This is a genomic window from bacterium, from assembly GCA_016708315.1.
Taxonomy (GTDB): domain Bacteria; phylum Zixibacteria; class MSB-5A5; order CAIYYT01; family CAIYYT01; genus JADJGC01.
Genome location: JADJGC010000003.1, coordinates 1 through 115,343, shown reverse-complemented (window position 1 = coordinate 115,343; position 115,343 = coordinate 1). Strand labels below are relative to the sequence as shown.

Below are 115,343 nucleotides of genomic sequence, written 5' to 3'. Positions count from 1 at the left end.
CTCCAGCGTTCTCTGATACTTCTCGTCTATCAGCGACTCTTCGACCGGCGGATCGGTCGACCGCGAGCGCTTGGCTCGTGGAAGCAAGAGGTCAATGATGCGTTCTTCGGCCAGTGTCTCCGCTTTGGCTTGAACCTTTTCGGCTTTTTCTTTTCTGACCATTTGAACAGAAAGTTCAACGAGATCGCGAATCATCGATTCGACATCACGGCCAACATAGCCGACTTCAGTGAATTTGGAAGCTTCCACTTTGACAAAGGGCGCTCCGGCCAGATTCGCCAGTCGGCGGGCGATTTCGGTCTTGCCGACCCCTGTTGGGCCGATCAAGATGATGTTATTGGGCATGATCTCACTGCGCAAGTCGTCCGGCACCGACTGACGCCGCCAACGATTGCGTAAAGCTATGGCTACCATCTTCTTGGCCTGATCTTGACCAATGATGTATTTATCTAATTCTGCAACTATCTGTCTGGGGGTCAGATGCTTATCCACGTATCCTCCACAAGCACAGGCACTTCCTGAAGCTGGTTAGTATAACGCTCCCAAGGTTCGAAATCAAACCTATTTTAGCGTCTCAGTAGTGATGTTCTTATTGGAGAAAATGCAGATATCTCCCGAAATCTCGAGTGCCCGACGCACAATCTGCTCAGCGGACATTTTCGTTTCCGCAACCAATGCTCGGCACGCCGCCAGCGCGAAGGGTCCGCCTGAACCGATGGCGATAATACCGTCATCCGGCTCAACAACGTCGCCGGCGCCGGAAATGACAAAAGCGTGGTCCTGGTCCAGCACTGCTAACAGAGCTTCAAGCTGGCGCAGATACTTATCACGGCGCCAATCTTTGGCCAGTTCCACCGCGGCTCGCGGAAGATTCTCGCCATGCTCTTCGAGTTTGGCTTCGAAGCGCTCGAACAACGTGAATGCATCGGCTGATGATCCGGCGAATCCGGCCAGAATGCGTCCGTTGTTCAACGTCCGTATCTTGCGCGCCGTCGCTTTCATGATCGTATCCTCGAAGGTCACCTGCCCGTCGCCGCCGATAGCGACCTTCCCCTTGTGCCTAAGCCCCAGTATTGTCGTAGCTTTAAACATGAATCTCTCCTGTTATCAATTGATACGGCGCTCGCCGCTATTTCAGCTTGGTCGCCTTGCGCTGAGCGCGCGGATGCGCCTGAAGGTATTCTTTCTTCATTGTCGCCGTCGAAACATGAGTGTAAATCTGTGTGCTCTTTATCGAAGCGTGTCCCAACAGCTCAGAGATCGCAAGCAAGTCCGCTCCGTTGTCGAGCAGATGAGTAGCGAACGAGTGGCGCAGCTTATGCGGTGATAGGCGATTACCTTCCCGAAGTTGCTTCGTGTATTTTTCGACGATTCGGGCTATTGAACGCTCGGATATTGGCTCGCCGCTCTTGTTTACGAACAGTCGTTCCATGCCCAATCCAAATTTTGCCGTCCGCGCTACAATGTATTCCTCTAGGCGTGTCGCTGCAATTTCACCAAAGGGCACGAGCCGCATCTTTTTGCGCTTGCCGATCACGCGAATCAACCGTGCATTGTCGTCAATTGACGCATCCGTTAACGATGTCAGTTCCGCGAGTCGCAAACCGCACTGGTAAAACAATTCCAAAATCGCCCGGTCGCGCACTTCCTGAAACTCGTTGCCCTGCGGCAGGTCCATTAGCTCCTTGGCTTCACCTTGAGTTAGATACTGCGGCAATGTGCGGTCAAGTTTGAATCCCAGCAGATCCAAATCAATTTCTTGCGTGATCAATCCTTCGCGCAGTAGATACGCCAGGTACTTTCTGATCGCCGAAAGCTTGCGCACGATTGTGCGGTTCTTCTTTTCCTGAGCTTTGAGTTGATAGAGATAGGTTCTTACTACCGGATAGAACGAAACCGAAAGCGAATCGACACCGGTCGCATTCTTCTTCAAGAATTCACTGAAGTGCACCAGATCGCTGTGATAGGCGCGCATGGTATGGGTCGAGTATTGACGCACATTGCGCAAATACTCAAGATACCGGTCGATATTGCCGGTCAAAGCATTGGACATGCTGAAATTGTAGGGGGATTTTAACTAATCGGCAAGCTAAACTGGAGCGGTCTCCGGCTCTTCCTGCTTGATCGATTTGTGGTGACACTCCGGACAATACAGGTGCTGACCGTCCTTTTTGGTGTCCTTCTCGACCATATATGCTGATCCGCATTGCGGGCATTTCTTGGCAACCGGCTTATACCACGAGGCGAAATCGCATTTCGGGTATTTGCCGCAGCCCCAGAACGATTTGCCGCGTCTGGTGCGTCGTTCGACTACATCGCCATCGCAGCCTTCCTTCGGGCACTTCATTCCCACTGAAAGCGGCTTGGTGTTCTTGCATTCCGGATAGGCAGAACAGGCAGTGAACTTGCCGAAACGACCCTGCTTGATCACCATCGGTGAGCCGCATAGCTCGCATTTCTCATCAGTCGTCAGATCTTCCTTGCCTTCAAGTGGCTGGGTGCTCTTGCACTCAGGATAACCGGTGCATGCAAGGAATCGGCCATTGCGACCCCACTTCTCGATCATCGGTAATCCGCACTTGCTGCAGACAACATCTGAAGCCTTCTGTGTGGAAGCTTTGATCTCTTGCTGGTTGCCTTCAACCTCGACCAATCGCTTGGAAAACGGCTCGTAGAATTCTTCGAGCACACCCTTCCACGTCATTTCGCCATCCTCGACACGGTCGAGTTCGGTTTCCATCAACGCGGTAAACTGCACTGAGAAAATCTCGGGGAATTCATTGACCAATATTCCGTTTACCGTCTTGCCCAAGTCTGTCGGGAAGAGACGGCGCTGATTGATTTCAACGTAAGTTCTGTTCTTCAAAGTCGATATGATCTGCGCATAAGTCGATGGACGCCCGATACCGTTCGCTTCGAGTTCCTTCACCAGTGATGCTTCGCTAAATCGCGGCGGCGCCTTGGTGAAATGCTGTGTCGGAAGTACCTCTTCGAGCGTGACCTTATCGTCTTTTTCAAGCTTCGGCAATTTCTTGACATCACCGTTTCCGTTGGCAGCCGGGTCCTCTTCGGCAGTCATCGAATAGACCTTGAGGAATCCTTCGAACGTCACTTTGGTACTGGTCACACGGAATTGATACTTGCCGCCAGTGATATCCACGGTCAACTGATCGAACTGCGCCGGCGACATTTGCGACGCCAGAAAGCGGTTCCAGATCAATTCATAGAGCCGATATTGGTCGCGAGTCAGATTCTTCTTCAACGATTCCGGTGAGTGCTCAAGATAAGTCGGGCGAATTGCCTCGTGCGCATCCTGGGCATTCTTCTTGGTCTTATAAGTATTTGGCGTTTCCGGATAGAAGTCCGGCCCAAAGCTGTCAACGATATACGCCTTTGCTGCGGCCACAGCTTCGTCAGCGATTCGCACCGAGTCGGTTCTCATGTAAGTTATGAGACCAACCTGACCCTCGGATCCTATCTCGACGCCTTCATATAATGACTGCGCAATTGCCATCGTCTTGGACGAAGCATAACCCAGACGAATCGAGGCATCCTGTTGCAAAGTTGACGTTATATAAGGAGGCAACGCTTTGCGGCTCTTCTTGTCAACCTCGACACTCGATACTTTGTATGACTGCTTAACAATGTCGTTCTTCAGCGCTTCGGCTTCTTCGCCGGTAGATACTTTGAAATCCTGACCATCGACTTTGAACAGCCGTGCTGTGAAGCGCGCTTTCTTGGCGGTTTCAAACTCGCCGTTGAACTTCCAATACTCTTCCGGTTTGAAGGCATCGATTTCAGCCTCGCGCTCGCAAATGATGCGCAACGCAACTGATTGCACACGTCCGGCGGACAGACCGCGATAGACTGTGCGCCAAAGTATCGGGCTGATTTTGTAACCCACGAGACGATCAAGAATGCGTCGCGCCTGTTGGGCATCGACGAGATTCTGATTGATCTGAGTCGCGTTTTCGATTCCAGCCAAAACCGCTTTCTTCGTGATTTCGTTGAATGTCACGCGGTAGATCGGGATGTCGAGCTTGTCAAGTTTGGAAGCGATGTGAAATGCAATCGCTTCGCCTTCGCGGTCAGGGTCCGGTGCCAAATAGATGGCTTTCGATTTCTTGGCGGCGTCTTTAAGCTCCTTAATGATCGGAGCCTTGCCCTTAATGACAGTATATTCTGGTTGGAAGCCGTTCTCCAGATCAATACCCAATTTCGACTTGGGCAGATCAATGACATGACCCACCGAAGCCTTAATCGTAAAATTCTTGCCCAGAAATTTGGCAAGAGTTTTCGATTTGGTTGGAGACTCGACTATGACCAGATTTTTTGCCATTTAACTATGCTTCCTCGGTTTTGTAAGCAAACTTGATTTTGTTCGTCAACAGGTCTTCCAGAGCCACTGTGGTGACTTTACGGTAGTCGATATTGTATTCGCTATCTTCGTTCATCATTTCCAACTGCTGCAGACGCTTGACATTGACCAGACGTGCACGACGAGAGGCAATCAGCACCGCTTCGTAATGATTCAGTGTGATGTCGTCGAGATTGCTCATCAGCAGGGTTTGATCTTTCATTCTGTTCATCGTTTACTCCGTAAAGTTGATTGTACCGCTTCGACTAACTCGCTGTGACTCGGCCGTGATGATGTTCTCAATCAGAGCCGTTGCCCTCTCAAGGTCATCGTTACAGACAACGTAGTCATATTTCGTCCAAACTTTCATTTCCTTTAGCGCTCTTCCAAGCCTGACTTTGACCTGCGACTCGGATTCGGTCTTTCTTCCGACGAGTCTTTTGCGCAAGACGTTCAAACTCGGCGGCATGATGAATATCAAAACCGCGTCGCGACACCATTTCTTAATGGCCTGACCGCCGGCGATATCGATATCAAAGAGCACTGTGCGCTTGCGTTCCAGAGCATCCAGCACGGGTTTCTTCGGCGTTCCGTAGAATTCGCCGAATATCTCCGCTGTCTCTATGAACTCGCGGTTCTTCTTTTTGTTCCGAAACTCCGCATGGGAGAGGAAGAAGTAATCGCGGCCGCTGCGCTCGCCTGTGCGTCTTTTACGCGTAGTTGCTGAAACCGACTCAACAAAATCTCGGTGCGAAGTCAATAATCCTTCAACTATCGAGGACTTTCCTACACCGGACGGTCCCGACATAACCACGATCAAAGGCTTGCGGGAGTTGAGCTTGTCCAACTGATTTACGCCGATTTGCGTCATTCGATATTCTGAACCTGCTCACGCATTTTTTCTATTTCTTCGCGAATTTTGATAACTTCCGCAGATATCTCGTATAATGAAGCCTTAGCGCCAATGGTATTGGCCTCGCGGTTCATTTCCTGCAAGATGAAATTTAACCTTTTGCCGGTGTCGCCTTCGGCCTTGATCGCCGCATTGTAGGCATCGCAATGACTGCGGAGGCGAACGCATTCTTCGGTGATGTCAGCCTTATCTACCAGAATCGCCAATTCCATGTCCAATCGGAGACGCATCTCGTCGCTGCCGTGAAGGTTAATGCCTTCGCCTTCGATCTTCTTGACGGTTTCGTGCAGGCGCTGTTTGTAGCGATCAATGCTCTTGGGATGCAATTTCTCGACATTTTCCAGAGCCTTGGCAATCAATTTGACGCGGCTCATCATGTCATCGCCAAGAACCTTGCCTTCGCGCTGACGCATTTTATTCAATGAGTCCGCAGCCTTTCGGACGGCCTCAAGCAGTTTCTCGATTTCGCCTTTCGGCAATGGCGCCGCTGTGACGACGCTGAACAACTCCGGCAATCCGGTGAAGTCGGCTAAGCTTATCTCACCGGCCAGCTTGAACTTCTTCTTGAGATCGCAGAACATCTTGTAATAGAGTTCCGCTGTTTCTTCGTTGAGCACTAAAGTCTGCGGCGTTGCGCCGTTGTCTTCGATGTTCATTGTCAAGGTAAGCTTGCCGCGCGATACCAAGGAAGCTACGGCTTCGCGAATTTCGCTCTCGTATTCGCCGAAAACTTTCGGCAAACGCACCGACAATTCGAGGAAACGGTTGTTCACCGAACTGATTTCGATGGCTACTTTCTTGCGATTGATGGTGGCCGTGGCTTTGCCATAGCCTGTCATACTGCGGATCATACGCCCTCGTGGTTTAACAAACTTGCCATAAAACAGGTCGCGGCGGCTTTTGTCAACCTAAAAGTGACATGGTTGACTTTGTGCTTGTGATACAATAGCTTCCACCCTGATGATACCAAAGACCGCAATAGCGACATTCTTCATGGCGCGCGAACTCGATGAGCTTCTGCGCGAAGCAACACTTGTCAAGGTCGAGTACGACAAACTGTCGAAGACGTTTCGATTTCTATTCGCCGGCGACTCGAAGATGCACATCGTCTTCTCGTTTTCGCCGGTGACATTCCTGTGTTTGTCCGGCTGGCCCGGGCAAGGCGACTCATTCGCAATCTGGCAGGAATTGACTCCGGCAACGATTATCAACTGCGAAGGACGCCGCGACAATCGCATCGTCGTATTCGAATGCGAGCAACCGCGCGAAGGATTCGACGCGCTCAAATTCACGATCGTGTTCGAGTTGTTCGGCGCTCAAAGCAACGCGTATCTGCTTGATGCAGACGGCGCCATTGTGCAGGCTGCCCGTGTCGTGAACGATCCGCGCGAATTGCGCCCGCGAGCGCAGTATGCCGCCCCGGCGGGGTTGGCGGATGTTCCCAAATCTGGGACTGGACTCGTAGCGGAATTCGGTGATCGACGTTTTGAAATCGAATACGACGGTGATCGCTATTCGCTTAAGGGTGACTCCTCCTCAAAGTCAACTTCGACTCCGATTGTGTCGTTGCTCCAGAATATTCAGAGTCAATTCCATGAACGGATGCGATTCGAAGCCGCGCTCAAGGATCACCGCGGGCGGCTGAAACGACTGATCGGCAAGCAACGCCAGTTGATAGTGCAATTGCAGAAACAACTCGACGAGTGCAATCAAGCGGAACAATTCGCCAAGTACGGCGACTTGTTGATGGCACATCCGCACACCAAACCAGTGAATGACACACTAACCGTGAATGACTTCTACACAAATCAGGAAGTGATTATTCCGCTCGAACCGGGCAAAAGCGTAATTGAAACGGCGGGCATTTACTACAAGCGTTCTAAGAAATTACAGCGCTCGATTCAGCCATTGAAAGACCGCATCAGCCAATCCGAGGTGCAGATTTCGCAGTTCGATGAGATTCTCACAAAGCTGGAAAATGTCGAAAATGAGTTAGCGCTTGAGGAGATACTCTCGCGCTACAAGATGAAGGCGCTTACCGTTGCGCTCGCGAAAGCCGAACAGTCGACTTCGCGCTACTATCGCATTTTCGAATCTTCCGCTGGCGAGACGATTCTTGTAGGGAAATCTTCCGAGGGCAATGACGTGCTCACGTTCAAGACCGCGCGCTCGTGGGATCTGTGGTTTCACGTCGGACAGAACATTCCCGGCTCGCATGTCATCCTCGTCTTGCCCGACAAGAATCGCGCTCCGTCGAAGGCTTCGATTGAAGAAGCCGCCCGCATTGCCGCATATTATTCCGACATGCGCCGCGTGACCAATGTGCCGATCATCTACACCGAGCGGCGCTATGTGCGCAAGATGAAGAAGGGCGGACCGGGACAAGTGATCTACCAAAATGTCAAATCGCTGTTTGTCGATCCAGCGCTTCCGGCAACTGCGACAGAGCAGGATTGACTTAGGCAAAACAAATGAGCATCTTGCACTAATGCGCCCTATCGTTACCATCACACTGATTGTCGCTATCAGCGCGACTGTCGCCTATTTCGTACTGCAGGAGCCGGAGCGGAATCCGCGCGAGGACATTTTTGTGAACTCTTATGTCGAGCTGATGCTGCTGTGGTCACAGAGCGACACGGTGAGCGCGTCGTACCTCGTGAAGCGCGATTCGATTCTTGCCGGTTTCGGGCTGACCGATTCTTCGCTGATGGCGCTCAAGCGCGAACTAAATCAAGATCCGGAGAGATTGATTGAAATTTGGGACCGTGTGGAACTGCAGCTCAATGCGCGGCGTGAATCACTGGGACTTCCCACCGGAGCGGATTCGACTAAAGAGTAAACGCGCCTTCGACGTGTTCTATCAGTAACTCCCCCTGCTTATCCGAAACTACGATTACATCGAATCGATACGAATCATACTCGACATTGGCATTTTGAATATATCCCTGCGCGGCGGCGATGATCGATTGCTGTTTGGTAAGGTTGACCTTGTGGGCGGCGTCACCGAAGACTTCCGAGGCCGAGCCTTTGACTTCGACGAAGATGAGTTGATTGTCTTTGCGGCAGATGATATCGATTTCGTGGCGACCGGAGCGGTAGTTTTGTGCGATGATTTCGTAGCCGTATGTGATCAGGAAATCTTTCGCGGCGTTTTCATAGCGCGCACCGGCTTGGCGATTATTGCGCATAAGTTAGAATCTAATTGTCGCTTGAACCGGTGAATCGCAATTCGTACTGCCCTGCCAGAAGCGTGAAGCTGCGGCGGTGAATTTCGATGGCGCCGTGCTGTTGAATCATGGCACGATGCTCCGGCGTGGGATAGCCCTTGTGGCGGTCGAAACCGTATTGCGGATACTGACGATGGTATTCGCACATGATGCGATCGCGGGTGACTTTGGCAAGGATCGAAGCGCAGGCAATGGCGAGCACGGTCTGGTCGCCTTTGACGATGGCGCGCTGGGAGATTTCCAGTCGCGGGACGCGCATGTTACCATCGACCAAAACATAGTCAGGTTGCTGTCGCAGTTGCCTGACCGCATTGCGCATGGCGCTGAAAGTTGCCTGCAGAATGTTGATGCGGTCGATCATCGCGGGTGATGAGGATGCAATCGCATAGTCGCGCGCATTCTCGGTGATGTAGTCGTACATCTCCTCACGCTGTCGGGCGGTGAGACGTTTGGAGTCGTCGATGTCGCGCGATGCAAATCCGGGCGGAAGCACCACTGCCGCGGCAATCACAGGTCCGGCAAGCGGACCGCGACCGGCTTCATCGACGCCGCAAATCAGAGTACACCCGCTTCGGCGCAGATTCGATTCGGTATCTCCCCATCGTTTCATGTCTTGATTCTCGCGACTTTCAACGGATGCGGCAAGCGGTTTTTGTTATCTCATCTTGTCTGGTCTTCGCTCTCTATTGGTCCTCTATAAAAATTATGGGCATAACCCGGGTTAATCGGGACATCGTAATATCACCGAACCCGATGTTCCCTTCAGAGTCCATTTACATCTGCAATCGGGGCTACCTATTGCAGACTTGCCCCGGCAAGGGCTGGCAGCGAGATCGAGATTGTTTAACCGCAACGGCCGTTGCGAACTCGCGGCTCACACTTGTTGGGCCGGCAAAACTGGCTCACTGACGAAACATCAGTGCCTCTACCCTTACCGACAAAGAGAAATCTCGACATAGTAGCTACAGATTTTTTGGGGGTAGGAGTCAATTTCGCACGTTTGATGGAGGACAAGGATGATGGTTCATGTCGGGTTCGGCGCTTCCCGCTAAAGCGCGGGACAGGTCGCTGCGAACCCGACCTACGGACTCAAAGTCGTGATTTGCCGCGTGGAGAACTGATCCCACCGGTTCGGTGGGGTACAAAATCAGAAATTCTGACCGCACTTGTGGCACTTTGGCGGGCACAAGGTCCACCAGTCTAGTTCTACCAAACCGATTTTCTTGCGGGTCCAGAGTTCTATCTTGGAACTACAATTCGGACACCGTAGCCTGTCGAATCGAACAGAAACAACAACGAACCATACGAATCCGAGAAACAAAAATCCCGGGTGAACAACGAAAGACAAGATCACTGCAACTGCAAAACCTGCCGGAGCTATTACAAGCGCAGTAATGTATCTCGTCGTTGCAATCTTACCCATAGCCACATCCTTCGATTCTCAGTCGCTACAATGTATGTCGACACCACTTATTGCAGCAAGCAGAATCACGAAGTGAAGAATCTGTTAGTCTTTGTTACACAGGCAGATCCTTCGCCCGCCGGATGACAGATTGGGGCCTTTTCAAGACCCGTTTGTACAACTTCCCCAGGGGGGGCCCTGACCTACTTGACTGACCACAATATGTAGTGGTCAAGTTGCTGCTATCCCACCGCAAGCGGTGGGGCACCTGCGAAAGGGAGAGCAACTTGTGCCAATGATCCTCCTCTTCAATAATCGAGTTCATCGGTACATCTTATGGATTAGCTCCATTTTCAATCCTCTGAACTACGGACCTTTGGGGCAACCACAGCGTACAATGAATAGGAGCAGAGAAGAGGAATCGATTGTCGAGTCGAAACATTTCGCAGAGCAGGATCGGTCCGAATCGCACCAAAGACTGGCTGAGGTCACTCGACCGGTCAAGGATTGTAGCAGCCTTCAAGAGTCTGTTTGGTCAAAGCAAAGACCTACATTCTGCCCGCGCTGAAGCTGTCAGACAGACTGCGGTTGCGCTAAATCACGAAATCAACAATCCGCTTACGGTTGTGCTGGGAAACGCAGAACTCCTGCTGATGAAGGAACATCAGCTTCCGGAGGAAGTGAAGGCCCGCCTCAAGACGATCGTAACAGCCGGATTGAGGATCAGGGACGCAGTCTCCAGATTGAGTACTGTAACGGAAGCTCAAAGCACTACCTACGACAACAAAATTCAGATGATTGATAGTCGGGACACGTCAGTCTCCGACATGTAATCCGCGTCTCCGCACGCACTTTTAATTGACCTGGACAATTTCAAACTTTCGCCCCGAAGGATTGCGTATGCCCGAACTGTTAGAACAGATTGTTTCCATTGACCCGAGCGGATTGCTTGGGAATGGACTGCAGTATGTGCGATCGCATTTCGGCACCCCGGGAGTGATTGCGGCTGCGGTTCTAAGCTTAAGTATTCTTGGACTTGTCGCCGCGAAGATTCTCAAGATTGTCTTCGACATTTTGAGATATGTTGTACTGCCATCGGTGGTGGTAACTTTCATCGCTACCTTCTTCCTCCCCTATTCATTCGTCAATATCCTGCCGGCTGCAGTGGCAGTCTTCTCAGTGGTACTGATAGTGAGGGGATAAACGACAGCGTAAGAATTCAGAGAATTTTCTAATACACTCAAAAACAATGGAGAACTCAGTCATGAGCCCGATTGATGACAAACAGAAAAACACGGAGGATACGACTATGTCACAACAAGACGGAAAGCGCTTCAATGCGCAGGATTCAAGATCGAGTCATTTCGATGACAAGAGAATTGATCAGGCGCTGGAGTTACTGGAAGAAGCCGCGCGCGACAGGAAGCATGACCTTCAGTCCGCGATAGAAAACAAGTACTCCAATCTCACTTCGATGCTCGGATCGATCAGCGGGCAGATCAAACATCGCGTTTCGGAAAGGTACGAGGCGGGCAAACAGAAGGCTGTCGACGTTGCGGTCGGTGTCGACAAGAGCGTGCACAACCGTCCGTGGGCGTACATCGGCGGCGCTGCTGCCGGTGCTATGCTGGTTGGATTTCTTCTGGGCAGATCACGTAGAAAAAGTCAGTGAACTAACCAAGAGTCTTGCATTGGATCGCGCATGCGCGCAGTTTACTTCACGAGCTTGAGGATAAGTCCCTTTTCAGATCCACGGAAAAACCGGCCGCAAGGCCGGTTTTGTTTTGCTGGTCACCCGAGGCAGTCAGGAGCACGGGGCTCCTGACCTACTTAGCGGTCAAGCCCCAAGAGGGCTTGACCAACGGACCTGAGAGAAGGGTCGGGCGCACACGGCGTCAGATTTGCCATAGACGAAATAAGACGTTGGCTGAGGCATACATGATATGCTACCTTGATTGGCAGAGAAGAACACAGTTATCAACCCGGCAGTTTTTCCGAACGCCACAAAGTGATTATTCGGAGTAAACGAAAGCCAACAAACATGAGGTACACACGATGATCCCGGAAAAGCTGCTTGAAATAATGAAAACAGATGGGGTGGTTGCGATTGCGACACTGGGACAGGATGGCCCGCATATGGTCAACACCTGGAATAGCTACTTGAGAATCTCGCCAGACGGACGACTGTTCATCCCGGCGGGATATATGCAAAAGACTGAAGCTAATATTGCCCACAACCCTTCGGTGCTGATTACATTGGGAAGCAGCAAGGTTAAAGGATTGCATGGTGCGGGTGCAGGTTTCTTGATAAAAGGAAAGGCGAGTTTCGTGACGGAGGGTCCCGACTTTACCTTCATGAAAGAGAAGTTCGATTGGCTGCGTGCCACTTTAGCGGTTACAATCGAATCGGCTACTCAGACTTGGTAGGGTTAAGTAGACGGATGACCGTCGATTTCTGTCAGACGTTTCGGCGTCGGGACAAGAGCTGACGCAAACTACGTAAGCAGGCAGACGACGGTCTCTGCCGCGCACAACTCGAGGAGTTGCGAGGCGGATTGTCAGGAGCACTGGGTTCCTGACCTACTAAGCTATTCCCAAGAACCGGGATCCTTCGCTCTTGCCAGACTATCGCGTGTTCTGTACTCCCTCTCAATTGATGATTCCGGCATTAACTTCCAGTTTCCCCGCGATCTCACTTTGTCACTGCGATACCACGCCTTATTGATCAAGACGGTTACATTAACAGAATCAACATCAAATGTCTTCGAAAACCAGCGAAATCCGAAGGCCGGAGCATACCTCGCGGCTTCAGTTTCAAATTGGTCTGGTGTATTAAGTCCGTCGACGTCAAGGAAACCTTCGAATTTGAACCGCGCGCTTGCCTCCGCTTCGTCAAACGTCTCGGGAGCACACCCGCATACAATAATTATGAGACTGAACGCAACAGCGAAAATCGAACACCACTCGAAATATCTTGTCTTGCGCATCATAATTCACTCCGGTATCGCGGCTGAGTTATGTAGGTCAGGAGCCCTGTGCTCCTGACATCTCACTGAAAGCGAAATCCCTTGTTGTGAAACGTCTGCTATACCATATTTTATCATGTCCATTTTACGACGATATCACACTTGCGGAAACATCTATTTTATCGCGAACGTAACGTTCGACCGCTTTCCCATTCTCGTCCAGAGTGCCGAACTACTTATCGAGTCGATCGAAGCAGTTCGTGCAAAGCAACCCTTCGAACTTCACGCATGGGTAATCATGCCCGATCATTTCCACTTTGTCGTTGATCCAACAGGGTGGGACATTTCAACACTTATGCATTCGATCAAAATGTCATTTGGTGCGCGATATCGAAAACTACTTGGACAGAAGTCCGGTCGCGTTTGGCAGAACCGGTTCTGGGATCATATTATTCGCAATCAGGAAGACTACAATCGGCATGTCGATTATGTGCACTACAATCCGGTTAAGCAAGGTCTTGTCAAGTCACCGTTTGATTGGCAGTGGACGTCGTTTCACGATTACGTTCGAGAGGGTTTGTATCGACGTGATTGGGGGAGTAAGGAAATCGATTGGGGTAAGGAGGATTTCGGGGAGTAATCGTAGGCGGGAATGTCAGGGCACCGGCCTGACCTACTCGGTTGTTTGGCGGGAATGTCAGGAGCACATGGGAATGTTAGGAGCACGGGGCCCTGACCTACAAAGTAAAAAACAAGAAGGCCGTGGGTGGGCACGGCCTTTCAATTTGGAGATGACACTTTCGAAAAGTGTAATCAATATAATCGCGGGAATTATTCGCCGGTGAGGTCTTGCTTTCTTTCGTCGATACGAGCAGCCTTACCGGAGCGATTGCGCAAGTAATTCAACTTGGCGCGACGAACGCGGCCGGTACGAATTCTTTCGATCTTGGCGATATTCGGCGAATGCAAGGGGTAGACTTTTTCTACAGCGATGCCCTGCGTGACTTTGCGGACGGTGAATGATGCGCCGGTGGCGGTGCCGCCGCCGCGACGACCCATGACCACACCCTGGAAGATCTGGATGCGTTCTTTGTCGCCTTCCATGATTTTCTGATGGACAGCGATGGTGTCACCGGGAGCGAAATCGACTTTCTGCTCGCGGAGGTATTTCGCCTCGATTTTTTGCACGATGTTCATATTTATCCTCCAATCAAATTAATTATCAAATTCATTTCCGGCGGCGATCCGCTCGATCATGGCGCGGTCGTCATCGGACAGGTCCGCGCGACGCAGCAGATCGGGACGATTGTCCATGGTGCGCTTGAGCGCGGCCCAACGACGAAACTCGTCCATACGTGCATGGTCCCCGCCCAGAAGAGTCGCGGGCGCTTTTTCGCCCAGGAACTCGGCGGGACGAGTCCATACCGGAGCACCGAGAATATCATCACTGAACGAATCTGTCAAGGCCGAATCTATGTCGTGCATACTTCCCGGCAATAAACGGAAGACAGATTCCAGGATGACGAGGGCGGCTGTCTCGCCGCCATTGATTATATAATCACCAATCGACACTTCATCAAGGTCGAAAAACTTCAAAATTCGCTCGTCGACGCCCTTGTAACGACCGCAGATAATAATCAAATGGTCGAGCAGGGAGTACTTTACAGCTGCCGGCTGGTCGTATTTGCGCCCTGCGGCAGAGGTTAGGACGATACGGCGGTTCTTGCTTTCGTCATTATATAGCACCGAAGAGAGCGCGTCATAGAGCGGCTCAATTTTCATCACCATTCCGCCACCGCCGCCAAAAGGTGCGTCATCGACGGTGTTGTGCTTGTTTCCTGAGAACTTGCGGATGTCAACAATCTCAACCTCAAGCGTCTTGTTTTCGACTGCTTTTTGCAGAAGCGACTGTTCGAGCGGACTTGCGAAGAACTCCGGGAAGATGGTAAGAATTGTGACTTTCATGTTCTACAGATCAAGCAGGCCTTCGATGATGCGGACGGTAACCTTGCGTTCTTCCTTGTCGACGTTCAAAATGACATTCTCTGATGCCGGGAGCAGAATCGAGCGTTCGCCCTCGACGCGCCAGAGATCGTTTGCCGGCATTTCGATGATTTCGGCGATTTCGCCGAGGTACTCGCCGGATTCTGTATATACCTTCATGCCGATAACGTCGAAGAGGAAAAAGGTCTGATCCGGAAGATCGACCATTTCGTCTTTGGTGATGCTGACAAACTCGCCGATATGGTCCTCGGCGAGATTGCGCGTGTCAATGCCTTCGAATAAGATCAGCAGTTGTCGTTTGTGGTAGCGGACTTCGCGGATTGTATACCGCGCGGTCGCTCGTCCTTCGAGGAAAGCTGATTCGAGATCTTCAAACCGGTCGACAAAATCGGTAAGTGGATTAACCACTACTTCGCCCTTGATTCCATGGGCGCGAACTATTTTGCCAATCGCAATCAATTCATCCGTTATTCGAGAATCTCCAATACCGCGCGTTTACCTTGTTTGGCAGATACTGCCAGCATAATTGTGCGGATCGCTTTGGCGGTGTTCCCCGCCTTTCCGATCACTTTGCCCAGGTCACCCTGACCAACCCGAAGTTCGAAAACCGTGGTACGCTCACCTTCGATTTCCTTGAGCACTACGGCGTCGGGATTATCCACTAAGGCCTTAACAATGGTCTCAACGAACTCCTTCACATTCACTCTCCCTCAACTATAAGAAACAAACTTTTGCTTCCATGTAAACGCAAGCGTCGGCGGAGTGTCTCCGCGCGTCCTGCGACGGGGAGTGAAGCGAAGTTGCTCGCTTGAGAATAGCGTCTCGCTGTTAGGCGGACGCTTCCCCGGTCGGAGCCGCCGAAGCTGCTTTTGCTTTTCTGGTGCGTTTCTTGCGCTCGGTGATCGTCGTCTTGATCTCGATCCCGGAAGCGTCTTTACCGGCCTTCAGCAGTTCCCACTTCTCATTGATACCGATTTGGGAGAACAGCGTATGAACGGTGTCAGACGGCTCTGCTCCCTCACCCAACCACTTAAGCACCTTTTCTTCATTGATGGTAATCTTCGCCGGCTTTACCAGCGGGTTGTAGTTACCCATCATGTCGACAAAGCGACCCTGGCGCGCACGGCGCGAGTCGATAGCGACGATTCTGTAAATCGGGCGTTTCTTAGCGCCCATTCTTCTGAGTCTTAGTTTGACTGCCAAGTCAATCCTCCATATTTAAGATACGTATAAGTTAGTTCTAATCCTAATTGAAAAAGTTACCCGGAATCATCCTCTTTAATTTTCCACCGCGCATCTGCTTGATCATCTTCTGCATCTGCTGGAATTGTTTGATCAGGCGGTTGACCTCCTGAATCGACGTTCCGGAGCCGTCAGCGATTCTTGCCCGGCGCGAACCGTTGAGAACCTGCGGGCGGTTGCGCTCTTCAAGTGTCATCGAAAGGATGATCGCTTCGACGCGCTTCATCTGGGACTCGTCGATCTCGACATTGCGCAACTGGCTGGAAACACCGGGAATCATCTTCAAAATCGACTCCAACGAGCCCATTTTCTTGAGCTGTTGAAGCTGCTGGTAGAAGTCGTCGAACGTGAAAGCTTCCTTGCGGAGCTTCTTTTCGAGTTTGACAGCTTCCTTGACATCGATGGTTTCCTGCGCCTTCTCGACCAGCGAGACAATATCGCCCATACCGAGGATTCGCGACGCCATGCGTTCCGGATAGAATAGCTCCAGATCGCTTAATTTTTCGCCGACACTGACCAATTTGATCGGCTTGCCGGTGATATGGCGGATAGACAGTGCCGCACCGCCACGGAGTCGCCATCGAGCTTGGTCAATGCCACGCCGCTTAAGTCGAGTGTCTCATTGAATTGAGCGGCGACATTGACGGCATCCTGACCGGTCATCGAATCGGCAACCAGCAGGATTTCGTCGGGCGAAACCTTCTTCTTGATGTCGCTGAGTTCCTGCATCAACTCCTGGTCGATATGCAGTCGTCCGGCGGTGTCGAAGATGATCAGCGTCAGGTTATTGGCGCGAGCGTATTCAATTGCCTCCGCGCAAATTTGCGGCGGCTTTTTATCAACATGAAATACCGGCACATCGATCTGCTTGCCGAGTACCTGTAATTGCTTGACGGCAGCAGGACGATAGATGTCGGCGGCGACCATGAGCGGGCGCTGGCCCTTCTTCTGGTAGTGCAAAGCGAGTTTGCCGGCGAGAGTCGTCTTACCGGAGCCTTGCAGACCGCAGAGAAGGATCTTGCCAGGGGTACCGCGGAATTCGATGGGGGCATTCTGCCCGCCGAGAATTCCGACCAGTTCGTCGTAAATGATCTTGACGATTTGTTCGCCGGGCGCCACTGACCGGAGTGTTTCCTGGCCATAGGCTTTTTTCCTCGACGCCGGCAATGAACTGCTTGACGACCTTGAAGTTGACGTCTGCATCAAGCAATGCGCGCCGGACATCTTTCACCGACTCGCGGACGTTGTCTTCCGTCAGCTTCCCTTGACCCCTCAGGGTCTTAAATGCCTTCTCTAATTTCTCAGAAAGTGAATCGAACATATCTCACCGTTAAACAATACAGAACAGTGAGTATACTTTCCGGAGCGTGGAAATGCAAGGAGATATTCTCTGCGCTAATAGACTCTAAAACCGATAACTGCAGGTTTTCGGCTCGGCTCCAAAAGCGACAAACTGCCGTCTTCTTTCTCGACACCGAGGATCAGCACCTCGGATTGGAAGCCGGCGATGTTCTTGGGCGGAAAATTCACTACGGCAAGCACTTGCCTACCCAGAAGTTCCTCTTTGGTATAAGCAAGTTTGGCCTGGACGCTGGACCACTTTTCGCCGATTTCGGCGCCGAAGTTGACGCGGACTTTGTAAGAAGGATTCTTGGCACGTTCGAAGTCGAGGACTTCAAGGATTTCGCCGACGCGGATATCGACTTTGCGAAAGTCGTCGTAGGTGATCAGCGCTTCCATTCTATTTTCTCTTCATGCAGATGGGTCAAATAAAAAACCCGCCCGATGTCGCCATCAGGCAGGTCACCACTCTAATCTAATTTCAACAATCTTACCCCGCCAATTTGGCGGCGATGATTTCGCGTAGTCGATTGCCGTCGGCGCGACCTTTGACTTTGGGCATGACTTCTTTCATCACTTTGCCCAAATCGGCCGGCGCTTTTGCTCCGCTCGCTTCAATAGCAGCCACAACAAAGGCAGTCAATTCGTCATCGGAAAGCTGCTGGGGCAGATAATGGATGATTATCGCCAGCTCCGATTCTTCCTTGGTCGCCAGATCTTCTCTCCCACCGGCACGAAACTGCTCGATGGAATCGCGGCGCTTCTTAGCGGCAGAAGACAACACGGCAAGTACATCTTCCTCAGTCGGAGGATGCTTCAACTCAATCTCTTTATACTTGATGTCTGATTTCAATCCCCGGATGACTTCGAGCTTGCCTTTGTCGCCTGCTCGCATGGCATCCTTGAGGTCGTTGTTCAGGGTGTCTAACACCGACATCTTTAGTCTTCCCGATTGAACCGGCGCGTTTTGCGTTTGGCAGCGTTCATTTTACGCTTGCGTCTGTCAGACGGCTTCTCAAAATGCTGGTGCTTTTTGATATCCGACAGAATGCCCGAACGTTCGCACAGCTTGTTGAATCTTCTTAAAGCCTTTTCAAACGACTCGTCGTCGCGGACTTTTACTCCTGTCAAGCTTGGCTCAACCTCCTCTCAAAACGAAAAATTGTTGGCCCCCTCATTACTCCAGAACTGATGAATATATTGACGGTCATATAGAGAGTCAAGGACAATATAATGTTAGCGACGACTATGGATGGAGCCTTGTCAGCCATACAAGTAGTCGCCGGTCAATATTCCGAGCCATAAAACCACGATTGTTGTCGCCAATTGGCGCAAGCGCAGGTATCTTCCTCGTGTAATAAATACGAAAAATCAAGAGGAGGACTTAACAATTCTTAACCAAACTTTTAGGTAAGCGCTTACGTAAACCAGTTACATCAGGAAGGATTGTGCAATGACAGGGCACGGTAAAGACACAATCAAGGAATTGGGAGCGTTAGCTTTCGCCAGTCGCCTCAAGCGATTAAGCGACCGTCTGGCGCGAGATATTTCGCGAGTGTATGAAGAACATCAACTGCAATTTGAAGCCCGATGGTTTCCCGTGGCATACTTATTATCACAGAAATCGCCGTTGTCGGTGACGGAAATCGCCGATCGCCTTCAATTCACTCACCCGGCAGTCAACCAGATTGCGGGACAAATGGAACGAGGCGGGCTATTGGCTTCGACGCGCGATCGCAACGACGACCGCCGGCGGCTGTTGAGTTTGACCAAACAGGGAAAACAAATGGTCAAGCAGCTACAGCCGGTTTGGGACGTTATTCGCGGTTGCACGGCGGAACTTTTGAATTCGCTCGATGGCAATTTCCTCGGCGCGATTCAGCAGATCGAAGTCTCATTGAATGAAAAAGACATGTATGCACGCGTCACGGAACAGCTTTATCCGGAGAAACGGACCGCAGTCGAGATCGTCGACTTCAAACCTCGCTGGGCAGATAAGTTTCGCGAGTTGAATGAAGAATGGCTGAGCGAGTTTTTCAAGGTGGAGGCCGCAGACAAAGTCATGCTGGAGAATCCGGAAGCGGAGATTATCAAGCGCGGCGGCGCGGTGCTTTTCGCCAAGTCGGAAAGCAACATCGTCGGCACAGTGGCGTTGATTCGGCATTCGGAGACGATTTATGAACTCGCGAAGATGGCAGTCGCCAAGCCGTATCGCGGTCGTGGTGTTGGAGCGCGCCTGCTGGAAACAGCCATCCATCGCACCCGTCTTGCCGGAGCCAATCAACTGGTATTGGGAACCAGCACTCAGCTCAAGGCGGCTAATTTGCTCTATCGCAAGTACGGTTTCCGCAAATTGTCGGCAAAACCGAAATGGGCGACGGCCTATGCTCGCGAAACTGTTTACATGAAACTCAATATTTCACCATAAACGTATCGCTATCAAACAATCGGAGTTGTTGTCATGAAGAATCGTATTCGAGCAAACATGGGAATTGTGAACGGACTAATTTGTGCCACTGTCGTAATTGGCACGCTGTTTCTCGCGACAACACAACTTCGAGCCCAGATAATAGTCGGTGGTCCGCCAGTGGACAAGGAGCTTACAGCGAAGGCGCAAGCTGCGATCATTGACAGCGTCTCCACTGCCCTGCTCGACAACTACATCTTTCTCGACAAGGCACAGGAGATGGAGAAGCTGATGCGGAGCAATCTCAAGAAGGGAGCCTACACGGATATCAAGGCATACCCGGCGTTTTTGCAGAAACTAACGCAAGATCTCAGGTCAGTATCCCATGATTTGCATCTTGGAGTCTACTTCGTTCCGGACGACGTGATACGCGAACTGCACTCGAGAGACGACACGACGACCGCGAATCCATTCTTAGAAGAAATGAAGAACAGCAATATGGGATTTCTCAAGCTCGAAATCCTGCCGGGCAATATCGGCTACCTTGACCTGCGGGGCTTCACACCCGCGGAGGTCGGCGGTTCAACAGCGATTGCGGCAATGAATTTCCTGGGGAATTGCGATGCCTTGATTTTCGATTTGCGCAAGAACGGCGGCGGTGATCCGTCGATGATTCAGCTGATCTCGAGTTATTTGTTCGAAACACCAGTGCATTTGAACAGCTTTTATGTCCGGTCGCTCGACACAATGCAGCAGTTTTGGACGCAAGCTTACGTCCCGGGAAGGAAACTCGATAAGGCGGAGGTCTTCGTGCTGACAAGTCCGAACACGTTTTCGGGCGCCGAGGAGTTTTCCTACAATCTCAAGAATCTGAAGCGCGGCACGATAATCGGCAAGACGACCGGGGGCGGCGCGCATCCGACCGAGGGCCACTTGTTCGCGAGTCTCAATACCGAGGTCAGTGTTCCGTTCGGGCGCGCGATCAATCCGATTACGGGAACGAATTGGGAAGGCGTTGGAGTGACGCCGGATGTTGACGTAGACGTAGAGAAGGCGCTTGACGTCGCTCAGATGATGGCACTTCAAGCAATCGCTGAAAAGACGGATGATCTTCAGAAAAAGGAACGCCTGCAATGGGCGGCGGAAGCACTCGCGGCGAGAGTCAATCCTGTTGCATTGGACGAAAACTTGCTGCGCCAATATGAAGGGACTTACGGTCCGCGCAAAGTGTGGGTCGAGAACGGCGCGCTTTATTATCAACGCGGAGAGAACCCGAAAAACCAGCTCATCCCGCTCGGGAAAGACAAGTTTATGCTAAAGGGCGTTGAGTACTTCCGTGCGCAATTCCTCCGCGGCGAGGACGGCAACGTGACGACGTTTGTGGGGCTGTACGACAATGGGACGAGCGAGCAGCACGAGCGGAGTAATTAGAACGCGAGTCAGGCGGAGCAGTTGGTAGGGCAGGTCTCCTCGCCGAAATTCATCGACAAATTGTAGCACGCATTTGGAGACCTGCCAGTCAATCCTGTTCACAGGGTGAGTCATTGGCAGGTCTCCATCTAGATACCCCAAATTCCATAATGATTCCGGTAAGGAGACCTGCCCTACTCACCAAAAAATCAGATACGCTCACAGGGGGCCTAGGCTACTATCACGATTCTTCGCTCAATGAAAGTTTCTTAAGGGCGCCACGAGGGCTGGTCCCAGAAAGCGAGTGCGAATCCGAATGTGACGTTGCCGGTACTGGTTGCGGCTTTAATCATCTTAAGTTCCAGCCACAGTGAGCTTCCAAAATTCGCGGCAACGCCAAGGTGTCCGGTGAGAGCGCGATTGGAGTTGCGCCATTCGGGGAGATCGGAGAAGCCCATTCCCACACCACCGGAGATTGCCATTGGCAGAGTTCCGCCGGCAAGGAAGTAGCCTGACAAAGTGATGGGGGCATCAAGGAAGTATGAGGCATCATTTGGCGTGGAGCCTGTGAACATGGTGTAGTTGGCAGAGATGCCCAATGACAAATGACCGCCCACGCCGAAGCTGAGTCCACTGCCGCCATGTATTGCGGTACTGCGATTGGGACCGGCAGCACTTCCCCCGCCGAACATCAGATTCCAGGTGGCGACACCGGGATTGGAATTGTTGATATCATCTGCCCAAGATTGACCGACGAAGATCAACGATACAACTGCAAAAAGTAGAATTTTCCTCATAGTCCGATTCCCACCAATAATGACCTGGCGCGATTGTCCTCTCCCCTACAAGAATCGGAATCGGAAGGATTTTGCTTAGCCCCGACCGAGAAAATGATAATGCAGATGAAACACGATTTGGCCCGAACCGGGGCCGTTATTGATCTGGATGCGGAAGTCCTTTCCCCTATCGCCGAGCATCTCGCTAATGCGTTGCACGGTATCCGCAAGCTGGGAGCGAACTTCGGGGGGCGCACTCATGAAATCGGTGAAGTGCTGTTTGGGACAGATCAGCAAGTGAATTGGCGCTTTGGGAGTGATGTCGTGGAACACGATGACGTTGTCATCCTGGTAGAAGATTTTCGAGGGATGGTTCCTTCGATGATTTGGCAGAAGATGCAGTGCATGGGGAGAAGTAATGTCGCTTCGATGTGGAGTCAAGGGAATTGTGTTTGCCAAGATTGGTAGCGCGGATTAGAAGAACCCACCGGTTCGTAAGTGTTGAAGAAGCTCCTTCACTGTCATCCTGAGCCGCAACGCAGGCGAAGGACTTGCCTCTGCTGATGAACACCCATCGATTCTTCGCTGCGCTCAGAATGACAAAGTTCGAGCTTTTTCAACAGTCCAGTTCGGTGGGGTACAGGTTAACAAGTTGATGTCAAGCGAAGTCCACCATTGACTCTTGCGACTAACTCCGTACATTTGCTTGATCATTAAAAGGAGCGATTGATGTCCCTCCATTACATCCTTGATGGATACAACGTAATCAAGCGCACGGAATTCCTTGCCAAGATGAAACTTGAAGAGGCGCGCGGTGAACTCGTGCGGTTCGTTGTCAACAAACGACCACATGGCAGTCAGCGCAACAAAGTCACCGTGGTGTTTGACGGCAAGGCCGGGTATTACATGTCGGCGCCTGAGAATCGCGCCGTCGCGGTTATATTCGCGACCAAAACCAACGCCGATCAGGAGATCAAAACAATCGTCGGTCGCAGCCGCACACCTAGGCATATCATTGTCGTCACCGACGACCGCGAAGTTCAATCGTATGTAAAATCTTGCAGCGCCCAAGTCATGAGTTGCACCGAATTTATCAATCGGGGATCGGCGTCTCGTGGCGGCGACGATGGTGCCTCAAAGGGCGGTCTTACACAACAGCAGCAAATCGAGATCAACAAAGAATTGGAAATTCAATTCGGATAGCTGAGGATGATGAGGATTGACGTGAATTGGTCTTACTGAACCAAAGCGCCGATTCAGTACCCACTGCCCTGCTACCGCACCCTTCAAGTACAATTTTCCGAGCTTTCGACGTTCCAGCCTCGAATTTGACCCTCTCGAATTCTCAGGAATATCTACCTTTAATTAGATTCTTCTAAAGAAGATGGGGGCTTTTCCGACTTATTAGATAGAGGATAAAAATTACATTAAATCCGATGAAAGTTTGGGATAATTGCTTGATTTTTCTGCTATTTTTCTCTAAAATATAGTTGACAAGTCTGCAATTGAAAGGTATATACTGAGAACAGAATTGTGAATTTATTCACATTTGGCCCGGTGTGGGCGAAGCGTGATGATATGAAGTTCGTCCTCCGCTCAAGCCGGAATATGGAGGTTCGATAAAATGGCAACCATAGCAAAAGAAGTCAAGATGACAGCAATCAGAGACAAAATGGCCACTGAGCTCCCGAAATGGTCGAAGGAGATTCAGGACCTCGTAAAGCAGTACGGCGATGTAAAAATCTCCGATGTTTCGATCGCGCAAGCCTACGGTGGTATGCGTGGTGTCAAGGGTTTGGTTTGTGACACATCCGATGTTCCGCCAGATAAGGGATTAATCATCCGCGGACGTCCGGTCGCTGACCTTGTCAACAACACCCCGGAAGAAGTATTCTGGCTGCTGTTGACCGGCGAAATGCCGACCAAGGACGAAGTTGCCGACCTTAGCCGCGAACTCAAAGCCCGCGCCAAGGTGCCGGAATATGTATGGAAAGTACTCGAAGCTATGCCGAAGGATTCGCATCCGATGGCAATGTTCGATACCGCCATTTTAGTCATGGAAAGAGAATCAAAGTTCCGTGAGCATTATGATGCCGGCATGCCGAAGAGCGAATACTGGGTATGGACGCTCGAAGACGCGCTTGACATCGTCGCCAAGCTGCCCGAAATCGCGGCTGGTGTTTATCGGATGAAGTTCAACAAGGGACCGCGCATCGCTTACGATCCGTCGCTCGACTGGTCGCAGAACTATGTTAAGATGTTGGGTCTTCCGGATCCGACCGGCAAGTTCGCCGATTGCATGAGACTGTATCTTGTACTTCATTCCGACCACGAATCAGGAAACGTCAGCGCCCACACGACGTTCTGCGTCAACTCTGCGCTTTCCGATCTTTACTATGCCCTCTCTGCCGGACTCAATGGTCTTGCAGGACCGCTTCACGGCCTCGCCAATCAAGAGTGCCTGAACTGGGTGTTGATGGTAAAGGAAAAATTCGGCGGCGTTCCGACTGATCAGCAGTTGAAGGAATTCGCCTGGGAAACTCTCAATTCAGGTAAAGTGGTTCCGGGTTACGGTCATGCCGTTCTCCGCATCACTGACCCGCGCTTTGCGGCGTTCCTTGATTGGGGTAAGAAGAATATCGCTGACGACGAAGTATTCCAGCTTGTCGCGAAGGTATTCGATGTCGTACCGACAGTGCTTCAGCAAGTGCAGAAGATTAAGGATCCGTGGCCGAATGTGGACGCAGGATCAGGCGCGTTGCTCTATCACTATGGCATGACTGAATTTGCATATTATACTGTCTTGTTCTCCGTATCGCGCGCCCTCGGCGTGTGCGCACAAGCTGTTGTCGCACGCGGTCTTGGATGGCCGATCGAAAGACCAAAATCAGTTACTACCAAGTGGCTAAAGTCACAAATTAAGTAATTGAAGTTTGGAACTTTGAAATGATACAGGCGTTAGAACAAGTAGTGAAAATAGTTCAGACAGCATCGCCCGATGCTGATGACATTTGAGTAATCCTACCGGAAGGGCCTGGGGTTGATCGCTTCAGGTTGCTCCCTGGGGACCCTTCCTTATCCTACCCTGTACCCAACGGACTGGGAGGTTCGAAAGAATCGCCCAGTCTTCCTTTTTGGGGTAATTTTTCTGATTTTTGAAAATTGAGACGAAGAAAAAGCATGCGCTATTGAGCGCGCATGAGATCGCGGATTGGTGCGAAACTAATCAGCTTGATCCCCTGCTCTTTGATGAGCGACTGAAATTCGGGCGAGACAAGAATAGAGTAGTCCCATTCGCGGATTGACCAAATGTTGCGGTCTTCCCTGTTCGCCTGGTGCGTGCGGACTTCGTAACGCGGATCGGCAGGATGAAAATAGAGTTCTGTGACACCGAACGGCAGGTGCTGAAGCAAGCGACACATATAGTGGTGTTTTTCTGAGAGCGCGGCAAAACCGTCGATCGGCAGATAGACGAAGTTGTCGGTGAATTGGAGACACAGCCTGCGGGCGCGCTCAATCCAGCCATCACCAAGACCGATTTGCTCGAGCAAAGCCCGCGATCCCATACGCAAAGGGAGGCGAAACTTTGCCGCCAGACCCAGGTACAGATCCGCAAACTCCGGGCGAAGCTGCATTGTGCCCTCGTGGCTGTCGATGTGGGTAACGTCGATTCCGTCTGCCAATGCACGTTCAATCTGGGCGGTTGCTTCACGATGAGCTTCTTCGGGGTTGGCGCCAAGAAAGAACTGGTCGCGGTCGAGATGAAATTTTCCTGAGGCATCAACGAGACTGGCGACTTCAGCGATGGGGCTAACCGGCCCGACGAGAGCTTCTGGGAGAGATGAAGTCATCGTGATGTGCACGCCGCAGGCAATGGGTTGAGCCTTCATGCGAGTCAAAGCATCCTGATAATCACCGGCAGTGACCATTATTGTCGTTGAGCTAATCGTACCGGAGGAGCTGAGTTCGGCGATTGTGCGGTTGATTCCAGATGTCAAACCAAGATCGTCGGCATTGATAATCAACAGCTTGTCGTTTGCTGAATACCCAAGGTGTTCGGCAAGGGTTGCAACGCGGCCACGATATGCATAAGACTCGGGAGGCGAAAAAGGGTACATATCTTGATTATACAATGAGAACCATCGCGAGGCAAGCTGACTCGCCGGACAAGCGGCAAATTAAAGGGAGTGGTGGAGGGGGGATACCCGAAGTCACCTTCGAGCGGCTGGTTGGACCAGCGCACACCACTCCCAAATCTCGTGCGTGGTATGCCAAATGGGAACAACATGCAAAAATGATGCCGACAGCTGTCGGGTGTGACCGTGGATGGTCTCTGCTATCTTCTGCATTAGCTAATACGACACCAATACCCGAAAAACGCAGGGACAATTCCGGTTCAGATTGGGGGTTTTGAAGACGTTTCTGTACAGTTTATATGCAACAATTTGCCGAGTTGGAATGGGATATCCGATGCCCTGACTGTTGTTTACAGGACATCGGATACTTTGCGAAAATCTCTTAGTCGGCACAACCGCAGGAGCCGGGACCGCCGCCAAAGATGTGGGCGATTAGGGCGACAGAATCTGAGATCGTGACGTCGCCGGAGCAGTTCATGTCGCCGGTATAGTACACCGCGGGCTGTGGTCCGCCCCCGAAAATGAAAGCGATGATGTAAACGGCGTCGGAGATACTGATTCCCCCGGAACCGTTGGCGTCTCCTTTAATGGCGAAACAGGATGGGATTTTCGCAAGAGCCACCGGGCCGTCGCCGACGCTGAATCGGGCAAGAACCGCCCCGGCCGAATCGATCTCGGTAATCGTATCGTCGGCAAAATTCGTGGTGATGACAGTCGAGTCGGAAACAGTCAACATTGATGTCACGCCCCAATCAGCGTTGAGCGGATTGACGGGTCCGTGGAGCAACGCAAAGGCATCGAGGCTGACTGTGTAGACCAGTCCACCGGATTTGGCTCCTATAGGCACCGTATCGCGCCGATCAACGAACACCAGACCGGATGTTGTCATCTTAACTGGAGGCGGCCAACCACCGGCGGCGAGGAATGCGACGCCTTGAGCTGTGATGGCCAACCCGCCGGGATATCCACCGATAGCGAGACTATCCATGACAGAATTGTTGTTTGGGTCGAACTTGTAGAGCTTGCCTTCAATGTCGGCATAGTTCCCGGTGCAAAGAATGTAGAGATAACCGTCATGGCCGAATCGCGCAATCTGGGGGTTTACGCCTACGGTGACGCGTGCAATTAGAGTGTCATTGTTGCAGTCGCGGACTTCGAGTTTGCCGGCGTCGTACTCGAACAAGTCGTTGAAGCTGGCAAGGCAGATGTAAGCGCGCCGATCGCGGATGACAATGCCCTGCGGACTGTCGGCATCGATACCGTCGCCGACCGGGAATTCGGTGATGATACTGCGGTCGGAAGTTTTCACCTTGGTCACTGTTGATGCGACAAGATTTGTGACATAAAAGGTGTCTGCATTTAAGAATGCCCCAATGTAGGGATTGCGGCTATCGCCAACAAAGCAAGCGCCGGTGCGCTGCAGGGTGATGAGATCGTAGAAGAAGAGATCGTTGCTTCCGGAGTTGACAGCGATGCCGATGTTGCCACTGGTGGCAATGTCATTCGGGAAGAGGCCGAGTTCGTCAATAAAAGGCGAGACGGTACTGTCTTCGAGATTTACAGCGTCGAGTGTTTCGCCGAGCGAGTTCGCGACAATGAGTTCGCGCTGGACAGCGAAAGCATTTCCCGTGAGGAGAAGTGCGAGGACGAGTGTGATGTATATAGACTTCATGTTATCTCCGTATTGCTAAATCTGGATGTTAATTGTGAGCGAAGCACTGCGCGGCGGCATCGGCATACGTTCAAGCAATTCGTAGCGCACGTCAGTGATGTTGAACATCGCCAGCTGAAGCGTGTGCTTGCGCGACCAAAGTGAAATCGGAACTTCGATTTCAACATCGTGCAGGGCAAATCCGGGCAGGCTCTTGGTGTTGGCTTCGCGTATCTGTCGTTCGCCGGTGAAGCTGTAAGAGTAGCGCGTCGTGAATAACCCGGCATCAAACTGTAGGGAGAGCCGCTCGATTTGATCGGGCTTGAACGGTACGATCTGTCCATAGTAGCCGCTGGAGTGGGAGAGATTCGTGGCTTCGAGTGAAGTGTGGAAATACATCAACTCGAAACGACGATTTTTCGGCGCAAGTGTGATTGCCGTTTCGGCGCCGACGTGGCGCGACTGGTTGATGTTCACCGGCTTGTATCTGCCGTCGAACTGACGACGCCAGATGATTAAATCTTCCATATCGCTCTTGAACCAGGTGCGAATTAGCTCAAAAGTGAACGAACGCGCGTACTTCAGGCTGAGTCCGGCTTCCCGCGAGATCGCTTGTTCAGGACGTAGCTGCGGGTTGGCTTCGGTAAACACATCACCGCGCCAGAACAGGGCATCGATTGGCGGCAATCGAAACGACTCGGAATAAGAAGCCTGCGCTCCTACCGTGACCGGCAGGTGAAATTTGAAAGCTGCGCCTGCAAATGGTGAGCCGTGAGTCTTGTCGTCGATATGATCAAGGCGATAGCGCGACTCTGCAGACAACTCAAGTTTACCAATGTTGCGAGTAGCTGATAAGCCACCGAAAGCGGCAATGGTTTTGCGGCTGACGGCAGGAAGTGACCGCTGCGGGGCAATCTTGTCATCGTTGAAGAAACTCTCAGATGATAGTTCGGAGCCTGCCGATACTACAAAGTGCCGCAAGAATGCGCTCTCGAAATTGGCGTGCAGCATTCGTGCAGTCTGCAGGTACTCTTTGTCGTAGGCGATGAATCCACTGTGGTCGGCGAATTTCTGACGCAATTCCCGAAATGTCGCATCAAGTTGAAATCGCGAAATTTCATAACCCATCGAGTAGTAGCGATTCTCGCGTTTCGCCATCGCGCCGCCGCCGGTTTCCTGAAAAATTGCTCCGGGAAGTTCGTTGTGCGAATTGGAAATGCGTGCTTGCATTGAAAAGCCACTGATTGACTCGGGACGCAAAGACACGTAGCCGCTGTAAACACGCGACGAATTATTGATTCGCGTCTGCTCGCCATTGTATGGGTGTTCATAATCAAAGTCATTGCTCTGCTGTAGGTAGTCGTAACCGGCATTTGCGCCAACGCCAAGCATGTCCGCCATTGACAGATTCGCTGCGCCACGCTGGAGATCAAAACTTCCGTGGGCTGCGGCGAGATTGGCGAAACGCTCTTGGGAAGGAGCAGTCTTGCTGATTATGTTCACGGCTCCGCCAAGTGCATTGGCGCCGAATCGCGAAGATGCGCCGGTGGTGTAGACATCGACTCGTTCAACCGATTCGGTCGATATCGTGCTAAGGTCTGCCGGTGCGCCGTCGGGATTAATCGGAACGCCGTCGATTAGTACAAGTACACATTGCGGGCTGAACCCTCGCAGAGAGGCATACTTGGTCCGTCCGTCCGACTCGAGATGAAACCCGTTGCGATTGAGGAAGTCGCCGACATTAGTCGCGCCAGCTTTGCGACTTGATGTCAGCGGCAGTGATGTTACACCGATTCCACTTTCGCGGTCGGCCGTAACTTCGACAGGCTCTCCACTCACAGTCAGCGGATAAAGTTGGAGATTCACGTCGCGAAGGTCGCCCTCTCGAATGAGAAGCGGTCCGATTGTCTGAGAAGCGTGGAATGCAGACTCGATGTGTAGAGATACCGATCCCGGTGTCAGTCCGGTGAAATGAAACTGCCCGTTCGTCGATGTCTGGACAGATTTACCGTCGGGTAATACTGTGACGACAACACCGGCAATAGGTTCATTAAGCAAACTGTCGGTGACAATGCCCGTGAGAGAGGCGAAGTCCTGACAGATCGAACGCGATTGCAGAAGCGCTAGAAAGAATAGGACGAAAATGAATGAGATTTGAAGTTTGGCGGCGACAGAATGATTCCGCCGGTGGATACTTCGAGGAAGTGCGCAACCGGGAAGTCGCGCCAGCCATTTGGCCCAAATGAGTCGCATAAAGCAAGCTCCTTGGGCGGGTAACAAAAAACCGACTCATTGCTAAGTCGGAATCGGTCAGATCCATCAAACAGCGAAACTGCTCAATGGTACTTTTCCCGAACCCGCGCCGGAATAAGTGAATGTTCTGATCCTCGGCAGGTCTCCTGACTCGTCAGCTTCAAACCTACTCTCCCGCGCCTTCCCGGTTGCCCAGTGACGTAGTGGGGATTTCGTAGCTGCTTACAGTAGCGGGGCTGTGCGGGGTTTTAACCCGCTTCCCTATTAAGCAAATCGCGCCGAAAATCGGTGGAATATGTGATTGTCAGTTTATTCGGGATTGGCGATGGTGTCAAGATTTTAATTTTGGCGCCGAAACTTTAGAGACCAAATGTGGTGTACAGGCGGCCCCTTTTATTCTTGCCCAGTTTTCATGTTAGCAGTATTCTCTTGCTTGCCTCATGACGCGGCAATCTTAGTTGTGCACCATAGGTTCCGCGAATAGGCGCTTGAACCAAAACGTGAGGCAAATAGTGAAAGAACAACAGGTTGAAATAGATATGACTTCGATAGAGACAAAACAGACAGCTCGCGAACGGCGTTTCTCGGCCAAGCAGCTGGAGTATATCCAGGAGCTTTACGGCGAACTCAAGCTGGTTCTTGGCGATTCCGGCCTGGCGGTGGTGATTTACCATCGGATGCGCCTTGAAGTTGAGGTGCATTTGATGACGGGTGCTCAATCGAGCATGTTCACGATGCGCGACATTATTCCCGCTGAGTTTGAGGCAATGGCAACTGACCTGCCGGTGGCCGAAAATCCGATTCTCAGCTACCTCGGCGGAACACTGCAGAACATTCCGGAAAATCGGCGTGCATTCGTATTCGAAGCGACGCCGACCATACCGGCGATGCTGTTCGTGTTTGGCGGAAGTGATTTTGACGGCGTCGTTTCTTCGGTTACGAAGCGCATAGACGAATACACACTTAAGATCAAAAACGCGATTCTTATTGATGCGTTGCATCGAATCGAACTGGAGCTGCAATGCGATTGGAATCTACATCCTTCGCCAGAAAGGCGAACGAATCGATGAGCTGTTTTCGTCTGGCTATCAAAATGCTGCGTCACCGGAGCTGTTACGGCTCAAGGCCGGTAAGGGCTTGGTCGGATGGGTTGCCAAAACCGGCGAGCCGGTGATTGTGCCAAATGTTAAGCAAGACACGCGTTATGTCGCGGCGCGCGAAGAGACGATGTCGGAATTGGTGGTGCCGCTATTTTTTGGTACCGAAGTGATCGGCGCATTCAATTTGGAGTCAGATAAGCTTGATGCGTATTCCCCCTCCGATTTAGAAATGGTGACGGCGTTCGCGAATCAGGCTGCGTTGTCAATTACGCGTGCTCGGCTGATTCAGGAGACTTTCGAGAAGAATAAGATCAAGGAGCAGCTTCAGGTTGCAAGAGAGATTCAGAAGTCATTCCAGCCGAGCAAAGAGATGAAGTACCTGGGCTATGATTTTGACGCGGTGAATATCTCGTCGGAAGAAGTCGGCGGCGACTATTTCGATTTTATCCCGATTGTTGATAATCAATTGGGAGTGACAATCGCCGACGTATCCGGTAAGGGCTTGCCCGCGTCGCTGATTATGGCTTCATTTCGGGCGTCATTGATTGCCGAGATTCGCAATAATTATGCAATTCGAACGATTCTGCGTAAGGTCAATAACCTGATTTGCGAATCGGTTGAAAAAGGCAAATTTGTGACCGCGGTTTACGGTGTTTTGGACATGAAGAACCGCATATTCACCTTTGCCAATGCCGGTCACAATCCGCCGATTCTGTTGCGGGCGACTGGAGAGGTCGAATTCTTGTCGACGGGCGGCTGGACGTTGGGAATTATGCCGGAAAGAGAGTATGAAGAACGGCCGATACATATAAGGGATGGCGACATATTGGTTCTCTATACCGATGGCGTAACCGAAGCGGAGAGCCCCAGCGGTGAATTATTTGGAACTGAACGGTTAGTTGATATGGTAAAAACTAATAGACAACGGTCAGCCAAGGAAATGCGGGAAACGGTGGTGCAGGAGATCATCCGCTTCCGAGATCCGTCGTCACAACCCGATGATTTGACAATAGTTATCATTAAAGCTATTTAACGGCACAAAACGTTTCTCTGGGTGTTGAAATATCTTAGATTGTGCATAATCTCAATTTCTCAAATGGAGAAGGAATGAACCGGAAATCCTTAGTTTACCTATTCATGTCCTCGCTTCTGGCGGGACTTCTTATTGTAGGCTGCGGCAGCGAAGATGACGGTCCTGTCGGCGGCGTTGATACTGAAGTTGTTGTCGAAGCTGTTTCAACGGCTCCCAATTTGACAGATATTGTCAATGACCCCGTCTGGGATGATGTTGACGTTGCATCGATTCGCTTCGGTGCAGATTCAACGTACACAGATTATTTCGGAGTCGGAGTTGTTCGCATTCAGGCGATTCAAGACGGCGACAATGTTTACATGCGTTTCAACTGGTCGGATTCGAGCAAAACCGAAAAACCGGCGCGCTGGATCTTTGCCCGCCCGGGCGGATCAGATGCTTTCTCTCAAGTGATGGATACGGCCAAGAACAAGTTTGGCAACTTTGCTTACTCACCTGCTGAGCGCGAACAGCAGTTGTGGGAAAACGAAGATGTGCTATCGATATTCTTCGAGGCCGGAACCGGCGGCAGCGTCGGCGCCAACTGTGCATTGACTTGCCATTCGGACATTCCCAAGGAAGAACTCCCCACGCACTACACGCAGGGTAACGGCAATATCGATTGCTGGATATGGCGTGCCGGACGCACCGAGCCATTCGGTGTTGCGGAAGATTACTATTGGCGCGACAATGGCAAGGTCGACGGCGACTCGGCAGTGACGCTTTACCGACGCAATGCTCGTTCAGAGTCCGTCGTGACTGAACCGCGCGTGATGCATACCACGGGACGCAATTTCACCGGAGATATTCTAAACGCTGTCGACACCATGACATTCCAATTGGTGGACCAGGGTTGGGTAGCCGGCGACGGTATTCCCGGTTACGTGTATTATCCGGAGGCATTAACTACCAACAGCTCGCGCTATGACGTCAAGTCGATGGCGGAATACGATCCGCAACTTGGCCGCTGGAATCTGGTGTTGTGGCGGGCACTTGCTGCACCTAACGGCAGTGAAGACGTCACGTTCACGGCCGGCCAATCATACGAAGCAACACTGGCGATAATGCGAAACACACTTCAGCGCCATTCCGGTACACAGCCATTTACGATCAAGTTTTAGCCCTCAATTTTCTCTTGAAACTCTGACGGCGGATGTAACAGTCCGCCGTTTTCATTGCACTTCCCTATCGGAATAGTCGAAGCACTCGACCATTTATCGATACTTTCCTCGATTTTTTTGTTCGACATCTGCATCTCAATCGGTAGATTAGGCAGGATACTAACAAGGTCGAGCGTGCTGTAAACGCCGCTCGGGAGGGTCTCATATGTGTAATCTATCTGGTCGCCTGATTGTGCTTGCACTGACCTTGACGGTGATGTTTGCCACCGCGCAAGGCAGTTTGCCGCAATCGACATTTCAAGATCAATTCGACAACTTGAGCAGCTGGGTCGCTTTCGGGACACCTGTTCCGGAGATTGTACCAAGTCAGTTCAGCAGAACGGGAGTTTTGGATAACGCTGGGGACGGTACCGACAAGAGCGGCGCAATCTCGATTCAACGTTTCACCGGAAGCGGCGGATTTACTTTGACCGCCGATGTCTATCTCGATTTCAACGATACCGCTTTGTGCGCTGCCGAGGCGGCTATCGGGATCGCCAATCCAACGCTCCAAGCGTGGTCGGGATACGATGCCTACGTTTCGTTCTCAATTGCCGGCGTTGGCAGGTCATGTGCGATTCTGTCGGATTCGCTGAGAGCCCATGCCTACTTCTTCGGAAGTTTCGAAACGGCATCGGGAACGGAGAGTTTCTTCCCGACTGAGGCGAGTCCGTTGCCGTTTCGAGCAGATCAATATGCCGGCGGGTGGCATGCGCTCAAGATAATTGTCGATGGAACGGGTCGTCCCCGATTCTATATCGACAACACGCTGATCTACACCGGCGCCAATGCAGTTTCTGGAGCGGTGCTTAGTACGATGAACCCCCTGTGGGTCGGGTCGCAATCTTCAGGCAATGCCGGAAAGGCATATCACGACAATATCTCATACACGAATTCTTGCGTCTGGCCCGAGGTCGCGAGTTTGACAACACCGGCGGATTCGGCGACTGTATGTGCCACGCTTGTGACTTTGTCCTGGGCTGCTGACGGCGCAGCGACAGAGTATCAGATCCAGGTTGACAACAACTCAACTCTGCTTTCGCCGGAGTTTGACCTGCAAATTCCCACGCCGACAACGACAGTCGCGATAACAATTGCCGACGACTGCTTGCCGCGATACTGGCGAGTGCGAGCGATCAACAACTGCGCCACAGGTGCGTGGTGTACGCCACGCGTATTCACGGTCTGTACGACATTGACGCCGCCGACTTTGGCAGCTCCTGCTGATGGCGCCACGGGTCTTACTCAGCCGATTAGTATCGATTGGAACGCGGTGCTGGGCGCGACTTCCTATTCCCTGCAAGTTGACGATAGTTCAAGTTTCAACTCACCGGAGTTTGATCTCAATACGCCGGAGACCGTCTATTCGGTTTCGCAGTTGGTTGGCAGCACCACCTATTACTGGCGCGTTCGGGCAGACAATGCTTGCGACCACAGCACATGGACGGCTACACGCGATTTTGAAACTGCGCCTTGTCCGCTGGCGGATGTGGCTGTGCTTCAAACACCGGCTGACGGCGACAGTCTGTTGACCCAACCGGTAGTGCTTAACTGGGCGGATGCTGCGCTGGCAACAGCGTACCGAGTACAGCTTGACGACGACACAAGTTTCGCAACGCCGGTTTATAACGGCGAGAGTGCCGTATCGACAGCATCAATTTCCGGGCTTCCGGCGGGTGCGGTTCGGTACTGGCGAATCAAGTCATACAATCCGTGCGGCTGGAGTGATTGGAGCGTCAAGCGCCGGTTCTCTACGTGCGCTCCGATTGCAGCGCCGGGTTTGGTAGAGCCTCTCGAAGGAGCAGTGATTGAACAACGACCGGTGTTCTTTGACTGGGGAACCGTTGCTGATGCTGACAGCTACATGGTCGAGATCGACGTTGTGAACTCATTTGACGGCGCAGGCTTGGTGCGGCGCGTATTGGCAGGCAGTCTGTCGCAATTCGGCAGTTATGATGTCGTTGCCAACACCTGCTATTATTGGCGCGTGAGGGCATATAGCGACTGCGGATGGGGCACCTTCTCTGCCGCGCGTTCGTGCAGTACCGGGACGGCTTTGGCAGTCAGGGAAATCGAAGGTGAAGTCTTGCCAACAGAGTTCACTTTGATGCAGAACTATCCAAATCCGTTCAACGCAGAAACGGCTATTGAGTTCAATCTGCCACAAGCCTCGTGGGTGCGCCTGGTAGTTTTGAACATTCTTGGCCAAGAAATCGCTGTCCTGGTCGACGAGCCATTGACCGCCGGCAGGAAGATGACAACATGGAACGGGCTGGATTCCTCGGGAAAACCGGTCTCGTCAGGTGTGTACTTCTATCGAATCATCGCGGGAAGCCAGTTGATTTCCAAAAAGATGGTCCTGTTGAAGTAATCACGAATTCTGAAACGCAGACGCCGCTTGGGGAGAGCCCTCAAGCGGCGTTTTTTGTTCGTTTCGATAATCGCGACAATCATTTAGCACAAATAGAGACGGCAGGCCATTGGTGACCTGCCGTTTGTAATGATAATGCCGTTGACGGCACAATGGGCGCTGGGCGGATTATTCCTGCTGAAGGATGGGTATTGTCGACACCAAGATCAGTTTGGTATCGCCGGTGTTTTTAATTTGATGCTGTTGTTGGGAGGGTACGAAAAGAACGTCATCATTGGTAAGGCGGCATTCTTTCGTGCCGTCTGTGATGATGCCTGAGCCTTTGGTGACGAAAATGGCCTGCTCGTGTTCCTCGGTATGCAGTGAGGTGAATCCACCGATCTCGATTTCGATGACACGCATCGCCAATTGGGTGGCGCCGTCCTCCACTGAAATTGCCACGCGGACTCCTACGCCCGAGGACTTCTCACGAATGAAGGCATCTCGTTTTTCGACTTTGTGATAGTTGCGGATCTTCATCGCGACTCCTATTCCCTGCCGGGAAAGTTACGAGGTCGAAGTCCGAGAGTCAAATTATTCTTGACACTATCCGAAATGAAGGCATTTTCGAAGTGATGGACTTTGCAATACCAGTTAATATCGATGAGACAATCCCACTTTCTGAGCTTTTCGCCAAAATCGCAGAGAGCGGATTCGGCAAATTGGCGCTGACCGACAACCCGCAGCACTGCGACTATCAGCAACATACCGGACGCCTGCAGTTAATCGCCTATGCCAAGGAACGAAAGTTGTCGTTTGATACACTTCACGTTCCCGTTGGCCGCGATTTCGACATTACCAGCAAACACGCAGACACTCGCATGGGAGCGGTCTGCAATGTCGCCAATACGATGCATGCGGCGCGGGTTCTAGGTGTCAGAACCGTTGTGATTTCGGCGACGCATGCGCTTCCAAGTCCCCACGGCAGCGATGCACAGTCATTGGTACATGCTCTTGAGGGGTTGATTGAGACGGCGGAGATCATGGGGATTAATCTTGCCCTGCGAAACTTGATTGACCGCAGATCGCTGGACTCGCTTGCAATCGCGATGGAGGAGTATGATTCGCCGCGATTTGGATTCTGCTATGACACCGCTCTCGACCTGCTTGCCGATCACGAACCGTACGCGATATTGGAGGAGTATGGCGACCGACTCAAAGCTGTGCTGTTTGCGGATACCGATGGAAAAGTATCGCGCAACCTGGCGCCATTTACTGGTATTGTGGACTGGCATCGAGTGTGGGCGATGCTGTCGGTGGCAGGTTATCGTGATCCAATAACTCTGAATGTTGCCTTGCCGAACTCGATCACTGAGTCGTTGACTATTCTATCTGAAGTGAGAAATAAGTTAGATCAGAGTTCCCTGATTTGAGCGGCTTCAAAAAACCTGCGTCTGAATCGACCTCACGTATTTTGATGTTGCTAAACTCGACAGACACTACTATTTTTGAGAAACGCACAAATGATGGAGGTTGGGCTATGACTATTGCAAGGTTAATCGCTTTAGCGGCGCTTGTGAACTTCTGTTTCCCCTCGATGTCATTTTCCGCAGATGACATTGTAACCATACGAACAAACAACCATCAACTCGCGGTCTCCAGCTCTGGCAGAATCGGCGCTTACCAACCGGGAGCGCGGATGTCGTTCTTTTCAGACGGGGCAGATTACCTGCGCGATGGTTCTCTCATTTTAGGTACCTCGCGTGACAATCTCAGTTGGGCACTTTACGAGGACTCAAGCGCGACGCCGACCGGCACAAATCCCTATGGCACACTGCTTCCGCTTACGGATATCACTTACGATACGACCAGTTCTTCGGTCTATCGACACGCATTCGGACTCGGTACCAATCATGACTCATCGCTGGGATTCACGGTAGACTATTATGCTCCGAAGGCAAATGCGTCTTACTACATTGCTCGATTTGCGATCTATAAGGGTCTGAATGACCCAATGGGAACCGTGTCTAACCTGACGGTTGCATTTGCGGCGGATTGGGACATACCCTCGACAAATGCACCGGCTAACTACGGTAACTACAGTTCCTTGAGACAAGTCGTTTACACGCGTGGGGGACTTACTCTTCCCGAAATGAACAGAATTGGCGGCATAGCTGCCCTGCGGGATGACGATACCGAGATTGTGGGAGGCATGAATTTGCCAGCGGCCGTCTATGTTGATCCGTTAGGGACATATCAAGTCGACTCGCTCTGGAATCGCATGGATCTCGTAGACGGTTACGATACGACCGGTACGATTGAGGACCTTACAGATATCGTTGTCGCGGCACGCGACGTTGTGATTGACGGGAGCGCAAATGACACGTTCTTCGTCAGTTTCGTGATCGTCGGGTTGAGCAGCTCCCCTGAGGTTGTCGTTGAAGCAACGGTAGTTTCGGCGTTTTATTTCCTTTGCGATCACGTTGCCCCCAGCCTGTGAGGCGTGCGCCTGCAGAGGCTGCGGGGACTCAAACTCCAGTGGTAGTTTCTGATCAGTGATGCGGTGTTCATTGTTAATTATATATTTTTCGGCGGCAGTGCACCAGCTTTCTCGTGCTTGGGAGACTTCAACGGGGATGATACGGTCAACATTTCGGACGCTGTCCATATGATAGCCAACATATTTGGCGGCGGACCAGGTCCCGACTGCCATCCCTAACGGTTTGGTGATTCCGACTCGCTAAGTTGGAAAGACGGATGCCGCGTGGCCCCCACCCGGGCGGCCCCCAGCGCCACCGAAGTGGCACTCCCAGCCGAGGATCTCGCCGAAGAACAGCACCGACAAGACAGCTGCGATGATCAGTTGAAGATTCTTGTAGACGGTGAGTTTTGATTTTTTCACATGCTTGCCACAAAAAGGTTGCTAAAAAGGGTCCTCCTTGCGATATTTAAGGGTCACGAGAAATAAGCGCATAAATAGCGGTCCAAACGCTCATTTGCATTGCACCTGATTCTTCTCTAGTCTCCTCACAAGACTATCTATTGGGCGAGTCATCGCCGCAATGTTCTCCTTCCGTGTGATGCAAGTGTGATTCCAAAGTAATGAGAAATCAGTAAAGAGCCGCAGTTGAAAATGGCTGATGTGCCTCCCCGGGCCCCGCGCCCCCCCCCCCCCCCCCCCCCCCCCCGCCCCCCCCCGGGCCCGCCCCCCCCCCCCCCCCGCCCCCCCCCCCCCCGGCCCCCCCCCGCCCCCCCCCCCTTCTCCCGGGGCCCGCCCCCCCCTCTGGCCGGCCCCGCCGGCCGGCCGGGGGCCCGGGGCGGGCCCCCCGCCCTCCCCGGGCGGGGGCCCCCCCCCCCCCCCCCCCCCCCCCTCCCCCCCCCCCCCCCCCCCCCCCCCCCCCCCCCCCCCCCCCCCCCCGCCCCCCCCCCCCCCCCCCCTTTTCCCCCCCCCCCCCCCCCCCCCCCCCCCCACGTCGCCTTGCCGCCTGCCCCCCCCGCCCCCCCCCCCCCCCCCCCCCCCCCCCCCCCCCCCCCCCGGGGAGACCCCCCCCCCCCCCCCGGGCCCCCCCCCCCCCCCCCCCGCGCCCCGGCCGCGGGGGCCCCCCCCCCGCCCCCCCCCCCCCCCCCCGGGCGGCCCCCCCCCGGCGGCCCCCCGCCGCCCCCCCCCCCCCCGCGGGCCCGCCCCCGGGGGCCCCCCCCCCCCCCGGGCCCCGCCCCCCCCCCCCCCCCGCCCGCCCCCCCCCCCCCCCCCCCCGGCCCGGGCCCGGCCCCCCCCCGCGGCCCGCCCCCCGCCCCCGGGGCCCCGCCCGGCCCCGGCGGGGCCCCCGGCGCGCGCGGGCCGGGGCGGCCCCCCCCCCCCCCCCCCCCGCCCCCCCCCCTCGCCCCGGGCCCCCCCCCCCCCCCCCCCCCCTCCCCCCCCGCCCCCCCCCCCCCCCCCCCCCCGCCCCGCCCCCCCGCCCGGGGGGCCCGGGGCCCCGCCCCCCCCCCGGGGCCCCCCCCCCCCGCCCCCCCCCGGCCCCCCCGGGCCCCCCCCCCCCCCGCCCCTGGCCCCGCCCCCCCCGCCCCCCCCCCCCCCCCCGCGCCCCCCCCCCGGGCCCCCCCCCGGGGGGGGCCGGGGGCCCCCCGGGCCCCCGGCCCCCCCCGGCCCCCCGCCCCCCCCCCCCCCCCCCCCCCCCCCCCCCCGCCCCCCCGCCCCCCCCCCCCCCCCCCCCCCCGGCCCCCCCCCCCCCCCCCGCCCCGCCCGCCGCCGCCGCGGCCCCGGCCCCCGGCCCCGCCCCGGCCCCGCGGGGCCCGGCGGCCGGGGCCCGGGCCCCCCCCGCGGGCCCCCGTCCCGCCCCCCCGGCCCCCCCCCCCCCCCCCCCCCGCCGGGGGGGCCGGGGGGGGCGGCGGGGCGCGGCCGCCCGCGCCCCCCTTCCCCCCGGCCCCCCCCCGCGGGCCCGCGGCGGCCCCCCGGGCCGCCCCGCCCCCGGCGGCGCCGCCCCGCCCGCGCCGGCCCGGGGGCCCCCCGGCCCCCCCGGCCCGCCCCGGCCCCGCCCCCCCCCCCCCGCCCCCGCCCCCCCCGCCGCCCCCGCCCCCCCCGCCCCCCCCGCCCCCCCCCCCCCGGGCCGGCCCCGCCGGGCGGCCCCCCCCCCGCCCCCCTCCCCCCCCCCGCGCCCCCCGGGGCGGGCGGCCGGGCGGGCCCCGCGCCGGCCCCCGCGCGGGGGCCGCCCCGGGGGGGCCCCGGCCCCGCCCCCCGGGCGGCCCCCCCCCCGCGCCCGATCAATTGCTCTAATTCAATCACTGTGTCTGACGTGGTGCACTTGATCAACTTCATCTTTGCCGGAGGACCACCTCCCTGCGATGCAACGGGGGGATCGACAGTTACGTGTGGAAGCAACTAAAGGGTGGGTGATTCTTCGAAGCGAGGGACTCGTGCTTCGGCACGGGTCCTTCGTGCTGTGGTTGTGCGGCTATCCGCGCTGGGTGACAATAACTCCGGTGATGACCATGGCACCGCCGACGTAGAACTCCCAGCCGAGGATCTCGCCGAAGAACAACACTGACAAGATTGTTGCGATGATCGGCTGCAGATTCTGAAAGATGGAAAGCTTGGAGGCTTCCATGCGTCCGAGCGCCCAGAACCAGATAGAGTAAGCAATGACTGATGTGATGATGGCGATGTAGAGCAGTGACAGCCATCCGGCTGCGGGAACGGCGGCGTAGTCGAATTTTACGGCGTAGATCAATCCAAAGGGCAGGTACAGCGCCGTCCCGATAAGCAAGGCGTATGCGGTTGTGGTCATGGGGCCGTATTTTGCGATCAAGGGTTTGCCGAAGATAGTATAGCCCGCCCAGGCGATAACCGCCAGTATGACAAGAATGTCACCGAAGAGAATGTCGGCATCAAATCTGCCGGCGCGTAAGATGAGCGCTACACCCAGAAACGAAATGACGATGCCTGCGACTTTCGCGATGGTGACCCGCTCTTTGAGATACCAGATCGCCATCATGAAGACGAATGCCGGCGTCGCGCCGTAGTACAACGCTGAACGTCCCGGCGTAGTGAACTTGAGTCCATAGAGAAAGAGCAGTTGATTAAGCGGCACCGCGAGCAGTCCCAGCCAGACGAACTTGCCCCAGTCAACGCGTTCGATCTTGCGGAGTCGCCCGGAGAACTTGACGATGGCGAACATTGCAACCGAAGCGATCACGAAACGGGTCACGGCGAGAGTAAACGGTTCGAAGTATTGCAGAGCCAACTTCGCAATAGGAAACGTGCCGCCGGCGATGAGCTGGCCGAGGATGATCAGCGGGTAAATGAGTTTGGTGCGTTCGTTTGTCAAATGTGCTGGGACTAAATGGCCTTGATAAATCCGCCGTCGATGTTGATCGCGACGCCGTTGATATATGCCGCACGTTCTGATGCAAGAAATGCGGCGAGGTCGCCCAGTTCTTCGGGCTTGCCGAGACGTTTTGCAGGGACGACTTGTTCCCAGCCGGCGTAGATTTGCTTGATTGACTTGCCGGTGGCTTTGCGAGTGGCTTCGGCGAGTTCATCCAGACGCTCGGTGCGGGTATAGCCGGGGCAGATGACATTGGCAGTAATCCCAAACTCGGCAAGCTCATTGGAGAGTGCTTTGGTGAGACCGTGAACGCCGGGTCGCATCACGCTAGACATCATCAGTGTTTCAGAGGCCTGAAGCGACGAAATAGAAGTGATGCTGATGATGCGTCCCCATTTATTTTTCTTCATCGAGGGAACAACTGCGGCGGAAAGCAGGATCGCCGATTTCAAATTGAGTTTATAGGCATTATCCCAATCGCCGTCCTTGATATCAAGAAATCGCCGCATCGGCGGGCCACCGGCGTTGTTGACGAGAATATCGACGCGTTTGAATTTCTGCATCACTTTGGCAACAGTCGTTTTGATTGCCTTGGCATTCGTGACATCACAGACCATCGGATGAACCGCTTCGCCGGTCGTGCGCATAATCGAATTGGCGGCGGCGGCAAGATTCGCCTTGTTGCGGGATAATATGACGACTGTTGCGCCTTCGCGCGCCAGCGAGGTGGCAATCGCTTTGCCGATGCCTGCTGAGGCACCGGCTACTACTGCGATCTTGCCAACTAGTCCGAGATCCACTATTTCAGGCCCTCAAAGAGATGGGCTACCGTGATGATGCCTTTCTGGAAATCAGAGAGCGAAAATTTCTCATTCGGTGAGTGGGCGTTGTCATCGTGTTGACCGAAGCCAAGCAAGAGCGTCTCAAGACCCAACTCTTCCTTGAAGGTATTGACAATCGGAATTGAACCGCCTTCGCGTATAAAGACGGGTTTGCGCCCGAAGCCTTTGTCCAAAGCATCGACACACGCAGTGACCATGAAGTTGTCGCGCTGGACAATGGCCGGTTTGGCGCCGCCGAGTTTCTTGACTTCGACTTTGACGGTTGAGGGTGCGATTTTCTTTACGTACTTTTCGAACTTGTCGAGGATGTCGCTGGGCGTTTGATTTGGCACCAAGCGCATCGTGACTTTGCAGCCTGCCCACGACGGGACAATCGTTTTGGCGCCTTCGCCGGCATAGCCGCCGTAGATGCCGTTTATCTCGCAGGTGGGACGTGCCCAGACGCGTTCGAGCGTCGAGTAACCCTTCTCGCCAACGATGCTGGGAGAGCCGGTCTTGCGAAGGTGGTCGGTGTTGTCATAAGCGAGCGCCTCGTAGGCATCGTGCTCCCACTTCTCCAATTCGCGGACATCGTCATAGAAACCGTCGATGAGAATGTGCTTGTCGTCGTCGTGGAACTTGGCGATCAAGCGCGCCAACTCGACAACCGGGTTGGCAACTGATCCACCGAATGAGCCGGAGTGCAGGTCCTTATCGGGTCCGATCATTTTGATCTCGGCTGCGGCGATACCGCGCAAACCGTAGGTGATGGCGGGAATGCCGCGGCCATACATGGCGGTATCGGAAACGATGACGCCGTCGGCTTTGAGCAGTTCGTGATTTGCTTTGATGAATTCTTCGAGATTGGTGGAAGAGATTTCCTCTTCGCCTTCAATCAGGAACTTGATATTGACCGGAATGTCGAGCCCAGATTTCAGATACGACTCGGCGGCAAGAACATGAATAAGGAATTGCCCCTTGTCGTCGGTGGCACCACGAGCATAAATAGTGTCGCCCTGGATGTCCGGCTCGAATGGCGGTTTGTGCCAGAGTTCGAGCGGATCGACCGGCTGGACATCATAGTGGCCGTAGATCAACATCGTGCGCTTGTTCTTGGGATTGTTGTACTCGGCATAGACTATCGGATGACCCTTGGTCGGATAGATGCGCGAAGATAGACCGAGCGACTCAAACTTCGATTTGACGAATTCTGCGCACTTTTGCACGTCTCCCTTGAATTCTGAATCAGCTGAGATCGACTTGAATTTGAGCAGTGTAACGAGCGTATCGACGAAATTCTGACGATTTTTGTCTATATACTCAAGCGCCTGTTTCATAACGATTTCTCCTATTGGTGTGCCTAATATCAAAGCTCTAAGCTACCCATGGCGAATTGATTGTCAAGCGGATTAAACGCGCCCAAAGTCGTGATTTGAACCTTGACTCTCGACGCTGCGAGTGCTACGTTTCACACTCGAATTCCGGGGCGCAACATAGGAGAACGTGATGCAGATCGGCGAAAAGACTCCCTACTTCAAAGGCATGGCTGTCATGCCGGATAAAACATTCACGAAGGTTTCTCTCGATGATTATGCCGGCAAATGGCTGGTGTTGTTCTTCTACCCACTTGATTTCAGCTACGTCTGCCCTACTGAAGTGCGTGCATTTTCGTTGGCGCATGGCAAATTCAAGGAAGTCAAAGCTGAGCTTCTGGGATGCTCAGTCGATTCACACTTCGCACATCAGATTTGGATCGAGAAAGAACTCGGGCAGATCAAGTTTCCGCTTCTGTCGGACATCACAAAGAGCATATCGCGCAGTTATGGTGTGCTGGTGCACAATGCCTTTAGCCTGCGCGGGACATTTATTATCGACCCTGACGGAATTCTAAAATCGATTGTGATCAATGACTCTTCCATCGGACGCTCCATAGAAGAGACATTGCGCACTCTGAAGGCGATTCAAACCGGAGAATTGACCGGCGCCGGATGGCAACCGGGCGATGAAACGATGGGCGTCGGCGGCGAGAAGAAATACCCGACCGATATCGAACCGGAGCAATAGCCTACAGTTCGACGGTTAAACTCACACAATATCTACCGCGAAAGTCGACAAACGACTACAAGTTAATCTTGACCGCATAAATCTACTTACATATATTCTTCGTCAATGATTCTGAAACTCGGACCATTTAGGAGGATATATGCAAATTGGCAAACCGGCGCCGGACTTCAAGGGTACAGCAGTAATGCCGGACATGGAATTTGGCGAAATTCAACTTGCGGACTACAAAGGCAAGTGGGTGGTGTTGTTTTTCTACCCGCTCGATTTCACTTTTGTGTGTCCGACGGAAATTCGCGGATTTAACGAAGCATACGGCAAGTTCAAAGCGGCTGGCGCAGAAGTTATCGGCTGTTCGATTGACTCGCATTTTTCGCATCTGAGCTGGATTCAGCGCGATTTCAAGAAATTGGGATTTCCGCTGTTGTCTGATATAACCAAAGATATCTCGCGCGACTATCAAGTGCTGCTCGACGAAGGTTTCGCCTTGCGCGGGACGTTCATTATTGACCCGAAAGGCATTCTGAAGTCCGTCGTGATGAACGATAATGCGGTAGGACGCTCGATTGACGAGACCTTACGGACGCTACAGGCGCTGCAGACCGGCAAGTTGACCGGATGCGGCTGGCAGCCGGGTGATGAGCCGGTGAAGGTACCAGCGCTGACGTAATTGTAACCGGGTTTAGACCTGCTTGATATGGAGATTCTCATGAGTCTCCATATTTTTTTGCTTCGAAGTCAGAACTACGCAAAGACGACGCGATAGATGAACAGCCCGATCAATACCACAGAAGCGATAAGCTGAGAGATTGTCCCGAATAGAAATCCGATAAATGTGCCAAGACCCGCTTTGAGCGCCTGCGAAAATGTCTTACCGACGAGCAATTCAAAGGCTACGGCGCCGACAAGCGGACCAATGATAATCCCCACAACCGAGCCGAGAAACAACCCGACAACCATTCCGACAAATGCTCCGAAAGTTCCCCACCGTGATGCGCCGAGTCGCTTGGCGCCATAGACCGTGAAGACATACTGCAATATTGTAATGACCAGCACCAAAATCGCCGAGGAGAAGAGAAACTCGCGACTGATATCCTGAAAGTCGGTTAGCAAAGCATAGCACAACGTCGCAAACCATACCAGAGGCAATCCCGGAATGATCGGGACAATGACGCCAAGCAACCCGATTAGCATTATCAAGAGTGCTCCGATGAAGAGCATTATTTCGCCAAATGTCATCAGCTATTTCTCCTCATTAGATGAATGTACAAGGTGATTCAAGTGCAGTGGATACTTGAGATTGAAATATGCTGTTTGGAAGTATGAAAGCGCCCGGTCGCTCAACTCGGCCATCAGTCCCGGATTCTCCGAGACTCGATCAATCTTTGGAGCATCAATGTCATATAGCGAGTTCTTTTGGCCCGGGCGAAGAATCGCGAAGTGATTGTGCTGGACTATTCCGATCTGGTAGCCCTCGGAGAAGATTGCGTAGTCCTGTCCGCTTGGATCGGGAGTGAACAAATCGTGACCGAAGGTGTAGTTGTCATAGTCAAGCTTAAGTAACCCCATCACGGTAGCAACGATATCAACCTGCGAACCGATATGATGGATTCGCCGCGATTCCCCTGCCCTATTTTGCTTATCGAGAATCAGGAGCGGCACTTGAAAGAGACTCAAGTCGAGGTCATAAATCGGGTCGATCAGCAAGCCGTGATCGCCGGTGATGAGGACTATGGTGTTGCTCAACGATGGCTCGGACATGATTTGATTGACGAACTGCCCCAGCGCCCAGTCGGAGTACTTGAACGCATTGAGGCGTTTGGCATCAGGAATGGTATCAGAAACTGGCCCAAATGGCACGTCCGGCACGAACCACGGCCCGTGATTTGTTCCGCTTAACAACGCAGCGAAGAATGGGCGGCCGTTGCTTGACCGTATTCTCTCGAGGGCAGAATCGAACATGACGTGATCGGGAACACCGAGAGTCGACAGCTTCTGCGATTCATCGAAATCAAAAAGCGAGTAGATTTCTTGCATGCCGTTCGATTTGAGGAAACCGTGCATATTGTCAAAGTGGGGATCGTGCGTCGTGAAGAACATCGTGCGATAGCCGTAGCCGCCAAGTATCGAGGGCAACCCCGACATATTGTCCTGCGAGGTAACCTGCTTCATAGGCGACTTGCCGGGAACGCTTGGGTAACCATAGAGAGAGCCAAGAATTCCGGCATAGGTGTGCATCCCGGCTGAGTAGAAGTCGGTGAAGAGCACGCCGTGTTGCGACAGAGAGTCGAAGTACGGTGTCAATTTTTGCTCAACACGCGGCTGGAGGCAACTTACGCCCGCAGATGCAAAAGACTCCATCAGGATCAGAATCACATTCGGGCGCTCGGAAGATGCAGGCTCGAATCGAACCGGACGAACGATGCGCGACGAAAGCGTATCATCGGGTGCGGCAGGTAGTCCGAGCAAGGCGGCGGTCTTGGCGTAAACATCGGTGACCGGGAGTTCAGACATCAGACGGTCGACATCGTGCTTGCTGCCGGAGTCGTAGAGCAAGTCGCGACCGAAAGTGAAGACCGGATTCAGGGCAAGTAGATTCGCAAACGCATGGTCACTGAAATAGGCCTGCCCCCAGTTGAGCGGAGCCTTCTCTTCGATACGGCCGCGAATACCAAGCAGCAAGATTGCCGCAAGAATTGGCAGTGATATCAATGTCGCGAGAAAAGATGACGGCCGTGCATTCCGTAGGATACGCTTCTGCAAGAATCGGACGGCGAAGACAAATCCCACTGAAACCAGAGCAAAGAGCAACAAGTAACGTACGACGGGGAAACTCTCCCATATCATTGATTGAATGAATTCGCTTGAATCGCTCCACTCCAAAGCCATAGCGTTAAGCCGAGTATTGAAGAACTTGAAAAATTCGATATCGGCGAGGTGAATGAAAAACGCTGTCGCAGCCGCGAGATAGAGCAATGCCGTATTTACGACTCGCGAGAGTTTTGATCGAGTGACATCGACAAACGGCAAGAATCCCAATAGCATGAGCGGAAGTGTTATGTAGCACGCGATGGCGAAATCGAAGCGCAATCCGACGAGAAAACTCCCTGTAATTGTTGACGCCGGAATCGCCGAAGCACGATCGAAAAGTGCAAAGAGAGTTATCCCGCGCCAAACTTCGAAGAAGAGCGCCAAAAGGATGGCGACGGCAATGTAGTAGACGGCGATGGGACTTACTAATCTGTTCGTCGAACTCATTCTCAGTTTCCGCTTGAATGTGCTGCGATATCTACGGCAATTTTCTGCCTGAGTCAACCGCGATTTGCAGTCTCAGCAAGCGGACGTGATGTCGCAAGATATACGGCGATTGAGATGAAAAGCCCGGGGAAGATCGGTTCGAGGCCGAGCCAGTAGCCGCCATCGACTGTCAATTGCGAACTGGCAAGCCAGATTGCGGACGATGCTCCAGAAGCAATCATCGAGAACAACACCGCACGAGGCGGCATCAGGCGATTGCCGAGAAATGTGGAGACCAGCGGGACCAACATGATTGGGGTACCGATTGAGCCGAAACTATACCACACCGAAACCACCGACTCATAGAGAATCGCGGCGACGACAGTCAGGAGTGCCCCGCCGATCAATGCAATTTTGGTGTAGTAGTTTGCCAAACGTTCGGCTTTGCCAACCCAGCCAACCATCAAGTCTTTGCCAATTGTTGAGGCCGCGATGAATAGATAGGAATCGGCGGTTGAGATAACGACAGAAAGCATCGCGACGGCAAACAATCCCCACAAGCCCGACGGGAGTACCGCTTCGCCCAAGAGCGGAAACGAAGCGATCGGGTCAATGTTTGCTGGGAGAATGGCGCGGGCATAGAGGCCACAAGTCGTAGTCAGGAAATCGAAAAAGAACCAACAACAGATGGACACAATGATACCGCGACGGGCGGTTTTTTCATCACGAGCGGCGTAGCAATTCTGAAAGAACGACGGCTCGACCAATGTAGCGAGGGCGATGACATACCATACAGCTATGAACCAGAACGTGTTTCCGCCGGTGAGAGTGAAATGCGATTCCGGAACGTTGGCGCGCAGGAACTCAAAGCCGCCTTTGGTGACGAACAGTACCACGACCATGACGATGAAGCCAAGATACATAAAGATGAAATGCCACTTGTCGGCGCGAACGAGCGTCCGGAAGCCGCCGACAAAGGCATAGAATGTTACGAGTGCAGCCCCGAATACGACACCGATCCACTTCGGCCAACCGAAGAATGATTCGCCGAGAACACCGAGAATGAGAATGTATGCAGTCGGCAACGTCCATACAAAGATGATCAATGCGCCGAGACCGGCGACGTTGCGGCCATAGCATTGACGCAGTCTGTCTGGGATGGTAAGAAACTCAGTGCGGCGGGCTTTGCGGGCAAGCAGCAACGCGAACAGCAATGCGGCGACATAGTACGGAACGCCGAACACCATCCAGTTGGAAAGTCCGTATCGAAACGAGTACTCCCCTACTCCAAGAATACCGCCATACCAGTTGCACACGAGAGTCGCGACAAATGCGGGCATAGTGAGCTTGCGGCCATCGAGCATGTAGTCGACTGCTGAGTCGCCGGCAGGCTTGCGTTTCGCCATTGCGAATATCACAATGCCCACGAGATACGCGACGATTATCGCAAGATCGAGTAGTGCCACGAATTACTGCAGTTCCAGCTTGAGTGTCGTGAAAATTGATCTTCCCGCCGACGGGATGTACTCCGACCAGTATTGATCGGCGACATCAGCAAAGCGCGTGACACCTCCATATCCGGAGGATTCGTAACTCTTGTCGAAGATATTGTCGAGACGCGCTGACAATTCAAGTTGACCAAGACTCGAGATGCGACCAAGCTTCAATCCGGCAGAGACCGATGAGGTGAAGAATGGATCGATTGTCAAGTCCTCGATATTGTTGTTTTCTACATAGATGCGCCCGACGAAGCGCGCACGATAAACGAAGTTGAATCTTTCAGTGGTGTACTCGCCGATCAAGTTGCCGATGTAGTCGGGAAATCCGGCGATGGTTTTGTCATCGTAGTTGAATTGGCGGCTCTCGACGAAATTCCAGTCGCTGTCGTTGTCGTAGACAGTTTCGGTGATTTCAAATTTCTTGATGCGATTGTAGTTGTACGAGAAATTACCGGAGAGACGGAACTTGTCAGACAGCTTGTTCGCCGCGGCCAGTTCGATTCCGGCATGAACGGAGCGGTCGACATTTGTGGTGATGGGCAGACCCATTTCGTTGAGTCCGCCATAAGGGACGATCTCGTTTGAGAACTCCATCCAGAATAGATTCGCTGAATAGGTGCGCTGTTCGGTGCGATAGTTCATGCCGAGTTCGAAATTGTGCACACGCTCCGATTTAGCGGTCGGGTCGCCGAAGACGATGATCGAGTCGCCGGGTCCGTTGCGTTCAATCGATGTGATGCTCAAAGACGGAAACGAGTAGGGATCGCCGGCGTCGTAGATTTCCCAGTCGGCGGGAACACGAGACGACATTGAGTAGCTCGCCAAGAGGCTGACCTTGTCGTTGACGCTGTAGGTCACACCGGCGCGCGGCGAAAGGAATGTCCAATCGAGATCGTAGTCGTAGCCGGTGAACGCGCCCATGCGAGTCTGGTCAAGGCTGAAGCGTTGATGCCGCATCTGGAGACTGCCGGTCAAACTTACGCGGTCGGTAAGTTCGTAGCTTTGGTTGGCGTACAGTGAAGCGAAGTACTTCGTGCCGAAATACTCGTAGTAGCGATGGCGCGGATCAATTGAGTTAGTCACGCCCTCTGCCCAGACGACCTGTCCCCAATGTTCGGATTCGAAATAGTAGAACGAACCGCCAAGCGAAAGCGCGCCGCGATCCTGCGCTAATTCCAGTCGCGGATTCCAACCCCATTGATTTTTGGTGACGTGCTGTTGGCGCACCAAATCGCCGGAAGTGATCGTGCCGACCGAGTCGCCCTCGTCGTCGCGGACGATGGTTGTCGGAATGTCATAGTCGTAGAAGTCGCGGCCATCTTTGTACTGCTCATAGAATCCGCTGCCGTGAATATGGAAGAGCGTGTTCTGCAACGTCGCGCGATCATTGAGCTTGAGTGTGTTGTGAAATTCGTAGTGTGGCTGATTGAAATTGTCGGTCTCGTTGTCGTAGGTCAACGGATTGAAGCGGCGATCGGCGGCAAGTTGATCTTTGGAGATGCCGTAATACGCGAGGTGCATTTTCATTGGTCCGCCGTAGACGTTGACGGTGGTGGTCATGCGCGGATCAAGTCGCGAAAGTGACAAGTGATACGCCCAACCGTCGTACCAGGAATCCTTGCGGTAGCCATCGGAAATCTGACGCGAATAGCGACCGGAGAAATTCCAGCGCCCGTCGATCAATCCTGACTGGTACTCGAGCGACTGTTTCTGCATATCTCCGACCCATTTGCCGTTGTCCCAGAAGCCGCCGTAACCGGTAGTCAACGCCACATTGCGCGGCTGCTCGATGGCCGAGGAGGCGATATTCACCGACCCACCGAAAGCGGCATCGCCATAGAGTGAGCTGCCGATTCCGCGTTGGACCTGGATGTCTTTGACATTGGCGGCAAAGTCGGGGATGTCGACGAAGTAGGTCGATTGATCTTCGGGGTCGTTGAGTGGAATGCCATTGATGTAGATCGAAACGCGCTTGTCGTCGAATCCGCGACTCTTGAGATAACTGTAGCCGAGCCCGCCACCGGCATCGGAATAGGCGTAGACGTTGGGTGTAGTCTCTAATAGCAGCGGAAATTCGCCGATAGTATAGTCGCGCTCAATTTCGCGATTGGTGAAATCCGTGAATGCCACCGGCGACTTGCCGAGTTCGGCGCGGTCGGCGGTGATGGTGACGCCCTGCATCGGATAGACCGAAGGCGCCAACTCGATTCGCAGCGAAGTATCGGAGACGATGCTGATCATTTGCGGTTTGAAGCTGATATGCTTGAAGGTGAGCCGCCGCGGCTGGGACAAGTCGAGATCGAGTTCGAAAACACCGTCAGAAGCGGAAACGACACCGGCGGCGGAGGCATCGACGGTGATAGCGACATCGGGGACGGGGCGGCCCTTGTCATCGACAACGACGCCGGTAACGGTAACAGCAGACGCGCACAGCGGCGTGAGGGCCAATAGCGCGCAGAGCAAAACAGAAGCGACTTTCATGTTAAACGCCTTTCCTTGGTCTAAAAACAAAAATGCCGCCTGATCTCATTTGAGAATGGCAGCAACGGAAAGGGCGCCCAACGGGAGATGTCGCTGCCGTTTCCCTACGCCGGTATTGTCCGGATCAGGTTTTGGGGGTATAATCTCAGACTGTGCCGAAACATCGGCACGCCACTCCCAACGGCTATGTCTGGATATGATACGGATGGAATGGGAGGATGCAAGGGGATTTTTTGGCAATGCCTATCACCTCCAACTAGCCAGGACCGCCCCCCCCCCCCCCCTTCCCCCTCCCCCCCCCCCCCCCTCCCCCCCCCACCCCCCCCAACCCCCCCCCCCCCCAAACCCCCCCCCCCCCCCCCCCCCCCCCCCCCCGAGAAACCCCCCCCCCCCACCAAAACCCATTCCTCTCCCCCCCCAAAACCCACACCCCCCCCCCCCCCCCCCCCCCCAACCCCCCCCCCCCCCCCCCAACCCACCCCCACCACCCCCCCCCCCCCCCCCCCCCCCCCACCCCCCCCCCCACCCCCCCCCCCCCCCACGCCCCCCCCCCCCCAAAAACCCCCCCCCCAACCCCCCCCCACCCCCCCCCCCCCCCCCCCCCCCCCCCCCCCCCCCCCCCCCCCCCCCCCCCCCCCCCCCCCCCCCCCTCCCCCCCCCCCCCCCCCCCCCCCCCCCCCCCCCCCCCCCCCCCCCACACCCCCCCCCCCCCCCCCCCCCCCCCCCCCCCCCCCCGCCCCCAACACCCCAACCCCCTCCCCCCCCCCCCCAACCCCCTTTCGCCATCCCCGAGCCCCCCCGCCCCCCCGGAATTTTTCCGCACCCCCCCGGGCCCCCCCCGGAAAAGGTTTTTTGTTTAAGGATAATTTAGGGGCCCCCCCCCCCCCCCCCCTTCTCTTTTTCCCTTTTTTCCCCCCCCCCCCCCCCCGCAACCCCATCCCCAAAACCCCCCAACCCATTTCCCCCAAATGGGCGGGGTCCCGCCGACCCCCCCCCCCCCCCCCCCCCCCCCCCCCTCCTCCCCCCCCCCCTTGTCCCTTCCCCGGTGTCTGCCCCTGCCAACCCCCCTCAGGAAACGGGCCCGGATTCCCGGGGGGCCGCCTCCGCCGGCGCGCCAAAAAAAAATTTTTTGCTGTGTGGGGGAAACGCGGGGGGATTGCCGGAAAAACCTTGTCCCGCCCTCGTCTTTTTCCTTACGCTTTTTTTTTCCCCCCCCCCCTCCCCTTCCCCCCCCCACATCCCCCAAAACCCCCCAACCGGGCCCCGCGGGCCCCCCCCCCCACCCACCCCCCCCCCCCCCCCCAAAAACCCCGGGAACCGGGGACCCCCCCCCCCCACCCCCCCCCCCCCTTTTGGGGGCACCTCAATAAAAAAAAAATCCCCACTTTTTAAACAGCAAAAAATCTTCTTAACTAACCTCTTTCCAAAAAAATTTCCGGGGGTTTTTCCCCTCTGTATTCCAATTCTCTTTGTGAAAAGAATCACTTGCATTTTAAGGAGGATTTTACTACCTATTCAGTTAAGTTTTGGAGTGCTTTGGTTAGTTATTGACTATTCTATTCATATAGGTGATAAAAATGGTTAAGATTAAGGCATTTCAGGGTTTGAGACCGCAGGCAGAATTTGCCGAGAAATTGTCATCTCCCCCCTACGATGTATTGTCTTCCGATGAAGCCCGAATCATGGCTGACGGAAATGCAATCTCGTTTCTGCGCGTCACAAAGCCTGAGATTACCTACCCGACGGGATCAGAACCGGGCGGCAACGATCTTTACGAGCGTGCCCGCGTCAATCTCAAGGCGTTGATTGACAACGGGACAATGGCGTTCGACAAATCGCCCTGTATCTACATCTACCGCCTGACCTGGCGCGATGTCGATCAGACCGGATTCATGATCTTGTCGAGCGTGGACGACTATCTCTTGGGGCGCATCAAACGCCACGAGTTCACGCGGCCAGACAAGGAAGCCGACCGGACGAAACTCAATGATGTGACAAATGCCCAGACGGGTCCGGTGTTCTTGTTCTATGCCGACAGCAGTGATCTCGATACGATTCTGCAACAAGAGTGCGCGAAAGCACCGACGTACGATTTTGTCGCGGCGGAAGTCCGGAACAGATTCTGGGTCGTCAGCGAACCGCAACGTGTCTCGCAAATCGTGGCTGGATTTGCCGGTTTGGGTGCAACCTACATTGCCGATGGACATCATCGCTGTGCGGCTGCGGCAAATGTCTGCAAACAACGGCGCGCGCAGAATCCGCAGTATACCGGCGAGGAGCCGGAAGCGTACTTCCTGTCGGTTGTGTTCCCGGAAAATCAATTGAAGATACTTCCTACAACCGCGTCGTGACAGACCTGATGGGATTTGAGCCGAGAGATTTCATCACGAAGGCCAGGGAGCGATTCGCTGTTGAAGAACTTCCAGAAGGCAAAACGGTTGAACCGGAAGTTGATCGGGTAATCGGCATGTATCTTGAAAAGAAGTGGTATAAACTGACGCCGCTGCCGAACAGCTACAATCAATTCGATCCGATTGAGTCGCTCGATATCAGCATCCTGTCGCGGAATCTGCTTGAGCCGGTGCTGGGTATCACCAAACCGCGCACCGACAAGCGAATCGATTTCGTCGGTGGAATTCGCGGGACGAAAGAACTTGTGAAGCTGGTTGATTCCGGCAAGTTCAAAGTTGCATTCGCAGTGCCGCCGGTTTCGCTAAAAGCGTTGCGCTCGGTCGCCGATTCGGGTGGTGTGATGCCGCCGAAATCAACGTGGTTTGAACCGAAACTGCGCGACGGCATGGCGGTGTATGTTCTTAATTCGTAGTCACGGACCTAACTTCATAAAGGAACTGTTAAATGAAGATATTATTGTCGGACGCCTTTGACCCGTCGCTTCCCGATCTGTTGCGGAAGTATGGCGAGGTTACCTCGAACAAGGACGAGGCTCCGGAAGCTGATGTCATTCTCGTGCGTTCGAAAACAAAGTGCACGAAGGAGTACATCGACCTGGCGAAGAAAGTACGTTTGATCATCCGCGGCGGCGTCGGACTTGACAATATTGATGTCAAGTACGCCGAGGAAAAAGGAATCGAAGTACACAACACGGCGGACGCTTCGAGTATCGCGGTGGCAGAGCTGGCTTTCGCGATGATGATTGCAGTGCCGAACCGGCTGGTCGAGTCGGATATTTCGATGAAGGAAGGCAAGTGGCTGAAGAAGGAACTCAAGCGCACGGAGCTGTCGGGCAAGACGCTGGGAATTCTCGGCTGCGGCAAGATCGGCACCGAAGTTGCAAAACGGGCGCAGGCCTTCGGGATGAACGTCATCGGCTACGATCCGACTGTCGATGTACATGACATCATTACCATCAAGGTGACAATCGATGAAGTCTATCACGATGCCGACTACCTGACGATGCATACGCCATTGACGGAAAAGACACTGGGCATGATCAATAAGGAATCGATTGCCAAGATGAAGGACGGCGTGGTGATTATCAACACCGGTCGCGGCAAGTGCGTGATCGAGCAGGACGTAGTCGACGCGCTCAACACCGGCAAGATCGGTTTCTACTGCAACGACGTTTGGTACTCCGATCCGCCGGAAAACTCCCCGCTTTACAAGGCGAAGAACACTCTGTTGACGCCGCATATCGGCGCTTCGACAAATGAGAATTTGCTGCGCATCGGCAAAGCTGTCGACCGCATCATCGGCAAGTTTGTCGGCAACTATAATCAGCGTATTATCTGAAAAGGATAGATTATGAAACGCGTTTACAATTTCAATCCGGGACCGTCTGCTCTTCCTCTTGAAGTGCTGAAGACCGCACAGGAAGAGATGCTCGACTACAAGGGTGTCGGCATGTCGGTACTCGAAATGAGTCATCGCAGTAAGGACTTCGAGGCGATCCTCGCTGAAGCCAAGACACTGATCAAGAAGCATCTGCAACTGCCGGATGGATTTCATATCCTGTTTCTCGGCGGCGGAGCTTCGATGCAGTTTGCCATGCTGCCGATGAACTTCCTGTCGCAGGGACAGAGTGCAGATTACATCATTACTGGTTCGTGGGCGCAGAAGGCGGCATCAGAAGCCAAGCTGTTCGGCACAGTCAATACTGCTGCCAGTTCGAGCGAAGCGAATTTCAGCTACATCCCGACGCAGGACCAGATCAAACTGGATCCGAGTGCGCAATACGTGCACGTCACAACCAACAACACGATTTTCGGCTCTGAGTGGAGCTATCTGCCCGAAACCGGCAATGTACCGCTGATATTGGATATGTCTTCGGATATTCTGTCGCGGCGCGTTGATGTTTCCAAGACATCGTTTATCTATGCCGGTGCACAGAAGAATCTTGGACCGGCAGGTGTCACGCTGGTGATTGTCAAAGAGGACTTTGCGGCTAAACAGAAGCAAGGTCTGCCGAAGATATTGAGCTATTCGACCTACATCAAGGAAGACTCGCTGTACAACACGCCGCCGGTGTATCCGATTTACATCACGATGTTGACGATGCGGTGGATTGACTCGATAGGCGGTATGGTCGAAGTAGAGAAGCGCAACAATCGCAAGAAAGAGCTGATCTACGGCGCGATTGACAATTCCGGCGGCTACTACAAAGGCACCGTCCGCGCCGACAGTCGTTCGGGAATGAACGTAACGATTCGAATGAATACTGAAGAACTCGAAGCGAAATTCATCGCTGAGGCAAAATCAGCGGGATTCATCGGACTCAAAGGCCACCGTTCGGTTGGCGGCCTGCGGGCATCAACCTACAATGCGGTGCCGGTGGAAGCGGTCGAAAAGCTGGTCGAGTTTATGAAGGACTTTCAGAAAAAGAACTAATCGATTCGACAAATTTTTGAGTGATGACGGGTGCGCGAGAGCGTGCCCGTTTCGTTTTTGTCTCTCTACCCCTCCCCCAGGAGTTGAATATAACCCCTGGCTCCACCCGCCGAGGGGAGGAATCAGAAACAAAGAAAGGCAGGTCTCCAACGAGACCTGCCCTACTGTTCTATTGTCGATTTAGAATTATGCCGTTACGACATTGGGTTTGCTGGTCAATTGCGCGGCTTTGGCAAGGCCCGCATCGAGAGCGGCGATGAGGTCTTCAGCATCTTCCAACCCGACGGAGATACGCACTAAACCATCAGTGATACCGATCTTCTGGCGGATGGTGGCATCTATGCCGGCATGAGTCATTGACGCCGGATGCTGAATCAACGAGTCGACGGAGCCAAGACTAACTGCGAGCGTGAATATCTTGATATTGTCCATCAGCCTGCGCGCAACCTCGTAACCGTCTTTCATCTCAAACGCAAGGACACCGCCGAAACCGGACATTTGCGATTTGGCGAGCTTGTGCTGCGGATGGCTGGGGAGCCCGGGATAGAATACGCGTTTGATCATCGGATGTTTTTCAAGGTGTTCTGCGACTTTCATTGCGCTGGCACAGTGGCGTTCGACGCGAAGTGAAAGTGTCTTTAGTCCAAGATAGATCAACCAGCTGTCGAACGGCGACGGGCAACTGCCGACGTCTTTCATGATGCCGTAGAGCTTGTCTTTGAACTTCGGATGATTCGTCACCACTGCCCCGCCGATGACATGTCCGTGGCCGGAGATGTATTTTGTCGTGGAATGCATGACGACATCAGCTCCGAGTTCGAGCGGGCGCTGTAGATACGGGGTGGCATAGGTGTTGTCGACAATGATGAGGCACTCGGGATTGATTTCTTTCGCGATCCGTGAAATCTCACGAATGTCCGTAATCGACATCGTCGGATTGGTCGGGGTCTCGAAGTAGACGCCTTTGGCTTTGGGATTGGCGCGCATCACGACGCGAAACTTGTCGAGATCGGAGGTATCAACACTGACGGATTTGACACCAAACTTCGGCAAGACGTGTTCGAACAAGCTGTCGGAACAGCCGTAAACGACATCGCCGCGAATGAGCGTGTCGCCCTGCTCAAGCAAGGCAAATACTATCCCGGAAACTGCGGCCATGCCCGAAGTGAACAACAACGACGATATGCGAACATTGTCGGGATCGACGAGCTTGGCGCCGCAACCCTCGAGGGCGTTGAGTTTGGCTTCGGCGGTCAGCGTGGTTGGATTACCCATGCGCGTATAGATGAAGCCGTTGTCCTCGGCAGCGAAGAGCCGCTTCCCTTGTTCGGCATTGTCAAAGACGAATGTCGATGTCTGATAAATCGGGACGGTGTGCGCGTTCGAATGATGCCCGGCGATGTGTTCGCCGGCATGAAGGGCACGCGTGGCGAAGCCGTGTTTCAGGTAAAACTCTTCGACCGCATTTTTGTGTAACGAATCTTCCATTGAGGACTCCCACTATGGCTAAAGGACAATTGTCATCGACAATAATATAGGGATTTGGGGGGAGATAGCAAATGGATAGGGAGCGAGGTCTTAGACGATTTCGGGACGATCAGGCTGTTCGTTGATATCGTCGGCCCGGCGCGGGAAATGCTCCGAAAGTTTGGCACCAATCTCACGGACTGCGCTGATGATGCCTTCGCTGTGTCGGTTCTCGATAATCGACTTCTGGATAATCGATTGCGGATGATCCCAATAGGCGGCATCCACTTTGGAAGCGATTTGCTTATCGGCGACGATTACAGCGCACTTTTCGGCAAGCGAGACGAAAATCAGGACGCCGGTGCTGTCGCGAGTTGGTGTGAGAGCGGAAAAGAGCTTGAGAGCGCGCTCCCATACAACGCGACGTCGGCGCGCAGGAGTGCAGAGAAATCCGCCGATCCCGAAGAATCCAGCGGCAAAGCCGACAACTGCCCACAAGGTTGCTTGAGTGAAATCGTAATATACACCCCAATTGTGCTCGCGTGTGAACCATAGCGAAACCGCCATTGCCAACACAGAGACAATAGATGCCGCAACGAGTCGGTCGAGCAGCCAATTGTGCGAACGCGACGAAAGTCGAATTACAATTTCGCCGGAAGTGCGCAACTCGCAATCAGCTACGGCATTTTTGATCGCTTCGAAATCCGGCTCTGAAAAACATCTGTTTACAAGATCTGCCATTGTTCCCTTCCTACCAGCCGCCGGAGGCGCCGCCTCCGCCTGAAGAGCCGCCGCCAAATGAGAATCCGCCGCCACCACCGCCGGAGGAGCCGCCGCCAAAACCACCGAAGCCGCCAAACCCGCCGCCAGAACCCCAGCCGCCGCGCCCAGAGGACTTCACTCCGCGCACGGCGTCGACTATCTTGCCGACGATCACCATGAGTATTATCAGGGCAAATATCACAATACCAACTGGGATCGGAGTTTTCTTGCCGCCGCCTTGTGGCTCGGCAAATTCGCCACCGATTGCGGTGATGATCCCGTCGATAACTGCGTTGATACCGCCGCCCCAATCTTGACTGCGAAATCGGTCGGCCATTGGTGAGCGTCGATTGACTATGCGGCCCGACTCGGCATCGGTGAGATCGCCTTCGAGGCCGTAGCCGACTTCAATACGGGTCTTTTTCTCTTCAAGCGCCATCAAGAAGAGGACACCATTGTCCTTTGCGCCTTTGCCGATTCCCCACTGATTAAACACTTTGTGAGCGTAATCTTCGAGAGCCTCGTCTCCGAGCGTGGGGATTATCAAGACTGCGACTTCATTGCCCGACTGGGTGCGATAATCAAGTAGGCGCTGGTTGAGCGCCGACACATCACTCGCGCTCAACAATCCGGCCAGGTCAGTTGCCGGTGAAGTATATAGCGGGACATCGAGCGCGTAAACGCTCGATGCCAGCAATACTACCAGCAGCGCAAAGACAATGATAGTCTGCGCATGCTATTTGTTCTGGAAAAGATCCTTTACGACAGGTGCAGTCTGAGCTTCGGCACTCGCGGCGAAGAACTGCTTCTCGTACGGGAATCCAAAGATGGCACCCGCAATCATCGCGCCAATGCCCTTCTGTCGAAAGGTATTGTAGTCGCGGACGACTTCGTTGAAGACGCGGCGTTCTTGCGCGATGCGGTTTTCTGTACCTTCAAGCTGAGTTAGCAGGTCGGTATAAAGCGCCTCGCCCTTGATATCAGGGTATTGCTCGACAACAACGTTGATGTATGATCCAAGCTGCTTCGACAACTGCGTCGACAGCGAGTCGAGCAACATCGGATTGGCTTGCTTAAGGGCACCTTCGGCGGCGCCTTTGAGATCGAGCACACGCTGGCGCATGCCGATGACTTCGGTCAGAGTCGATTGCTGGCGACTCATGAAGTTATCTACGCTGGCAACGAGATTCGGCACCAGATCGAAACGGCGTTGATAAACGTTCTGAACCTGCGACCATTTCTCGTCGACCGACTGAGTGCGTTCGATAAGACCGCCACGATTGCTCCAAACCCAGCCGCCAATGGCAAGCACAAGTAAGAGCAGGACTGCCAGTATTATTCCAAAGACCTTCATTTCGTTCTTTTCCCTCCTGAAAAGTGTTCGGACTCATTGAATGAATCGGAATCGTATACGATGCGCAAACGAAATTGTTGCATAATTGCGATGACAGCAACTTCGCCGCGGAATTGATTGACGGACTTTGTCGTCTGAGTTAGCGGGCGAGCTTTTCTTTGAGAGACTTGTTCTGCGGGTCAAAGGCAAGAGCGGTTTGCCACGCGTCGCGCGCGTTTTCCCGATTGCCGAGTGCGAATTGGATATCGCCGAGATGCTCGATGACAACCGGGTCGTTGTTCGTCGCAGTCACTGCTTTTTGAATCTGGAGAAGTGCGTCCTGATATCTTCCAAGTTTGTACAGCACCCACGCGTAGCTGTCGAGATAGGCGCCGTTTTGAGGTTCCGATTTCAGTGCCCGTTCGATCATTTCCAGTGCTTCCGGAAGACGCTCGCCGCGTTCTGCCAGCATATAGCCCAGATAGTTCAATGTCGGATGATGGTCGGGACTTATGGAGAGCAACAACTCGAATGTTTCAACTGCTTTCGGAACATCCTTTAGCTTTTCGTATTCCGCACCTACCTGAAACAATGCCCTAATGGTATCGCCACCATCGTTGATGGCATTCTTCAGGACAGTAATTGCGGAATCTGATTGGTTCTTCTGGGAGAGGATCTGTGCGAGGAAGAACTGAATATTATCACGGTCGCTGGTGACATAGCGGGAGGCTGTTTCCAGGATATCTTCAGCCTTGTCGAGGTCTTTCTTTTGTTGATACACGTACGCCAAGTTTGTCCAGCCGTCAGGAACTGTCGAGTCGGCGGCAATCAGGCGGTCAAAGTATGACTTGGCGGCATCGTAGCGCGAGCTGTCAACTTCAATACGACCCAGATAAAACAGCGCGAATCGATTCTCCGGTTCAAATTTCAGCATCTTCTGGAAAATCCCAGAGGCCTGTTCGCGCAGTCGTGCGCGCATCAAAACTGCGCCTATCCGCTCGTATACAATTCGATCTGCAGCGGTGACCTCTCCGATTGCGATCATTCTCTCGGCAAAGACTTTGACGGAGTCGAGATTGTTCTCCGCATTGTAGGTCTCGATAAGTTGCGCCAGCAGACGGGCATCGTTTGGATGAACTGCGATTGCCCGTTGAAGGACTTCTTTGGATTCGCTCTTGCGATCTGATGAATACAGATAGACTGCATGCCGGGCGAAGAGTGAAGGATCGTTCTGATTGAGTCGGATGGCGTGCTCGATAAACACCGCCGCCGAATCATACTCTTCAAAATTGGCATACATCTCGGCAATCTGCGCGAACAACTCCCAGTTGCCGGAAACTTGCGCAGCCACTCGGAAATACTTGGCAGCCTCGTCAATGCGATTGTCTCGAACTGCATATACGCCGAGTTGATAGTTGGTGTTGATGTTGGTTGAGTCGGTGCTCCATGCACGACGGTAGGCCTCTTCGGCGTCGACATCTTGACCTTGAGCGCGAAATGCTTCGCCAAGAAGTTGATAGATTTCGGCGGTTTTGTCGGGAATCGGCAAGAAGGCATCGATCGCAGATGCCGGGCGACTGAGATTTAAGTACAAAGTTCCCAGCGCGAGACGGATGTCGTAAGACAATGGGTCGAATGACAAGGCAAGTTCGTATTGCTCGACAGCCTTGGCGAAGTCGCCTTCTTGTTCCATAATCACCGCATTGGTGAAATGGTGGTAGGCCTCCGGGTGGATCTCTTTGCGAGGCTCGGGCTGGAGTTGTGCAGTGAGAGAATCTACCGCTTGTTTCTTGGCGGCACAGCCAACAACCACGGCAGCCAAGCCCAGACAGATAATCATTATGGCGTGAATACGAACTCGCAAATGGACTACTTCCTCTCTATCGTTCCCTTGACTTTATAAAACCCGCGTTTACCGATCTTCAACAGGTATTCGCGTTCTACTTCCAATTCGGTGTTCTGGTCCTGCACTTTTTCGCCGTCAACCGACATTCCGCCCTGCTTAATCAGGCGGACGACTTCGCCGGTACCGGTCATAAGCTGCAAGTGCACCAACAATTTCGGTATCCAGACCTTTGGCTCAGCCCAGAAATAGGTCAATTCCGGTATCTCGTCAGGCAAGCCCTTGCCGGCGAATATTGTCTCGAACTCGGTCTGCGCCTGCTCCGCGATTCCGGCGTCATAGTACATACGTACGATAGTGCGCCCTAGTTCCTTCTTGTATCGTACCGGATTCTCGCCGCTCGCAATTGCCTGCTCAATGGCGGCAATCTGCTCGCCAGAGTAGTCCGAAGCGAGACGGAAGTACGGAATGATCAGTTTGTCCGGTATCGACATGATCTTGCCGAACATATCCTTGGGAGCATCGGTAACGCCGATATAATTGCCAAGCGATTTGCTCATTTTCTGAATACCGTCGGTTCCCTCCAGAAGCGGCAAGGTCAATGCCACCTGAGGTTCGACACCGTAGGCTTCCTGAATCTGGCGGCCAGTGAGAAGATTAAATTTCTGCTCGGTTCCGCCAAGCTCGACATCCGCTTTTATAGCGACCGAGTCGTAGGCCTGCATCAGCGGATAGAATAATTCATGTACAGAGATCGGCGCTTCGGCCTTCCAGCGTTTGGTGAAGTCCTCGCGTTCCATGATTCGCGCCAGCGTGATCTTGCCTGCTAAACGAAGGATGTCGGAAAACGCCATTTTGGACAGCCACTCTCCGTTGTGGCGAACTTCGACATGCGCCGGATCAAGAATTCTGAAGAACTGGTTGAGATAAGTTTTGGCATTGGCGTCGATTTCATCCTCGGACAATTGTGGTCTTGTCGCGGAACGACCCGAAGGATCGCCAATACGGGCAGTATAGTCGCCGACGATGATTACGACGTGGTGACCCAGATCGGAGAACTGCTTGAGCTTGCGCATCCCGACCGTGTGACCAAGGTGGATGTCCGGAGCGGTCGGATCGAAACCTTGTTTGATGACCAGCGGTTTTCCGGTTTTGATGGATTTTTCAAGTTTCTTCTCGAGTTCACCATCGGGAAGAATCTCAACCGTGTTTTCACGGATGATTTTCATTTGTTCGGCAACAGACTTCATCGAATCTCCAAAGGAACAATAGTCATTTAATCGACCGGCACGACCGGAGTATTTAGCCTGAAGTATTGACTATACACCATTGGAGCACAGGCGACAAACGGATAATTTCGGAGATCGCCGGGGTTATTCCCACAGCCTTTACATTGTTGCCGTTGGTCCGAAAATGAAATCTTTCAAATAGCGATTCTCGACGGCAACAGCGCTCGATTCTTCGCGAACGATATCGCCGATAGAGACAATTCCCGCGAGCTTTCCTTGGTCGATGACCGGCAAGTGTCGGATCCGGTTTTCGGTTATCAATGATTTGAGGTAGTCCAGCTTGTCGTAAGGCAGTGCAATAATCAGTTCGCGCGTCATGACAGACTTGACTGGCAGTTCCATGATGCGCCCATCGTGTTCGTAGGTGAGACGGAAGATATCCCGCTCGGTAATGATCCCGACAACTTCATCGTCCTGGCCGATTACGATCAGTGAACTCACGCCATGACGAATCAAAAGTGCCATCGCCTCCCTGATGGTGGCAGAAGGGGAAACGGTAAAAACCGTGTGTCCCTTGCGGCTGAGAATGGTACGTGCGTCCATAATCTCTTCCTCCGCAGCTTTCTGTTAGTCGTTGTTTTTGTCGGCTACTTTAATGGCAACCGTATGGATTCATTTAGTCTAATCTTGGCCAATGTCCTCCCCTGCATATTATAAGGATCGACGGGCAAGATTGATTGAAAATTCTCAGGGTTTTCAAAAGCAATTGCATTAGATTCGTTCGAACTATGGCATACTTGGGCGAAGTGCTCGCAATCTGCACAGCAATTTGTTGGGCATTTGGAAACATCCTGTTCAGCTTCGCCAGTCGCCGTGTCGGAGCTTTCACCGTGAACGCTGTCAGGATTCCAATAGCGGCAATCGTGCTCGTCGGTTTGACAATCCTGGTCCAGCAAGAGTTCTTCTCACCGACCACCAACGGAACACAGTTTGGATGGCTGACATTCAGCGCCTTTCTGGGACTGATCGTTGGCGACGGCTGTCATTTCCGCGCGCTGGTGATCCTCGGACCGCGGATTGCCTCCCTGCTGGCAGCATCGGCGCCGATCTTCGCCGTCTTGCTTTCCTGGATCATCCTTGACCAGAATCTAAGTTGGATTCACCTCATTGGCATTGCGATTACCCTCTCCGGCCTGGGATGGGTGACTTTTGAACGAAACACCCGCACCTTTGGCGAAGAGGCAGGTAGTTCGAAAGTTTGGGGCTATGTTCTCGCCGGTATCGGCGCAATGGGACAGGCGACCGGATTGATTGCAGCCAAGGTTGGGATGCAGGAAAACCTTACGCCGTTAAGCGCCTCGATGATTAGAATGATTGCTGCAGCGGCAATGATTTGGATCATTGCGATTGGACAGGGCAAGGTCCGGCAAACCATCGCCGGTTTGCGCGACAGCAAGGCACGGATGGCGATGTTCGCGGCAGCACTGATTGGTCCGGTACTTGGTATCTGGATGTCGCTGATGTCGATCAAACTCACCAAGGTTGGAATCGCTGCCACTCTCATGTCGACCACGCCGCTGTGGATCATCCCGTTGGTGATGATTATTCACGGCGAACGCCCAAGCGCACGCGCGATCATTGGCACTATCATTACGGTCGGCGGCGTGACCCTGCTCTTCCTTCCCGACTTCTAATCAGGTTGCTGTTGACAGGCAACTAACGCGAATTGTATCATAAGTCTTTCCGTAACTCAATAGTGCAAAGTACGTCGTAACATAAATGGAGTAATGAAATGAACCTCCCTGCCTTCCTCTTCGCTGGCGACTATCTCATCTGGATTGCCGGATTAGCCGCTCTTGCCATTCCGTTTGCGACATTGCGCGCAAGCACGCCGGCGCTGGACAAGATTGTACAAGGCGATAAATACTTCGACACCCGGGCACTGGTGGAAGCTGCTCAGGCATACCAAGATGCTTTTGATTTGGCAGCAAATGATACTTCGACGCAAATCGAGGCTCTCTCGCAGCTCTCGCGTTGTCGCTTGACACAAAATGATTTTGAGGGCGCGAAGTCGTGGCTGGCAAAGGCAGATGCGATTGCATCAGACAAGTACCCCGGCGGTTGGTCGCGATACTTGGGAGTCAAGGGCCGTTTGGAATGGCGCGAGGGCAGGAATGACTCAGCAACTGTGTTGTTCAAGCAGATGTATGATTACGCCAAGAAGCACGATCTTGCCGATCGTTACCTCGATGCTGCGCGGATGATCGCCATCACCGGTTCGCCTGCTGAGCAAATCGAATGGGGCTCTCTTGGTGTCAAGGAAGCGGAAGCCACCGGTCATCTTGATATGTTACCATCGATGTGCAACAATCTCGCGTCGACTTATGCCGACCAGAAGAACTATGAGAAAGCGCACGAGTTGTATGTCAAGGCGCGCGAGTATCATTGGCGGTTTTCGGGTGAGACAGGAAAACTGTATGCGGATTATCAGGTCGGCTGGATATTGACGAAGCTGAAGCGCTACGACGAAGCGATGACGTGGTTGCGGCCATCATTGGCGTGGGCGGAGCGCCTCGGCAACGAAGATGTGCAGGGTCAAGCGTGCTTTGATATGGGCGAAATTCTCGCGGCGAAGGGCGACAAGCGGGGCGCAGTTGACATGTTTAAGCGATCACTTAGTCATTACAAGAATGAAGGCTATATGCAGTCGGCACCGGAGATCATCGCGAAAGTTGAAAAGCGGATTGAAGAGTTGGCGGAGTATGTGAGGTTGGAATTGACTATGAGCAAGGGCTGAAGCCTACGTTTCACCGAAAGTTCGACTGAAGTCGAACCCACAAGATTACGATCAGAGATGAGTTACTGACAAAAACGAATCGGGCGGACGAGGTCGTCTGCCCGATACGAATATTGGTCTTATTGGACGCGAAGTTATGTCGTCGACTTCTTGATCGATTTCAAGAGAGTCATAAATGCTTCGCGCGATTTCTCGGCGTTAGCTTTGGGGCCAGTCATCTTAAAGAAGACATTACCTTTTGGCGCCGGCGCGATACCTGCAAGCAACACATAATCGGGGCGCTCTTCCTGCGTCTGCATCATCGGACCGGCGGAGAACAAGTAGGTGCCGCCGACTTCGACGGTAGCGACTTCGCAACACTCGGAAGTAACCGTTCCGCGCTGAGCTTTGGCGTTTGAGTCAGAACCATCCGGCTGTTTCACCTGATTTATCCAGCGGCTGATATTGGCATCCGTCGCGCCGCCCTGCCCTTCACCGAAGTAATAAACGACGCACTCAGCCTTGGGGTCGGCCGGGTCGATCAAGTAGGTCGCGACACGCATCGGCTTCTCGCCTGCGGCTGCCCAGCCGGCAGGAACTGTCCAGTCAATCCCGGCAACGGTAGTCACAGCGACGCCGCCGTGCGGATTAGCCTGGCCCATGTCGGCCGGTGGCTGAGTTTGTTGAGTAGCGGGCTGTTGTGTGCCCTGTGACTGAGGCGGTGTCTTCTCGCTGGACGAGCAGGCGCTCAGCATCAATGCGACACCGGCTACGGCAGCAATCTTTGCAATGTTACTATTCATGATTATGGGGACTCCTTTCCAAAGTCGATTTTGGCAATGATACGATAATGGAGTGATTTACTGCAAGAAAAAGCTCGGGAAATCCCGTAACAGATTCCGAACTACAGCGGGATATTGCCGTGCTTTTTCGGCGGATTGCTGTCGCGCTTGGTAGCGAGCATTCCGAGTGCGCGTATCAGGCGCGGTCGCGTTTGCGACGGTTCGATGATATCGTCGATGTAACCGCGTTCGGCAGCTTTGTAGGGATTCGCGAACTTCTCGGTGTACTCGGCGACTTTTTCGTCGAGCGCCCTCTGTGGATCGGGTGCAGCGGCGATTTCTTTCTTGAAGATGATCTCCACAGCGCCTTTGGGTCCCATGACTGCAATCTCTGCCGTGGGCCAGGCGTAGTTCATATCACCGCGCACATGCTTGGAATTCATGACGTCGTAGGCGCCGCCATAGGCTTTGCGTGTAATGACGGTGATCTTGGGGACGGTGGCCTCGCAATACGCATACAACAATTTCGCCCCGTGCTTGATAATGCCGCCGTGCTCCTGTGCGGTTCCGGGAAGAAATCCGGGAACATCTTCGAATGTAATAATCGGGATATTGAATGAATCGCAGAAGCGAATGAAGCGTGCGCCTTTGATCGAAGAATCGACATCAAGTACACCAGCCAGATGTGCGGGCTGATTTCCGACAATTCCAATCGAGCGCCCACCGAGTCGGGCAAATCCGACCGTAATGTTTGGCGCATAATCAGCGTGGATTTCGAAGTAGTCGCCGTCGTCGACAATGAGCTTAATGACTTCGATCATGTCGTACGGCTTATTCGGCGTATCGGGAATGATGTGATTGAGCTTGTCTTCGATGCGATCAGATGGATCGCTTGCCGTAATGTGCGGTGGATCGTCAAGATTATTCTGCGGTAAGAACGAAACCAGTTTGCGAATCTTGAAAATTGCCTCGGCTTCGGAGTCACAGGCAAAATGCGCGACACCTGATTTGGAAGCGTGAGTGTCGGCGCCGCCGAGGTCTTCCATGGTGACATCTTCGTGGGTCACAGTTTTGACGACGTTCGGCCCGGTGACGAACATGTACGAGGTCTTGCGCACCATAAACACGAAGTCAGTTATTGCCGGAGAGTATACGGCTCCACCGGCACAGGGTCCGAGTATCGCGGAGATCTGCGGCACGACGCCTGACGCCAGAGTATTCAGTAGAAAGATGTCCGCATATCCACCGAGCGATACAACGCCCTCCTGAATACGCGCACCGCCGGAATCGTTGAGGCCGATAATCGGCGCGCCCATTTTCATTGCAGATTTCATTACTTTGCAGATTTTTTCAGCGTGAGCTTCGGAGAGCGAACCGCCAAACACTGTGAAATCCTGGCTGAATACGAAGACGATGCGGTTGTCAATCAGGCCGCAGCCGGTGACAACACCGTCGCCGGGGATGATCTGTTTGTCGAGTCCAAAGTCGGAAGAGCGGTGCGTGACAAACATGTCGAATTCTTCGAACGAACCGGGATCGAGCAAGAGTTCCAGACGCTCGCGAGCAGTGAGTTTGCCCTTCTTGTGCTGGGCTGCGATTTTGTCGGCGCCGCCGCCGAGTTTCGCCTGGTCTTGTTTTTGTTTCAGAAGTCGCAGTTTGTCTTCGATGGACATTGATGAAGTCTCCGATTTAATTAACACACCCCGTCGCAGCCGCTCGTTCCTCGCGACTGCGCCACCCCTCTCAAGAGGGGAATTTAACAATCTCACGACACGATGGTTCCAAATGCTGAGTACTTACCAGCCAATACAGATCTCGACTTTCGCCGGAATGACATTCGCTGGTCGACTAAACTACATCACCTTTTCGCAGGTGTGTTTCAGTCCGTCGTACTTGAGTCGAGCGACCTTGCACTCGATATCGTGATCCATGGCGATCAGCCAGCCGCCCTCGAACGCTTTCGGCAGCGTCTCGCGTTTGCAGCGCTGCGTCTCAAGCGGAAAGAGGTCGGTTGCCGAAACATAAGGAACTTTCAGGTGATGGCAACTGGGAAAATTGTCGGCATAATAGATTATCTTTTGCCCCTGTGACTCGATATGGACACCAAGCTGGCCCCGAGTATGTCCGCCAATGCGCACAACGCAGACGCCTTCGCAAATCTCGTTGAGTTCCCCGCTCACTAACTCGAGTTTGCCCGCCTTCTCAATTGCGCTTAAACGATCTGGAAAATACACGCCGCTGGTGCGCTCGTCCGGATGTGAGGCGTCCTCCCATTCGAATTGGTGCGTGATGTGCCGGGCTTTGGGGAAACACAATTCGGTTTTGTCATTGACCTTGCGGACTGTACCACCGGCGTGATCCCAGTGAAGATGCGACAAGATCACGATGTCGATATCGTCCGCAGTCAGTCCGATCTTCGCAAGTCCCGCTGTCATCGCCGATGGCTGCATAGTGCCATACAATTTGCGTTGCCGATCTTCAAGGAAGTCGCCAAGTCCGGCATCGAAGATGATATTGTGACCGTTGCCTCTCACTACGAAGACGTTGACATCAAAGGGTATCAAGTTGTTGGCGTCAGCCTGCTGGTGTTTGCTCCAGATCGATTTTGGGATGATGCCAAAGACTGACCCGGCATCAAGGTAGATGCGATTTTCAACGATACAATGGATTTCGAAGTTGCCGAGTTGGAGCATGCGCCCTCACTCCCGATAGAATCGGGATAGTTGACTCTTCCCCTCTCCCAATTTGGGGAGAGGGGTAAGAGCTGGATTAAAGAAATTTTGGATTAACCGCGGAGAAGATTGCCGGCAATAACGAGGCGCTGGACTTCCGAGGTGCCTTCGTAAATTTCGCAAACGCGCTGGTCGCGGTAGAGCTTCTCGATAATGGAGAACTCGCCGATGTAGCCATAACCGCCGTGAATCTGCATCGTCTTCTGGACGCAGAAATTGGCAGCTTCAGAGGCAAACAGCTTCGCCTGTGCGGCTTCCATTCCGAACTTCTCGCCTTTGTCCTGCAGCTCAGCGGCTTTGTAGGTAAGCAGACGAGCAGCTTCGGTCTTGGTGCTCATGTCGGCGATCATCCATTGGATAGCCTGAAGCTTGGCGATCGGAGCGCCAAAAGCAATACGCTGTTTGGCGTACTTGACGGCTTCATCAAGCGCGCGCTGGGCAAGACCCGTTGACTGGGCGGCAATACCGATACGGGCGCCGTCGAGCGTGCCCATGGCATAGCGGAAACCTTTGCCGACTTCGCCGAGCAGATTTGATCTCGGTACGCGTACGTTGGTATACCAGAGTCTGCCGGTGGTGGCGTACTTCATGCCCATCTTGAACTGAAGGCACTCCTTGCGCAGACCCGGAGCGTCGCCGGGAACGATGATCGCGGAGACTTTGCCGCTGTCGCCGTCCATGATCTTGCAGAATGTCACCGCAAAACTGCAGACGTCGCCGTGCATGATGAAGATTTTCTCGCCGTTGATGACATAGTGGTCGCCGTCGATAGTCGCGGTCGTGCTTTGATTGGCGGCGTCGGAACCGGCATTGGGCTCGGTCAGGGCAAAGGCAGGAATCGTCTTGCCGACTGCGGCATCGGGGATGTACTTCTTTTTCTGCTCGTCAGTTCCCTGCTTGATAATCGGATCGCAGGCAAGCTGGCCGACCGCAGCAAGCAATGATGATGGCGGATCGATGTAAGCAAGCTCTTCGATCATGGTAGCGTATTCGAGCGCCGTGTGGCCGCCGCCGCCATATTCTTTCGGCATCACGTAGCCGCACAATCCTTGTCCGGCAATGAGTTTGTACATGTCGTGAGCGAAACCGTCCGGCTTGCGATCCCATTCGCGGCCAAGCGGTTCGATTTTGGGACCAAAGGCGCGCATCATATCGCGGATTGGTTGTTGGACTGGTGATACATTGAATGTCATAGGATCTCCCTCAACAGAAAAAGTCAATCAAGGCTTGCAATTAACCAATTGCGGATTAGAAAATCAACGAATTTGTTGGGGGGATATGTTGATGATGTCGGGTCCGACGTTTCGCTTGGAACCCGACTACCACCCGTGCGCCCCCCGTTCAATCCCACGATTTGTGATTGACAAAGACTCATCAACCTATAGTATCCCTTCATGTCTACTTTGAGGCACTATGACGATTGGGGTACAGCCCGCTTCGTCACCTTCAGTTGCCATAAACGACTTCCACTCCTTCAGATTCCTGGATTTCCCATTGTGGTACTCCATGAGATAGACGCGGCACGTACCAAGTACAAATTTGAGGTCTACGGTTATGTTATCATGCCTGAACATGTACATTTGGTCCTGTTCCAAGGGACTAGCTCTTGGAGTCGGTCGTTTCAACTCCTCAAGTTGGCACCGCACCTTCTGAAAAGTTGCGTGATGGCGCTGCCTCGGCTCGACCACCCCCCCCAGCCCCCGCCCCCCTGGGAAGATCAACTGCCACTGGAATCCGTGAAACGTAAGCTCAGTTCCGAAACCGAGGGGGGGGGTGGGGAGGGGGGGGGGGGGGGGTGGGGGGGGGGGGGGGGGGGGGGGGGGGGGGGGGGGGCTTCTTAGCCGGGGGGGGGGCCCACCCGGGGCGCCGGGGGGACGGCCCCCGGCGCGGGGGCGGGGGCACCACAGGCCCTGCCGGGGGGAAACCCGGCAGGGGACTGGCCCAGATTATCTTTTCCGATTTCCGTTTGCGGGCAACCACATCCTTCACGTAGGCAATGATGTCTGGTGTCGGAGTGCCGGGTCCAAAGAGCTTGTCTGTGCCCTGCGAGTGCAATATGACCATTTCTTCTTCAGTCATGATTCCCCCGCCAAAGAGTATGATGTCCGTGCACTTGCGAGCTTCCATTGCTTTGTAAATCAGCGGGAAAAGCGTCATGTGGGCGCCGGAAAGAATCGACACACCGATGGCGTCAACGTCTTCCTGCAAGGCGGCCTCAGCGATCATCTCCGGAGTTTGGCGAAGTCCGGTGTAGATGACTTCGAAACCGGCGTCGCGCATGGCAGCGGCGATGACTTTGATGCCCCGGTCGTGGCCATCAAGGCCGGCTTTGGCGAGTAGTACGCGAATTTTGTCAGACATTTGTTTTATCCTGAATATTAGTCATAATTCCTACCATACACCCCGTCACTGGGCAATTCTCGCGCTTGCGGCGCGATGTTCGACTGAAGTCGAACCCACAGAACCGAATTGTCAAAACCTTAGGAGATTTGACATACAAGCCTGGATTCCGGCGTTCGCCGGAATGACGGGCGTGGTGACCACGCCCCTACTTAAAATCGAACAGCAATCGCTATATAATCGGTGGTTCGACGTAGTCGCCGAATACATCCTGCATCGCCAAACACATTTCGCCGAGCGTGCAATACTCGCGCACGCAATTAATCAAAAACGGCATGCGATTCTTATTGTCGCGACACGCCTGGCGCAGTTCTTCGAGAGTCTCGGCGACGCGTTTGTCATTGCGAATCGACTTCGCTTTCTTAATTGAAGCGCACTGCTTGGCTTCGACTTCAGGGTCGATTACCAAAATCGGAATTTCGATTTTCTCGTTCTCAAGGACATAGTCGTTGACGCCGACGATAATGCGTTCCTTGCTGTCGATTTCCTGCTGATAGATATAGGCCGCGCGCGCCAATTCACGCTGGAGGTAGCCCTCCTCGATACAGGCCATCACGCCGCCGCGACGGTCGATTTCGTCGAAATAGGCTTCGGCTTCAGCTTCGATGCGGCTGGTGAGGGCCTCAACGAAGTACGACCCGCCAAGCGGATCAATCGTGTTGACTACGCCGGTTTCGTGTGCCAATACCTGTTGTGTGCGCAATGCCAGTAATGCCGCCTTATCCGACGGCAAAGCCAGAGTTTCGTCCATTGCATTGGTATGCAGCGACTGCGTACCACCAAGGACTGCGGACAGACCTTCGAGCGCTGTGCGAACCAGATTTAGTTCAGGCTGCTGGGCATTGAGCGAACATCCGGCAGTTTGTGTGTGGAAGCGGAGCATCCACGAACGCGGATTTTTGGCGCCGTACTTGTCGCGCATGCGCTTGGCATAGATGCGGCGAGCGGCGCGGTATTTGGCGATTTCCTCAAAGAAATCCATATGCGCATTGAAAAAGAAGGACAGACGCGGCGCGAAGTCATCGACATCGAGACCGCGTTCGATTGACTTTTCGATGTAAGTGAAACCATCGGCGAGAGTAAATGCGAGTTCCTGCGCTGCAGTAGAGCCGGCCTCGCGGATGTGGTAGCCCGAGATGGAAATGGTGTTCCACAACGGCATGTGCTTGGTGCCAAATTCGATTGTATCGACAATCAACTGCACTGAAGGCTCCGGCGGATAGATCCACTCTTTCTGCGCGATGTATTCTTTCAGAATGTCATTCTGCAGTGTGCCAGATAGCTTATCCATCGACACGCCCTGTTTCTCGGCAACGACGATATACATGGCCAGTAGGATTGCCGCAGGGGCGTTGATGGTCATCGAGGTTGAAATCTTGGCGAGATCGATGCCGTCGAAGATTTTTTCCATATCGAGCAGGGTATCAACGGCGACGCCGCACTTGCCGACTTCGCCGAGTGAGCGCGAATGATCAGAGTCGTAGCCCATCAAGGTCGGAAGATCAAAAGCCACCGACAGACCGTGCTGGCCCTGGCTAAGCAGATAATGATAGCGTTCGTTGGTCTGTTCCGGCGTGCCCATTCCGGAGAATTGCCGCATCGTCCACGGTTTGCCGCGATACATCGAAGCGTGAACGCCGCGCGTGTACGGGAACTCGCCCGGGAAATTAACGTCGCGGAAAAACTCCATGTCCTTGACGTGTTCCGGCGTATAAAGCGGATCAATCGGCGCGGAGGAGACGGTGACAAATTTCTTCTTGGCATTGGCGCTGCGATCGGCAGTCGCTTTCCACTCACGATGCGCCTTCTTGAGGGCGTCCTCAAATTGCTGATCGCTGGCGGCGGATTGATTCTTGATTTCAGCCATTTACCAGTCTCCCGCGAAAGTAGTGTTCGTAAATTTCATCGGCGGCGGTGTAAGGATCGGTCTCGCCGGAAGTGAGCTTTGACGAGATCGATTCGAACTGACCGTCGAGGTCAATCATGTGGTCGAGATCCTTGACAATCCGGTCCCGGACGCTGGAAAGAATCTCATTTTTGAGCTGGCGTTTGCGGCGCTGCTCGAACATGCCATTGCCGGCAATATAATCACGATGCCGCGAAATGGCATCCGACAATTTATCTACACCCAGACCGCTGACCGCGTTTGTCCCAACAGCCGGAAATTCCTGGCTGAATTCGCCCAAACGCTCGTGAATCATATTGTTAAGATAGCTCACTAATCGGTCGGCGCCGGGGCGGTCGATCTTGTTAACGCAGAAAATATCGGCAATTTCCATCAGTCCGGCTTTCATCGTCTGAATCATGTCGCCCGACTCGGGTACTAAGATTACGACGACAGTGTCGCACGCTTCGATGATATCAAGCTCAATCTGGCCGATACCCACGGTTTCGATTATGATCAAATCCATTCCAAAGGCATCAAGCACGGTGATGACATCTCGCGTTGCGGCGGCAAGACCGCCGGACTGCCCGCGCGAGGCCATACTGCGGATGTAAACCTTGTCCTTGTCAGCAAGATGCTGCATGCGAACGCGGTCGCCGAGCAATGCTCCGCCGGTAAACGGCGACGACGGATCGATGGCAATTACGCCAATCTTTTTGCCGCTATCGGCGAGTTTGGCAACCAGCGAATCGACAAGGGTCGACTTCCCTGCTCCGGGAGGTCCGGTGATGCCAATACGATATGCTTTGCGATCAAGTCGCGAAATCTGCGCCAATGCAGCGCGATAGTCTTCGCGACGATTTTCGATGTGGGTGATTACTTTGGAAAGTGCACGGCGGTCGCCGCGTTTGAAATCATCCAGCAGCGCCACTTAACTTAGCTCCAGCGGATATCTTTAACGCGAAGCTGAATCTTGGTCACGCCGTTGTGGATGTTCTTCTCGATCACGTACGCCATGTCGAAATCGACGCCGTGCATCGACAACTGCTCGGCATAATCGCCGAAACCGAAACCGATGACATCGAAGACCTTTCGGCCCGAGCGAACGCGCATGCGCAGGTGATTTCTACCCACGACCTGCGGCGAACCGACGATTTCGAGATTACGTGTGATGAACACGGTTTTCATGTTTTCCGGACCAAATGGCGCAAAGCGTTCGAGAGTATCTACCAAGTCAAAGTCAATATCATCGAGGTCCAATTCGGCATCTATATGCAGTTTGCGAATCAGGTCCTCGGGATTCAACTGAGTAGCGGCAACGCGCTTGAAACGCTGTTGGAATTCCTTGATTCGTTCCGGTGCAATCGACATTCCGGCGGCATACTTGTGGCCGCCATAGCGGAGCAGCAAGTCCTCACAGCTCTTAAGCGCATCGTGAAGATGGAATCCCGGAATCGAGCGACCGGAGCCTTTGCCCTCGTTATTGTCGACGGCAATGAGTACGGTCGGCAGATAGTATTTCTCAACCAAACGCGAGGCGACAATTCCGATGACGCCCTGATGCCAACCCTCGGAATGAAGGACGATAGCTTTGTCATTTTCGAGATCGACCGACTTTTCAATCTGACCGAGAGCCTCTTCAAGAGTATTCTCGTCGATTGACTTGCGGCGGCGATTCTCGATCTCGAGGAACTTCGCAATGCTGCTGGCAGTCTGCGTGTCTTTGGTAGTCAGAAGTTTAATAGCTTTTTCAGCGCCGCCAAGACGACCAACTGCGTTGATACGCGGCGCAATAATGAACACGATCTGGCTGGTGGTAATCTCTTTACCCATCAGGTCGCATTCGAATACCAGCGACTTGAGACCCGGCTTGGAGGAGCGCATGATCTGGCCAATACCAAAACTGGTCAGAATGCGGTTTTCGTTGACCAATGGCACGACGTCGGCAGAAGTGCCGAGAGCCACTAAATCGAGATGTTCATATAGTTCAGTCTGGTCTTGTCCAAGACGCGAATACAATCCCTGCGCAAATTTGAAAGCCACGCCGACACCGGCAAGTTCACGGCCGATCGAAGGGCCGAGCTTGGGATTGACGACGGCGGCTGCATTTGGAAGAGTCTCGCCCGGTTCGTGATGGTCGGTGATGACGCAATCGATGAATTTCTCTTTGGCATATTCGACTTCTTTGCCTGCGGTGATACCGGTATCAACCGAAATAATCAGCGAAGCACCTTTGCGCTCAGCTTCGATGATGCCTTCTTCAGAGAGGCCGTAGCCTTCAACGAGACGATTGGGGAGATAATAGTGGACATTCGCTCCGAGTTTGTTCAGTACGAGGAACATCAACGAAGCGGCGGTAATACCGTCGACATCGTAGTCGCCATAGATCATGATCGTTTCGTTTTCCTGCAGGGCCTGGATGGTGCGTTCAACACCGGCTTCCATACCCGGAATCAGGAAAGGGTCGACCAAGTCGGACATATTCGGATTGATAAACTTGTCTATTACGACCGGATCAGTCATGTTGCGGCTGACAAGGATCTTAACGACGAGGGGCGGCAGGTTGACCTTCTGTGCGATGTCATCAACGAGACGGAAATCCGGCTCGGGCGCAACCACCCACTGCATTTTTACGCGGTTTTTCAAGAGCAAGTGTTTCCTCGTAAATTAATCATAGATTCCGCAGCAGGCGATAAGCCGAGTTCTGTAAGGCTAATTGCCTGCAGCCATTTCTCTGCGATTCCGCTCGCGCGAAACCTGTAGCGACCTACCCGGGAGTACAAACGAGTCTGAGCAGCTCTTCTCCCCTATTCGGTCTTGCTTCGGATAGGGTTTGCCGGTCCGGAGAAATTACTTCCCCCGCCGGTGGTCTCTTACACCACCATTTCACCCTTACCCCGCAGTTGCCTGCGTGGCGGTATCTTTCTGTTGCACTGTCCGTCGGATTGCTCCGCCCTCCCGTTAGGAGGTATCCTGCTCAGTGAAGCTCGGACTTTCCTCATCCCGACCGAAATCGGGACGCGACTGCCAAACCTGCTCCGGAATCTATGAACAGCTATTTTCTACTAATACATTGACCGGTAATTCGGAGCCTCTTTGCTGATCGTAACATCATGCGGATGGCTTTCTCGTAATCCGGCTGCAGTAACTCTAATAAATTTTGTAATAGTTCGCAAAGACTCAATATCTTTTGCGCCTGCCAATCCCATCCCTGACCTGAGCCCGCCGACCAATTGGAATACGAGATCAGACAGTTTTCCTTTGTATGCGACGCGCCCTTCGATACCCTCGGGCACCAATTTAGTCATATCAGACTGGTCTTCCTGGAAGTACCTATCCTTGGCACCGTCTTTCATCGCACCAATCGAACCCATTCCTCGGTAGACCTTGAAGCTCCTGCCTTCCAACAAGATAGTCTCTCCCGGAGACTCCTGAGTGCCTGCTAACATCGAGCCGACCATTACACAATGGGCTCCCGCTGCGAGTGCTTTGCAGATATCCCCGGAATACCGAATACCGCCATCGGCGATGATCGGTGTGCTTGTCTTGGCTGCCGCCCCTACGGCATCCATAATAGCCGTCACTTGCGGAACGCCGCCGCCGGAGATAACCCTTGTCGTGCAGATAGCACCGGGGCCGATTCCGACCTTAACGGCATCTGCGCCGGCATCGATTAGAGCCTTGGTACCGTCAGTGGTCGCCACGTTTCCGGAAATCAGGTCCGTGTTCGGGAACCGTTTTTTCAATTCGCGAGTCGCCTCAAGAACCTTGACGCTGTGACCATGCGAACTGTCTAAACAAAGAACGTCAACTCCTGCCTCAATTGCCGCCTCGGCACGTGGGATCATATCAGAACCAACGCCGATTGCGGCGCCGACGCGCAGACGTCCGCGAGAGTCTTTGCAGGCATTGGGATAGCGGAGTTTCTTCATGATATCCTTGAAGGTAATCATACCTTTAAGATTCATGTGACTATCGACAATCGGTAATTTTTCAATGCGGTGCTTATGCAATACTTCGCGCGCCTGTTCGGGAGTGGTGCCTTCGGGAACTGTAATCAGATTGTCCTTGGTCATTACGTCCGAAATCTTGGACTCTACCGACGGATGGAAGCGTAAATCACGATTGGTGAGAATACCCACCAGCTTGCCATCCAAAACGACCGGAATACCTGAAATTGAGTAGCGGGTCATTACCGCCAAAGCATCACCCACAGTCTGATCAGGACGCGTAGTTATCGGGTTGACAATCATACCGGCTTCGGAACGCTTGACCTTGTCAATCTCCTCCGCCTGGCGCTGTACGGACAGGTTCTTGTGCAGTATCCCGATTCCGCCTTCGCGAGCCAGCGAGATTGCCAGTTCCGATTCGGTCACCGTATCCATTGCCGCTGAAACCAGCGGTATATTGAGCCGGATATTGCGGGTCAACAGAGTTGAGACATCGACATCGCGAGGATGAAACTCCGCGAGGCCGGGCACCAGCAATACGTCATCGAATGTCAGTCCGATTTTTTCCAGAATCGTGGCCATGGACTAATCGTCCCCCTCCCAAATGAGGATTCGGCCACAGGATGCGCAAGTCTGCAATGAGTCGCCGCGCTTGACAAGTTGGACCTTTTGCGGCGGCTGCGATTTGTAGCACTCGCCACAGGCTCCGCGACGAAGGCGAACTACGACATCGCCGCCGCGTCCTTTGCGGACACGTTCGTAGATGCTCATCACGCTCTTCGGAACCTTGGCTTTGAGGTGCTCGCGCTGGGCTTCTTTTTCGTCGACCTTGCCCTGCACCGAGTCCATTTGGATCTGAAGTTCTTTCAGCTTTTCGTTGTTAAGCTCGCGGATGGTGGTGGTCTTGGCTTCAAGCTCTTCGACCGCGGCTTTGAGTTGGTCGATTTCCGTCATCAGGGTCAATGATCGCTCTTCATCGGTGGCGATCTGCGCTTTGGAAGCGTCGATCTGCACGACCAGTGCGTCGTATTCCTTGTTGGTCTTGATAGTCAGCATTTGTTCCTGGTACTTGCTGACATGTTCTTTGTTTTCCGCGATGCTCAACTCAATTTCCTTGATTTCGAGCTGGGCGGCAATCAAGCGCTCTTTTTTGGCTTTGAGGTCGATGGCAATCTGTTCGATTTCGGTTTCCAGATTGCGCATCATTTCGGGCAAAAATTCCCGCGAACGTTCGAGTTCGCCGATCCAGTAGTCGACGTCCTGCAATTCCTTTAGCAGTCTAATATCCTCATGCATTAATCAGGCCCTCCGGCTCCGGGCAAAAATAAGCAAATGGGTAAAAGAAAACGCACTGACAACCAGTGCGCTTTCCGATCTTGTATCGAGTATGTGACTTGTATTCAATCTTGTATGTTTTCTCGTATCCCGCCGATGACACCGGGTTACCTCGCTAGTCTATAGTGGTGGGCAATACTGGACTTGAACCAGTGACCTCTCGGATGTGAACCGAACGCTCTAACCAGCTGAGCTAATTGCCCATGGCCGATATTTATGGGCCCACCAGGGCTCGAACCTGGGACCCGCTGATTATGAGTCAGCTGCTCTAACCAACTGAGCTATGGGCCCGCAAGCGGTTAGCTTAAGATTATACGGATGTGAGAAATGGTTGTCAAGGCAATTTGTTTTCAATATGACTCAATGTTGTCGCACCTTGCCGGGCCAGGCTCGCATGGCAAAATCGGGGCTCAAATAATTTCGCAAAAATATGCAAATCGTGCAAAATACTATTGGACATTGAACAAACAGAATATAGTTTTAATTCGTCAACACATTAGCAAAGCTACAATTCTAATCGTCGAGCAATTCTGCTGAATTACTACACACGGCAGCAGGATGATTATGTGTAGCTGAGTTTGATCGGCAGTTGCCGCCTCATACTAACGCTACTTCAGGCAACTTGCAGATCCGCGACTAAGTAAAGGTACCACCCCAACAACAGGAGCAGCTATGCCCTCCAAGCAAGCTTCCCGTCGCGAGATTGTGGTCAGCAAGAAATTGTGGGTCTCCTACCGCCTGCAGTCAATGACCACGGAGAGATTCATCAAGGTTTGTAACAAGATTCTCCAAGGCGAGAACGGTCTGGTGAAGGTGCCTGGCCCACAGGGAGGGCAATAAGTCGAATCAGATTGCGTTGGTATACTAGACGACGTTATCGCCCGAACGACATCCCCAGCGCTTCAGCGGTCTTGACGCGCTCGCCTTCGGGGTCAACGGACTTGAATCCGCCGATCGCATCACCAATCGGGATGTGTGTGATATCGCCGCCCTTATAGCAGACCATGTGGCCGTAATGCTTCTGTTCAACAAGCTCAACCGCTGCCCTGCCGAAGCGCGTTGCAAGGAAACGATCGAACGGACAAGGCGTACCGCCGCGTTGCAAGTGACCTAACACTGTAGTGCGAGTTTCCATGCCAGTGCAGGCTTCAATCTCCTTGGCGACTTTCATCCCGACACCGCCCAACTTCTCGTGAATAGTCCCCTTCATCTCTGGATTCAAAAGCAACACATCGCCATTCTTAGCTTTGGCGCCTTCGGAAACGACAACGATTGAGAAATTGGAACCGCGACTGCGACGACGTTGAATCTTGTCGCAAACCTGTTCCATGTCATAAGGAATCTCCGGAATCAAAATAACATCCGCTCCGCCGGCAATTCCCGCTTCCAAAGCGATCCAGCCGACACCTCGACCCATGACTTCCATCACCATCACCCGGTGGTGACTGGCAGCGGTCGTGTGAAGTTTGTCGAGTGCCTCAGTTGCGGTGATTACTGCAGTAGCGTATCCGAATGTCACCTCGGTCGCTTTGAGGTCGTTGTCGATGGTCTTGGGGACGCCAATGAACTTGATGCCGTACTTATCCATGAACATCTTGGCCACGGTCATTGTGCCGTCGCCGCCGATAGCAATTATCGCATCGAGGCCGAGCCCGTTGATGGTCTGGACGACTTGATCGGAGCGGTCGACTTTTTTGGTTTCTCCGTGTTCTTTGACCAGCCATTCGAAGGGATTGCCACGATTGGACGTGCCCAAAATCGTGCCGCCCTGCGGGAGAATACCGCGTACCGACTGCGGTGTGAGATTGATATACCGCTGGTCCATGAGTCCTTCGAAGCCGTCAAGAAATCCAACGCAAATCCAGCCGTACTTGTAGCTGGCAGTGAGAACGACAGCACGGATTACGGCATTTAAGCCGGGGCAGTCGCCGCCGCCGGTGAGTATTCCAATAGTCTTGAGATTGTCGGTCATTTCTGTTTCTTCGCCTTGCGATAGTCGTACACACGATCGATCAACTGAAGTACTTCCTCAGCGGTCATACTATATTGTCGGCCAACATCCTGCATAATTTCGTCCTTGGCGAGCTTCAATTCATAAGCCGTCAAGTCAGCCGCCAGCGCCCAGCGACGTTTGAGGTATCGAAGGTAGATTTCGTTTTCTTCTTCGCTCGGGACATAGCCGTTGATTGGCGTGGAATCGACCTTTTGACTCAGTTCTGCGCTCTTGACTGCGGTATCTGCGGGTTTATTGACCACCGGCTTTGCCTGAACTGGAGGTGTCGTCACAGCCGGTGCTGCCAGAGAATCAGGCGCTTCCGTTTCGCGGAACTTCTGTTCGAGACTGTCGAGACGGGCAAAGAATGCGGCCTCGCTCTCGTCGATGCGCTTTTCGACTTCCTGCTTGAATTCTTCGAGTTCAGATTTTTGGACAGCCTGAGTCGTGTTGGATTTTGTTTCCTTTTCGAGTGAATCAAGATATCCGCGCCCAAATATGAAGGCGAGAATCATGACGATCAGTATACCGGCGAACAGAAAATACGGCTTTTTCACTTTTGCACCTCTCTTGCGAAGAGAAGTTGGAAGAATGGGGATTTGAAGTCAACAAAAAGAAGGGGGGCTACCGACAGTGAAATGGAGTTCCCACCCTTCGCTGCGCTTCGGGTGGGCTACCGGTTTTCCGGCGCAATTTGGGACTCTCTCCTAATCATGATCAATACGGCTTCACCTATTCCTTTCCCTTCATGATCGAGAATCGGAACTGCCGCATGAATGGCTTTTCTGCCGAAGCGAACCAATTGAATCACACGCTGAGATTTCGCTCTGTGAAATGTCTCTCCGCAGCAAGTTGGCGGCGAAGTGCCAATTACGTACAAATCGATGAATGAATTCAAGAAGTCGTTTCGGACGGATGAGTCCCCGGATGCCGAGACTTCTGCGACGAGTTGTGATCCAAGATTGAATGATATCGTTGCTGTGAACTTCTCGCTTGAGTTGGAATCAAGAAAGTTGCGACTGGACAACATCAAAGTCGGGCAGGCTTGCTCGATTTCTGTCCATGCTTGTAGATTGCGCGGAACTGCAAAGACAGAGTCAATTCGATCTTTGATGTTATAGGATTGATCGAGCATTGCCTGCCTCGTCTGAAGAGCAGAGTCAGCGAATTCGCCCACTTGAAGCCGGAAACAGTCGGACATGAGGTACCTGAATTGAATGAACCTGTAAGCATCGGGGTTCTCCCAAATTGGCAATCCGTATTGAACAATCAACTTCCTGTGAGTTTGCACCCACTCCTCGAATGCCCGAATCAACTCTGAATCCGAACGATCGATGAGATAGTCGAGTGAGTCTGGAACTACACACTGCGAAGACCAAGGCTCCATCTCGTTGGCATCGCTATTCGAAGCAGCGGGACACACTGCGGGAGCAATCATTGATAGTACAATCCACAGATAGCAAGCAGCCAATCTAGAACTAATCACGTACCTCTCCCTCCACTTCTCCCGTGTTTCGAACGCCTACTTCGGTCCCACCATCTCCGCCGGCTTCACCCACTGATCGAATTGCTCCGCAGTGAGCAGGCCGAGTTCGATGGCGGTCTCTTTTAAGTTCTTCCCTTCCTTGTGTGCCTTCTTGGCGATCTTGGCGGCGTTGTCATAACCGATATGCGGATTCAGCGCCGTGACCAACATCAGCGAACGCTCCATCAGGGCTTTGATGTTGTCCTTGTTGGCGGTGATGCCGGTCGCGCAATGCTCGTCGAATGACTCGCAGGCATCCGCCAGAAGTCGAATCGACTGCAGAAGATTGAAGATGATCACCGGCTTGAAGACGTTCAACTCGAAGTTGCCGCTCGCGCCGCCGATGTTGACCGCCACATCGTTCCCCATCACCTGCGCGCAGACCATAGTCATCGCTTCGGATTGCGTGGGGTTGACCTTGCCGGGCATGATCGAAGAGCCGGGCTCGTTTTCGGGAATCGAGATTTCGCCAAGTCCGCTGCGGGGACCGGAGGCGAGCCAGCGGACGTCGTTGGCGATTTTCATTAGCGAACAGGCGAGGGTTTTCATCACGCCGGAAGCTTCAACCATCGCGTCGTGCGTGGCGAGGGCTTCGAATTTATTGGGCGCGGTGACGAACGGTTTGCCGGTAATCTGCGCAATCGCATGAGCGGACTTGACAGCGAACAGCGGATGCGTATTCAATCCGGTGCCGACAGCGGTGCCGCCGAGCGCGAGTTCGTACAGATGCGGCAGGCAGTTGTCGATACGCTTGAGGCCGTTGGTGAGAGCCTGCGTGTAGCCGGAAAATTCCTGCCCCAGCGTGAGCGGCACGGCGTCCATCAAGTGCGTGCGGCCAATCTTGATAATGCCGTCGAACTCCTGCGACTTCTTCTGCAAGGTGTCGCGCAGACGCGTGACCATCGGAATCAGGCGGCGATGGATTTCCTCGACGGCGGCAATGTGCATCGCGGTCGGGAAAGTGTCATTGGAGGATTGGGCTTTGTTGACATCGTCGTTGGGATGAATGGGCTTTTTGGAACCGATGACACCGCCGGCCATTTCGATCGCGCGATTGGAGATGACCTCGTTGGCGTTCATGTTGGTCTGGGTGCCGGAACCGGTCTGCCAGACGACCAGCGGAAAATGATCGTCGAGCTTCCCGGCGATGACCTCGTCGGCGGCTTTGATTATGAGATCGGCCTTGTCGGCGGGTAGCGTGCCGAGTTCCTTATTGACCATGGCGGCGGCTTTTTTGAGAATTCCGAGTGCGCGAATCATTTCGCGCGGGAAACGTTCGCCGCCGATCTTGAAATTCTCGAGTGAGCGCCCGGTCTGGGCGCCATAGTAGCGATCGGACGGAACTTTTACCTCGCCCATGGTGTCGGTTTCGATGCGGTATTCCATTTTTCCTCCAAGTTGCCGTCCGGCTCACGCCACCGACGGTCACGTAAATTAGACAAACTGGGAGAGATTATAACCGATTTGGCAAGTGCTGGCAAAGGGAAATGGGATGAAAACTGCCCGATTGGCTACTCGACCCGTATTGACGATCTTAAAGTGCTTTGTTCGCGACAGGTTTTGCCCCCTACTTTTCTGTGGCGTAATGCAATTCTTGAGTTTAGATTCTCATCATGTCAAGACTCATCGTCGTCGGATTGATTTTCTTTATCGGTTTCTTCCTTGGCTATGTCATGGGCAAGTCCAGCCGCGGCAAGAAGGATGACAGCGGACAGGTGTACTAAGTTACGAATTGTAGCGTGTACACAGAAAGGTTGGCCAAATGAGAGATCTTCTCCTAATCGTTCAAGCAGTCGGATTCGTCGCCGCCATAGTTTGCTTTTTCTGGGCGCTCAAATATCGTCGGGATAGCGGCATAACCGCACCGCAAATGGGTATCAGCAAACGGAAGTTGACCGCATTCTACGGCCCCAAAGGCGGCAGAATTGCGCTATTTGGAACGATTAGCTTCTACATTTCCGGCAGTGCAATGCTCGCGCGCTGGATTCTCGGTAAAGGCGACTGAATCTGATTAAATAAAATCCATTTGACTTAAAAGACCTTTCTTACCATTTTCAAAGCGGGAAAACAGCGCTCAAAGTGAGCCACAACTCAAAGGCGCAATCTACGGGTGGGTATGAAATCAAATTCCGAAATCCTTGAAACTCTTCAGGAGGGGTCGATGTTGCAGCATTGTTTCCGCATCTTAGGCGTCTGCATTGTCAGTATCGTTCTGTGTGCAAGCCAGCTCCTACACGCCGACGACGCTCACAAATGGGGCAAGATCACTCCGGAAGAATGGGCGATGACTCCGCCAGCCGAGTATCCGCATGCACCGGCTGTCGTGCTTTTCGAAGTCGGATCAGTAAGGTCCAGCCTCGAGGGCGTCAAATTCGAGCGTCACATTCGCTACAAGATATTTGACCGCCTTGCCGCCGGGAGCGCTATCAATGTCGAAATCAGTGTTTCAAAGGATGCTGATTTCGGCGGTTTTTGGGGCACAGACATACTTGCCGGATGGCAAGAAGCACTCTTATAGTTCGATGAAGATACTCAAGAAGAAGATCAGCGATTATCTCGAGGTCTATTCATTCACCTTTCCCGCTGTTGAGGACGGGTGCATCATCGAGCTAAAGTATAACATCTCGGAACGCAGTGTCCGCGTGCCCGGTTGGCAATTCCAGAACGACTATTACACCTTGGAATCGCAGTTTTCATTCACGACGACACCGTTCTTCATCTACAATACTGTTATGATCGGTTTGGATGACAGCCTTCATACACCGGCCGGCGAGGACGTTAACGTCGATCACAAGACGACCAAGCGATTTACCTGGACGCTAAGAAATATTCCGCCCATCGTCGCCGAACCATTCCAGGGCGCACAACTGAACTTCCGTCCCAGTATGTACTTTCAATTGTCCGGACTCAAATTTGATTCTTACTACGGAATCCCGCTCGACAGCACCTACGAAATGAACTTCTTGGAGAGCTGGCCCGACATGGCGCGGCGCCTTTCTGAGATGTTTGACGAGTACGTCGTTCTCGATGACACTTTGCGCAATGTCGTAGACTCCATCCTTGCAACGACGGAGTCTGATCTGGGCAAACAGATTCAGCAGTTCTGTGAGTTTGTCCGGGATGAAGTCACCACTACTTTCGAGGCGGGGGAGTATTATTTTCCATCTCAGACTACTGCTGAAACTTTGCGTCGACGCGCCGGCACCGCCACCGACAAGAATCTGCTGTTGGTTGCTATTTTGCAGACTCTCAAACATGATGTGAATCCGCTCTTGATTGCCACTCGCGACCATGCGCGCTTTACGACTGCTATTCTCAATGACAATCAGTTCAACTATATGCTTTGCCACATGCGCATCGGATCGACCGATTATTTCCTTGATGCCAACTCCAAGGACTTCCCTTTCCCTCATCTGCCGCCAAATCTTCGAGCTGATGGCGGACTTGTGCTAACCGGAGAAAGGCTGCATCGCTTCGAATACGGCGCCAATCTTACACGCACGAATGATAAGCCGGTCGATACATTGCACATTGAGCACGACGCCTGGAAAAGCGGTATCCGTCACGACGCCACACTCTGGCTCGCCGATGATGGAAGCGCGATTTGCTCGTCGTATGTCACGATCTCGGGTTATGAGCAAGACATCTTCAGTTCCGACCGGGAGGCCACACCTGACGCCGACGTTCTCAAAGATTTGTTCGGCGCGCTGAAGCAGAAGACCTTTGATATTGTCGAAGTCACTCGCAACGAACCAGTGAACCCGGACAGCGTATCATATCGGATAGTGCTGAACATATCAGACTTCAGTACGATCGGTGGCGGACTATTGGCATGTCAACCGAGTCTCCTCTGGTCCGGCGAGAATCGTCTGACCAACGAGAAACGTCAATTCCCGGTCGATTTGTATTTGCCCAGCTTCTTCTCCGAGACACTTGTCTTGAATTTGCCGGGTACCTATAAGACTGCGACGCTGCCGTCCAATATCAGCCAAATAACACCCGACCTGTTGTTCTCGCGAGCTGTACTGACAGACGCCAACAGCGCCCGCGTGATGACCAATGTGATGTTCAAACGCTTCTTCTTCCATCCCGGTGAGTATCCGGTAGTTCGCGATTTCTATAAGAAAGTCACCAGCAGCGTCAACGAATCTCTAACGGCGACAGAACAATGACGAAGCGTGTGATTGTCCTCTGGTTGATTACAGCGGCTCTGTTAGTGGTCGGTGGTCTTTGGCCGTCGAAGGCTTCGCCTTTGCTCAAACTTCCGAGACGCCCGATTCCGTAGTCGCTACCGGCGACACGACCAAGGCATACATTGTTGCCGACAGTCTCTTCGTTTCGGTCGATGAATCAGGCCGCGCTACCATGCGACATCGCCGCATTGTCCGCATCAATTCTGCCTCGGCGGCGAATTATGGAGCATTCGCATCAACAGAAAACGACTTCTGGAAACTTCAGGATGTTGTCGGTTACCAGTATGACGCCACCGGAACAGCCATTGACAGTGTCAAAGGCAAGAAGAACCTCTTCAAGGTTTGCGGTTTCGGACCGGAGTTTGCGCTCTTCATGGAAGACTGCAGCTACAATGGCGGTTTCCGCACTGCGCGCGTACCTTACACCGTCGAATGGCAGTATACGATTGAAACAAAGTCCATCGGTATGTGGTTCGGCTGGAGCCCCGAACAGACGCTGTTCAATAAGTCCGGCTACTGTCAAATCAAGGCTCATCCTGCCAACAAAATTCGCTTCGTGGCGACCGGCAATTTCACACCGATCGAAGCCATCGAAAGTCTGGAAGGCAATGTCAATAGCTGGTCAATCACCGATCTTCCGGCGCATGAGCCCGAGCGCCTTGAACCCTGGCCGTCTCATCGCGAAGCGCGAATTTTCGTTGTTCCCCAGGTTTTCAAATTTGCCGGCAAGTCATTTGACGGCGGCAGTTGGAACGCGATTGCCAAAGGCTGCTATGCGATGACGCATGATGCATTCAAATCCTCCGACGCGCAGGATAATTTTTACAAACAGCACGTCGCATCGAATCCGGAAACCCTCTTCCCTGCTATTCATAAGAGCCTTGCCTCAAGGTTGCGATATGTCGCGATTTATCTCAGCATGGGCGGCTGGATACCGCACTCTGCCAAAGAGACCTTCCAGAATGGTTACGGTGATTGCAAAGACCTTGCGACGCTGTATGCAGTGATGTTCGCCAAGTCCGGAGTCACCACGCGAACGTCGCTGATCTCGATGCGCAACGACGAACTCATTGATCCGGAACTGCCCACCATCGCGATGTTCAATCACGTGATCATGTTCTATGTCAACGGTACTGATACGACTTGGGTCGATGCGACCTGTTTCGATTGTGCGCTCGGCGATCTGCCGTATTCCGTCGAGGGTGTCAGCACTCTCGTTATCGACGACGTAAACGGCGGACTGCTGACTACTCCGGCTTCCGGCTGTGCTGACAATATCTTCACACGCAAGATTGATATCGCGCTCGCACCCGACATGACCGCCAATCTAAAACTCTCATCTCACTTGAGCGGCAACCCATCGCACGGAGTCAACACACTGATTTCCGATAGCGACGGCAGCAATGCCACCAAAGCGCTTGCGTATCACCTTGGAATCGCGGGCCTCCCGGCTTTTGGTCACAAGGATATCGTCGTCACCGAAAAGGATCTCTCGAAAATCGGTCTTGATATCAAGTGGTCGAATCCCCGTTTGCTGAAGCCGGCTGGCGAGACATTCATTTTCGATCTGGCGGGATTCCGTGTCACCAATGACGCCGAGACTATGGATTTGTCCAAGCGCAAGCAGACGCTCGAGATCGGCTATCCTCGCACGATATACGATACCGTGCGCGTTGCCCTGCCGGAGGGGTATGTTTTTAAGACTCTTCCGACTGAGGTAAACTATACATCGAAATTTGGTGATTTCACGTTGAGCTCATCAGTTGATTTGGACACCGCTGCCCACCTTTCGGGGGGGGGGGGGCCCCCCCCCCCCCCCCCCCCCCCCCCCCGAATTCACCGCCCGCACGACCACTCCGTAAACAAGACATCTTGACCCGCCCCCGCTGACTTCGCGAAACGCCTTCACCGCTCATCGCAAGGAGATTAATCTCCAGTCGCGCGCCGTCACGACGATTACCCAGAAGAAACCATAGACGGACGCGTTCACACTAAGATCATTTTGATGAATTCTAACATTATCCAATTCCCCTCTCGAGAGGGGTGGCTCCGAGCCGAAGAATGAGGCTCGGAGACGGTGTGTGTGCGATCTCGTCGTGTTAGCTCCCTACTCCGCCACAATCCTCTCAATAATCGCCGCATCATTCGGCAACAAGTCACTCTTCACCAGACGCGGCACAAGAATCCGCCAGCTTGGATCTTGCTTGAAAACTTCTTTGAAAATCGGCAGCGATTTGTCGACCTGCCCCGCCGTAACCAATGTCACTGCATGCCAAAACAGAATCTCCGGATTCCCCGGCGCCAGCCGTGAGGCCTCGGCATACTCCAAATTCGCATTCTCGAAATCGCCGACCGCGATGAATTCATCTCCCTTGTTCATTCGGTCATAAGCGCGTGTTATCTCCAGAAGCCGCCGCAGTTCTTTCAACGGCTCGCTTGAGTCGTCCACGCGGATATCAACAATATTGTCACGCCAGCTCATTCCCGTCGGCTTGCCGGTAACGACAACCATTGCCGCCGACTGCATACCGCGAATGTCGCCGCCTTCACCTTGCGCAGCTTCCAGCGCTGCCATCATTCGTTCCGCAAGATCGCCTTTGGTGCCTTCATATGCCTTCGCCATCGCCATCCAGACTGTCGAATCGCGCATCAGGTTCGCCTGAACGCTGTAGTGATGCCCAATATGATGCCCCGCCATTGCGATGCACTTGTCGCCGGTATGCGTCGCGACCACGCCGTTCTTGTCGATCATTGCCACCTGCCGGACCTGATGCTGCGGGTCGGTGACTATCAGCCCACTCAAAGCCTGCGTCGCCGACTTGCCATGCCGCATCAACTCGAGTCCCAGCGGTCCGTAGCTGAACTCCACCAGCGACTGCGTCGCCACGGCGCCAACGCCCGGCTCGACCCAGATCACATCTGCAACTTTGAACCAATGCGACTGCACCGCCGCGCCGAACTGGCCGGTCACACTATCGTATGCAACTATCGAATAAGTATTCACTGGATGCAGCGGCGTCACGTCCTTGTCGCCGCCGAAAGCGCTGATGCCGACTGCCATCCACGCGAGAACGGCCAAACGCATTCCTGCTCGAATCATTCCTACCTCCGTTGGGAATTGTCTGATAATTGTCTAAACATCTTCGATTCAAGACTCGTAGGCAATCTGAATCTTCGCCCGCCTTTGTGGTTTCGAATTCAATCGAACGTTACTTTTTTCTGCCAATTCAGAACAAGTGATGTAGGGCAGGTCTCCTTGCCGTGACCACATTATTCTTGGATGCGCATTGCCGGAGACCTGCCAAACCGCTCAACCCTATTCCCACTCAATAGTGGCCGGCGGCTTAGAGGAGATATCATACACAACCCGATTGACGCCTTTGACATTGTTGATGATCAAGTTCGAAGCTTCACCAAGCACATCATGGGGTATCTTCGCCCAATCCGCAGTCATGCCATCCTGCGAAGTTACCGCGCGCAGGGCGACGACATTCTCGTAAGTCCGCTCATCGCCCATAACGCCGACTGACTTCACCGGAAGAAGCACAGAGAACGCCTGCCAGATTTCTTCATACAGCTTGCGTTTGCGAAGCAGGTCGATGAAGATCTTGTCGACCTTGCGCAGTATGCTCAGTCGCTCTTCAGTGATATCACCAAGAATCCGTACTGCAAGTCCCGGTCCCGGGAACGGGTGCCGCCACAACAAGTGGTGCGCAAGTCCGAGCTGTTCGCCGATTTCGCGGACCTCGTCTTTGAACAGTTCGCGCAACGGCTCGACAAGTTTGAGATTCATTCTTTCCGGCAAGCCGCCGACATTGTGATGCGATTTGATAGTGACCGAAGGCCCCTTGAATGAGACTGATTCGATTACATCGGGATAAAGCGTGCCCTGCGCGAGATACTTGATGTCGCCGTATTTCTTGGCTTCTGCTTCGAAGACCTCTATGAACAGTCGTCCGATGATCTTTCGTTTTTGTTCCGGCTCGACGACACCGGCAAGTTCCTTGAGAAAGAGCGGTCCGGCATCAACGCGTTTGACATGAAGATTCAAGTGTTCGAGCGCTTCGATGACGTCGTTTTCCTCGTTCTGCCGCAGCAGCCCATTGTCGACAAATACTGCAACCAGCTTCTCGCCGATTGCCTTGTTGAGCAACAGTCCGGCGACAGCGGAATCAACACCACCTGAGATACCGAGAAGAATCTTGTCACTGCCGACCCGGCTGCGAATATCCTGAATCGTACTTTCGATGAATGACGACATTGTCCAGTCACCGCGCGCACGGCAAATCTCAAACACGAAATTGTGTAACAGGTGTTTGCCCTGCACAGTATGAACGACCTCGGGATGGAACTGCACACAGTAGATCTTGCCGATGTCGTTCTCCATCGCCGCAATCTCGACATCATCCGTCGAAGCCGTAACCTCAAACCCTTTCGGCGGGTGGACTATCGTGTCGCCGTGACTCATCCAGGCAGTCGATTTCTCAAGGCCGCCCTTGAAAAGTGTCGCTTTGAGATCAGCAGTCACAATAGCACGGCCATATTCGCGCGACTCACTGCGCACCAGCTCGCCGCCGTAGAGCTTGGCAACGAGTTGCATACCGTAACAAATGCCGAGCACCGGCACACCAAGTTTGAGAAATCGCTCATCAACCGCGGGCGAACCGGTCTCCAGAACCGAGGCCGGACCGCCGGAGAGAATTACGCCGACAATATTCTCGTCGGCAAATCGCTCAAACGGCGTGGTGCATGGGTGGATCTCGCAATAGACATGCATCTCGCGCACACGGCGAGCGATGAGTTGCGTGAACTGGGAACCAAAGTCGATTATCAGAATCATCTCGCTGCTGCGGGACGTCATAGCCATTTCTCCTCTTTGCGGATCAAGTCGCGCCGCCAATTGATGTCGTCGGTGTCCGGATGGTCAATATTATAATGCAATCCGCGCGATTCCTTGCGCTCGATTGCAAAGTCAATAATCAGTTTTGCACAGGTCGCCAGATTGCGAAGCTCAATTGCATCATAACTCCAGTTCCTGGTCTGAAAATAATCTTCGATGTCCTTAACCAGAATATTCACGCGTTCGCGGGCACGGTGAAGACGATAGTCGGATCGCACAACACCGACATAGTCCCACATCAAGTTGAGCAACTCGCTCCGATCATGTTTGAGCAGTACGCGCTCCCGGCGCGAAGGCTTATCCGTGATGCCGTTCTTCGGTTCCTGCAACGGTGCCTCGATCGCTCCATTCGGAATCTCGACAACCTTTGCAATATCTGCAGCAAATTGTGCGGTCGCGACGGCTTCCAGCAATGAATTTGAGGCAAGCCGATTTGCGCCATGCAAGCCGGTCATTCCGACCTCGCCGCAAGCATACAGATTCTTGATATCGGTGCGGCATTGCAGGTCGGTGCAAACGCCGCCGCAAATGTAATGCGCCGCCGGTACCACCGGAATTCGCGCAAGGCTGATGTCGATTCCCGACTTCAGGCAACGTTCGAAAATGTTCGGAAAGCGCTTGAGAATCAGATCGCGGCCAAGATGTGTGACGTCAAGATAAACACACGGATCGCCCGATGCTTTCAATTCCGAGTCGATGGCGCGCGCCACAACATCGCGTGCAGCAAGCTCGCCGGAAGGATGATACTTGTCCATGAAACGAACACCGGCCTGTGTGAAGAGCAGTCCGCCTTCGCCGCGCACGGCTTCAGAAATCAAGAAACTCTCGCCGCCCGGATTGTAAAGCGTTGTCGGGTGGAACTGGATGAATTCCATATTCGCCACCGACGCTCCGGCGCGATACGCCATTGCCACGCCATCGCCGGTGGCAATGGTCGGATTCGAAGTATGCTTGTATACCACTCCAGCGCCGCCGGTCGCGAGCAACACCGACCCTGAGTAGAAATACTTTGCCCGCGATTCCTGACTGTCGAGACAGATTACGCCGAGGCAGCATTTTTCCTCGCCATTACCAGACATGATCAAATCAACTGCAATGTGATTCTCGAACACGCTGATGTTCGGGTTCTCGTGAACGGCATGAAGCAGCGCCTTTTCTATCTCGCGGCCCGTTGCATCAGCGGCATGAACAACCCTACGGGCAGAGTGGCCGCCTTCGCGCGACAGATGAAGATGCGCCTCAGCAGGAGTTGAATCCTCAAGACTGAAATTCACGCCGATGTCGATCAGTTCTTGAATGCATCGCGGACCGGCCTTGACAATCGCCTCGACAACATCAGGACGGGACAAACCGCAACCTGCGGCAATTGTGTCCGCAAGGTGAGCCTCAAAACTGTCAGTGGGTGCGATCACGGCGGCGATACCGCCCTGGGCATAGTTGGTATTGGAGTCGGTGGAGCGTTTCTTGGTGACAATAGCCACCGTGCCCTTTTTGGCAACTTTGAGGGCGTAGGAAAGTCCGGCTATTCCCGAACCGATGACAAGAAAATCAAATTTCAGCACCCACGCTCCTCGCGATAATGCCCCAGAATATATCAGCGCGGTCGACAAAATCAATCCCTATTTCAACCACTCCGCACCGGGACTTGTCAAGGTTATACGCAGTGAGTTTCACCGCATCTTTGGCGGTGGTCAATAGGAACTCTGCGTGATTGTCGGATAGTATGCGATTTAGCATCTCGATCTCAGACTCGGTGTAGCGATGGTGATCGGGGAAAATACTATGGCCGCAAATGCGCGCGCCAGTAGCCGCCAGTGCATTGTCGAATGCACCCGGATTGCCGATCCCCGAGAACAACCAGACGCGTCGGTCCGCAATCGCGAGTTCAGCGGCACCATCAATCGTTCGAATCGACTTGAGCACAGTCTCAGCCCGGAATATTCGCGATGCGTCAATGTAGCGACTGATCCGCGCCGTCAATTCTTCGACCGCCGAATTATCCACCGATTCGCAGCGCGTTATGATAACTACATGACTCCGCCGCAATGCAGTAATCCTGTCTCGCATTGGTCCCGCTGGAAGAGACATGCCGTTGCCAAAGGGATTCGAAGCATCGACTAAGACGATGTCGCAATCTCGCGCTATACGACGATGCTGAAATCCGTCATCGAGAATTACTGCCTCGATTCTCTGTCTTGACTGCAATTCCGAAGCCGTTGCTACTCGATCCGCCCCGACTCCAAACCAGACCTGCGGAAGTTGCGATGCCATCAATGCAATTTCATCGCCAACAGTGGCGACATCGGAATTGGCAATCTGATCGCCTTTCATTGTAACTGAGTGCCGTTCATTTCCCGACCGATATCCGCGACTCAAAATAGCCGTTGCCAGTTTTCGCTGCAGACGTTCGGCTATGAGAATGGTGACCGGAGTTTTTCCAGTACCGCCCGTCGTGAGATTTCCGACCGAAATTACCGGACAACTCAGGCGGTGGGATTTCAGCAGACCATGTGAGTAACTGAAGTTCCGTAATGCAACGCCACTGCGATACAGCAGTGACAATGGCCAGAGAATTGCGAGTAGCAACAGCAGAAGCGGCGTACGATGTTTGCCCGAGTGCAGCCGCGATATCTGAAGCCGCGCATCAGTCATGCTGCATCACCGATTTGAGCCGCCCGACATACTCGTCCAAGATGTGCGATGATGCGTTTCGAAGTTGAATTGCCCTGGCGCGATACTTTTCCTGAAAGTCTTTGTTCGATATGATTGCCTCGATAGTCGATGCAACAGCGGCAGAGTCCGAAACCACAAATCCTATTCCGAATTGGTGGAGCAACTCGTGTCCTCGCAATTGTCCAAAGTAGTGCGGTCCGTGCAACACTGGACAACCGGCGAGTGCCGGTTCAAGGAGATTGTGTCCGCCGATTGGCGCCAGGGTTCCGCCCACAAACGCGATCTGGGACAGATGATATACAGCGTTGAGTTTTCCGATGGTGTCAAGCAGTAGAACTTCGACATCCTGCGATTGTGACGTACTGCCCCAGAGCCGATACGAGAGACCGCGCGTGCTCAGAATCAGCTCGATTTCTTTGACGCGTTCGAGGTGCCTTGGTGCAATGACCATCCGCAGATTCGAATTCGATTTCTTGAGCCGTACGAATGCATCGCAAAGGATCGCCTCTTCATCAGGCCGGGTCGATCCGCAGGTGAAAATGATTTTGTCGCGCCAATCTGCCAACGATTCCTTCATCTGATTTAGAAGTTCGCTGTCCGGAAGCATATAATCCTCCTTGATCGACCCGACGACTTCGATTGGTGCTGTTTCACCGGCAATGTCGCGCAGACGATCGGCATCCGCCTCACTCTGCATCAACAACAGCGAACAACGACGAATCAGCGGAGCGAAGTAGGGGCGCAGCGCACGATATCTCCGATGTGATTTTTCCGATAGCCTGCCCGAGACTTGCACAATTGGAATTCCCCGTTCAAAAGATGCTTCCATCAAGGTCGGCCACAACTCAGTCTCAACCAGAATCACCATTTGCGGCTTGAAATGTTCTATAGTGCGACGGACATTTCCAGTCGTGTCGAACGGATGAAAGAACACCGCGTCGGGCTGAATCGCCGATTGCAAAATTCGCGCTCGCCCTGTTGGAGTTGTCACCGAGAGAATCACCGGAGCCTCAATCGCTTGTTTGAGACGTTCGATCACCTTGAGTGCTATCGTAACCTCGCCTACCGAAGAAGCCACTAACCACACCGGACGCACTTTCGTTGCGAGCTGCGGCAGATTGAGTCCGAGTCGCTCGATGTCGTATCTCCTGCCAAATGGCCGAAGTACAACGCCAACAATCCAGTTGGTATCACATAGCAATAAGTCAGACAGACGTAGAGAAACTTCATGGCGTCAACATCCCGCATACCAAATTCGCCGCCCGTTCGGAAGCTCCCTTGTCACCGAGGCGGTGCCGAACTTCCGCCAAAGCAGCTACGACAGCTCCAGATGCTGCTTTGTCGTCGAGCATCTTTGAGCAGTATTGCGCTAAATTGTCCGGAGTCATCTGATCTTGCAGAAACTCAGGAACGATTTCCTTTCCGGCGACAATGTTCACGAGCCCGACGTTCTTGAGTTTGATCACGCGGCGCGCAATCTGATATGTTATCCAGCCGGTGCGATAGACCACGCAAAATGGTCGGCCGCAGAGAGCTGCCTCAAGTGTCGCTGTTCCCGACGCGACAATTCCGACATCGCAGTGCCGAAGCAAACTGTGGCGACCTGTGGTAAGATGATTGGGGGCCACGCCGACACGCGATTCGATTGCGCGATAAATGTCCTCGTCTAGCTCCGGGCGCACGGCGGTAAAAGACTTGATTGACCGCCCCGAATCCTGCAATTGCTTGACTGCGCGCAGCATGATCTCATAGTGTTTTTCAACCTCGCCAACTCGCGATCCGGGCAGCAATGCAATGACGCTGCTCTTCTCGCTGGTTTGATGTTGAATCCGAAATTCCTTGTCAGTCAAATGATCATCGACGTGATCGAGAAGCGGATGACCCACAAACTCACAACAGATGCGTTCCGGGTTGAACAACTCTTTCTCAAACGGGAGAATCGAAAGCAGGAGGTCAACATTCGCCTCGATTTTTGCGATGCGTCCTTTTTTCCAAGCCCACACCTGCGGGACAATGTAGAACACAGTCTTGATTCCGCGCCGATGGCATTGCTCTGCGAGGCGCAGGTTCATCCCCGGATAGTCAACAAAGATCGCGAGGTCGGGCTTGCGCTTGTCAATCTCTGCGAGCGTCTCATTGAATATTCTGCGAAAGTGGAAGATTCGTTTTGCGACTTCCCAGAAGCCTGCAACCGCCAACGAATTCAAATCATAGAGCAACGCAACCTTGCGGGCGCGCATCAATTCACCGCCCAAACCAAAAAACTGAAGCCCGCTGGCGCGGGCTTGAAGAGCATCGAGTAGCGCGGCGGCATGTAAGTCGCCAGAGGCCTCGCCGGCTGATATGAACACCGTCTTCATGAGAATATGCGGTTAAGATTCTCCATTGCGGTTTGTTCGATTCGCTTTGCAAGGCTCAGTGCAGCAGTGGCGTCCTCGCCGGAAATCCGAACCGGTGCGTCGTTGAGCACACAATCGACAAATGAGCTAATCTCCGCCGTCAGCATATCAAAATCGGGATAGCTCAACTGCCTGAACATGATCTTGCGTCCGGTCGCTTCATGCTGTAATGCGGGCAAATACCCCGGGCGTGCAGTTTCCTTGAGCGGTGCGAGCAGGAAGTGCTCACCCGTCTTGTTGAGAAGATCCAGCGACAAATAATTGTCGCGCGCAAAGAAACGCAACTTGCGCATTTTCTGTACTGAGATTCGCGATGCTGTAAGATTCGCCACGGTCCCGTTGGCAAATTCGATTCGAGCGTTGGCAATGTCAGGCATGTCGGATATCACCGCAACTGCGGACGCCCGGACTTCCCGCACCGGAGCTTTAACATGTGCCAAGATCAAGTCGATGTCGTGAATCATCAATTCCAGAATGACAGCAACGCCCAATCCACGGGCGGAAAACTGTGACAGCCTATGCCCTTCGATAAATCGCGGTTGTTCCGGCAATAACTTGAATCCTTCGGATACTGGATTGAAGCGCTCGATATGGCCGACCTGCAACTTGAGATTCTTCTTCTTCGCAATTGCGCAGATTTCTTCGGCATCTGCGACAGTAGAGGCGATCGGTTTTTCGACTAAACAATGCTTTCCGGCGTTAAACGCGCGCATTGCTTCCTGATGGTGAACTTCGGTTGGGACAACAATCGAAACGGCATCGACCAGACTTAGCAATTCGTCAATATTGGAGCATGCCCTACAACCGTTTTTCTCTGCCGTGGCAGTGGTCTTCTCAGGCACGATATCAAATACGCCGGCCAGTACCGCATTGGGAACATTCGCAAGCTTCTCAGCATGGACGCGGCCCAAGTGGCCGCAGCCGACTACGCCGTAGCGAATCTTCTCTGTCATCGACTGATACCGCGCTCGGAATTGGCGATGAAATCGAGCACGAGTTGAACTTCGGGGATCAGTTCCATTTCCGATTTGATGCGTTCGACTGCTTGAGTCGTGTTGAGTTTGGAACGAAATAGAATTCGAAATGTCTTTTCCAGCGCAGCCAGCGTTTCCGGGGCAAATCCTCGCCGCTTAAGCCCAATCTGATTGATGCCCATGATAATCGGCGGCTGTCCGCCATAGAGCGCATAGGGCAAAATATCCATCGGCACCCGACTTGCCCCACCAATCATCGCATGTGCACCGATCTTAACGAACTGATGTACCGGCACCAAGCCACCGAGCGTAGCATACTCGCCGATTTCAACATGACCCGCGAGATTTACCGAGTTCGACATGATCACATTGTCGCCGAGAATACAATCATGAGCAACATGAGAGTAGGCCATCAACAGGCAATTGGCGCCGACACGAGTCTCGCCGCGATGATGCGTTCCGCGATTGAGCGTGGCAAACTCGCGAATCACCGTGTTGTCACCGACAACGAGAAGTGTGTCCTCGCCGCCGAACTTTAGATCTTGTGGAACTGTACCGACAACCGCGCCGTTGTGGACTTTGACATTCTTGCCAAGGCGTGCTCCCGATGCGATGAGAGTATGCGGTCCGATTTCACAGCCGTCGTCGATGAAGACGTTGTCCTCAATCACGGCATAAGGACCTATGGCAATGTTATCGCCCAACCGGGCGCCCGACGTAATTACCGCCGTCGAGTGAATAAGAGAGTTGCTCACCGATCTACCACCGCTGCCATCATTTCTGCTTCACAAACCAACTGCTCGCCGACATATGCCATGCCGGTCATCTTGCAGGTTGATCTTCGGAAAGATATCATCTTCAATTCAAATCGCAACTGGTCGCCCGGCAGTACCGGTTTGCGGAATCTGACGCCATCAATGCCCATAAAGTAAGCTACTTTGGAGTCCGCGTTTTCAACTGTATTCAGCAATAAGAACCCACCCGCCTGCGCCATCGCTTCGACGATCAAGACGCCGGGCATGATCGGATGTCCCGGGAAATGCCCCTGGAAAAACGGCTCGTTGATTGTGACATTCTTCAGCGCCGTAACCGATTCGTTCGGTACGATATCGAGAATCCGGTCAATCAACAGGAATGGATAGCGATGCGGCATGATCTTCTGAATCGCATTGATATCGAGCACGTAATCGCCAATAGCCTTGCCGGAGTACTTCCGCTTGATCTGCTTCTTCTGGAAAATCGACCGCAGTTTCTTCGCCAGAGCTACGTTTGCCGCATGGCCCGAGCGTGCCGCGAGGATATGACCCTTGATCGGCGCGCCAATCAGGAACAAGTCTCCGATCAAGTCTACTGCCTTGTGCCGTACCGGTTCGTTGTAGAATCTCAGCGGACGATCATTGAGAATTCCGTTACTCCCGAGGAAGACATTGCCCGTCAATGCAAAGACGCTCTTCAGCCGCGCAAGTTCGGCCTCGTCGAGGTCGCGATCGCAAATGACGATAGCAGAATCGAGTCCTCCACCCTTGATGATGCCGCGCTCTTTGAGCTGCTCAACTTCCGACAAGAAACAAAACGTCCGCGCCGGTGCGAACTCTTCGACAAATTCCTCTTCAAGGCTGACGAGTGAAGTGTATTGCGTACCGAGCGCCGGGTTCTTGTAGTCGACCATGTAAGTGATGCGAAACTGATCGCTGGGTACGACAACGATATCGACGCCGCGATCCTTCTCTGAATAGCTGACGTGGGCATCGATTTCGAAAAAGTTCTTCGGCTGAGCCTGCGGCACGATTCCACCTTGAAGCAGAATATCTACAAACGGACGCGCCGAGCCGTCGAAGACCGGGGGCTCTATATTGTCAAGTTCGATAATCAGGTTGTCAATTTGCAGTCCGGCGACTGCGGCGAGTACATGCTCAACAGTGTGAACGCGCGCCTCACCCTTCTGCAAAGTGGTGCCGCGTTCCAGTCCGACGACGTGGTCGATATCGGCAGGGACCTCAGGGCTATCCTTGAGATCGATTCTCACGAAACGTACGCCGGTCCCGACCTCAGCCGGTTTGAAGGTAATGGTCGCTTGACATCCGGTATGCAGTCCGATCCCGGAACCGCTGGCTGCCTGCCGGATTGTCTGTTGTTCAACAATCATCAACTAATTCCTTCCATGTTAATCAAACTAATGGGGCAATTTACGTTATGCCGCCGGGCATTTCAACCGAAATATCGACCTGTGTTGGGGAGCCTGTTTAGGGGCTATTCGCAGATTAGGTAGGGCCTGATTTTCTCTATGCTTTTGGGGCCGATGCCGTAGACCTCAACCAATTGGCCGACCGAGTCGTATTGGCCGTGCTTTTCACGGTAATCGACAATACGCGCACTTAACGTCGCGCCAACGAAAGGAAGAAGTGCCAGACTTTCGGCGGGTGCGGTATTGATGTTCACTCGGAGCCTGTTTTGACGAAAGGAAGGAGTCTGCTTCGGCGGCACGTTTGCCGCCATCGCGGAATTTGATGAAGGCATCTCGTTCGGTTCCTCGTCGGATGAACTCGGTTCAGCCGAGAGTGATTCAAAGATCATCTGTGGAGGCAATGACTGGCGCGAATGTTCGTAGATCAGAATTCCGCCGCCGATCAGACAGATAGTCAATAGGATGCAAAGCGCGACCGTTTCGGCACGGGAAAATGAGAAGACTTCCTTAAGGCTGTCCATAGAAACTGCAGTTGTCTCCACGGCAAAGGTTACACTATTGGCAAGAAACTAGAATCTAATCTCCACCCAAGTTTCAAGTTCGCGGACATGGCGCCCGCCCGACTTAATGTCCTTGGAATCAGTCCAGCGCGCCCGCATTCCTCCCTTAATATTGGTGGAGAAATTATAGGTCGCACTCGGTTGAATCGTCAATTCGGAACGATTCGAGGTTTCTGAGATATTGAACGTTATCTCATTGGTTTCGACATTCTTCACCGGCGCGTGGTTCTCGGTCCTGGTTGTGCGATTCGAGATATCAAGATCAAGAGTCAGATTCGACTGTATCTTTACGCGTCCAAACAACGGCAGCCAGACATTGCTTCCACCGCGGAACGAATAGGTCGTCTTAATGACAATACCATTGCTGTAATCCTTGGTGCGAGTCGTGACGCTGCCATCTTGATTTGCACCATCACGGAACTGTTGGCGATCAGATACGCTCTTGCTGTAGCTGACAGTGGTCCTCAGACCCTGCGCGAACTTCCAGTCGAATGCAGCCGAGATCAGAGGCGAATAGTCGATTGTGTGAATGTCGCTTCGCTTCTGTCCGGTACTGACATTGAACTGCCAATTTCTCTTTTCCGAGTACTTCGAATCGAGCGAGAGCGATTTGGTAAACAGCTTCGGGAACATCAGCCAATCGAGCTTTCCGAATTTCAAACTTAGGTCCGGCCAGGTTCGAGAATCATCGCGCGTTTGCTTGTTGGTGCCCTCTTGAATAGAGTAAGCCCAGTTTGTGCCAACAGAAAATCCCAACGGCAGTCGAACACCAGATCGTGCCGTATAGGTCCTGCCCTTGCTGTACAGATCTTGCTGGCTATTGATTGTCGTCACTGGAACGCGCCCGACACCTTCCAAATCGTTTGAGAGACCAAGTCGATACAGCAGCGATGGGCGTTCGGTAAATCCATCAAGGGACACGCGCTCGTCCAACTTAAATGACGCAGACATTGGATCAATCTGGTCTGTAAAGAAGTGAACGAACTTCAGCCCGTAAGAGTAAATCGGCGTACCCGGTTCTTTCTTCGCTTCCTGCTTCTTTCCCGCCGGTGGTAGTGAGTCAGGCGGGACATTGCGTCGAAGCGAATCCAAACTGGGATTGCGCGGCTGAACTTTTGGCGCAGTCGGTCTTTTCGCGGCGCCCCTGGTGTTCTGACCAATCAGCTTCTGCAAATTGAAAGTCGCGCCTGCCGAGAGACTGCGTGAATTCTGGATTCTTCTCGTCTCCGGCTCCGTACTGCCCACAACAATTTGGCTAAAGGTCTCACCGTGCGAGCCGGTGAATCCGAGTTTCGTTCCCGTAATAAACGGCACTATGTTCGGACTGTAATTGGCCGTAAATGACTCGGTGTAACTGCGTTCGCGGCCAAGCATAATGCTCTTGGGGTTGAGCGACAACTTCACCTGATTCGGATCGCTTAAATCGCGGTCGGTGGTGAAACGATAGCCCAAATCCCAGCCGGTCAAAGGATTGAATCCGGTATCAAATGACCCGCGCAGTACCCGCGAATAGCGGCTGGTCGACACACCAAAACTGTTGAGCTGGTACTCCGTCGACCGCGTGACGTCGCCGTCCAAATTGAGCCGCGCCGGAATAGGATTGAACTGCGTTGCCGTTACCCGCTTCGGTACCAACGGCACTCCACCCATCCACGAAAATATCTTCAGTCCGCTGCGGATTGGCGATACGACGGAGTAACGACCTTTGGCATTGTAGCGATCGGCATCGCTCACCGGCACAGTTGGCGTCTTCGACTGGGACTTTGTCCAAGAAAAGCTCGATTGGAATTTGTTGAGCAAAACCGTGTACAGCGGATTACTGGTGCGTTTATTCCAGCGCTCGCTGATCGAAAATCCATAGTTCGTCGACACACTGCGCTGTTCATCAATACGGTCGGTCGGCACAACAATATCGGACCCGGTTATCAGTCGCGGCGAAAGCTCGGAACGGCTCCAATTGTAACTGAATGGTATCGATGCACCGTCGTTCGGCGGCAGGAACTTGTCGAGCGTGAAGCTGACTGTGTATCCATAATTCGTACTCTTGCTGCCGGAACCAAGATCGCGGCGGTCGGCTTGCGTCAGTGTTCGGAAGAACTCATCTTGACGCATATAGTTTGCCGTGAATGATGCGATATCTGCGAACGTTATGGCACCGGAGACCATTCCCGCCAATCCCTGGTCGCGTCTCACCTGCGTGGCGCGCATTTCGTCAATCCAGATATTGCCGCTCACCCGACTTGGCAATTCGAGCGAGTCCGTATTGGTAATGCCCATTGCATAATATTTGACGCGTGTAAGCGAAGGATTCCCGTAGACTCGGAATTTGCCCTCGCTGTATTCCAATGTATCGGGGTATTGCTCCTTCAACTCCTGAAGTTTCAATTTCACTTGAGTGAGTTCGTCGAAAACAATGTTGACTGCGTGGTCGGGATCCCAGCCAACGTTCAGCGTCGTGCGATACTCATAGTAGTTGCGGGCGTCGGGACCGAAGCGATAGAAAAACTGGAAATTATCTCTCAATGAGTCGCCGTGAATCCACATCTCAAGCTTTTCGTAGCCGCTAAGGTCCTGCGATTTGAAGGGAATTCTCTCCGCGAGTCCGGTGTCGCCGGGTGCAAAATTGAAAAAGTCATAGCGCAGCGACTGTTCGCGTTCGCGCAGGCCGGTGGTTTTGTCGTAGAATCCTTCAACGCCGGGAGGGGGATTATAGACTGTATCTTCTTCAGTATTGATTACAGATACGGAGAATCGCGTTTCCTCGGTACGGACCTTGTCGGCTGGCAGAATCGGGAAAGCTTCCCAGGCGTTGCGCGTCAACTCGATATCAGCAATTTCAACATATGCCGTATCAACCGACACACCGTCGATCCACAATCGCATAGCGCGGACGTTGCTGCGAAGCGGATTTCCGACGATTTCATACAGCGTGCTGTCCTGGAATGGAATGCGAATCGTGTACCAATCATTGCGCTCCGTACCGATAACACGGAATGGATTATTGGCAAGATCGATGTTCCAAGTGTAGTAATTCTCACGCTCCTGCAAGATACCGTCGGCATTGATGTCTTCGGTGTCGGGCCGATTAAGTCGCGCAAAATCATCGCGACTCTTTTCGGTGCCGTTGATGTGATCGTAATTGTTCTTGTCATCGCTGTCGTATGCCCAATTGTCGCCTGCCGGGTCAGTGCTGGTAGGGCTGCAATCATACCAATCCGGCGCCGTACCGGCTGCGCATAGCGCCAGTTCCTGCTCATCCGAAAGCAGGTCAAGACCGATGTCTTCGACAATCTCCGCAATTTGGTTTGGATTGGTTTTGCTGTCCTCGGTGTCGAGTGCCTTGTTACCGTTCAAGTCTTCGCTGATCTCGCCAACGTCAACATGCAGACGACCAACGCGGCCGCGAATGCGCAGTTCAACAAATCGAGTTTTTGATTGATCGTACGCGCCCTTGGATAAAGCACGCATAACTCCAGCCCACGATCCGGTCTTTTCATTCGTTACCTCGTCGGCCTGCGGCGCAAATCGCAGAACGAGAATATTGGTACGATTCTCGCCGCTCTTAAGATCGCGATCGTAAATATCCGTGATCGGCACTTGGTCATACGGATTATACCAAATCAGTTTGGCGCGCTTGAGCGACAGAGTATCGAGTTGTGCCGGCGGCGATATCGGGTTCCAGCCGGTACGATTCACACCGAGCGAATAGAGTTCTTTGGAGCCTTCGAAATCGTCGATTGACGCCTCTCCCTTGACGTTTGGATTCGGCATCGACTGCCCGATCTCACCCTGAAGTGCAACTCGCGACGGCACCTTGGAATCAATAATCGGAAGCACGTTAATCAGCTTAGTCAAGGCGTAGGTATCGAAACTGTAGGAAGCGTCGACATCAAGATTGAGGAACTTTGCCTGTTCTTCTCCAAGTTTCGGTTTGCGGTCGGTTTCCTTTTCCGATTTGTACAATGCCATCGCGCCGATCTTGAAATTGCGCGAAAACTCGTACTCGGCCCGGGCGCCAAGCAGTGTCTTCTTCTGCGATGATATCAATGGCGAAAACTCGTAATCGATCGAAACATCTGCCGACGCGCTCAACGCTTCCTCGTTCAGGAAGGTAATACTGCCATACTCATACTGAATGTTGTAGTCAACACCCTTCGTCAAGACTCGGCCATTGAGGGTCACCGTCTCCGACTCCGGAACGATATCGAAATTGCCGAGCCGGAATTCGCTTTGCCGCGACGCTGATGTTATCTCGAGATAATACTTGGACTCATTCTGTCGGTCGGTTGCAGAAGACTTGTCGTACAAAGACGGTACCCGATCTGTCAGTACGTCACTGTCAAACGGTCGTCTCCCCGGCAACCACAGGTGTCCTCGGTAGGCGTCGAAAATATTCGTATTGTACGCATCCACCCTGCCGTCTCGATTATTATCCAGCCCCATCAAAACCTTGTACTCAGTACCGTTAAGGTGATTCAGGTCCGATTCCTGTTTGTCTGCCGACGATGTTGCATCGCCACGATAAATCACAACATTGAATCCGTCCAAATCAGTGACCCGACCTACGTCATAGATACTCCGCCAGACATAGTTCCAACTGACGTATGACGGCAGCGGATTTTCTGTCCTCAGAAGTTTGAGAACATAAAGTGAATCGCTGTCGGTATTACCGACTGAAATTGTATCTGCTGAACCATCTTCGTATTTTCGAACGTACTCCATATAGATACCGACCGATTTTCCGGCGTATATAGGTTGGTCGAAAATGATGTAGTGCGATGTCCTGTGAACCGTGTAGAAGTCTTCACTCGATTGCGATGTCGATCTGTCGGCCCCGTAGAGAATAAAAGTGCCGCCGGTCGACTCATCCGGGTATTTGGTAGGGTTATATGGATCGACATACAAACGTGCTGTTTTAGTTGGCAGATTTGTAGACTGTCCAGCTTGATAGAAAATGTAGACTTCCAGTTTCGTGATGCTGTCGGCCCGCCGCTGTCAAATCCTGCGTCTTGGAAGCAGATCAGAAAACGAAAATATCGAGTCGCGACGGGTTAGGTCGAAATACTGATTATCAATGTAATTCCAGTCGCGGATGATACGGCTCGAAGATTCAGCGCCGGCTTTGAATGAAGCTGACTTATTGGATGACTTTTCCTGCGAGGCAATACCGGTTAAGCGAAGTCCACCGATTTCAGCGGTTGTCTTGACACCAAACAAGCCCTGGATTCGCTGCGAGTAACCTGAGAATCGCGTTGATGGAAGCGACAAGTTGGTGTTACCGAGTTCGATCGTCTTGATGATGTCGTCTTCATCGCCCTTGTAACGCAATTGAATTCGATTTGCCAGCGACTCTTGCCGCTTCGAGTCCTGATTGACATCGACAGTAATCTTCGAACCGATTGTTCCGTTGATTGTGAAGCTGGAAATCTGTTCCATCTGCAGCGAAGGGAACTTGCTTTGCCCGGCAATTACCTGCTCGCCATCATTCCATTGACTGCGCCCGCCAAACGAAATCCGGCGATAACCGTTGACCTTGAGTCCGGCGCCGCCCTCGCCAATGATACCTTTGACGAACTTAGGTGTCTTGATCGGAATTTCAAATTCAAGCAATCCGCCGCTGACTCCCTGTGCACGGCGCTTTTTCGCTTCTTCGACACCCTTCTGGAACAGCAATTTTGACTCGCGCTCAAACTCGCGGTGCTGAGTTTCCTGAGCAGAAACTGCAAGCGGCACCGCGTATCCCGTGAATCGCCCGGTCGCTTCATCAAAGACCAGCAATCCGCTGTCTTCATCATAGTAGAAGCTTCGCGTTTTCTTCAGCAACGGCGATTCGAAATAGATGCGCGATTCTTGCGAATTGGTTAAACCGTTATGGTCCGGTGTTGAATGGGTGATTTGGGCTATCCGGCTGGGCGGATAGTGCAGGGCGATATCAAAGCCAACAGCGGCAAATGACTCGACATTCCAAACAGTTATGCCGAAACTTATTACCGCGAGAAGACGGATGAGTATATGAAGAGATTGATTCAATTTTCTACACAGTTATAAATTCATTCATTACATATCTTTTCGATAGAAACCTCCATTAGCTAAAGTCTCCCAGTAAGATTACTTCTTCGGAAAGCTCTACGCCATAAACTTCTTTAACTTTTTGCTTAAGTTTTAGCGAAAGCGCTCTTACTTCCGACGCGGTCGCGCCGCCTTTGTTTATCAAGATATTGGCGTGACTTGGATAAACTCCTGCATTTCCAACCGTTTCCGACTTCCCGCCGATCTGCTCAAGCAGGTATCCCGCAGCGATTTTGCCATGAGGAGCACTTTTGTCCTCTATGTTCTTGAAGAAACACCCTGCCGAAACATCCTGATGCGGGTGTCGCGACCAGCGTTGTTCGAGGATTTCCGCTGCACGGTTGCGAAGAAGCTCGACATCTTCATGTTTCAATTTGAATCGAGCCGACAAAACGATGTTCCTGGTCCATTTGAGTTCGCTATGACGATATCGAAAACCGATCTCATCTTTCAACGCTGTGTACAAACCACGGTCTGGATTGTAAATGCTGACATCGATCAAGGTATCTGAGATCGATTGCCCATAAGCGCCGGCATTTCCGACAATCGCCCCGCCGACAGTGCCGGCAATTCCAGACAGAGATTCCAATCCGGCCAACCCGCCTTCGACTGCCTCTTCGACCATTCTGGCCAAGGAGTATGCCGCGCCGACGTTAATCGATTCCCCTTCAATCTTGAAGTAGTCAATCTTTGGCAATATGATCATGCCGCGAAAACCGGCATCTGATGCAAGTATATTCGAGCCGCCGCCAATCACGAAGTAGTCGATCTTGTTCGTCTTGCAAAACTCGACCGCCTCCACAACCTGTTCGACAGTCTCGCAAAAAGCGACCATGTCCGCGGGACCGCCGATTCCGAAAGTCGTCAGTTTGGCTATCGGATAATCGCGCTCCATACGAAAACTGCTTTCGGCTACGGACCCGGCCGTGCCTGATTTATCTGAAGATATTGACATGCTGAAGAAATCTCCCGAGTAGAGCCCTGAGAATATCAGAGTGACAGGTATAATCCTGCTTTATTACCACCCGTTATGTTGTACCTGAAGACTCGTCCGGTGTTCCGGATTTTTGTTCTCTATTAACTTCATCGACATAATTCATCTGCAATTCAGCGAGCAAGCGACCCAGGACCTTCGACTCATAATCGTCAAGATTGCCCATCGTGCGCTTCTTGATTAACTCCATCATTTCGATCGTCGCCTGCGCTTGTTCCAAATCGCGTTCGATCTTGCCGCTCATCGGATTGATGATCTTGCCAAGCTGCTGCATCCCTGCCGAATGCAGGCTAAACAACAGCGCGCTAAACAACGCCTGTTCGCGGGCTTCCTTGGAGATTTCAGCCATGCGACTTCTCCTCCATATCGATTGCGATAACAATATTATGCTGGAAATCCATCAGTTCGGCGTCGATCTTCTTGAGTTGGCGAATCATGTCGTAATTGGTCGTCGTCTCAATCAACTGACTGAGTTTCGTAGAAAAAACCTGAGTGTCAGCCAGAAACTGTTCGAGTTCGATTCTTAGACTTTTTGCACTATGAGACGCCACCAGATTGTTCTCTTTCCCGCCGTTGCTTAATATACATTTTCAATTTGAGGCGCTCCTGATCGGACATCGCCAGCGTATTTGTCATTAATCTATGAGCAAATTCGCGAGCCGTCAAGATTAAACTTAGGTCAGTCGCGATGTTCGCCACTTTGAATTCGGGCATTCCGCTCTGTTTGGTGCCAAGCAATTCACCCGGCCCCCGTAGTTCCAAATCGAGTTCCGCGATTTTGAATCCGTCGTTGCAATCGACAAATCGCTGAAGCCGTTGGTAGCTCTCACTGGTCGTTTCCATCTCGGTAATCAGAATGCAATACGACTTCTTGTTGGAGCGACCAACTCGCCCGCGCAACTGATGGAGTTGGCTCAGCCCAAACCGCTCGGCGTGTTCGATCACAATCACAGTCGCATCAGGAATGTCGATGCCCACCTCGACCACCGTCGTCGAAACCAGTATGCCCAGTTCGCGTTTCGCAAAGCGCGCCATCGTCTGCTCGCGTTCTTCCTTCTTCATTTGTCCATGCACAAGTCCAATCGCCAGGTCTGGAAAGATCACTTCCGAGAGGTCCTGATACGCCTTCGTTGCGGCTTTAAGCTGTACCTTGAGCGATTCTTCCACCAGTGGATAAATGAAGAACACCTGATTGCCGGATTTGACTTCATCGCGAATGAACTTGTAGATTTTGGGCCGATCGGCATCGGTGCGAAGCGCCGTCTTTACTGGAATGCGCCCTACCGGCATTTCATCGATGATCGACAGATCCAAATCGCCGTATGCCGTCAACGCCAATGTCCGAGGAATCGGCGTCGCTGTCATTACCAAAAGGTCGGGTGAGTTCCCTTTCGCAAGCAAGGCTTCGCGCTGGGAGACGCCGAAACGATGTTGCTCATCGACGACGGCAAATGCCAAATTGGCGAAAGTGACATCATCTGTAAACAAAGCGTGAGTTCCGACGATGATCTTTGTTTTGCCAGCCTCCAATGCGCCCAGAATCAATTTGCGCTCGCGCGGTGGTGTAGTCCCGGTCAGCAAGACTGGAACCTCGCCGGTCGAAGCCAGCAACTTGGTGATTGTCTGAAAATGCTGCTGCGCGAGCAATTCGGTCGGAGCCATCATTGCCGCTTGATAACCGGAGCGTGCTACCAGAAGCATCGCCATCGTCGCGACAACTGTCTTACCTGACCCGACATCGCCCTGCAACAATTTCAACATCGGTTCGGGTTTGTAGAGGTCTTCCAAAATTTCAGCAACTGCTTTGCCTTGAGACTTCGTCAGCTTAAACGGCAGTGCATGCACCCAATCATGAAATCCTTGATCCGGCTTGGCAATGGTGTGCGCCTTGTGTTTATGCGTAATGCGTTGCCGACGGTCGGCCACGAGCAGTTGAAACAGCAGCAGTTCGCGAAACGCCAGCGAGTGACGCGCCTGAGCGCGAACCTCAAAATTGTCGGGATAGTGAATCTGCTTCACGGCATCGGGCAACGGCATCAATTTGGCGTCTTCAACCACTGATGCAGGAACGAGGTCTTCGATGAAGTCGCCATACTGGTCCAGCGCCGGCTTGATGATACGACGGAATCCGCGCGAGTCGAGCCAGTTCGATTTCAGTAATTCGGTCGAAGGATATATCGGAATGATTCGACCCGTATGAATCTTTGCCTCTTCTTCGTCCTCGAAAATGACTTCGACTTCAGGATGAATGATCCGGGCCCCGCCGCGAAAATCGCTGACCGTGCCCGATACCGACAGCGTCATTCCCCGCTTGTAGCGCTTCTCGATGTATTTGATTCCATTGAACCACAACAGCGGCAGATGCCCCGTGTCGTCCTGAATTACGATTTCGTAGAATTTCTTGCGGGCTCGCAACAACCCTTGCATGACAATCTTCCCGACGACTGTGACTTCAGTGCCAAATTGCAATGTCGCGATCGACTGTAGATTTGAACGGTCGAGATATCGGCGCGGGAGATAGTACAGAAGGTCTTCGATTGTCTCGATCCCGACGCGACTGAGTATCTCCGCCTTTTTGGGGCCGACCCCCTTCATGTAGGTGACTGCGACTTCGGCCGGGTTACGGGAATACGTCATGCTAGAATGTGAGTCGGCTCAACTCGAAAGTCAATCGCGATTCGCAGGAATTCAATCTAGCCGCCTTCAGTCTTGGGTATTGTTGATGAGATTACTTCTTTTCCCGGTACTGCTTGCCGAGTTGTCGCTCATAGATTTCGTCGACAATCGGGAGACGGCGATTCCAAACGGCACTGTCCGGGATTTGCGTTTCTGCCATATAGTGGTCGATGTAAGCGCGCATCCGCTGATATTCATCCCACGTAATCTCTTTCGCCTGAAGTGAACGAAACGCCTGCTCCGCATACCAGCGCGCCGGTCCAAGTACCTTGATCGAGTCCTTCCAAGCTTGCAATGAATCAAGCGAACGCGTCAGCGCCGACAATTTCATGCCTCGATACATTCCTTGTTCGAGTTCGTTGAAAACGTCCCGATACACGCTCCAAGACAAGTTGCCGGAATCGTGGAACCGCGATAGGTCGGGCCTGGACGCAATGTCGGCTGAATTCGACAAGGCATCGTTAGTCGACTCACCTAAACCGGGGAAGATCGTCTCAGTGAAAATGATAATAGTATCCGCTGCTAGCGAAGGTACCGTCGCAATCTGGCTGGACATCTCTTCGAGTCCGGAAAGACTATTCTGAACAGCGCCAGAGGATTCATCGCTCAAGTTTTTCTTCTTCAACTGACCTGGTTTGATTAGCGCGCTCGTCGGGACCTTCATTGCATCGCGCGAGTCCGCTGGCGTCGCACTTTCGCCTTCTGGCTGAACCATCGAAACTGACGAAGTTTCAGGCACCGGCGAGGCAATCTCCAATTTCGGTTCGTCGCTCACCACGATTTCCTGCGATTTGACATCTCCTGACAGATCCTTGTTAGGTACAGTCATCAGGTCCACAGTTGTTCCTGCCGCGGCTGTATCGACTCGCTGATTCCGGATAATCATCTCTTGCGGCACAGCTTTATATGCCGGCAATTCGTTTGGATACTTCTTCGCCGTTGGACCGAACATGTTCATGCCAATCAGCACCACCAGCAACACCGCCGCCGCCGAACTGATGATCGCGACAGACTTGCGCCTTACCAGAAAGAACTCGACTATCCGCGACTGTCCGGCGGGTTGGTTTGCGACACCTTCATCGATGCGGCTGGCAAGACTCTCGAAGTACTCCTCATCGGGAAATCTGATCTGCGAGCTCTTTGCGAGCTTATTGAGCCGCTGCAATGTCTGCAACATGCGTTGCCTTGCTCGGTGCAGGCGCGACATAACTGTTCCTACGCTAATCTTGAGGCGTTGGGCGATTTCTTCATAGCTTATCTCTTCGTGCATCCGCAAAACAAATACGGTGCGAAAATCAGGCGGCAGCGCATTCAGAGCTTGCTGATAACGCGCATCAATCTCCTGCTGGCTCAAGTTCGCGTGCGGATTGTCTTCGGTATGCGATGAGGTCTGGGCGTCAATGACAAGCTCGCCTTCTTCGCCGGAGACTTGAAACTTCTGACGCTTGATGTAGTTCAGCGCGTTGTTCGAGGCGATCCGCATAATCCACGCGATAAACGGATATGCTTCGTCGAACGTGCTGATAGCCTGAAAAGCTTTGATAAAAGCCTCCTGCGTCAAATCGTCGGCGGCATCGTGCGAGCCGCCCAGCCGGAAACAGAGTGCATAAACCTTGCGTTGATGGCGCCTGACCAAATCGCCGAAAGCGCGCTTGTCGCCTTTCTTCGCCCGCTGGACCAACTCCAGGTCGGACGAATCGGCTGACCCCACCATCATTATTACCAGTAAGAACAAAGCTTATTCCCCGGTTGGACGCAGTATTTTCAATGTCATCCGCTCGAAAATCTGCTCTTTGGACTCCGTCGAAAAGCGGTCGGAAAGCTCTGTTTCGTATACGGCTCGAAGCGCCGCAACTAACTCTGCCGGTTTGAATTGGCCCGATTGCTCTTGTATCTTTTGCAGGAAAAACGGATGCACACGCAACTTGCCGGCGAGGTCCTCACGGCTAAGTTTCCCGGTATATGCCTGTACCGTCAATAATCGCTCAAATTGGCTGTAAAGTGCCCAAATCAACTTGCCGCGGCCGTCAGCGCCGGAGCTTTCGAGGTACTGCCGCAATGCGGACAATGTCGCCTTGGGATTGCGCGAGGTTACACTATCCGCAACCTGAAACTGACTGAAGAAGCGGCTATCCGATAGATAGCTTCGCACATCAACAAGACCGACGCGCTTCTTGTCGGCGTGGACGATGGAGATTTTCTCGACCTCATTCTCGACGTCGCCGCAGTCGCTTCCGACCAAACGGCAGAACTCGGTGACCGCGTCCTCATCAACAGCCATGCCTCGCGCAGCAAAACGCGAGCGCACGTACGGCGGAAGATGATTGTCGTACATCTCCTTGGTTTCAACGACACTGCAAACCTTGACAAGTTCCTTAGCGAACGATTTGCGCCCATCAAGCTTGTTGGCACTGCCGATAAACAGCACCGATGGCGAAAGCGTATTCAGCGATCGCACCAGGAATTCGTGAAATTTCTCCGGGAGTTTATCTATGTCCGAAATGATGACGACAGTATTCCCGCCAAATAGCGGCACACCGGCAAGCAGTTGCTCAAGTATCTGCGCGGTCGCCTTGCGGCCAATCAGCGAATGCCGATTGAGCGCGCCTTCCTTGCCGAGTTTGGCTTTGGTGATCTTCTCGGTCAGCAGAAAGCGCTGATAATAGTCCTCGCCCAGAAGCAGATACGCCGAATCGAGCTTGCCCGACTCTACCTTTTCCAGCGCTTGCGCAAACGTGAATTTCGCCATGTGTTGATGTTAGGAGTTTTAGGCGGAGATGTCAATAGTTTGACGGGCGAAGGAAGAGCCCGCCCTCACCCTGCCCTCTCCCAAAGGGAGAGGGAACAACCCTTGTGTGGGCGGCAGACGTCCTCGTCTTCCTCAGTTCGTAATATTTAGTTATTCCCCCTTAGCAAAGGGGGCAAGGGGGTTGTATTCGCTGCATGGAACGAACTCAGAGCGGCGCGTGTCTTCTTCAATCCCCTAAAATGAAGAAGTTCGTAGGGCAGGTCTCCTTATCGGTAGCTATCTCCCATAGAGGCATCTCGTTGGAGACCTGCCAATCTCTCCCCACAGTCTGGAAGCAACTGGCAGGTCTCCACACACCTGCTCCAATCATCACGAAGTTTCGGTAAGGAGACCTGCCCTACAAACTTTCGACTACAAACGAAAAAGGCGAAACCGAGCGGTTCCGCCTTCTTCCTCGGGAGGTATGAGCAATGTCAGTCCGCATTCAAAGTCAATTGCGCCGGATTCTCGCGCTGCGGAATCCAGTTCAGCGAGTAGGAAAACTTGTTCCGGAAGAGAATCGCCATGTTGCGGAAGGGCTGAAGATCCTTCGTGCAGTACATCTTTTCGTTGATCTGATTGACGACCGTAAAACTGTCGCCGTAGATTTCGACCGTGCGGTCGCGGAAAACCTGGGGATTCAATTCGACGAACTCAAGAAGCGTCAAGAGGGCGGCATATTCACATTCAGCCGGCGATCCGGCGAAGCGGGTACGGAACACGATTCCGGCATCCGGCACCGAGAATGACAGCACTGCGCTATGAAGACCATCTTCGCGTTTGTCCTGGACCTGGCTGTAGAAATAGCACTCCATCTTGGTTCCTCCTCGTTGAGTTCTGAGAAGTGTCTAATGCAAAGTCCATGCCGGAAGACGCCCTTTGCCGGTGGGCGCAACTTACGCAGACGGCTCTCGGCGGCCTGAGTCTATCCTGAAGTTCTATTGTAAGTTATGGCGAGATGACAAGAGAGGTATTGTTACGAAAATCACTTGTTGCGAAGTGATACAGGGCAATTCGATGCAATCTAATTCACACATTTTGCAGAGGCGTCAACGGTCAAAACGTAAACTGATGTTTCTCCGATCCGTCAGGTTGCAGCAGCCAAGGGTGATGGAAACTGCCGTACGTCGTAAAGGAGGTGAAACTCAGTTCTGACTCCAGTTGTTCGCCGGAATAGATTCTCTCTATATTGGGATGTCGGGCAATGTCTGGGAGCATTCGCAGCGGAAAAGCTGCAGCAACTGAGCCTTTTGCACGCCGTGGTTTAGTCATGGTGACTCCCAGTGTTGCCAAATCTGCGATATCCCCAATGTAACCGATCATTACGCTCAGCCCTCTCTCTCCTGTGCTGAGAGCAAAAACACTATAATGATTCTTTAGCTGCTCGACACTTAAAGCTTGGGGTTCGTTCACAATAGGCAATGGCTTTATGGCTGGACTCTGTGAAGGTGCGTAGCATTTCGGACGTGAACTACTGGAATGAACCTCGGGAGCATTCGGACTAACTAAGGCAGTGTCCCCGACCGCACTTTGAGGACTTCTGTTATTCGCGGAAACACTGTCGATGGCATCCTCCAGAGATTGTCCAAGATAGTACTCGTACACTTGTCTTATCTCCAGATCTACTTTGTTGGCTTGCCCATAGACGACCTTTGAAGGAACAAAGAATAAGCATACAGCTATGCCAATGACGGCTAATATCATTTCCTTCATGGATGAATCCTCCCCAATATCTGCTCCCGGACGCCGAGCACGATGCCTTTATGACTTTAGAATGAAGTCAGCGTTGACGATGTTGTCAACAATTAGTTAACAGCTCAAAACGTAATCTGGTGTTTCTCCGATCCGTCCTGTCGCATCAGCCAAAGGTAGCCATTATCCTTATCTACTTTGGTAAAGACTATCCACTGACCATCAGGCGACCAGTCAGGATTATTGCCTCCTTCGGTTGTAAGCTGCGCGTTGTCAAGCGAATCTAGATCAGTTCTCCAAACGTTCGTATAAGCGCCGTATCCGTCACGCGCGATGAGTATCGACTTGCCGTTCGGACTTACGGCAATTCCTCGCTTATGCCTATCGATCTTTGGTAGGCGTGAACGCGACTCTGCGCGTAGAGAGTAGATTGAAAGATCGCTAGAGTCGCCGTCAGAATAGTCAATGATCGCGATACTATCGCAGTTAAGCATCCAACTACCGTAGGTTGCATATGGCACAGTGAGATAGCTGGAATTCGTGTTCCAATAGTATGAGTAGAGCCCGCGGCCATCGCCCAGCCTGATAAAGTAAATGAGTCTTTCACCACACGGCGACCACCGCGGAGCATGGCTACGTTCTATGGATTCAATGTGTTTCACCGTGTCTCTGGCTAAGTCGCTTACAAAGATCTG

General features: G+C 53.2%; 101 protein-coding genes, 2 tRNA genes, 1 other RNA gene, 2 pseudogenes and 2 riboswitches (1 of these 108 running past the window's edge). Of the genes and pseudogenes, 29 read left to right on the top strand and 77 right to left on the bottom strand.

Annotation, left to right across the window (positions count from 1 at the left end; genetic code table 11):
• The 7 genes from hslU to IPH59_03445 form a co-directional block, all read right to left on the bottom strand.
• A protein-coding gene (gene hslU, locus IPH59_03475; GenBank protein ID MBK7090772.1) for an ATP-dependent protease ATPase subunit HslU crosses the window boundary here: on the bottom strand, positions 1-492 show its 5' end (the start). The gene continues 867 nt to the left of window position 1, outside the view; only the first 492 of its 1,359 coding nucleotides appear in the window; its start codon is at positions 490-492; the stop codon falls past the left edge of the window.
• A gap of 69 nt (positions 493-561) precedes the next feature.
• Positions 562-1,092 carry an ATP-dependent protease subunit HslV gene (hslV, locus tag IPH59_03470; protein MBK7090771.1) on the bottom strand — a complete coding sequence of 177 codons (531 nt, stop codon included), beginning with the start codon at positions 1,090-1,092 and terminating at the stop codon, positions 562-564.
• A 37-nt stretch (positions 1,093-1,129) separates the two neighbouring features.
• A complete protein-coding gene (locus IPH59_03465) occupies positions 1,130-2,053 on the bottom strand; it encodes a tyrosine-type recombinase/integrase (GenBank protein MBK7090770.1) in 924 nt (307 codons plus the stop codon).
• Positions 2,054-2,089: 36 nt separating this feature from the next.
• Entirely contained in the window at positions 2,090-4,339 is a 2,250-nt protein-coding gene (gene topA, locus IPH59_03460; protein MBK7090769.1) for a type I DNA topoisomerase, read from the bottom strand.
• Between the two features lie 4 nt (positions 4,340-4,343).
• Positions 4,344-4,589 (bottom strand): DNA-directed RNA polymerase subunit omega, encoded by a 246-nt coding sequence (locus tag IPH59_03455; GenBank protein MBK7090768.1) that lies wholly within the window; start codon positions 4,587-4,589, stop codon positions 4,344-4,346.
• 3 nt (positions 4,590-4,592) lie between these two features.
• Complete coding sequence (gene gmk / locus IPH59_03450) at positions 4,593-5,228, bottom strand: guanylate kinase (protein MBK7090767.1); 636 nt, start codon at positions 5,226-5,228, stop codon at positions 4,593-4,595.
• On the bottom strand, positions 5,225-6,121 hold the full coding sequence (locus IPH59_03445) for a YicC family protein (GenBank protein ID MBK7090766.1): 897 nt from the start codon (positions 6,119-6,121) through the stop codon (positions 5,225-5,227). The genes gmk and IPH59_03445 overlap by 4 nt, the downstream gene beginning before the upstream one ends.
• A gap of 109 nt (positions 6,122-6,230) precedes the next feature.
• On the opposite strand from IPH59_03445, the gene IPH59_03440 reads away from it, so the two are divergent.
• Complete coding sequence (locus IPH59_03440; GenBank protein ID MBK7090765.1) at positions 6,231-7,727, top strand: DUF814 domain-containing protein; 1,497 nt, start codon at positions 6,231-6,233, stop codon at positions 7,725-7,727.
• Between the two features lie 31 nt (positions 7,728-7,758).
• Positions 7,759-8,109 (top strand): hypothetical protein, encoded by a 351-nt coding sequence (locus tag IPH59_03435; GenBank protein ID MBK7090764.1) that lies wholly within the window; start codon positions 7,759-7,761, stop codon positions 8,107-8,109.
• On the opposite strand, the gene IPH59_03430 is transcribed toward IPH59_03435, so the two are convergent.
• Positions 8,099-8,458, bottom strand: a complete 360-nt coding sequence (locus IPH59_03430) for a YraN family protein (protein MBK7090763.1) — start codon at positions 8,456-8,458, stop codon at positions 8,099-8,101. The two genes, IPH59_03435 and IPH59_03430, sit on opposite strands and share 11 nt — an antisense overlap.
• Before the next feature lie 10 nt (positions 8,459-8,468).
• Entirely contained in the window at positions 8,469-9,107 is a 639-nt protein-coding gene (locus IPH59_03425; protein MBK7090762.1) for a ribonuclease HII, read from the bottom strand.
• A 1,217-nt stretch (positions 9,108-10,324) separates the two neighbouring features.
• On the opposite strand from IPH59_03425, the gene IPH59_03420 reads away from it, so the two are divergent.
• The 4 genes from IPH59_03420 (at position 10,325) to IPH59_03405 (ending at position 12,326) form a co-directional block, all read left to right on the top strand.
• Positions 10,325-10,732 (top strand): hypothetical protein, encoded by a 408-nt coding sequence (locus IPH59_03420; protein MBK7090761.1) that lies wholly within the window; start codon positions 10,325-10,327, stop codon positions 10,730-10,732.
• Between the two features lie 67 nt (positions 10,733-10,799).
• Positions 10,800-11,102, top strand: a complete 303-nt coding sequence (locus IPH59_03415; protein MBK7090760.1) for a hypothetical protein — start codon at positions 10,800-10,802, stop codon at positions 11,100-11,102.
• A gap of 61 nt (positions 11,103-11,163) precedes the next feature.
• Positions 11,164-11,571: a hypothetical protein gene (locus IPH59_03410; GenBank protein ID MBK7090759.1), complete on the top strand. Its 408-nt coding sequence runs from the start codon at positions 11,164-11,166 to the stop codon at positions 11,569-11,571.
• A 383-nt stretch (positions 11,572-11,954) separates the two neighbouring features.
• Positions 11,955-12,326 (top strand): pyridoxamine 5'-phosphate oxidase family protein, encoded by a 372-nt coding sequence (locus IPH59_03405; protein ID MBK7090758.1) that lies wholly within the window; start codon positions 11,955-11,957, stop codon positions 12,324-12,326.
• A 161-nt stretch (positions 12,327-12,487) separates the two neighbouring features.
• On the opposite strand, the gene IPH59_03400 is transcribed toward IPH59_03405, so the two are convergent.
• Positions 12,488-12,889: a hypothetical protein gene (locus IPH59_03400; protein ID MBK7090757.1), complete on the bottom strand. Its 402-nt coding sequence runs from the start codon at positions 12,887-12,889 to the stop codon at positions 12,488-12,490.
• 112 nt (positions 12,890-13,001) lie between these two features.
• Between IPH59_03400 and IPH59_03395 the strand changes: the two genes are divergently transcribed.
• A complete protein-coding gene (locus IPH59_03395; GenBank protein MBK7090756.1) occupies positions 13,002-13,505 on the top strand; it encodes a transposase in 504 nt (167 codons plus the stop codon).
• Positions 13,506-13,696: 191 nt separating this feature from the next.
• Here the strand turns inward: IPH59_03395 and rplS are convergent, their stop codons facing one another.
• The 9 genes and pseudogenes from rplS to rpsU form a co-directional block, all read right to left on the bottom strand.
• Positions 13,697-14,062 (bottom strand): 50S ribosomal protein L19, encoded by a 366-nt coding sequence (gene rplS, locus IPH59_03390; protein MBK7090755.1) that lies wholly within the window; start codon positions 14,060-14,062, stop codon positions 13,697-13,699.
• An 18-nt stretch (positions 14,063-14,080) separates the two neighbouring features.
• The gene (trmD, locus tag IPH59_03385; protein ID MBK7090754.1) at positions 14,081-14,830 is read right to left on the bottom strand and encodes a tRNA (guanosine(37)-N1)-methyltransferase TrmD; all 750 of its coding nucleotides are present in this window, start codon (positions 14,828-14,830) and stop codon (positions 14,081-14,083) included.
• Between the two features lie 3 nt (positions 14,831-14,833).
• Positions 14,834-15,328, bottom strand: a complete 495-nt coding sequence (gene rimM / locus IPH59_03380; GenBank protein ID MBK7090753.1) for a 16S rRNA processing protein RimM — start codon at positions 15,326-15,328, stop codon at positions 14,834-14,836.
• An 8-nt stretch (positions 15,329-15,336) separates the two neighbouring features.
• Positions 15,337-15,567, bottom strand: coding sequence for a KH domain-containing protein (locus tag IPH59_03375; GenBank protein ID MBK7090752.1), 231 nt, complete (start codon positions 15,565-15,567; stop codon positions 15,337-15,339).
• Between the two features lie 130 nt (positions 15,568-15,697).
• Complete coding sequence (gene rpsP / locus IPH59_03370) at positions 15,698-16,072, bottom strand: 30S ribosomal protein S16 (GenBank protein ID MBK7090751.1); 375 nt, start codon at positions 16,070-16,072, stop codon at positions 15,698-15,700.
• Positions 16,073-16,115: 43 nt separating this feature from the next.
• A pseudogene (gene ffh, locus IPH59_03365) lies at positions 16,116-17,432 on the bottom strand (signal recognition particle protein).
• 74 nt (positions 17,433-17,506) lie between these two features.
• Positions 17,507-17,851, bottom strand: coding sequence for a tRNA-binding protein (locus IPH59_03360; protein MBK7090750.1), 345 nt, complete (start codon positions 17,849-17,851; stop codon positions 17,507-17,509).
• A 91-nt stretch (positions 17,852-17,942) separates the two neighbouring features.
• Entirely contained in the window at positions 17,943-18,389 is a 447-nt protein-coding gene (locus IPH59_03355; GenBank protein MBK7090749.1) for a GatB/YqeY domain-containing protein, read from the bottom strand.
• Positions 18,390-18,391: 2 nt separating this feature from the next.
• Positions 18,392-18,583: a 30S ribosomal protein S21 gene (gene rpsU, locus IPH59_03350; GenBank protein MBK7090748.1), complete on the bottom strand. Its 192-nt coding sequence runs from the start codon at positions 18,581-18,583 to the stop codon at positions 18,392-18,394.
• A gap of 322 nt (positions 18,584-18,905) precedes the next feature.
• Between rpsU and IPH59_03345 the strand changes: the two genes are divergently transcribed.
• Both IPH59_03345 and IPH59_03340 read left to right on the top strand, forming a co-directional pair.
• Positions 18,906-19,880: a MarR family transcriptional regulator/GNAT family N-acetyltransferase gene (locus IPH59_03345; GenBank protein ID MBK7090747.1), complete on the top strand. Its 975-nt coding sequence runs from the start codon at positions 18,906-18,908 to the stop codon at positions 19,878-19,880.
• A gap of 33 nt (positions 19,881-19,913) precedes the next feature.
• The gene (locus IPH59_03340) at positions 19,914-21,290 is read left to right on the top strand and encodes a S41 family peptidase (GenBank protein ID MBK7090746.1); all 1,377 of its coding nucleotides are present in this window, start codon (positions 19,914-19,916) and stop codon (positions 21,288-21,290) included.
• A gap of 248 nt (positions 21,291-21,538) precedes the next feature.
• On the opposite strand, the gene IPH59_03335 is transcribed toward IPH59_03340, so the two are convergent.
• Complete coding sequence (locus IPH59_03335; protein ID MBK7090745.1) at positions 21,539-22,066, bottom strand: hypothetical protein; 528 nt, start codon at positions 22,064-22,066, stop codon at positions 21,539-21,541.
• Between the two features lie 75 nt (positions 22,067-22,141).
• Positions 22,142-22,486 carry an HIT domain-containing protein gene (locus IPH59_03330; protein MBK7090744.1) on the bottom strand — a complete coding sequence of 115 codons (345 nt, stop codon included), beginning with the start codon at positions 22,484-22,486 and terminating at the stop codon, positions 22,142-22,144.
• Between the two features lie 288 nt (positions 22,487-22,774).
• Here IPH59_03330 and IPH59_03325 point away from each other — a divergent pair, with 288 nt between their 5' ends.
• On the top strand, positions 22,775-23,248 hold the full coding sequence (locus tag IPH59_03325) for an NYN domain-containing protein (GenBank protein ID MBK7090743.1): 474 nt from the start codon (positions 22,775-22,777) through the stop codon (positions 23,246-23,248).
• Between the two features lie 448 nt (positions 23,249-23,696).
• Positions 23,697-24,971, top strand: a complete 1,275-nt coding sequence (locus tag IPH59_03320; protein ID MBK7090742.1) for a citrate (Si)-synthase — start codon at positions 23,697-23,699, stop codon at positions 24,969-24,971.
• Positions 24,972-25,230: 259 nt separating this feature from the next.
• Here the strand turns inward: IPH59_03320 and IPH59_03315 are convergent, their stop codons facing one another.
• From IPH59_03315 to IPH59_03305, 3 genes are all read right to left on the bottom strand, one after another.
• Positions 25,231-26,163 carry a ChbG/HpnK family deacetylase gene (locus IPH59_03315; protein MBK7090741.1) on the bottom strand — a complete coding sequence of 311 codons (933 nt, stop codon included), beginning with the start codon at positions 26,161-26,163 and terminating at the stop codon, positions 25,231-25,233.
• A gap of 400 nt (positions 26,164-26,563) precedes the next feature.
• The gene (locus IPH59_03310) at positions 26,564-27,853 is read right to left on the bottom strand and encodes a hypothetical protein (protein MBK7090740.1); all 1,290 of its coding nucleotides are present in this window, start codon (positions 27,851-27,853) and stop codon (positions 26,564-26,566) included.
• A gap of 15 nt (positions 27,854-27,868) precedes the next feature.
• Positions 27,869-30,085 (bottom strand): TonB-dependent receptor, encoded by a 2,217-nt coding sequence (locus IPH59_03305; GenBank protein MBK7090739.1) that lies wholly within the window; start codon positions 30,083-30,085, stop codon positions 27,869-27,871.
• A 118-nt stretch (positions 30,086-30,203) separates the two neighbouring features.
• A riboswitch (cobalamin riboswitch) is annotated at positions 30,204-30,383 on the bottom strand.
• A gap of 214 nt (positions 30,384-30,597) precedes the next feature.
• Between IPH59_03305 and IPH59_03300 the strand changes: the two genes are divergently transcribed.
• From IPH59_03300 to IPH59_03285, 4 genes are all read left to right on the top strand, one after another.
• On the top strand, positions 30,598-31,155 hold the full coding sequence (locus IPH59_03300) for a hypothetical protein (GenBank protein MBK7090738.1): 558 nt from the start codon (positions 30,598-30,600) through the stop codon (positions 31,153-31,155).
• Positions 31,076-32,218, top strand: a complete 1,143-nt coding sequence (locus tag IPH59_03295) for a SpoIIE family protein phosphatase (GenBank protein MBK7090737.1) — start codon at positions 31,076-31,078, stop codon at positions 32,216-32,218. Before IPH59_03300 ends, IPH59_03295 begins: the two co-directional genes overlap by 80 nt.
• A 74-nt stretch (positions 32,219-32,292) precedes the next feature.
• Complete coding sequence (locus IPH59_03290) at positions 32,293-33,378, top strand: hypothetical protein (protein ID MBK7090736.1); 1,086 nt, start codon at positions 32,293-32,295, stop codon at positions 33,376-33,378.
• Positions 33,379-33,583: 205 nt separating this feature from the next.
• A complete protein-coding gene (locus IPH59_03285) occupies positions 33,584-35,788 on the top strand; it encodes a T9SS type A sorting domain-containing protein (protein MBK7090735.1) in 2,205 nt (734 codons plus the stop codon).
• Between the two features lie 168 nt (positions 35,789-35,956).
• On the opposite strand, the gene IPH59_03280 is transcribed toward IPH59_03285, so the two are convergent.
• A complete protein-coding gene (locus IPH59_03280) occupies positions 35,957-36,307 on the bottom strand; it encodes a cupin domain-containing protein (protein ID MBK7090734.1) in 351 nt (116 codons plus the stop codon).
• A gap of 92 nt (positions 36,308-36,399) precedes the next feature.
• Between IPH59_03280 and IPH59_03275 the strand changes: the two genes are divergently transcribed.
• Positions 36,400-37,200 (top strand): sugar phosphate isomerase/epimerase, encoded by an 801-nt coding sequence (locus IPH59_03275; GenBank protein ID MBK7090733.1) that lies wholly within the window; start codon positions 36,400-36,402, stop codon positions 37,198-37,200.
• A 107-nt stretch (positions 37,201-37,307) separates the two neighbouring features.
• The gene (locus IPH59_03270; GenBank protein MBK7090732.1) at positions 37,308-38,267 is read left to right on the top strand and encodes a hypothetical protein; all 960 of its coding nucleotides are present in this window, start codon (positions 37,308-37,310) and stop codon (positions 38,265-38,267) included.
• Between the two features lie 2,449 nt (positions 38,268-40,716).
• Here IPH59_03270 and IPH59_03265 read toward each other — a convergent pair.
• The 3 genes from IPH59_03265 to IPH59_03255 are packed head-to-tail and all read right to left on the bottom strand — an operon-like array spanning position 40,717 to position 43,747.
• Positions 40,717-41,589, bottom strand: a complete 873-nt coding sequence (locus tag IPH59_03265; GenBank protein ID MBK7090731.1) for a DMT family transporter — start codon at positions 41,587-41,589, stop codon at positions 40,717-40,719.
• An 11-nt stretch (positions 41,590-41,600) separates the two neighbouring features.
• Entirely contained in the window at positions 41,601-42,389 is a 789-nt protein-coding gene (locus IPH59_03260) for an SDR family oxidoreductase (protein MBK7090730.1), read from the bottom strand.
• Positions 42,389-43,747: a dipeptidase gene (locus tag IPH59_03255; GenBank protein ID MBK7090729.1), complete on the bottom strand. Its 1,359-nt coding sequence runs from the start codon at positions 43,745-43,747 to the stop codon at positions 42,389-42,391. The genes IPH59_03260 and IPH59_03255 overlap by 1 nt, the downstream gene beginning before the upstream one ends.
• Before the next feature lie 169 nt (positions 43,748-43,916).
• Between IPH59_03255 and IPH59_03250 the strand changes: the two genes are divergently transcribed.
• The gene (locus IPH59_03250; protein MBK7090728.1) at positions 43,917-44,474 is read left to right on the top strand and encodes a peroxiredoxin; all 558 of its coding nucleotides are present in this window, start codon (positions 43,917-43,919) and stop codon (positions 44,472-44,474) included.
• Positions 44,475-44,613: 139 nt separating this feature from the next.
• Positions 44,614-45,141, top strand: a complete 528-nt coding sequence (locus IPH59_03245) for a peroxiredoxin (protein ID MBK7090727.1) — start codon at positions 44,614-44,616, stop codon at positions 45,139-45,141.
• Between the two features lie 74 nt (positions 45,142-45,215).
• Here IPH59_03245 and IPH59_03240 read toward each other — a convergent pair whose 3' ends face one another.
• Genes IPH59_03240 through IPH59_03225 form a run of 4 tightly spaced genes read right to left on the bottom strand, consistent with a single transcriptional unit; the run spans position 45,216 to position 51,688 of the window.
• Positions 45,216-45,710 (bottom strand): DUF456 domain-containing protein, encoded by a 495-nt coding sequence (locus tag IPH59_03240; GenBank protein ID MBK7090726.1) that lies wholly within the window; start codon positions 45,708-45,710, stop codon positions 45,216-45,218.
• A gap of 3 nt (positions 45,711-45,713) precedes the next feature.
• Positions 45,714-47,729, bottom strand: coding sequence for an LTA synthase family protein (locus tag IPH59_03235; protein MBK7090725.1), 2,016 nt, complete (start codon positions 47,727-47,729; stop codon positions 45,714-45,716).
• 53 nt (positions 47,730-47,782) lie between these two features.
• Complete coding sequence (locus IPH59_03230) at positions 47,783-49,174, bottom strand: sodium:solute symporter family protein (GenBank protein ID MBK7090724.1); 1,392 nt, start codon at positions 49,172-49,174, stop codon at positions 47,783-47,785.
• 3 nt (positions 49,175-49,177) lie between these two features.
• Positions 49,178-51,688 carry a TonB-dependent receptor gene (locus tag IPH59_03225; GenBank protein MBK7090723.1) on the bottom strand — a complete coding sequence of 837 codons (2,511 nt, stop codon included), beginning with the start codon at positions 51,686-51,688 and terminating at the stop codon, positions 49,178-49,180.
• Positions 51,689-51,772: 84 nt separating this feature from the next.
• Positions 51,773-51,877: riboswitch (TPP riboswitch) on the bottom strand.
• A 1,388-nt stretch (positions 51,878-53,265) separates the two neighbouring features.
• On the opposite strand from IPH59_03225, the gene IPH59_03220 reads away from it, so the two are divergent.
• The 4 genes from IPH59_03220 to serC are packed head-to-tail and all read left to right on the top strand — an operon-like array spanning position 53,266 to position 56,533.
• Entirely contained in the window at positions 53,266-54,039 is a 774-nt protein-coding gene (locus tag IPH59_03220) for a DUF1015 domain-containing protein (protein MBK7090722.1), read from the top strand.
• Entirely contained in the window at positions 54,036-54,512 is a 477-nt protein-coding gene (locus tag IPH59_03215; protein MBK7090721.1) for a DUF1015 family protein, read from the top strand. The genes IPH59_03220 and IPH59_03215 overlap by 4 nt, the downstream gene beginning before the upstream one ends.
• Before the next feature lie 32 nt (positions 54,513-54,544).
• The gene (locus tag IPH59_03210) at positions 54,545-55,438 is read left to right on the top strand and encodes a hydroxyacid dehydrogenase (GenBank protein MBK7090720.1); all 894 of its coding nucleotides are present in this window, start codon (positions 54,545-54,547) and stop codon (positions 55,436-55,438) included.
• 9 nt (positions 55,439-55,447) lie between these two features.
• Positions 55,448-56,533 (top strand): 3-phosphoserine/phosphohydroxythreonine transaminase, encoded by a 1,086-nt coding sequence (gene serC, locus IPH59_03205; protein MBK7090719.1) that lies wholly within the window; start codon positions 55,448-55,450, stop codon positions 56,531-56,533.
• Between the two features lie 186 nt (positions 56,534-56,719).
• On the opposite strand, the gene IPH59_03200 is transcribed toward serC, so the two are convergent.
• The 7 genes from IPH59_03200 to IPH59_03170 all read right to left on the bottom strand — a co-directional run bounded on the left by IPH59_03200 (position 56,720) and on the right by IPH59_03170 (position 63,770).
• A complete protein-coding gene (locus IPH59_03200; protein ID MBK7090718.1) occupies positions 56,720-58,021 on the bottom strand; it encodes a PLP-dependent transferase in 1,302 nt (433 codons plus the stop codon).
• A 90-nt stretch (positions 58,022-58,111) separates the two neighbouring features.
• On the bottom strand, positions 58,112-58,741 hold the full coding sequence (locus IPH59_03195; protein ID MBK7090717.1) for a hypothetical protein: 630 nt from the start codon (positions 58,739-58,741) through the stop codon (positions 58,112-58,114).
• 10 nt (positions 58,742-58,751) lie between these two features.
• Positions 58,752-59,459, bottom strand: a complete 708-nt coding sequence (locus IPH59_03190) for a TPM domain-containing protein (GenBank protein ID MBK7090716.1) — start codon at positions 59,457-59,459, stop codon at positions 58,752-58,754.
• 39 nt (positions 59,460-59,498) lie between these two features.
• Positions 59,499-60,116 carry a LemA family protein gene (locus tag IPH59_03185; GenBank protein MBK7090715.1) on the bottom strand — a complete coding sequence of 206 codons (618 nt, stop codon included), beginning with the start codon at positions 60,114-60,116 and terminating at the stop codon, positions 59,499-59,501.
• Positions 60,117-60,255: 139 nt separating this feature from the next.
• Positions 60,256-61,959 carry a tetratricopeptide repeat protein gene (locus tag IPH59_03180; GenBank protein ID MBK7090714.1) on the bottom strand — a complete coding sequence of 568 codons (1,704 nt, stop codon included), beginning with the start codon at positions 61,957-61,959 and terminating at the stop codon, positions 60,256-60,258.
• 5 nt (positions 61,960-61,964) lie between these two features.
• Positions 61,965-63,188, bottom strand: a complete 1,224-nt coding sequence (locus IPH59_03175; protein ID MBK7090713.1) for a tyrosine--tRNA ligase — start codon at positions 63,186-63,188, stop codon at positions 61,965-61,967.
• A gap of 138 nt (positions 63,189-63,326) precedes the next feature.
• Complete coding sequence (locus tag IPH59_03170; GenBank protein ID MBK7090712.1) at positions 63,327-63,770, bottom strand: CBS domain-containing protein; 444 nt, start codon at positions 63,768-63,770, stop codon at positions 63,327-63,329.
• A gap of 185 nt (positions 63,771-63,955) precedes the next feature.
• Here IPH59_03170 and IPH59_03165 point away from each other — a divergent pair, with 185 nt between their 5' ends.
• Both IPH59_03165 and IPH59_03160 read left to right on the top strand, forming a co-directional pair.
• A complete protein-coding gene (locus tag IPH59_03165; GenBank protein MBK7090711.1) occupies positions 63,956-64,861 on the top strand; it encodes a DMT family transporter in 906 nt (301 codons plus the stop codon).
• A gap of 98 nt (positions 64,862-64,959) precedes the next feature.
• Positions 64,960-65,964 carry a tetratricopeptide repeat protein gene (locus tag IPH59_03160; GenBank protein ID MBK7090710.1) on the top strand — a complete coding sequence of 335 codons (1,005 nt, stop codon included), beginning with the start codon at positions 64,960-64,962 and terminating at the stop codon, positions 65,962-65,964.
• 134 nt (positions 65,965-66,098) lie between these two features.
• Here IPH59_03160 and IPH59_03155 read toward each other — a convergent pair whose 3' ends face one another.
• The 17 genes and pseudogenes from IPH59_03155 to fumC all read right to left on the bottom strand — a co-directional run bounded on the left by IPH59_03155 (position 66,099) and on the right by fumC (position 83,931).
• The gene (locus tag IPH59_03155) at positions 66,099-66,746 is read right to left on the bottom strand and encodes a hypothetical protein (protein ID MBK7090709.1); all 648 of its coding nucleotides are present in this window, start codon (positions 66,744-66,746) and stop codon (positions 66,099-66,101) included.
• A 101-nt stretch (positions 66,747-66,847) separates the two neighbouring features.
• A complete protein-coding gene (locus tag IPH59_03150) occupies positions 66,848-68,398 on the bottom strand; it encodes an acyl-CoA carboxylase subunit beta (GenBank protein MBK7090708.1) in 1,551 nt (516 codons plus the stop codon).
• A gap of 180 nt (positions 68,399-68,578) precedes the next feature.
• The gene (locus tag IPH59_03145) at positions 68,579-69,418 is read right to left on the bottom strand and encodes an MBL fold metallo-hydrolase (GenBank protein ID MBK7090707.1); all 840 of its coding nucleotides are present in this window, start codon (positions 69,416-69,418) and stop codon (positions 68,579-68,581) included.
• A gap of 92 nt (positions 69,419-69,510) precedes the next feature.
• Positions 69,511-70,650: an acyl-CoA dehydrogenase family protein gene (locus tag IPH59_03140; protein ID MBK7090706.1), complete on the bottom strand. Its 1,140-nt coding sequence runs from the start codon at positions 70,648-70,650 to the stop codon at positions 69,511-69,513.
• 769 nt (positions 70,651-71,419) lie between these two features.
• A pseudogene (locus IPH59_03135) lies at positions 71,420-71,818 on the bottom strand (cobalamin B12-binding domain-containing protein).
• A gap of 211 nt (positions 71,819-72,029) precedes the next feature.
• On the bottom strand, positions 72,030-73,724 hold the full coding sequence (locus IPH59_03130) for a methylmalonyl-CoA mutase family protein (protein MBK7090705.1): 1,695 nt from the start codon (positions 73,722-73,724) through the stop codon (positions 72,030-72,032).
• On the bottom strand, positions 73,717-74,673 hold the full coding sequence (gene meaB / locus IPH59_03125) for a methylmalonyl Co-A mutase-associated GTPase MeaB (protein ID MBK7090704.1): 957 nt from the start codon (positions 74,671-74,673) through the stop codon (positions 73,717-73,719). The genes IPH59_03130 and meaB overlap by 8 nt, the downstream gene beginning before the upstream one ends.
• A gap of 5 nt (positions 74,674-74,678) precedes the next feature.
• Positions 74,679-76,388, bottom strand: a complete 1,710-nt coding sequence (gene recJ, locus IPH59_03120) for a single-stranded-DNA-specific exonuclease RecJ (protein ID MBK7090703.1) — start codon at positions 76,386-76,388, stop codon at positions 74,679-74,681.
• A 32-nt stretch (positions 76,389-76,420) separates the two neighbouring features.
• Positions 76,421-76,782, bottom strand: an RNA gene (gene rnpB, locus IPH59_03115) — RNase P RNA component class A.
• Between the two features lie 25 nt (positions 76,783-76,807).
• On the bottom strand, positions 76,808-78,274 hold the full coding sequence (gene guaB / locus IPH59_03110) for an IMP dehydrogenase (GenBank protein ID MBK7090702.1): 1,467 nt from the start codon (positions 78,272-78,274) through the stop codon (positions 76,808-76,810).
• Positions 78,275-78,277: 3 nt separating this feature from the next.
• Positions 78,278-78,988, bottom strand: a complete 711-nt coding sequence (locus tag IPH59_03105) for a hypothetical protein (protein ID MBK7090701.1) — start codon at positions 78,986-78,988, stop codon at positions 78,278-78,280.
• Positions 78,989-79,153: 165 nt separating this feature from the next.
• Positions 79,154-79,230, bottom strand: a tRNA-Val gene (locus tag IPH59_03100).
• Positions 79,231-79,244: 14 nt separating this feature from the next.
• Positions 79,245-79,318, bottom strand: a tRNA-Ile gene (locus tag IPH59_03095).
• A 583-nt stretch (positions 79,319-79,901) separates the two neighbouring features.
• A complete protein-coding gene (locus IPH59_03090) occupies positions 79,902-80,999 on the bottom strand; it encodes a 6-phosphofructokinase (GenBank protein MBK7090700.1) in 1,098 nt (365 codons plus the stop codon).
• The gene (locus IPH59_03085) at positions 80,996-81,577 is read right to left on the bottom strand and encodes a hypothetical protein (protein MBK7090699.1); all 582 of its coding nucleotides are present in this window, start codon (positions 81,575-81,577) and stop codon (positions 80,996-80,998) included. Before IPH59_03085 ends, IPH59_03090 begins: the two co-directional genes overlap by 4 nt.
• 116 nt (positions 81,578-81,693) lie before the next feature.
• Complete coding sequence (locus tag IPH59_03080) at positions 81,694-82,506, bottom strand: hypothetical protein (protein MBK7090698.1); 813 nt, start codon at positions 82,504-82,506, stop codon at positions 81,694-81,696.
• 36 nt (positions 82,507-82,542) lie between these two features.
• Positions 82,543-83,931 (bottom strand): class II fumarate hydratase, encoded by a 1,389-nt coding sequence (gene fumC / locus IPH59_03075; GenBank protein MBK7090697.1) that lies wholly within the window; start codon positions 83,929-83,931, stop codon positions 82,543-82,545.
• Between the two features lie 376 nt (positions 83,932-84,307).
• Here fumC and IPH59_03070 point away from each other — a divergent pair, with 376 nt between their 5' ends.
• The 4 genes from IPH59_03070 (at position 84,308) to IPH59_03055 (ending at position 88,614) form a co-directional block, all read left to right on the top strand.
• The gene (locus tag IPH59_03070) at positions 84,308-84,550 is read left to right on the top strand and encodes a hypothetical protein (protein ID MBK7090696.1); all 243 of its coding nucleotides are present in this window, start codon (positions 84,308-84,310) and stop codon (positions 84,548-84,550) included.
• A 156-nt stretch (positions 84,551-84,706) separates the two neighbouring features.
• Positions 84,707-85,063 carry a hypothetical protein gene (locus IPH59_03065; protein MBK7090695.1) on the top strand — a complete coding sequence of 119 codons (357 nt, stop codon included), beginning with the start codon at positions 84,707-84,709 and terminating at the stop codon, positions 85,061-85,063.
• Positions 84,975-86,717, top strand: coding sequence for a DUF3857 domain-containing protein (locus IPH59_03060; protein MBK7090694.1), 1,743 nt, complete (start codon positions 84,975-84,977; stop codon positions 86,715-86,717). Before IPH59_03065 ends, IPH59_03060 begins: the two co-directional genes overlap by 89 nt.
• A gap of 58 nt (positions 86,718-86,775) precedes the next feature.
• A complete protein-coding gene (locus IPH59_03055; GenBank protein MBK7090693.1) occupies positions 86,776-88,614 on the top strand; it encodes a hypothetical protein in 1,839 nt (612 codons plus the stop codon).
• A 231-nt stretch (positions 88,615-88,845) separates the two neighbouring features.
• Here the strand turns inward: IPH59_03055 and IPH59_03050 are convergent, their stop codons facing one another.
• The 21 genes from IPH59_03050 to IPH59_02950 form a co-directional block, all read right to left on the bottom strand.
• The gene (locus tag IPH59_03050; GenBank protein MBK7090692.1) at positions 88,846-89,823 is read right to left on the bottom strand and encodes a DUF1028 domain-containing protein; all 978 of its coding nucleotides are present in this window, start codon (positions 89,821-89,823) and stop codon (positions 88,846-88,848) included.
• A gap of 231 nt (positions 89,824-90,054) precedes the next feature.
• The gene (gene guaA / locus IPH59_03045) at positions 90,055-91,599 is read right to left on the bottom strand and encodes a glutamine-hydrolyzing GMP synthase (GenBank protein ID MBK7090691.1); all 1,545 of its coding nucleotides are present in this window, start codon (positions 91,597-91,599) and stop codon (positions 90,055-90,057) included.
• On the bottom strand, positions 91,596-93,200 hold the full coding sequence (gene nadB / locus IPH59_03040; protein ID MBK7090690.1) for an L-aspartate oxidase: 1,605 nt from the start codon (positions 93,198-93,200) through the stop codon (positions 91,596-91,598). Before nadB ends, guaA begins: the two co-directional genes overlap by 4 nt.
• Positions 93,187-94,290, bottom strand: coding sequence for a tetraacyldisaccharide 4'-kinase (lpxK, locus tag IPH59_03035; GenBank protein ID MBK7090689.1), 1,104 nt, complete (start codon positions 94,288-94,290; stop codon positions 93,187-93,189). The genes nadB and lpxK overlap by 14 nt, the downstream gene beginning before the upstream one ends.
• Complete coding sequence (locus IPH59_03030) at positions 94,283-95,512, bottom strand: hypothetical protein (protein MBK7090688.1); 1,230 nt, start codon at positions 95,510-95,512, stop codon at positions 94,283-94,285. The genes lpxK and IPH59_03030 overlap by 8 nt, the downstream gene beginning before the upstream one ends.
• Before the next feature lie 25 nt (positions 95,513-95,537).
• Complete coding sequence (gene lpxB / locus IPH59_03025; protein MBK7090687.1) at positions 95,538-96,671, bottom strand: lipid-A-disaccharide synthase; 1,134 nt, start codon at positions 96,669-96,671, stop codon at positions 95,538-95,540.
• Complete coding sequence (locus IPH59_03020) at positions 96,668-97,663, bottom strand: Gfo/Idh/MocA family oxidoreductase (GenBank protein ID MBK7090686.1); 996 nt, start codon at positions 97,661-97,663, stop codon at positions 96,668-96,670. The genes lpxB and IPH59_03020 overlap by 4 nt, the downstream gene beginning before the upstream one ends.
• Entirely contained in the window at positions 97,660-98,439 is a 780-nt protein-coding gene (lpxA, locus tag IPH59_03015) for an acyl-ACP--UDP-N-acetylglucosamine O-acyltransferase (protein MBK7090685.1), read from the bottom strand. The genes IPH59_03020 and lpxA overlap by 4 nt, the downstream gene beginning before the upstream one ends.
• Positions 98,436-99,830: a bifunctional UDP-3-O-[3-hydroxymyristoyl] N-acetylglucosamine deacetylase/3-hydroxyacyl-ACP dehydratase gene (locus IPH59_03010; GenBank protein MBK7090684.1), complete on the bottom strand. Its 1,395-nt coding sequence runs from the start codon at positions 99,828-99,830 to the stop codon at positions 98,436-98,438. Before IPH59_03010 ends, lpxA begins: the two co-directional genes overlap by 4 nt.
• 104 nt (positions 99,831-99,934) lie before the next feature.
• On the bottom strand, positions 99,935-100,390 hold the full coding sequence (locus IPH59_03005) for a helix-hairpin-helix domain-containing protein (protein MBK7090683.1): 456 nt from the start codon (positions 100,388-100,390) through the stop codon (positions 99,935-99,937).
• A 48-nt stretch (positions 100,391-100,438) separates the two neighbouring features.
• Positions 100,439-105,334: a cell surface protein SprA gene (gene sprA, locus IPH59_03000; GenBank protein MBK7090682.1), complete on the bottom strand. Its 4,896-nt coding sequence runs from the start codon at positions 105,332-105,334 to the stop codon at positions 100,439-100,441.
• Positions 105,335-105,424: 90 nt separating this feature from the next.
• Positions 105,425-106,459 (bottom strand): hypothetical protein, encoded by a 1,035-nt coding sequence (locus IPH59_02995; protein ID MBK7090681.1) that lies wholly within the window; start codon positions 106,457-106,459, stop codon positions 105,425-105,427.
• A 55-nt stretch (positions 106,460-106,514) separates the two neighbouring features.
• Positions 106,515-107,453, bottom strand: a complete 939-nt coding sequence (murB, locus tag IPH59_02990; protein ID MBK7090680.1) for a UDP-N-acetylmuramate dehydrogenase — start codon at positions 107,451-107,453, stop codon at positions 106,515-106,517.
• A gap of 73 nt (positions 107,454-107,526) precedes the next feature.
• Positions 107,527-107,841, bottom strand: a complete 315-nt coding sequence (locus tag IPH59_02985; protein ID MBK7090679.1) for a DUF1844 domain-containing protein — start codon at positions 107,839-107,841, stop codon at positions 107,527-107,529.
• Positions 107,834-108,043: a hypothetical protein gene (locus IPH59_02980; protein ID MBK7090678.1), complete on the bottom strand. Its 210-nt coding sequence runs from the start codon at positions 108,041-108,043 to the stop codon at positions 107,834-107,836. Before IPH59_02980 ends, IPH59_02985 begins: the two co-directional genes overlap by 8 nt.
• On the bottom strand, positions 108,030-110,129 hold the full coding sequence (gene recG / locus IPH59_02975; protein ID MBK7090677.1) for an ATP-dependent DNA helicase RecG: 2,100 nt from the start codon (positions 110,127-110,129) through the stop codon (positions 108,030-108,032). The genes IPH59_02980 and recG overlap by 14 nt, the downstream gene beginning before the upstream one ends.
• Before the next feature lie 91 nt (positions 110,130-110,220).
• Positions 110,221-111,903, bottom strand: a complete 1,683-nt coding sequence (locus tag IPH59_02970) for a sigma-70 family RNA polymerase sigma factor (GenBank protein ID MBK7090676.1) — start codon at positions 111,901-111,903, stop codon at positions 110,221-110,223.
• 3 nt (positions 111,904-111,906) lie between these two features.
• Positions 111,907-112,917: a DNA polymerase III subunit delta gene (holA, locus tag IPH59_02965; protein ID MBK7090675.1), complete on the bottom strand. Its 1,011-nt coding sequence runs from the start codon at positions 112,915-112,917 to the stop codon at positions 111,907-111,909.
• Between the two features lie 473 nt (positions 112,918-113,390).
• Positions 113,391-113,771 carry a hypothetical protein gene (locus IPH59_02960; protein ID MBK7090674.1) on the bottom strand — a complete coding sequence of 127 codons (381 nt, stop codon included), beginning with the start codon at positions 113,769-113,771 and terminating at the stop codon, positions 113,391-113,393.
• A 241-nt stretch (positions 113,772-114,012) separates the two neighbouring features.
• On the bottom strand, positions 114,013-114,669 hold the full coding sequence (locus IPH59_02955) for a hypothetical protein (protein MBK7090673.1): 657 nt from the start codon (positions 114,667-114,669) through the stop codon (positions 114,013-114,015).
• 104 nt (positions 114,670-114,773) lie between these two features.
• Complete coding sequence (locus IPH59_02950) at positions 114,774-115,310, bottom strand: PD40 domain-containing protein (protein ID MBK7090672.1); 537 nt, start codon at positions 115,308-115,310, stop codon at positions 114,774-114,776.
• Positions 115,311-115,343 lie beyond the last annotated feature (33 nt).

Excerpts from the sequence above, each read along its gene's own strand:
- IPH59_03145 (MBK7090707.1), bottom strand. The coding sequence starts at position 69,418 with ATGCTCCAACTCGGCAACTTCGAAATCCATTGTATCGTTGAAAATCGC.
- guaA (MBK7090691.1), bottom strand. The coding sequence starts at position 91,599 with ATGACGTCCCGCAGCAGCGAGATGATTCTGATAATCGACTTTGGTTCC.
- IPH59_03105 (MBK7090701.1), bottom strand. The coding sequence starts at position 78,988 with ATGCATGAGGATATTAGACTGCTAAAGGAATTGCAGGACGTCGACTAC.
- IPH59_03430 (MBK7090763.1), bottom strand. The coding sequence starts at position 8,458 with ATGCGCAATAATCGCCAAGCCGGTGCGCGCTATGAAAACGCCGCGAAA.
- IPH59_03410 (MBK7090759.1), top strand. The coding sequence starts at position 11,164 with ATGAGCCCGATTGATGACAAACAGAAAAACACGGAGGATACGACTATG.
- IPH59_03175 (MBK7090713.1), bottom strand. The coding sequence starts at position 63,188 with ATGAAGTCTGTTGCCGAACAAATGAAAATCATCCGTGAAAACACGGTT.
- IPH59_02955 (MBK7090673.1), bottom strand. The coding sequence starts at position 114,669 with ATGAAGGAAATGATATTAGCCGTCATTGGCATAGCTGTATGCTTATTC.
- topA (MBK7090769.1), bottom strand. The coding sequence starts at position 4,339 with ATGGCAAAAAATCTGGTCATAGTCGAGTCTCCAACCAAATCGAAAACT.
- IPH59_03155 (MBK7090709.1), bottom strand. The coding sequence starts at position 66,746 with ATGAATAGTAACATTGCAAAGATTGCTGCCGTAGCCGGTGTCGCATTG.
- IPH59_03130 (MBK7090705.1), bottom strand. The coding sequence starts at position 73,724 with ATGGCTGAAATCAAGAATCAATCCGCCGCCAGCGATCAGCAATTTGAG.
- IPH59_03160 (MBK7090710.1), top strand. The coding sequence starts at position 64,960 with ATGAACCTCCCTGCCTTCCTCTTCGCTGGCGACTATCTCATCTGGATT.
- guaB (MBK7090702.1), bottom strand. The coding sequence starts at position 78,274 with ATGGCCACGATTCTGGAAAAAATCGGACTGACATTCGATGACGTATTG.
- IPH59_03465 (MBK7090770.1), bottom strand. The coding sequence starts at position 2,053 with ATGTCCAATGCTTTGACCGGCAATATCGACCGGTATCTTGAGTATTTG.
- holA (MBK7090675.1), bottom strand. The coding sequence starts at position 112,917 with ATGGCGAAATTCACGTTTGCGCAAGCGCTGGAAAAGGTAGAGTCGGGC.
- lpxK (MBK7090689.1), bottom strand. The coding sequence starts at position 94,290 with ATGACTGATGCGCGGCTTCAGATATCGCGGCTGCACTCGGGCAAACAT.
- IPH59_03395 (MBK7090756.1), top strand. The coding sequence starts at position 13,002 with ATGTCCATTTTACGACGATATCACACTTGCGGAAACATCTATTTTATC.
- IPH59_03445 (MBK7090766.1), bottom strand. The coding sequence starts at position 6,121 with ATGATCCGCAGTATGACAGGCTATGGCAAAGCCACGGCCACCATCAAT.
- IPH59_03455 (MBK7090768.1), bottom strand. The coding sequence starts at position 4,589 with ATGAACAGAATGAAAGATCAAACCCTGCTGATGAGCAATCTCGACGAC.
- IPH59_03325 (MBK7090743.1), top strand. The coding sequence starts at position 22,775 with ATGTCCCTCCATTACATCCTTGATGGATACAACGTAATCAAGCGCACG.
- trmD (MBK7090754.1), bottom strand. The coding sequence starts at position 14,830 with ATGAAAGTCACAATTCTTACCATCTTCCCGGAGTTCTTCGCAAGTCCG.
- IPH59_03050 (MBK7090692.1), bottom strand. The coding sequence starts at position 89,823 with ATGCGTTTGGCCGTTCTCGCGTGGATGGCAGTCGGCATCAGCGCTTTC.
- IPH59_03220 (MBK7090722.1), top strand. The coding sequence starts at position 53,266 with ATGGTTAAGATTAAGGCATTTCAGGGTTTGAGACCGCAGGCAGAATTT.
- IPH59_03020 (MBK7090686.1), bottom strand. The coding sequence starts at position 97,663 with ATGACAGAGAAGATTCGCTACGGCGTAGTCGGCTGCGGCCACTTGGGC.
- murB (MBK7090680.1), bottom strand. The coding sequence starts at position 107,453 with ATGTCAATATCTTCAGATAAATCAGGCACGGCCGGGTCCGTAGCCGAA.
- IPH59_03270 (MBK7090732.1), top strand. The coding sequence starts at position 37,308 with ATGACTATTGCAAGGTTAATCGCTTTAGCGGCGCTTGTGAACTTCTGT.
- IPH59_03010 (MBK7090684.1), bottom strand. The coding sequence starts at position 99,830 with ATGATTGTTGAACAACAGACAATCCGGCAGGCAGCCAGCGGTTCCGGG.
- fumC (MBK7090697.1), bottom strand. The coding sequence starts at position 83,931 with ATGGAATACCGCATCGAAACCGACACCATGGGCGAGGTAAAAGTTCCG.
- IPH59_03400 (MBK7090757.1), bottom strand. The coding sequence starts at position 12,889 with ATGATGCGCAAGACAAGATATTTCGAGTGGTGTTCGATTTTCGCTGTT.
- IPH59_03005 (MBK7090683.1), bottom strand. The coding sequence starts at position 100,390 with ATGGACAGCCTTAAGGAAGTCTTCTCATTTTCCCGTGCCGAAACGGTC.
- gmk (MBK7090767.1), bottom strand. The coding sequence starts at position 5,228 with ATGACGCAAATCGGCGTAAATCAGTTGGACAAGCTCAACTCCCGCAAG.
- IPH59_02985 (MBK7090679.1), bottom strand. The coding sequence starts at position 107,841 with ATGGCTGAAATCTCCAAGGAAGCCCGCGAACAGGCGTTGTTTAGCGCG.
- lpxB (MBK7090687.1), bottom strand. The coding sequence starts at position 96,671 with ATGAAGACGGTGTTCATATCAGCCGGCGAGGCCTCTGGCGACTTACAT.
- IPH59_03245 (MBK7090727.1), top strand. The coding sequence starts at position 44,614 with ATGCAAATTGGCAAACCGGCGCCGGACTTCAAGGGTACAGCAGTAATG.
- IPH59_03150 (MBK7090708.1), bottom strand. The coding sequence starts at position 68,398 with ATGTCCATCGAAGACAAACTGCGACTTCTGAAACAAAAACAAGACCAG.
- IPH59_03255 (MBK7090729.1), bottom strand. The coding sequence starts at position 43,747 with ATGAAACAGGCGCTTGAGTATATAGACAAAAATCGTCAGAATTTCGTC.
- IPH59_03240 (MBK7090726.1), bottom strand. The coding sequence starts at position 45,710 with ATGACATTTGGCGAAATAATGCTCTTCATCGGAGCACTCTTGATAATG.
- IPH59_03415 (MBK7090760.1), top strand. The coding sequence starts at position 10,800 with ATGCCCGAACTGTTAGAACAGATTGTTTCCATTGACCCGAGCGGATTG.
- IPH59_03340 (MBK7090746.1), top strand. The coding sequence starts at position 19,914 with ATGAAGAATCGTATTCGAGCAAACATGGGAATTGTGAACGGACTAATT.
- IPH59_03185 (MBK7090715.1), bottom strand. The coding sequence starts at position 60,116 with ATGAAGGTCTTTGGAATAATACTGGCAGTCCTGCTCTTACTTGTGCTT.
- IPH59_03065 (MBK7090695.1), top strand. The coding sequence starts at position 84,707 with ATGTTGCAGCATTGTTTCCGCATCTTAGGCGTCTGCATTGTCAGTATC.
- IPH59_03345 (MBK7090747.1), top strand. The coding sequence starts at position 18,906 with ATGACAGGGCACGGTAAAGACACAATCAAGGAATTGGGAGCGTTAGCT.
- IPH59_03060 (MBK7090694.1), top strand. The coding sequence starts at position 84,975 with ATGTCGAAATCAGTGTTTCAAAGGATGCTGATTTCGGCGGTTTTTGGG.
- IPH59_03140 (MBK7090706.1), bottom strand. The coding sequence starts at position 70,650 with ATGACATTCAATGTATCACCAGTCCAACAACCAATCCGCGATATGATG.
- IPH59_03250 (MBK7090728.1), top strand. The coding sequence starts at position 43,917 with ATGCAGATCGGCGAAAAGACTCCCTACTTCAAAGGCATGGCTGTCATG.
- IPH59_03440 (MBK7090765.1), top strand. The coding sequence starts at position 6,231 with ATGATACCAAAGACCGCAATAGCGACATTCTTCATGGCGCGCGAACTC.
- IPH59_03320 (MBK7090742.1), top strand. The coding sequence starts at position 23,697 with ATGACAGCAATCAGAGACAAAATGGCCACTGAGCTCCCGAAATGGTCG.
- IPH59_03290 (MBK7090736.1), top strand. The coding sequence starts at position 32,293 with ATGAACCGGAAATCCTTAGTTTACCTATTCATGTCCTCGCTTCTGGCG.
- hslV (MBK7090771.1), bottom strand. The coding sequence starts at position 1,092 with ATGTTTAAAGCTACGACAATACTGGGGCTTAGGCACAAGGGGAAGGTC.
- IPH59_03235 (MBK7090725.1), bottom strand. The coding sequence starts at position 47,729 with ATGAGTTCGACGAACAGATTAGTAAGTCCCATCGCCGTCTACTACATT.
- recG (MBK7090677.1), bottom strand. The coding sequence starts at position 110,129 with ATGACGTATTCCCGTAACCCGGCCGAAGTCGCAGTCACCTACATGAAG.
- IPH59_02960 (MBK7090674.1), bottom strand. The coding sequence starts at position 113,771 with ATGGAGTGCTATTTCTACAGCCAGGTCCAGGACAAACGCGAAGATGGT.
- IPH59_03210 (MBK7090720.1), top strand. The coding sequence starts at position 54,545 with ATGAAGATATTATTGTCGGACGCCTTTGACCCGTCGCTTCCCGATCTG.
- IPH59_03315 (MBK7090741.1), bottom strand. The coding sequence starts at position 26,163 with ATGTACCCTTTTTCGCCTCCCGAGTCTTATGCATATCGTGGCCGCGTT.
- IPH59_03225 (MBK7090723.1), bottom strand. The coding sequence starts at position 51,688 with ATGAAAGTCGCTTCTGTTTTGCTCTGCGCGCTATTGGCCCTCACGCCG.
- IPH59_03165 (MBK7090711.1), top strand. The coding sequence starts at position 63,956 with ATGGCATACTTGGGCGAAGTGCTCGCAATCTGCACAGCAATTTGTTGG.
- IPH59_03280 (MBK7090734.1), bottom strand. The coding sequence starts at position 36,307 with ATGAAGATCCGCAACTATCACAAAGTCGAAAAACGAGATGCCTTCATT.
- IPH59_03355 (MBK7090749.1), bottom strand. The coding sequence starts at position 18,389 with ATGTCGGTGTTAGACACCCTGAACAACGACCTCAAGGATGCCATGCGA.
- IPH59_03435 (MBK7090764.1), top strand. The coding sequence starts at position 7,759 with ATGCGCCCTATCGTTACCATCACACTGATTGTCGCTATCAGCGCGACT.
- IPH59_03285 (MBK7090735.1), top strand. The coding sequence starts at position 33,584 with ATGTGTAATCTATCTGGTCGCCTGATTGTGCTTGCACTGACCTTGACG.
- IPH59_03310 (MBK7090740.1), bottom strand. The coding sequence starts at position 27,853 with ATGAAGTCTATATACATCACACTCGTCCTCGCACTTCTCCTCACGGGA.
- IPH59_03295 (MBK7090737.1), top strand. The coding sequence starts at position 31,076 with ATGCGTTGCATCGAATCGAACTGGAGCTGCAATGCGATTGGAATCTAC.
- IPH59_03425 (MBK7090762.1), bottom strand. The coding sequence starts at position 9,107 with ATGAAACGATGGGGAGATACCGAATCGAATCTGCGCCGAAGCGGGTGT.
- IPH59_03200 (MBK7090718.1), bottom strand. The coding sequence starts at position 58,021 with ATGGAAGATTCGTTACACAAAAATGCGGTCGAAGAGTTTTACCTGAAA.
- IPH59_03070 (MBK7090696.1), top strand. The coding sequence starts at position 84,308 with ATGAGAGATCTTCTCCTAATCGTTCAAGCAGTCGGATTCGTCGCCGCC.
- rplS (MBK7090755.1), bottom strand. The coding sequence starts at position 14,062 with ATGAACATCGTGCAAAAAATCGAGGCGAAATACCTCCGCGAGCAGAAA.
- IPH59_03090 (MBK7090700.1), bottom strand. The coding sequence starts at position 80,999 with ATGACCGACAATCTCAAGACTATTGGAATACTCACCGGCGGCGGCGAC.
- IPH59_03305 (MBK7090739.1), bottom strand. The coding sequence starts at position 30,085 with ATGCGACTCATTTGGGCCAAATGGCTGGCGCGACTTCCCGGTTGCGCA.
- IPH59_03405 (MBK7090758.1), top strand. The coding sequence starts at position 11,955 with ATGATCCCGGAAAAGCTGCTTGAAATAATGAAAACAGATGGGGTGGTT.
- IPH59_03170 (MBK7090712.1), bottom strand. The coding sequence starts at position 63,770 with ATGGACGCACGTACCATTCTCAGCCGCAAGGGACACACGGTTTTTACC.
- IPH59_03360 (MBK7090750.1), bottom strand. The coding sequence starts at position 17,851 with ATGGAAGCGCTGATCACCTACGACGACTTTCGCAAAGTCGATATCCGC.
- IPH59_03195 (MBK7090717.1), bottom strand. The coding sequence starts at position 58,741 with ATGGCAGATCTTGTAAACAGATGTTTTTCAGAGCCGGATTTCGAAGCG.
- IPH59_03335 (MBK7090745.1), bottom strand. The coding sequence starts at position 22,066 with ATGAGGAAAATTCTACTTTTTGCAGTTGTATCGTTGATCTTCGTCGGT.